Annotated in this window: 100 protein-coding genes, 4 tRNA genes, 1 other RNA gene and 24 pseudogenes (2 of these 129 running past the window's edge); 100 read left to right on the top strand and 29 right to left on the bottom strand. The window is 71.2% G+C overall.

Features of this window, described 5'->3' with window-relative positions; all coding sequences use genetic code 11:
* The 3 genes and pseudogenes from QQK35_RS06205 to QQK35_RS06195 all read left to right on the top strand — a co-directional run.
* A protein-coding gene (locus QQK35_RS06205; protein ID WP_284255621.1) for an NAD-dependent epimerase/dehydratase family protein crosses the window boundary here: on the top strand, window positions 1-521 show its 3' portion. The gene continues 34 nt to the left of window position 1, outside the view; 521 of the gene's 555 nt are visible here — the last part of the coding sequence; its start codon lies off the left edge, out of view; it ends in the stop codon at window positions 519-521.
* A gap of 150 nt (window positions 522-671) precedes the next feature.
* Window positions 672-1891: pseudogene (rlmN, locus tag QQK35_RS06200) on the top strand (dual-specificity RNA methyltransferase RlmN).
* Window position 1892: 1 nt separating this feature from the next.
* Complete coding sequence (locus tag QQK35_RS06195; RefSeq protein ID WP_284253387.1) at window positions 1893-2225, top strand: HD domain-containing protein; 333 nt, start codon at window positions 1893-1895, stop codon at window positions 2223-2225.
* Window positions 2226-2493: 268 nt separating this feature from the next.
* Here the strand turns inward: QQK35_RS06195 and QQK35_RS06190 are convergent, their stop codons facing one another.
* The gene (locus tag QQK35_RS06190; protein WP_284253386.1) at window positions 2494-3012 is read right to left on the bottom strand and encodes a YbhB/YbcL family Raf kinase inhibitor-like protein; all 519 of its coding nucleotides are present in this window, start codon (window positions 3010-3012) and stop codon (window positions 2494-2496) included.
* Window positions 3013-3118: 106 nt separating this feature from the next.
* Window positions 3119-4261: a phosphotransferase gene (locus tag QQK35_RS06185; protein WP_284253385.1), complete on the bottom strand. Its 1143-nt coding sequence runs from the start codon at window positions 4259-4261 to the stop codon at window positions 3119-3121.
* 396 nt (window positions 4262-4657) lie between these two features.
* On the opposite strand from QQK35_RS06185, the gene QQK35_RS06180 reads away from it, so the two are divergent.
* The 7 genes and pseudogenes from QQK35_RS06180 to QQK35_RS06150 all read left to right on the top strand — a co-directional run bounded on the left by QQK35_RS06180 (window position 4658) and on the right by QQK35_RS06150 (window position 10099).
* Window positions 4658-5098, top strand: coding sequence for an FAS1-like dehydratase domain-containing protein (locus QQK35_RS06180; protein WP_284255620.1), 441 nt, complete (start codon window positions 4658-4660; stop codon window positions 5096-5098).
* Window positions 5095-5502: a MaoC/PaaZ C-terminal domain-containing protein gene (locus tag QQK35_RS06175; protein ID WP_284253384.1), complete on the top strand. Its 408-nt coding sequence runs from the start codon at window positions 5095-5097 to the stop codon at window positions 5500-5502. The genes QQK35_RS06180 and QQK35_RS06175 overlap by 4 nt, the downstream gene beginning before the upstream one ends.
* Window positions 5499-6576: pseudogene (locus QQK35_RS06170) on the top strand (UDP-N-acetylmuramate dehydrogenase). The gene QQK35_RS06175 and the pseudogene QQK35_RS06170 overlap by 4 nt, the downstream one beginning before the upstream one ends.
* Window positions 6577-6593: 17 nt before the next feature.
* Window positions 6594-7265, top strand: a complete 672-nt coding sequence (locus QQK35_RS06165; RefSeq protein ID WP_284253383.1) for a PadR family transcriptional regulator — start codon at window positions 6594-6596, stop codon at window positions 7263-7265.
* Between the two features lie 54 nt (window positions 7266-7319).
* Complete coding sequence (locus QQK35_RS06160) at window positions 7320-8288, top strand: ATP-binding cassette domain-containing protein (RefSeq protein ID WP_344199495.1); 969 nt, start codon at window positions 7320-7322, stop codon at window positions 8286-8288.
* Window positions 8288-9097: an ABC transporter permease gene (locus tag QQK35_RS06155; RefSeq protein ID WP_284253382.1), complete on the top strand. Its 810-nt coding sequence runs from the start codon at window positions 8288-8290 to the stop codon at window positions 9095-9097. The genes QQK35_RS06160 and QQK35_RS06155 overlap by 1 nt, the downstream gene beginning before the upstream one ends.
* 21 nt (window positions 9098-9118) lie before the next feature.
* Window positions 9119-10099: a ribokinase gene (locus QQK35_RS06150; RefSeq protein ID WP_284253381.1), complete on the top strand. Its 981-nt coding sequence runs from the start codon at window positions 9119-9121 to the stop codon at window positions 10097-10099.
* A gap of 8 nt (window positions 10100-10107) precedes the next feature.
* Here QQK35_RS06150 and QQK35_RS06145 read toward each other — a convergent pair whose 3' ends face one another.
* Together QQK35_RS06145 and QQK35_RS06140 are read right to left on the bottom strand one after the other, a co-directional pair.
* Window positions 10108-11361 (bottom strand): choice-of-anchor G family protein, encoded by a 1254-nt coding sequence (locus tag QQK35_RS06145; RefSeq protein WP_284253379.1) that lies wholly within the window; start codon window positions 11359-11361, stop codon window positions 10108-10110.
* Window positions 11346-12065: a choice-of-anchor G family protein gene (locus QQK35_RS06140; protein WP_284253378.1), complete on the bottom strand. Its 720-nt coding sequence runs from the start codon at window positions 12063-12065 to the stop codon at window positions 11346-11348. The genes QQK35_RS06145 and QQK35_RS06140 overlap by 16 nt, the downstream gene beginning before the upstream one ends.
* A gap of 377 nt (window positions 12066-12442) precedes the next feature.
* On the opposite strand from QQK35_RS06140, the gene QQK35_RS06135 reads away from it, so the two are divergent.
* The 3 genes from QQK35_RS06135 to nusG all read left to right on the top strand — a co-directional run bounded on the left by QQK35_RS06135 (window position 12443) and on the right by nusG (window position 13842).
* Window positions 12443-12515: transfer RNA gene (locus QQK35_RS06135), tRNA-Trp, on the top strand.
* Between the two features lie 54 nt (window positions 12516-12569).
* Window positions 12570-12854, top strand: coding sequence for a preprotein translocase subunit SecE (gene secE, locus QQK35_RS06130; protein ID WP_284253377.1), 285 nt, complete (start codon window positions 12570-12572; stop codon window positions 12852-12854).
* 28 nt (window positions 12855-12882) lie between these two features.
* On the top strand, window positions 12883-13842 hold the full coding sequence (gene nusG, locus QQK35_RS06125; RefSeq protein ID WP_284253376.1) for a transcription termination/antitermination protein NusG: 960 nt from the start codon (window positions 12883-12885) through the stop codon (window positions 13840-13842).
* Window positions 13843-13845: 3 nt separating this feature from the next.
* Here the strand turns inward: nusG and QQK35_RS06120 are convergent, their stop codons facing one another.
* Complete coding sequence (locus tag QQK35_RS06120; protein ID WP_284253375.1) at window positions 13846-14397, bottom strand: TetR/AcrR family transcriptional regulator; 552 nt, start codon at window positions 14395-14397, stop codon at window positions 13846-13848.
* 82 nt (window positions 14398-14479) lie between these two features.
* On the opposite strand from QQK35_RS06120, the gene QQK35_RS06115 reads away from it, so the two are divergent.
* The 11 genes and pseudogenes from QQK35_RS06115 to QQK35_RS19665 form a co-directional block, all read left to right on the top strand.
* Entirely contained in the window at window positions 14480-15454 is a 975-nt protein-coding gene (locus QQK35_RS06115; RefSeq protein ID WP_284253374.1) for an NADP-dependent oxidoreductase, read from the top strand.
* A gap of 86 nt (window positions 15455-15540) precedes the next feature.
* Window positions 15541-15930, top strand: coding sequence for a PadR family transcriptional regulator (locus tag QQK35_RS06110; RefSeq protein ID WP_284253373.1), 390 nt, complete (start codon window positions 15541-15543; stop codon window positions 15928-15930).
* On the top strand, window positions 15827-16888 hold the full coding sequence (locus tag QQK35_RS06105; protein WP_284253372.1) for a permease prefix domain 1-containing protein: 1062 nt from the start codon (window positions 15827-15829) through the stop codon (window positions 16886-16888). Before QQK35_RS06110 ends, QQK35_RS06105 begins: the two co-directional genes overlap by 104 nt.
* A 156-nt stretch (window positions 16889-17044) precedes the next feature.
* A complete protein-coding gene (locus QQK35_RS06100; protein ID WP_344199478.1) occupies window positions 17045-18055 on the top strand; it encodes an ATP-binding cassette domain-containing protein in 1011 nt (336 codons plus the stop codon).
* Window positions 18052-18282, top strand: a complete 231-nt coding sequence (locus tag QQK35_RS06095; protein ID WP_284253371.1) for an ABC transporter permease — start codon at window positions 18052-18054, stop codon at window positions 18280-18282. The genes QQK35_RS06100 and QQK35_RS06095 overlap by 4 nt, the downstream gene beginning before the upstream one ends.
* 2 nt (window positions 18283-18284) lie before the next feature.
* Entirely contained in the window at window positions 18285-18854 is a 570-nt protein-coding gene (locus QQK35_RS06090) for an ABC transporter permease (protein WP_284253370.1), read from the top strand.
* Between the two features lie 145 nt (window positions 18855-18999).
* The gene (gene rplK / locus QQK35_RS06085; RefSeq protein WP_284255617.1) at window positions 19000-19431 is read left to right on the top strand and encodes a 50S ribosomal protein L11; all 432 of its coding nucleotides are present in this window, start codon (window positions 19000-19002) and stop codon (window positions 19429-19431) included.
* A gap of 2 nt (window positions 19432-19433) precedes the next feature.
* Window positions 19434-20123, top strand: a complete 690-nt coding sequence (gene rplA, locus QQK35_RS06080; RefSeq protein ID WP_284253369.1) for a 50S ribosomal protein L1 — start codon at window positions 19434-19436, stop codon at window positions 20121-20123.
* 211 nt (window positions 20124-20334) lie between these two features.
* Window positions 20335-20895 (top strand): GNAT family N-acetyltransferase, encoded by a 561-nt coding sequence (locus QQK35_RS06075; RefSeq protein ID WP_348534897.1) that lies wholly within the window; start codon window positions 20335-20337, stop codon window positions 20893-20895.
* A 10-nt stretch (window positions 20896-20905) separates the two neighbouring features.
* Window positions 20906-21595: a Pr6Pr family membrane protein gene (locus tag QQK35_RS06070; RefSeq protein WP_284253368.1), complete on the top strand. Its 690-nt coding sequence runs from the start codon at window positions 20906-20908 to the stop codon at window positions 21593-21595.
* A pseudogene (locus QQK35_RS19665) lies at window positions 21592-22137 on the top strand (DUF998 domain-containing protein); the annotation flags it as partial. The gene QQK35_RS06070 and the pseudogene QQK35_RS19665, both read left to right, overlap by 4 nt.
* A 90-nt stretch (window positions 22138-22227) precedes the next feature.
* Here QQK35_RS19665 and QQK35_RS06065 read toward each other — a convergent pair.
* Window positions 22228-22842 (bottom strand): YqaJ viral recombinase family protein, encoded by a 615-nt coding sequence (locus QQK35_RS06065; RefSeq protein ID WP_284253367.1) that lies wholly within the window; start codon window positions 22840-22842, stop codon window positions 22228-22230.
* 108 nt (window positions 22843-22950) lie between these two features.
* On the opposite strand from QQK35_RS06065, the gene QQK35_RS06060 reads away from it, so the two are divergent.
* From QQK35_RS06060 to rplL, 7 genes and pseudogenes are all read left to right on the top strand, one after another.
* Complete coding sequence (locus QQK35_RS06060; protein WP_284255616.1) at window positions 22951-23685, top strand: response regulator transcription factor; 735 nt, start codon at window positions 22951-22953, stop codon at window positions 23683-23685.
* A gap of 50 nt (window positions 23686-23735) precedes the next feature.
* Window positions 23736-24599, top strand: coding sequence for an NAD-dependent epimerase/dehydratase family protein (locus tag QQK35_RS06055; protein WP_284253366.1), 864 nt, complete (start codon window positions 23736-23738; stop codon window positions 24597-24599).
* Window positions 24600-24654: 55 nt separating this feature from the next.
* Entirely contained in the window at window positions 24655-25518 is an 864-nt protein-coding gene (locus QQK35_RS06050) for a hypothetical protein (RefSeq protein ID WP_284253365.1), read from the top strand.
* Entirely contained in the window at window positions 25443-26114 is a 672-nt protein-coding gene (locus QQK35_RS06045; RefSeq protein ID WP_284253364.1) for a sensor histidine kinase, read from the top strand. The genes QQK35_RS06050 and QQK35_RS06045 overlap by 76 nt, the downstream gene beginning before the upstream one ends.
* An 11-nt stretch (window positions 26115-26125) precedes the next feature.
* A complete protein-coding gene (locus QQK35_RS06040) occupies window positions 26126-27316 on the top strand; it encodes a hypothetical protein (RefSeq protein WP_284253363.1) in 1191 nt (396 codons plus the stop codon).
* Between the two features lie 89 nt (window positions 27317-27405).
* Window positions 27406-27919: pseudogene (rplJ, locus tag QQK35_RS06035) on the top strand (50S ribosomal protein L10).
* 38 nt (window positions 27920-27957) lie between these two features.
* On the top strand, window positions 27958-28350 hold the full coding sequence (rplL, locus tag QQK35_RS06030) for a 50S ribosomal protein L7/L12 (protein WP_284253362.1): 393 nt from the start codon (window positions 27958-27960) through the stop codon (window positions 28348-28350).
* Window positions 28351-28731: 381 nt separating this feature from the next.
* On the opposite strand, the gene QQK35_RS06025 is transcribed toward rplL, so the two are convergent.
* The gene (locus QQK35_RS06025) at window positions 28732-30363 is read right to left on the bottom strand and encodes a helix-turn-helix transcriptional regulator (RefSeq protein WP_284253361.1); all 1632 of its coding nucleotides are present in this window, start codon (window positions 30361-30363) and stop codon (window positions 28732-28734) included.
* A 153-nt stretch (window positions 30364-30516) separates the two neighbouring features.
* Here QQK35_RS06025 and QQK35_RS06020 point away from each other — a divergent pair, with 153 nt between their 5' ends.
* The 6 genes and pseudogenes from QQK35_RS06020 (at window position 30517) to QQK35_RS06000 (ending at window position 37402) form a co-directional block, all read left to right on the top strand.
* Window positions 30517-32412, top strand: coding sequence for an ABC transporter ATP-binding protein (locus tag QQK35_RS06020; protein ID WP_284255615.1), 1896 nt, complete (start codon window positions 30517-30519; stop codon window positions 32410-32412).
* Between the two features lie 40 nt (window positions 32413-32452).
* A complete protein-coding gene (locus QQK35_RS06015) occupies window positions 32453-33814 on the top strand; it encodes a cystathionine beta-synthase (protein ID WP_284253360.1) in 1362 nt (453 codons plus the stop codon).
* A gap of 31 nt (window positions 33815-33845) precedes the next feature.
* Window positions 33846-35021, top strand: coding sequence for a cystathionine gamma-synthase (locus tag QQK35_RS06010; protein ID WP_284253359.1), 1176 nt, complete (start codon window positions 33846-33848; stop codon window positions 35019-35021).
* 31 nt (window positions 35022-35052) lie between these two features.
* Window positions 35053-35757: pseudogene (locus QQK35_RS20290) on the top strand (APC family permease); the annotation flags it as partial.
* Between the two features lie 101 nt (window positions 35758-35858).
* A complete protein-coding gene (locus QQK35_RS06005; RefSeq protein WP_284253358.1) occupies window positions 35859-36332 on the top strand; it encodes a hypothetical protein in 474 nt (157 codons plus the stop codon).
* Between the two features lie 53 nt (window positions 36333-36385).
* Window positions 36386-37402 carry a LacI family DNA-binding transcriptional regulator gene (locus QQK35_RS06000; protein WP_284253357.1) on the top strand — a complete coding sequence of 339 codons (1017 nt, stop codon included), beginning with the start codon at window positions 36386-36388 and terminating at the stop codon, window positions 37400-37402.
* A gap of 22 nt (window positions 37403-37424) precedes the next feature.
* Here the strand turns inward: QQK35_RS06000 and xylB are convergent.
* Window positions 37425-38839 (bottom strand): annotated as a pseudogene (xylB, locus tag QQK35_RS05995) (xylulokinase).
* A gap of 91 nt (window positions 38840-38930) precedes the next feature.
* The gene (gene xylA / locus QQK35_RS05990) at window positions 38931-40121 is read right to left on the bottom strand and encodes a xylose isomerase (RefSeq protein ID WP_284253356.1); all 1191 of its coding nucleotides are present in this window, start codon (window positions 40119-40121) and stop codon (window positions 38931-38933) included.
* Between the two features lie 110 nt (window positions 40122-40231).
* Between xylA and QQK35_RS05985 the strand changes: the two are divergent.
* The 13 genes and pseudogenes from QQK35_RS05985 to QQK35_RS05920 all read left to right on the top strand — a co-directional run.
* A pseudogene (locus QQK35_RS05985) lies at window positions 40232-40345 on the top strand (LacI family transcriptional regulator); the annotation flags it as partial.
* A gap of 242 nt (window positions 40346-40587) precedes the next feature.
* Window positions 40588-41261: pseudogene (locus QQK35_RS20285) on the top strand (substrate-binding domain-containing protein).
* Window positions 41261-42409, top strand: coding sequence for an ROK family transcriptional regulator (locus tag QQK35_RS05970; RefSeq protein ID WP_348534896.1), 1149 nt, complete (start codon window positions 41261-41263; stop codon window positions 42407-42409). Before QQK35_RS20285 ends, QQK35_RS05970 begins: the two are co-directional and overlap by 1 nt.
* A gap of 10 nt (window positions 42410-42419) precedes the next feature.
* Window positions 42420-43837: pseudogene (locus QQK35_RS05965) on the top strand (GH1 family beta-glucosidase).
* Between the two features lie 35 nt (window positions 43838-43872).
* Complete coding sequence (locus tag QQK35_RS05960; protein ID WP_284253354.1) at window positions 43873-44886, top strand: LacI family DNA-binding transcriptional regulator; 1014 nt, start codon at window positions 43873-43875, stop codon at window positions 44884-44886.
* Window positions 44887-45108: 222 nt separating this feature from the next.
* Window positions 45109-46464, top strand: coding sequence for an ABC transporter substrate-binding protein (locus QQK35_RS05955; protein WP_284253353.1), 1356 nt, complete (start codon window positions 45109-45111; stop codon window positions 46462-46464).
* 127 nt (window positions 46465-46591) lie between these two features.
* Window positions 46592-47497: a carbohydrate ABC transporter permease gene (locus QQK35_RS05950; protein ID WP_284253351.1), complete on the top strand. Its 906-nt coding sequence runs from the start codon at window positions 46592-46594 to the stop codon at window positions 47495-47497.
* A 201-nt stretch (window positions 47498-47698) separates the two neighbouring features.
* Window positions 47699-48418, top strand: a complete 720-nt coding sequence (locus QQK35_RS05945; protein WP_284253350.1) for a carbohydrate ABC transporter permease — start codon at window positions 47699-47701, stop codon at window positions 48416-48418.
* Between the two features lie 55 nt (window positions 48419-48473).
* Window positions 48474-49991: an arabinosylfuranosidase ArfA gene (gene arfA, locus QQK35_RS05940; protein WP_284253349.1), complete on the top strand. Its 1518-nt coding sequence runs from the start codon at window positions 48474-48476 to the stop codon at window positions 49989-49991.
* A 120-nt stretch (window positions 49992-50111) separates the two neighbouring features.
* On the top strand, window positions 50112-51059 hold the full coding sequence (locus QQK35_RS05935; protein ID WP_284253348.1) for a sugar phosphate isomerase/epimerase family protein: 948 nt from the start codon (window positions 50112-50114) through the stop codon (window positions 51057-51059).
* A gap of 23 nt (window positions 51060-51082) precedes the next feature.
* Complete coding sequence (locus tag QQK35_RS05930) at window positions 51083-52057, top strand: 3-hydroxyacyl-CoA dehydrogenase family protein (RefSeq protein ID WP_284253347.1); 975 nt, start codon at window positions 51083-51085, stop codon at window positions 52055-52057.
* 10 nt (window positions 52058-52067) lie between these two features.
* Window positions 52068-53335 (top strand): annotated as a pseudogene (locus QQK35_RS05925) (saccharopine dehydrogenase family protein).
* Window positions 53336-53390: 55 nt separating this feature from the next.
* Window positions 53391-54650: a multidrug effflux MFS transporter gene (locus QQK35_RS05920; RefSeq protein ID WP_284253346.1), complete on the top strand. Its 1260-nt coding sequence runs from the start codon at window positions 53391-53393 to the stop codon at window positions 54648-54650.
* Between the two features lie 4 nt (window positions 54651-54654).
* On the opposite strand, the gene QQK35_RS05915 is transcribed toward QQK35_RS05920, so the two are convergent.
* From QQK35_RS05915 to ffs, 3 genes are all read right to left on the bottom strand, one after another.
* Window positions 54655-55284 (bottom strand): hypothetical protein, encoded by a 630-nt coding sequence (locus QQK35_RS05915; protein WP_284253345.1) that lies wholly within the window; start codon window positions 55282-55284, stop codon window positions 54655-54657.
* A 168-nt stretch (window positions 55285-55452) separates the two neighbouring features.
* Window positions 55453-55537: transfer RNA gene (locus tag QQK35_RS05910), tRNA-Ser, on the bottom strand.
* 16 nt (window positions 55538-55553) lie between these two features.
* An RNA gene (ffs, locus tag QQK35_RS05905) (signal recognition particle sRNA small type) lies at window positions 55554-55650 on the bottom strand.
* Window positions 55651-55846: 196 nt separating this feature from the next.
* Here ffs and QQK35_RS05900 point away from each other — a divergent pair.
* From QQK35_RS05900 to QQK35_RS05875, 6 genes and pseudogenes are all read left to right on the top strand, one after another.
* Window positions 55847-57571 carry a choice-of-anchor G family protein gene (locus QQK35_RS05900; protein WP_284253344.1) on the top strand — a complete coding sequence of 575 codons (1725 nt, stop codon included), beginning with the start codon at window positions 55847-55849 and terminating at the stop codon, window positions 57569-57571.
* Window positions 57571-58341 (top strand): DUF5819 family protein, encoded by a 771-nt coding sequence (locus tag QQK35_RS05895; protein WP_284253343.1) that lies wholly within the window; start codon window positions 57571-57573, stop codon window positions 58339-58341. The genes QQK35_RS05900 and QQK35_RS05895 overlap by 1 nt, the downstream gene beginning before the upstream one ends.
* Window positions 58331-59398, top strand: a complete 1068-nt coding sequence (locus QQK35_RS05890; RefSeq protein WP_284253342.1) for an HTTM domain-containing protein — start codon at window positions 58331-58333, stop codon at window positions 59396-59398. The genes QQK35_RS05895 and QQK35_RS05890 overlap by 11 nt, the downstream gene beginning before the upstream one ends.
* A gap of 8 nt (window positions 59399-59406) precedes the next feature.
* A pseudogene (locus QQK35_RS05885) lies at window positions 59407-61553 on the top strand (DNA polymerase III subunit gamma and tau).
* The gene (gene recR, locus QQK35_RS05880; RefSeq protein ID WP_284253341.1) at window positions 61553-62155 is read left to right on the top strand and encodes a recombination mediator RecR; all 603 of its coding nucleotides are present in this window, start codon (window positions 61553-61555) and stop codon (window positions 62153-62155) included. The pseudogene QQK35_RS05885 and the gene recR overlap by 1 nt, the downstream one beginning before the upstream one ends.
* Window positions 62152-62634 carry a nucleotidyltransferase domain-containing protein gene (locus QQK35_RS05875; RefSeq protein ID WP_284253340.1) on the top strand — a complete coding sequence of 161 codons (483 nt, stop codon included), beginning with the start codon at window positions 62152-62154 and terminating at the stop codon, window positions 62632-62634. The genes recR and QQK35_RS05875 overlap by 4 nt, the downstream gene beginning before the upstream one ends.
* A gap of 10 nt (window positions 62635-62644) precedes the next feature.
* On the opposite strand, the gene QQK35_RS05870 is transcribed toward QQK35_RS05875, so the two are convergent.
* Together QQK35_RS05870 and QQK35_RS05865 are read right to left on the bottom strand one after the other, a co-directional pair.
* Window positions 62645-63610 (bottom strand): IS481 family transposase, encoded by a 966-nt coding sequence (locus QQK35_RS05870; RefSeq protein ID WP_284253339.1) that lies wholly within the window; start codon window positions 63608-63610, stop codon window positions 62645-62647.
* Between the two features lie 105 nt (window positions 63611-63715).
* A complete protein-coding gene (locus tag QQK35_RS05865) occupies window positions 63716-64255 on the bottom strand; it encodes a PaaI family thioesterase (RefSeq protein ID WP_284253338.1) in 540 nt (179 codons plus the stop codon).
* Between the two features lie 92 nt (window positions 64256-64347).
* Here QQK35_RS05865 and QQK35_RS05860 point away from each other — a divergent pair, with 92 nt between their 5' ends.
* The 9 genes and pseudogenes from QQK35_RS05860 to QQK35_RS05820 all read left to right on the top strand — a co-directional run bounded on the left by QQK35_RS05860 (window position 64348) and on the right by QQK35_RS05820 (window position 73281).
* Window positions 64348-65103 carry an HAD-IIB family hydrolase gene (locus QQK35_RS05860; RefSeq protein WP_284255614.1) on the top strand — a complete coding sequence of 252 codons (756 nt, stop codon included), beginning with the start codon at window positions 64348-64350 and terminating at the stop codon, window positions 65101-65103.
* Between the two features lie 47 nt (window positions 65104-65150).
* A pseudogene (locus QQK35_RS05855) lies at window positions 65151-66415 on the top strand (aspartate kinase).
* A gap of 67 nt (window positions 66416-66482) precedes the next feature.
* Window positions 66483-67547, top strand: a complete 1065-nt coding sequence (locus QQK35_RS05850; protein ID WP_284253337.1) for an aspartate-semialdehyde dehydrogenase — start codon at window positions 66483-66485, stop codon at window positions 67545-67547.
* Window positions 67548-67680: 133 nt separating this feature from the next.
* Window positions 67681-69012: an ABC transporter substrate-binding protein gene (locus tag QQK35_RS05845; RefSeq protein ID WP_284253336.1), complete on the top strand. Its 1332-nt coding sequence runs from the start codon at window positions 67681-67683 to the stop codon at window positions 69010-69012.
* A 110-nt stretch (window positions 69013-69122) separates the two neighbouring features.
* Window positions 69123-70382 (top strand): carbohydrate ABC transporter permease, encoded by a 1260-nt coding sequence (locus QQK35_RS05840; protein WP_284253335.1) that lies wholly within the window; start codon window positions 69123-69125, stop codon window positions 70380-70382.
* A complete protein-coding gene (locus QQK35_RS05835) occupies window positions 70379-71077 on the top strand; it encodes a carbohydrate ABC transporter permease (protein ID WP_284253334.1) in 699 nt (232 codons plus the stop codon). Before QQK35_RS05840 ends, QQK35_RS05835 begins: the two co-directional genes overlap by 4 nt.
* A complete protein-coding gene (locus QQK35_RS05830; RefSeq protein WP_284253333.1) occupies window positions 71062-71259 on the top strand; it encodes an ABC transporter permease family protein in 198 nt (65 codons plus the stop codon). Before QQK35_RS05835 ends, QQK35_RS05830 begins: the two co-directional genes overlap by 16 nt.
* Window positions 71260-71307: 48 nt before the next feature.
* The gene (locus QQK35_RS05825) at window positions 71308-71799 is read left to right on the top strand and encodes a VanZ family protein (RefSeq protein ID WP_284253332.1); all 492 of its coding nucleotides are present in this window, start codon (window positions 71308-71310) and stop codon (window positions 71797-71799) included.
* 9 nt (window positions 71800-71808) lie between these two features.
* Window positions 71809-73281, top strand: coding sequence for a malate:quinone oxidoreductase (locus QQK35_RS05820; protein WP_284253331.1), 1473 nt, complete (start codon window positions 71809-71811; stop codon window positions 73279-73281).
* A 23-nt stretch (window positions 73282-73304) separates the two neighbouring features.
* On the opposite strand, the gene QQK35_RS05815 is transcribed toward QQK35_RS05820, so the two are convergent.
* Window positions 73305-73643, bottom strand: coding sequence for a histone-like nucleoid-structuring protein Lsr2 (locus tag QQK35_RS05815; protein WP_284253330.1), 339 nt, complete (start codon window positions 73641-73643; stop codon window positions 73305-73307).
* Window positions 73644-73756: 113 nt separating this feature from the next.
* Here QQK35_RS05815 and QQK35_RS05810 point away from each other — a divergent pair.
* The 5 genes and pseudogenes from QQK35_RS05810 (at window position 73757) to QQK35_RS20760 (ending at window position 77583) form a co-directional block, all read left to right on the top strand.
* Window positions 73757-74871: pseudogene (locus tag QQK35_RS05810) on the top strand (Rv2578c family radical SAM protein).
* Window positions 74872-74897: 26 nt separating this feature from the next.
* Window positions 74898-75227 (top strand): annotated as a pseudogene (locus QQK35_RS05805) (helix-turn-helix domain-containing protein); the annotation flags it as partial.
* A gap of 215 nt (window positions 75228-75442) precedes the next feature.
* A complete protein-coding gene (locus tag QQK35_RS05800; protein ID WP_284255779.1) occupies window positions 75443-75574 on the top strand; it encodes a hypothetical protein in 132 nt (43 codons plus the stop codon).
* On the top strand, window positions 75574-76239 hold the full coding sequence (locus QQK35_RS05795) for a thymidine kinase (protein ID WP_284253329.1): 666 nt from the start codon (window positions 75574-75576) through the stop codon (window positions 76237-76239). The genes QQK35_RS05800 and QQK35_RS05795 overlap by 1 nt, the downstream gene beginning before the upstream one ends.
* 52 nt (window positions 76240-76291) lie before the next feature.
* A pseudogene (locus QQK35_RS20760) lies at window positions 76292-77583 on the top strand (LCP family protein).
* A 74-nt stretch (window positions 77584-77657) separates the two neighbouring features.
* Here the strand turns inward: QQK35_RS20760 and QQK35_RS05780 are convergent.
* The 4 genes from QQK35_RS05780 to QQK35_RS05765 all read right to left on the bottom strand — a co-directional run bounded on the left by QQK35_RS05780 (window position 77658) and on the right by QQK35_RS05765 (window position 81375).
* A tRNA-Pro gene (locus QQK35_RS05780) sits at window positions 77658-77731 on the bottom strand.
* Window positions 77732-77786: 55 nt separating this feature from the next.
* Entirely contained in the window at window positions 77787-78740 is a 954-nt protein-coding gene (locus tag QQK35_RS05775) for a metallophosphoesterase (protein WP_284253326.1), read from the bottom strand.
* Complete coding sequence (locus QQK35_RS05770) at window positions 78740-79486, bottom strand: PASTA domain-containing protein (protein ID WP_284253325.1); 747 nt, start codon at window positions 79484-79486, stop codon at window positions 78740-78742. Before QQK35_RS05770 ends, QQK35_RS05775 begins: the two co-directional genes overlap by 1 nt.
* 35 nt (window positions 79487-79521) lie before the next feature.
* Window positions 79522-81375: a transglycosylase domain-containing protein gene (locus QQK35_RS05765; RefSeq protein ID WP_284253324.1), complete on the bottom strand. Its 1854-nt coding sequence runs from the start codon at window positions 81373-81375 to the stop codon at window positions 79522-79524.
* A 53-nt stretch (window positions 81376-81428) separates the two neighbouring features.
* Between QQK35_RS05765 and sp36 the strand changes: the two are divergent.
* Window positions 81429-81572 (top strand): annotated as a pseudogene (gene sp36, locus QQK35_RS05760) (Sp36 family protein); the annotation flags it as partial.
* Window positions 81573-81583: 11 nt separating this feature from the next.
* The gene (locus QQK35_RS05755) at window positions 81584-82042 is read left to right on the top strand and encodes a RidA family protein (protein ID WP_284253322.1); all 459 of its coding nucleotides are present in this window, start codon (window positions 81584-81586) and stop codon (window positions 82040-82042) included.
* A gap of 65 nt (window positions 82043-82107) precedes the next feature.
* Here QQK35_RS05755 and acs read toward each other — a convergent pair.
* A pseudogene (gene acs, locus QQK35_RS05750) lies at window positions 82108-84073 on the bottom strand (acetate--CoA ligase).
* Window positions 84074-84597: 524 nt separating this feature from the next.
* On the opposite strand from acs, the gene QQK35_RS05745 reads away from it, so the two are divergent.
* The 24 genes and pseudogenes from QQK35_RS05745 to QQK35_RS05635 all read left to right on the top strand — a co-directional run bounded on the left by QQK35_RS05745 (window position 84598) and on the right by QQK35_RS05635 (window position 103666).
* Entirely contained in the window at window positions 84598-85572 is a 975-nt protein-coding gene (locus QQK35_RS05745) for a TadA family conjugal transfer-associated ATPase (protein ID WP_425564968.1), read from the top strand.
* Window positions 85569-86492, top strand: coding sequence for a type II secretion system F family protein (locus QQK35_RS05740; RefSeq protein WP_284253321.1), 924 nt, complete (start codon window positions 85569-85571; stop codon window positions 86490-86492). Before QQK35_RS05745 ends, QQK35_RS05740 begins: the two co-directional genes overlap by 4 nt.
* A gap of 124 nt (window positions 86493-86616) precedes the next feature.
* Complete coding sequence (locus tag QQK35_RS05735; protein ID WP_284253320.1) at window positions 86617-86796, top strand: DUF4244 domain-containing protein; 180 nt, start codon at window positions 86617-86619, stop codon at window positions 86794-86796.
* On the top strand, window positions 86774-87160 hold the full coding sequence (locus QQK35_RS05730; RefSeq protein ID WP_344201347.1) for a TadE family type IV pilus minor pilin: 387 nt from the start codon (window positions 86774-86776) through the stop codon (window positions 87158-87160). Before QQK35_RS05735 ends, QQK35_RS05730 begins: the two co-directional genes overlap by 23 nt.
* Complete coding sequence (locus QQK35_RS05725; RefSeq protein ID WP_284253318.1) at window positions 87157-87489, top strand: Rv3654c family TadE-like protein; 333 nt, start codon at window positions 87157-87159, stop codon at window positions 87487-87489. The genes QQK35_RS05730 and QQK35_RS05725 overlap by 4 nt, the downstream gene beginning before the upstream one ends.
* A gap of 69 nt (window positions 87490-87558) precedes the next feature.
* A pseudogene (gene topA, locus QQK35_RS05720) lies at window positions 87559-90293 on the top strand (type I DNA topoisomerase).
* A 7-nt stretch (window positions 90294-90300) separates the two neighbouring features.
* Window positions 90301-90948, top strand: a complete 648-nt coding sequence (tmk, locus tag QQK35_RS05715; RefSeq protein ID WP_284253317.1) for a dTMP kinase — start codon at window positions 90301-90303, stop codon at window positions 90946-90948.
* A gap of 44 nt (window positions 90949-90992) precedes the next feature.
* Window positions 90993-92137, top strand: a pseudogene (locus QQK35_RS05710) (DNA polymerase III subunit delta').
* Window positions 92138-92242: 105 nt separating this feature from the next.
* Window positions 92243-92605 (top strand): hypothetical protein, encoded by a 363-nt coding sequence (locus tag QQK35_RS19660; protein WP_348534895.1) that lies wholly within the window; start codon window positions 92243-92245, stop codon window positions 92603-92605.
* Window positions 92602-93162 (top strand): annotated as a pseudogene (locus tag QQK35_RS19655) (alpha/beta fold hydrolase); the annotation flags it as partial. The gene QQK35_RS19660 and the pseudogene QQK35_RS19655, both read left to right, overlap by 4 nt.
* A gap of 44 nt (window positions 93163-93206) precedes the next feature.
* On the top strand, window positions 93207-93788 hold the full coding sequence (locus QQK35_RS19650) for an alpha/beta hydrolase (protein ID WP_348534894.1): 582 nt from the start codon (window positions 93207-93209) through the stop codon (window positions 93786-93788).
* Between the two features lie 116 nt (window positions 93789-93904).
* A complete protein-coding gene (locus QQK35_RS05700) occupies window positions 93905-94540 on the top strand; it encodes a TetR family transcriptional regulator (RefSeq protein ID WP_284253316.1) in 636 nt (211 codons plus the stop codon).
* Window positions 94541-94602: 62 nt separating this feature from the next.
* A tRNA-Thr gene (locus QQK35_RS05695) sits at window positions 94603-94678 on the top strand.
* 119 nt (window positions 94679-94797) lie between these two features.
* Window positions 94798-95682 (top strand): RNA polymerase sigma factor SigJ, encoded by an 885-nt coding sequence (gene sigJ, locus QQK35_RS05690; RefSeq protein WP_348534996.1) that lies wholly within the window; start codon window positions 94798-94800, stop codon window positions 95680-95682.
* Between the two features lie 76 nt (window positions 95683-95758).
* On the top strand, window positions 95759-96352 hold the full coding sequence (locus QQK35_RS05685; RefSeq protein WP_284253315.1) for a VOC family protein: 594 nt from the start codon (window positions 95759-95761) through the stop codon (window positions 96350-96352).
* On the top strand, window positions 96288-96863 hold the full coding sequence (locus tag QQK35_RS05680) for an LUD domain-containing protein (RefSeq protein ID WP_284253314.1): 576 nt from the start codon (window positions 96288-96290) through the stop codon (window positions 96861-96863). The genes QQK35_RS05685 and QQK35_RS05680 overlap by 65 nt, the downstream gene beginning before the upstream one ends.
* 65 nt (window positions 96864-96928) lie before the next feature.
* Window positions 96929-97396 carry a YybH family protein gene (locus tag QQK35_RS05675; protein WP_284253313.1) on the top strand — a complete coding sequence of 156 codons (468 nt, stop codon included), beginning with the start codon at window positions 96929-96931 and terminating at the stop codon, window positions 97394-97396.
* A gap of 33 nt (window positions 97397-97429) precedes the next feature.
* Entirely contained in the window at window positions 97430-98914 is a 1485-nt protein-coding gene (locus QQK35_RS20280) for an FAD-binding oxidoreductase (RefSeq protein WP_431311796.1), read from the top strand.
* 69 nt (window positions 98915-98983) lie between these two features.
* Window positions 98984-99361 (top strand): hypothetical protein, encoded by a 378-nt coding sequence (locus tag QQK35_RS05660; protein WP_284253312.1) that lies wholly within the window; start codon window positions 98984-98986, stop codon window positions 99359-99361.
* On the top strand, window positions 99358-99792 hold the full coding sequence (locus QQK35_RS05655; RefSeq protein WP_284253311.1) for a hypothetical protein: 435 nt from the start codon (window positions 99358-99360) through the stop codon (window positions 99790-99792). Before QQK35_RS05660 ends, QQK35_RS05655 begins: the two co-directional genes overlap by 4 nt.
* A 114-nt stretch (window positions 99793-99906) precedes the next feature.
* Window positions 99907-100889: pseudogene (locus tag QQK35_RS05650) on the top strand (Gfo/Idh/MocA family protein).
* A gap of 26 nt (window positions 100890-100915) precedes the next feature.
* Window positions 100916-102367, top strand: coding sequence for a D-alanyl-D-alanine carboxypeptidase (locus QQK35_RS05645; RefSeq protein WP_284253310.1), 1452 nt, complete (start codon window positions 100916-100918; stop codon window positions 102365-102367).
* A gap of 28 nt (window positions 102368-102395) precedes the next feature.
* A complete protein-coding gene (locus tag QQK35_RS05640) occupies window positions 102396-102995 on the top strand; it encodes an isochorismatase family protein (RefSeq protein WP_284253309.1) in 600 nt (199 codons plus the stop codon).
* Between the two features lie 98 nt (window positions 102996-103093).
* Window positions 103094-103666 carry a dihydrofolate reductase family protein gene (locus tag QQK35_RS05635; RefSeq protein WP_284253308.1) on the top strand — a complete coding sequence of 191 codons (573 nt, stop codon included), beginning with the start codon at window positions 103094-103096 and terminating at the stop codon, window positions 103664-103666.
* Here the strand turns inward: QQK35_RS05635 and QQK35_RS05630 are convergent.
* Genes QQK35_RS05630 through QQK35_RS05615 form a run of 4 tightly spaced genes read right to left on the bottom strand, consistent with a single transcriptional unit; the run spans window position 103663 to window position 107669 of the window.
* Window positions 103663-104601, bottom strand: a complete 939-nt coding sequence (locus QQK35_RS05630; RefSeq protein ID WP_284253307.1) for an RNA polymerase sigma-70 factor — start codon at window positions 104599-104601, stop codon at window positions 103663-103665. The genes QQK35_RS05635 and QQK35_RS05630 overlap by 4 nt on opposite strands.
* Window positions 104598-105962 carry an NAD-dependent epimerase/dehydratase family protein gene (locus QQK35_RS05625; protein ID WP_284253306.1) on the bottom strand — a complete coding sequence of 455 codons (1365 nt, stop codon included), beginning with the start codon at window positions 105960-105962 and terminating at the stop codon, window positions 104598-104600. The genes QQK35_RS05630 and QQK35_RS05625 overlap by 4 nt, the downstream gene beginning before the upstream one ends.
* Window positions 105883-107412, bottom strand: a complete 1530-nt coding sequence (locus QQK35_RS05620) for an ABC transporter ATP-binding protein (RefSeq protein WP_284253305.1) — start codon at window positions 107410-107412, stop codon at window positions 105883-105885. The genes QQK35_RS05625 and QQK35_RS05620 overlap by 80 nt, the downstream gene beginning before the upstream one ends.
* Before the next feature lie 41 nt (window positions 107413-107453).
* The gene (locus tag QQK35_RS05615) at window positions 107454-107669 is read right to left on the bottom strand and encodes a hypothetical protein (RefSeq protein ID WP_284253304.1); all 216 of its coding nucleotides are present in this window, start codon (window positions 107667-107669) and stop codon (window positions 107454-107456) included.
* Window positions 107670-107874: 205 nt separating this feature from the next.
* On the opposite strand from QQK35_RS05615, the gene QQK35_RS05610 reads away from it, so the two are divergent.
* From QQK35_RS05610 to QQK35_RS05595, 4 genes and pseudogenes are all read left to right on the top strand, one after another.
* Window positions 107875-108801 (top strand): ABC transporter ATP-binding protein, encoded by a 927-nt coding sequence (locus QQK35_RS05610; RefSeq protein ID WP_284253303.1) that lies wholly within the window; start codon window positions 107875-107877, stop codon window positions 108799-108801.
* A 214-nt stretch (window positions 108802-109015) separates the two neighbouring features.
* Window positions 109016-109627 (top strand): ABC transporter permease, encoded by a 612-nt coding sequence (locus QQK35_RS05605; protein WP_284253302.1) that lies wholly within the window; start codon window positions 109016-109018, stop codon window positions 109625-109627.
* Window positions 109624-110454 (top strand): ABC transporter permease, encoded by an 831-nt coding sequence (locus QQK35_RS05600; protein WP_284253301.1) that lies wholly within the window; start codon window positions 109624-109626, stop codon window positions 110452-110454. Before QQK35_RS05605 ends, QQK35_RS05600 begins: the two co-directional genes overlap by 4 nt.
* A 32-nt stretch (window positions 110455-110486) precedes the next feature.
* Window positions 110487-110863: pseudogene (locus QQK35_RS05595) on the top strand (DUF2200 domain-containing protein).
* Here QQK35_RS05595 and QQK35_RS05590 read toward each other — a convergent pair.
* From QQK35_RS05590 to ribD, 5 genes and pseudogenes are all read right to left on the bottom strand, one after another.
* On the bottom strand, window positions 110860-111297 hold the full coding sequence (locus QQK35_RS05590) for an RbsD/FucU family protein (RefSeq protein WP_284253300.1): 438 nt from the start codon (window positions 111295-111297) through the stop codon (window positions 110860-110862). The pseudogene QQK35_RS05595 and the gene QQK35_RS05590 overlap by 4 nt on opposite strands.
* A 5-nt stretch (window positions 111298-111302) precedes the next feature.
* Window positions 111303-111785 carry a 6,7-dimethyl-8-ribityllumazine synthase gene (ribH, locus tag QQK35_RS05585; protein WP_284255610.1) on the bottom strand — a complete coding sequence of 161 codons (483 nt, stop codon included), beginning with the start codon at window positions 111783-111785 and terminating at the stop codon, window positions 111303-111305.
* Window positions 111782-113110: a 3,4-dihydroxy-2-butanone-4-phosphate synthase gene (gene ribB / locus QQK35_RS05580; RefSeq protein WP_284253299.1), complete on the bottom strand. Its 1329-nt coding sequence runs from the start codon at window positions 113108-113110 to the stop codon at window positions 111782-111784. Before ribB ends, ribH begins: the two co-directional genes overlap by 4 nt.
* Before the next feature lie 31 nt (window positions 113111-113141).
* Window positions 113142-113729 (bottom strand): annotated as a pseudogene (locus QQK35_RS05575) (riboflavin synthase); the annotation flags it as partial.
* Window positions 113729-114371 (bottom strand): annotated as a pseudogene (ribD, locus tag QQK35_RS05570) (bifunctional diaminohydroxyphosphoribosylaminopyrimidine deaminase/5-amino-6-(5-phosphoribosylamino)uracil reductase RibD); it runs 396 nt beyond the window's last position. The pseudogenes QQK35_RS05575 and ribD, both read right to left, overlap by 1 nt.

Genomic DNA, 114371 nt, shown 5'->3' with positions numbered 1-114371 from the left:
TCGGGCGTCCTCTCATTCCGGCCCTGGTGGCGGCCGGCCACGAGGTCGTCGCGACCACCCGCCGCCCGGAGAGCCTGGCGCTGCTGGACGACCGGGGCGCGCGCGGCGTCGTGATGGACGCGTTCGACGCCGATCGGGTGACGGCGGTGGTCGCCGAGGTCGCTCCCGACGCGATCCTGCACGAGCTCACCGACCTCGGCGCCGGCGACCGCGACGCGAACGCCCGGCTGCGCCGTGAGGGCACGGCGAACCTGGTCGCGGCGGCGGAGGCGGCCGGCGTCGACCGGATGCTCGTGCAGAGCATCGCCTGGCTCGTGCAGCCCGGCGCGGCGGCGGCCACCGAGGATGAGCCGATCACCCCGGGTGTCGTCGCCGACATGGAGCGCGCGGTCGCCCGCCTGCCGCACGCGACCGTGCTGCGCTACGGCATGCTCTGGGGTCCGAGCACGTGGTACCCCGACGCCGCGAGCGCGCGCTCGCTGCCGGGGTGGGCTGCTGGGTGCACGTCGACGACGTCGTGAGTGCGACCGTCCAGGCGCTCGGCTGGCCCGACGGCACGTACAACATCGTCGACGACGAGCCCGACCCCGCGGGGCGAGCCGTGTCGAACGCCAGGGCGCGGGCGGCCGGGTGGAGGCCGCGGCATCCGGGTCGGCACGACACAATGGGGGATGACCGAGCCGAGCCGTCCCGCCGCAGCGCCGGAGCGTGCTCCCCAGATCCGGCCGGCGACCGAGGGCTGGACGCAGGCGCGCGACACCGAGGGGCGCCCGCTCCTGCAGTTCGCCTCGCCCCGGCGCACGCAGCCCGAGACCCATCTCGCCGACCTCGACCTCGCCGGGCGCAAGGCGCGGGCGCAGGAGCTCGGGGTGCCGGCGTTCCGGGCGACGCAGCTCTCGACCCACTACTTCACCCGCTCGACGACCGACCCCGCGCTCATGACCGACCTGCCGGCCGAGGGTCGCGAGGAGCTCGTCGCCGCCATGCTGCCACCGCTGCTGACCGAGGTGCGGCGCCTGCGCACCGACGGTGGCGAGACGATCAAGTTCCTCTGGAAGCTGTTCGACGGGGCCCTCGTCGAGTCGGTGCTCATGCGCTATCCGGGCCGCGTCACCCTGTGCGTCTCGAGCCAGGCCGGATGCGGCATGAACTGCCCGTTCTGCGCCACCGGCCAGGCGGGGCTGACCCGCAACCTCTCCGCCGCCGAGATCGTCGACCAGGTCGTCGCGGCCAACCGCGCGATCCAGGAGGGCGAGCTCGGGGGCTGCGCACCGACGGCGGCCACGACGCCCCGCGCGTCACGAACATCGTCTTCATGGGCATGGGGGAGCCGCTGGCCAACTACGCGCGGCTCATGAAGGCCGTGCGGCGCATGGTCGCCCCGGCGCCCGAGGGGCTCGGGATGTCGGCCCGCCACATCACCGTCTCGACCGTCGGCCTCGTCCCGGCGATCAAGAAGCTCGCCGCCGAGGATCTGCCGCTCACGTTCGCGCTCTCGCTGCACGCGCCGGACGACGAGCTTCGCGACGAGCTCATCCCGGTCAACTCGCGCTGGAAGGTCGATGAGGCGCTCGACGCGGCGCGCGCGTACTTCGAGACGACCGGCCGCCGGGTCTCCATCGAGTACGCGCTCATCAAGGACATGAACGACCACGCCTGGCGCGCCGACCTGCTCGCCCAGAAGCTGAATGCGCGCGGGCGCGGCTGGGTGCACGTCAACCCGATCCCGCTGAACCCGACGCCCGGGTCGATCTGGACCGCCTCCGATCGCCGCACCACCGTCGCCTTCATCGAGCACCTCGAGGCGGCGGGCATCCCCACCACACTGCGCGACACCCGCGGCAAGGAGATCGACGGCGCCTGCGGCCAGCTCGCCGCGGTCGAGGCCTGACATGGATGCCGAGACGGACCCTCCCGACACCCCCGCGGCGCGTGCGGCGCTCGCGGTCGCGGTCGCGTACCTCACGCCGTCGCTGCTGAACCACAGCATCCGGTCGTGGCGCTGGGCGCTCGGATTCGCCGAGCTCGACGCGGTCGGGCCGATCGACGAGGAGCTGCTGTACGTCGGGGCCGTGCTGCACGACATCTCCCTGCTCGAGCCGTTCGACGCGCACCGCACGCCGTTCGAGCACGCGGGGGCGCGGTCGCGAGCGTGCTCGCGGCGGGGGCCGGATGGGATGGGGGCCGTCGCGCCCACCTCGCCGCCGCGATCGTCGCCCACATGAGCCCGGATCCGGTGCCCGCCGGCGGGGTCGAGGGGCGCCTGCTCGACGTGGCCACGAGCCTCGACATCGCCGGGGCGCGGCCCGACGCCCTGCCGCTCGACTACCGCGTCGCCGTGCTCGCCGCGTACCCGCGTCTCGACCTCGCGCACGAGTTCGCGCGGCTCGCCGCCGATCAGGCCGAGCGCAAGCCCGCGTCGCAGGCGGCGCGCATCGTGCGCGGCGGCGTGGCCGCGAAGCTCACCGCGAACCCCTCGAGCGTCTCGAGTAGCTACCGCACCTCGAACGTCGGCACGAGCACCGCACGCGCGAGCACGTGCGCGTGGACGGTGAAGCCGACGTACGCGGGCGACGCGTCCGCCGGGACGCCGAGCGTCTCGGTGTCGAGCGCGCTCACCACGAGGAAGTAGCGGTGCGGCCCATGTCCGGCCGGCGGCGCGGCGCCCACGTACCCCGGCTGCCCGGTGTCGTTGCGGTGCGCGACGGCGCCCTCGGGCAGCGGCGCTCCCGTCTCGAGCGACGTGACCGACGCCGGGATGTCGGCCACCGTCCAGTGCCAGAAGCCCGACATGGTCGGCGCGTCGGGGTCGTACATCTGCACGACGAAGCTGCGGGTGCCCGCGGGGAAGCCCGACCAGCTCAGCTGCGGCGAGCGGTCCTCGCCGCCCGGAACGCCCAGCATGCCGGAGGTCTGCGGGGCGGGCATGGGCTGCCCGTCCGTGACGTCGGTGCTGGTCAGCTCGAAGCCGGGGACCTGCGGGAGCCGGGAGAAGGGATCGTTCTGTGCCATGTCGGCAATCTACGTCGAACGCGACGCCGAGCGCCGACGTCCGCATCACGCGGGCACCTTCACCCGTGCCGGCTTGATGCGAACGCGGGCGCTCGGGATGCCGGCGTCAGCCCGCGACGAGGCGCTCGATCGCCGCGACCGGGATGCCGAGCCAGTCCGGCCGGTGCCGCGCCTCGTAGAGCGCCTCGTACACGGCCTTGTCGAGTTCGAAAGCCCGCAACAGAGCCGCCGGCTCGAGCGCGGCGGCGCCTGCGGCATCCCGGTAGCCGTCGAGGTAGGCGGCGCGGGCGGCCGCGCCCCACCCGGCGGCGTGCCCGCCGTCGGCGGCCGCCGCGTAGTCGAACGAGCGCAGCATGCCGGCGACGTCGCGCAATGCGGGCTCCGGAGCGGTGCGCTCGGCGAGGCCGCGCAGCGGCTCGCCCTCGAAGTCGAGCACGATCCAGCGCTCGTCGCGGTGCAGCAGCTGGCCGAGATGCAGGTCGCCGTGGATGCGCTGCAGAGCCGGCCAGGGGACCTCGGCGGCCGCCTCGTAGGCGGACTCGATCGCATCCTGCGCCGCGACGAGCCCGGGGACGGCCGCGGCCGCGTCGTCGAACCGCGTGCGCCACAGCGCCGCCTGGGTCGCGACCTCGACGGGAGTCGCGCCCACCGTCGGCAGCCGCGCCGCGAGCACCTCGTGCATGCGGGCGGTCGTGGCCCCGAGGGCACGAGCCTGATCGGCGAAGTCGACCGCCGCGGCGGCAGCCCGTGTCGCGAGCACCCAGCCGTCGGTGGCGCCGCGCACGAACTCCTGCGCGATGGCGAGGTGTCCGCGCCCGACCTCGCCCGCGGCATCCGGCCATTCGGCGACGAGTGCGCCCGCGAACCGCGGCACGAACTCGGCGCCCGCCTCGCTCAGCACGCACTGCAGCTCGACGTCGGGGTTCTCGCCGTGCTGCACGGTGCGGAACAGCTTGACCACGAGCTCGGAGCCGTCCGCGAGGCCGACCACGATGGAGGTGTTGGTCTGCTCGCCGCTCAGCACGGAGGCGCTGGCGACGTCGCCCGGCACGCCCATCGCGCCGAACAGCGCGGCGATGAACGCGGGCTCGTCGAGCGGCTCGCCCTCGGCGCCGTCACGCCGGGCGACCTGGTGCACCGGATGCCGCGGGTCCTCCTCGTCGACCCCCAGTCGCAGCGCATACCCGTCGCCGAGCGGCACCTCGGCCACGACCCGGAGCGAGCGTGCGTCTCGGGGTCGCGCTGCCATGGCTCCAGCATCGGGCGCGCGGCCCCGTGCGGCAATCGACGCCCAGCGAGCATCCGGGATCCGGGCGGCCGATGTCGGTGGCCCCGACGATCATGGAGGAATCAGCGCGACACGCCGAGATCACTACATCTAGTGGAATGACATCCGTGGAATTCCCGTTATATAGTGAAGACCCCGCAAGGCAGCAGCCTCGCGGACCGCAGACAGAGGGGAGGTCGAGATGAACGAGCTCGACACCGTGGGCGGGTACAGCGTGCCGGTCGATCCGATGGACGACCTCCAGTGCGACAGCTGCCAGTAGGCGGCCCCGAGACCACGAAGAAGGCCCGGTGACGGAGACGTCACCGGGCCTTTTCCATGCCGCGACACGGGGGTAACTAGGCTCGATCCGTGCCTGTGAATCCGGACCTGGCGGGGCGCGGCTATCCACCCGCCCCGCCCTACCGCGTCGAACGGGAGCGGGTGCGGCAGTTCGCCGACGCGGTCTTCTCGACCAGCCCGCTGAGTCACGACGTGGAGGCCGCGCGCGCCGCCGGCTACACCGATCTCGTCGCTCCGCCCACCTTCGCGGTCGTGGTGCAGCAGGGGGCGTGGGATCAGCTCATGGGCGACGAGGACGCCGGGATCGAGCTCTCGCGCGTGCTGCATGGCGAGCAGCGCTTCACGCAGACCCGGCCGATCGTCGCGGGCGACGAGCTCACCGCCGCGCTCACCGTCACGGGCATCCGCTCGGTCGGCGGCAACACGATGGTCACCGCCGAGACCGTCGTCTCCGACGCGGACGGCGCCCACGTCGTCACGGCGACCTCCCTTCTGATGGTCGGAGCCGACGCGTGAGCGCGCTCGAGGTCGGCGAGCTGATCGCCGAGAGCGACGTCCACCTGACGCGCGAGGCCCTGGCCCGCTACGCCCGGGCGTCCGGCGACCTGAACCCGATCCACCTGCGCGACGACGTCGCCACGCGCATGGGCCTGCCGGGGGTGATCGCGCACGGGATGCTGACGATGGGCCTCGCGATCCAGCCGGTGCTCGACTGGCTGGGCGGCGATCCCCGCCGCATCCTGGACTATCAGGTGCGCTTCACACGCATGGTTCCGGTCGACGAGGTCGACGGTGCGCACGTGCACGTGCGGGCCGTGGTCGGCTCCGTCGGCGATCCCGCCGGCACGCGCATCGACCTCACGGTCACCGTCGGCGAGTCGGCCGTGCTCGGCAAGGCCCAGGTCCGCGTCGCCCCGTGAACCTCGCCGACCTCACCACGCTCCGGGTCGGCGGCCCCGCGGGCCGATTCGTGGAGGCGACGACGCGCGACGAGCTCCTCGCCGCGATCGCCGAGCTCGAGGAGGGCGACCTGGTGCTCGGCGGCGGCTCGAATCTGGTCGTGGCGGATGACGGCATCGCGGGCACGGTCCTGCGGGTCGCGACGCGGGGCGTCTCCGAGCCGCGACCGGGCGTGCTGCGGGTGGAGGCGGGCGAGCCCTGGGACGGCGTGGTGCAGGCCGCCATCGCGCGGGGCGGCGCGGGCGTGGAGGCGCTGAGCGGAATCCCCGGGTCGGCGGGTGCCGCGCCGATCCAGAACATCGGCGCCTACGGGCAGGAGATCGCCGCGAGCATCGTCGCGGTCGAGGTCGCCGAGCCGGGCACGGGGCAGGTGGAGCGACTCGGGCCGGACGAGCTGGGATTCGGCTACCGCACGAGCGTGTTCAAGGAGGGCCGGCCCGGTGTCGTGGTCGCGCTCGAGCTCGCGCTGGACACGGGCGATCCGGGCCTCTCGCGCCCGATCGCCTATGCGCAGCTGGCGAGCGCCCTGCAGGTGCGGATCGGCGACCGGGCGCCGCTGGAGCGGGTGCGCGCCGCGGTGCTCGAGCTGCGCCGGTCGAAGGGCATGGTGCTGGATGCCGCGGACCCCGACTCGGTGAGCGCGGGCTCCTTCTTCACCAATCCGATCGTCACCGAGTCGTTCGCGCGCAGTCTGCCGGCCGACGCCCCGCGCTGGCCCCAGGAGCCGGAGGACCCCGAGCGGGTGCTGCCGCTCGGCAGCGCGATCCCGCCCCCGCCGCCGGCGGGGAGCGCCACGTCAAGCTCAGCGCCGCCTGGCTCATCGAGCGCGCCGGCATCCCGCGCGGCTTCGCGCTGCCCGGCTCGCGCGCGGGCATCTCGGCCAAGCACACCCTCGCGATCGTGAACCGCGGCGGCGCCCCGCGGCCGACGTGGTGCAGCTCGCCGACTTCGTGCAGACCCGGGTGCTGTCGGAGTTCGGCGTGGTGCTGCAGCCCGAGCCGACTCTCGTCGGCTTCGGTGCTGATCTAATTTGATCATTTAGGCTGACGGCATGTCGGCCCTGACGACCCGCATCCTCGTGCTGGGCGTCGTCAAGGTCGGAGGCCCGGCGAACGGCTACCAGCTGCGCCGTGAGCTGCTGAGCTGGGACGTCGAGCGCTGGGCCCAGCTGAACCCCGGATCGGTCTACTCGATGCTCACCACGCTCGCCACGGCGGGTCTGATCGCGAAGCACGAGCTGCCGACATCCGGCGACGACCGGGCCGCCACCGTCTTCACCATCACCGACGAGGGCGATCGCGAGCTGGCCCGCCTGGTCACGGAGTCGCTCGAGAACGTCGGCGACTCGGGCGATCTGCTGCCGCTGCGGGTCGCCTTCAACTTCGCCACCTTCCTGCCGCGGGAGGACTTCCTGCGGGCCGCGCGTGCGCGCCACGCCACCCTCGTCGCGGCCCGCCCGACCTTCGACGAGAAGATCGACGAACTCACGGTCGCGGCCACCGCGCCGCCGCACGTCGCGCTCGAGCTGGGGCTCGAGGCTCGGATCGTCGACGCCCAGATCGCGTGGCTCGCGCAGATCATCGATTCGGTGCAGGCGGGGGCCCTGTACTTCGTCGGTGAGGACGCCGCGACCGCCTGGCAGCCGCCCGACGACGACCCCGGCTGGCGCATGGCGGCGGAGCGCCGGAGATATCAGGAGCGGCTCGACGCGATGCGGGGTTGACCGTTCATGGTCAAATTTGAATACTCAAGTTTGACCAACGAAAGGGGATCGATCGTGATCCATGCTCGAGGGCTCGCGCGCAGCTTTCCGACCCGCGCCGGGCGGGACAAGACCGAGGTGCGCGCCGTGGCCGGCGTCGACCTCGACGTGGAGGCCGGCGAGATCGTCGGATTCCTCGGCCCCAACGGGGCCGGCAAGACGACGACGCTCCGGATGCTGACCACGCTCCTGACGCCGACCTCCGGCACGGCGACGGTGGCCGGGTACGACGTCGCCAGCCAGCCCGGGCTCGTGCGCCAGTCGATCGGCTACGTGTCGCAGTCCGGATCGACGCAACCCGAGGCCCGGGCCGGCGAGGAGGTCGTCGACCACGGGCAGCTCTACGGCATCCCGAAGGCGCAGGCGACCGCCCGCGGCCAGGAGCTGTTCGCCCAGCTCGAGCTCGACGGCATGTGGAAGCGCGCCCCCAAGGCCATGAGCGGCGGGCAGCGCCGTCGCCTCGACATCGCGATGGGCCTCGTGCACGACCCGCAGCTCGTGTTCCTCGACGAACCCACCACGGGCCTGGATCCGCAGGCACGCGCCAATCTCTGGAGCCACATCTCGCAGCTGCGCAACGGGCGCGGCATGACGGTGTTCCTCACGACGCACTACCTCGACGAGGCCGACGCGCTGTGCGATCGGGTGCTCGTGATCGACCGGGGCACGATCGTCGCCGCCGACACGCCCGACGCGCTCAAGCGGCAAGTCGCGGGCGACCTCGTGGAGCTCGTGGTCGGCGACCGCGCGCAGGTCGTCCCGGCCGCGACGGCGCTCTCCGCTCTCGTGCCCGGAGAGAGCGCCCACGTCGACGGCACGACCGTCTCGCTGCGCGTGCCGGGCGCCGGATCGCACCTGGCCGGGCTCGTGCGCGAGCTCGACGACGCCGGTGTCGCACTGGTCTCCGTCGACGTTCGCCGGCCGACGCTCGACGACGTGTTCCTCACCCTGACCGGCCGCTCGCTGCGAGAGGACGCCGCCTGATGACCACCACCGCCCCGACCGCCCCCGCCGCGCCCGCGACGGTTCTGCCGAGTGCGCCGTCGTTCCTGCGCGCGACCGGCATCGTGTTCCGCCGCCAGCTGCGGATCGCGCTGCGCAATCCGGCCTGGGTCATCATCGGGCTCGTGCAGCCCGTGCTCTACCTCGTGCTGTTCGGCCCGCTGCTGCAGCCGCTCAGCGCGAGCTTCGGCGTCGAGAACGCGTACACGATCTTCGTGCCGGGCCTGCTGGTGCAGCTCGGGATCTTCGGAGCGCTGTTCGCCGGCTTCGGCCTGGTCGCCGAGTGGCGCGCCGGCGTGATCGAGGCCGAGCGCGTGACCCCGGCGAGCCGCACGGCGCTCCTGTTCGGCCGCATCCTGCGGGATGTCCTGCAGCTGTTCGCGCAGGGCCTCGTGCTCATCGGGCTGGGCTGGGCCTTCGGGCTGCGCGCCTCACTCGGCGGGATGCTGTTCGGCCTGCTCCTGACCCTCCTGCTCGGAGCATCGTGCGCCGCGGCCTCCAACACGCTCGGGCTCATCACGAAGAGCGAGGACGTGCTGGCGCCGGTGGTCAACTCGATCGCGTTGCCCGTGCTGCTGCTGAGCGGCATCCTGCTGCCCCTGAGTCTCGGGCCCACGTGGCTGCAGGTGGTCGGCGACGTCATGCCGACCAAGCACATCGTCGACGCGATCCGCGGCGCGTTCACGGGCGGATGGGGCATCGAGACGCTCTGGGGGTCGATCTGGAGCGTCGTGATCTTCGTGATCCTGATGTGGGTCGGCACGCGCACCTTCCGCAAGGAGAACGCCTAGGGCCTCCAGTACCGTCGTCGAGTGAGCACGATCGCGGTTCTCGGCAGCGCCAACATGGACCTGGTGGTACGCCAGCCCCGGCTGCCGCGTCCCGGCGAGACGATGTTCGGCTCCGGCTTCACGACGGTGCCCGGCGGCAAGGGCCTCAATCAGGCCGTCGCCGCTGCCCGCGCGGGAGGCGACGTCGCCTTCGTCGGTGCGGTGGGCGACGACCCGTTCGGCGCGGCCGTGCGCGAGCGGCTGCTCGCCGATGGGATCGATGTGACGGCGCTCCGGACGCTCGCGGGGGTGCCCACCGGTACGGCGCACATCTCGGTGCTCGACGGGGGCGAGAACAGCATCGTCGTCGTGCCCGGCGCCAACGCCGCGATCGCGGCCCTCGATGCCGTCGACCGCACCCTGCTCGCCGATCCGCGCTTCGTGGTCGCCCAGTTCGAGCGACCCCGCGGGCTCATCCGGGAGGCGTTCTCCCACGCCCGTGCCGGAGGTGCGACGACGGTGCTGACGCCGGCGCCCGTCGTCGACCCGGGCGACCTCCTCGAGCTGACCGACATCCTGGTGCCGAACGCGGCCGAGGCCTGCGAGCTGGCGGGCGTCGACGATCCGGAGCAGGCGGCCGTCGTGCTCAGCCGGCGCGCGCGCACGGTGGTCATGACCCGCGGCGCTGACGGCGCCCTCATCGCCCGCGAGGGCGCGATCATCGCCACGGTGCCGGCGCGCCGGGTGGATGCCGTCGACACCACCGCGGCCGGCGACACCTTCGCGGGCGTCATGGTCGCCCGCCTCGCGGCAGGTGAGGCGCTGAACGCCGCCGCGCGCGCGGGGCGGTCGCGGCGTCCATCGCGGTCACGCGACCCGGGGCCTCGAGCTCGATGCCGTCGTGGGCGGAGACGGAACAGGCGCTCGCCGCGGAATGATCCACGACGAGCGCCCGGCCCTGCTCGGCGAAGCCGGAGCCGTCTGAATTCTTGGGGCCGACGGATCCGGCTTCGCCCGGGGTAGTGGCCGGGTCAGCCGACCGGAGTCAGCTGACGCCGCTTGTACCCCTCTCGCACCAGGTAGGCACCCGCTGCCAGCAGTGCGAGCATGGCGGCGACGAGCGCGGCGATCGACAGGCCGGTCGTCGCGAGGCGGTCGATGGAGGAGGCGGTCGGGTTGTCCGACGGTCCTCCCGGGCCGCAGTTCGTCGTGCAGGTGCCGCAGCCGGCGCCCGTGCACGGGGTGCAATCGCCGTTGGTGCAGGTCGGCGGCACCACCGCGGTCACGTTCGGGCCGACGGTCGCCGATGCGAGGTTCACGGTCGCGATGTTCGGACCATCCAGCCCGCCGCGCACACTGACCCGCACCGCGGTCTCGGTGAACATCTTGCCGCCGGATGCCGCCATGCCCTTCGCGCTCGGGTCGCTGAGCTCCTGCACATTGACCTTGACCGACAGCAGCTGGGTCAGCGCCTCGCTCACCGGGCCGGTGCCGGGGCCGACGAGGGCCGACACGGCCGGGTGCACGACGGTGTCGTTCAGCGCGGTCGTCAGCTTCGAGACCGTGCCGTCGGGGCCGAACAGGTCGGCGTTCAGGATGTCGCCGAGGCCACTGACCACGGTGCCCGCCGACAGGCTGGTGTTCGGGAGTCCGAGGAGGCTGACGTCGACGGTCGCATCCGCCCCGCTCCCGTTGATCAGCTGGTCGACCGAACCCGCGACGTGCACGTGGGCAGAGCTGGTCAACGGCGCCGTGAGCGTGGAGACCGTGTTGCAGACCGTCTGGTTCACCAGATCGCCCGTCGTCCCGGTGACGCCGCCGAGGATGCCCGTGCCGCCCAGCAGGCCGCCCACACCGCCGAGGACGTTGTCGAGCGTGCCGTCGGAGGGAACCTGCACCACGTTGCAGATGTTCTGCACGAGAGGCGCCTGCGCGACGTCGACCGTGGTCGACGCGTCGAGGGTCACCTTCGCGCTGTGCAGGTTGGAGGTGACCTTGTCGACGACCTGGTCGGCGAGGGTCGAGATGGTCGAGGTGATGCTGTCGAGGACGCCGTTGACGATCTGGTCGGTGAGCAGCTCGGTGTTCGGCGGCAGGTCGTTGAGGTTGCCGCCCTGGAGCTTCGCCAGGTCGATCGTGACCGTACCGGTCGCGGGATCGATGGTCACCGACCCGTCTCCGTACTGGCTCTCGAGCAGCGGCTGGATGGCGTCCTTGAGGTTGCCGGTGTCGACCGTCGCCGTGACGGTGGCGTTCGCACCCAGCAGGTTCAGAACCGGATCCACCCCTGCAGGAGGTTGCCGACCACGCCGGCCAGGTCGCCGCTCTGGCCCATGAGGGCTCCGAGACTGCTGCCGGCCTGGTCGACGGCCGTGTCGATGCGGTCGTTGAGCCCCGCCAGTGCCGGGCTCGTGAACGTCAGCTTCGCGTCGGAGAGGTTGTAGTCGCCGCTGGCCTGACCGACGTCGCCGTTGGCCTGGGCGGCGACCTGGCCCAGCTGGAGCTGGAGGTCGGTGATCGTCGAGGCGAACTGCGAGTCGAGGAGCTTCGAGAGATCGAAGGTCGCGTTCCCCGTCGGGGTCGAGCCCCCGGAGCCGGCGGCGATCCCGCCGTCGTCGGTCACGGCGCCGCTGGCACCGAGCGAGACGCCGTCGTTCCTGGCCTGCGCGAACTGCGAGACGGTGCCGAGCTGGACGAAGTCGCCGAGCGGGAGCTGCGCCTGCTGGCCGTCGCCGACGGTGACGGCGTTGAGGGCGGTGACCTTGAGCGGGTCCTTCGAGGTCTGGTCGCCCTGCGTGCCGTCGTTGTGCGCCTCGGCGTACTGGGCCTTGACGAGCGCGGCGAGGTCGCTCCCGAGGATCGTGCCGGACAGGAACTGGCCCTTGGCGTACGACTCGGCGTGATCGTCGGCGGATGCCGACATCGGTGCGGCGAGCGCGAGAGCGCCCGACACGGCGATCGTGGCGGCGACGGCGCCGGCACGGACCAACCGGCTGCGATGGATCCTCCGACCCGTCGTCGTGTGTGTGCGAGTGGACACGACTGTTACCTTCCTGATCCTCGACGAAGAGGAAGGCGGAGTCGGGTCGCTCACGCGCGAGGACGGCACGGGTGTGCCACGGACGCGGGTGCGCGACGAGGAACCCCTGGACTTCCCTGTCGCCGTCTTCTCGGCCGGGGGCTGGTGATGTCCCCCGTCACGAGAAGAGACCGGCGGCAGGCACGGTTATGACGCGGCTTCACGCCGGAGCCGCGCACCCCATCCGGGGGCCACGGGTGCCATGCCCTACACTTGACGAGGTTGCCGGAACCCCAGACTTCGCCATGCCGTTTTTCTCATGACGACGGTCGGGATCCCGGTTCCGTAGGGCGGTGGCTCAATTGGTAGAGCAGCGGTCTCCAAAACCGCAGGTTGCAGGTTCGAGTCCTGTCCGCCCTGCGAATCGCCTCCGATCAGCATGATCGGGAGCGGTCCGGACCGAAAGGAACGAGAGTGGCACGCAAGGTGATCGACGAGCCCAGTGAGGACCTCGTCGCGACCGCCCGGCGCGAGCGCGCCGAACAACGCAACCCGTTCGCGCGCATCGCCCTCTTCATCCGTCAGGTCTTCACCGAGCTCCGCAAGGTCGTCGCCCCCACGCGGCGCGAGCTGTTCGGCTTCACCGCGGTCGTCCTGGTGTTCGTCGTCGTCATGATGGTGTTCGTCTACGGGCTCGACTTCGGCTTCGGCTGGCTCGTGTCATGGGTGTTCGGCAACGGCTCCGCCAGCGGCATCTGAGCAGCAATACAAGAGGAATCCACTACCTGTGACCGACAACCACCGCGACGACATCGACCTGGCCTCGGCCGCCGAGCAGTCGTCCGAGACCGACGACCTCCTGCAGGACGACGTGCTGGACCGCGACGAATTCGGCAGCGAGAACGCCGAGAACCGCGCCGTGCACGTGACCGACGACGGCGAGGAGACCGAGGCGAACCTCGACAGCATCCTCGACGCCCTCGAGGAGTCGACCGACGCCGAGGCCGACGCGATCGTCGACTCCGCGCTCGACCTCGACGACCAGGAGGACAACGACAGCGAGGCCGCCTTCGAGGCGACCCTCGACGAGCAGGAGTCCGAGGAGGAGGACGAGGTCGCGCTCGACCCCTACGAGGACTTCCGCAGCGAGCTGCGCGCCAAGCCGGGCAAGTGGTACGTCATCCACTCCTACGCGGGCTTCGAGAAGCGCGTGAAGCAGAACATCGAGTCCCGCCGCCAGTCGATGGCGATGGAGGACTACGTGTTCGAGGTCCAGGTCCCGATGGAGGACGTGGTCGAGATCAAGAACGGCCAGCGCAAGCTGGTGAACCGCGTGCGCATCCCCGGCTACGTGCTGGTGCGCATGGACCTCAACGAGGACAGCTGGTCGGTCGTGCGCCACACACCGGGCGTCACCGGATTCGTCGGCAACTCGCACAACCCGACTCCGCTGCGGTTCGAGGAGGCCTTCAACATGCTGAAGAGCCTCGTGCAGGTCGTCGAGGCCCCGGCCAAGGCCGGCGCGGCGGCGAAGGGCGGCGGCGGCAAGGCCGCGCCCCGCGTCATCCCGGCCGAGATCGACTTCGAGGTCGGCGAGACGATCACGATCAAGGAGGGCTCGTTCGCGGGTCTGCCCGGCACGATCAGCGAGATCCAGGCCGCGAGCGGCAAGCTCACCGTGCTCGTCTCGCTGTTCGAGCGTGAGACGCCGGTCGAGCTCTCGTTCGACCAGGTCACCAAGCTCTGACGGTCAGAGCGCGCGGACCTCGTCCGCCGCGCTCCGGATGAGCGCGGCCAGATCGCGCTCCGGCTGCGGATACCAGTCCCGGCTCGCGCGCTCGAACGCGGCGGCGCCGACCCGCGCCGCCAGCCGGGCCGTCCCCTCCGGCACGCCGCGCGCGACGAGCGCCGCGACGACGGCGTCGGCGAGGGCGGCGCTCTTCGCGTGCGCGCGCTCCTGCAGGGCGGGTGCGGTCGCGATGAGTTCTGCGCGGCGCAGGGCGATCTCGCGGCCGGCGACGAACAGCGGCACCGCCGCGACGTAGGCGCCGACGACGAGCTCGAGCGGTGAGGCGTCGCCCGGCGCGCCGGCGACCGCCCCGGTCAGGACCTCCCGCAGCTCGGTCTCGCCGTCGAAGAGCACCTCGCGCTTGTCGGCGAAGTGCCGGAAGTAGGTGCGCTCCGTGACGCCCGCGCGACGCGCGATCTGCGCCGTGGTCGTCGCGTCGTAACCCCGCTCGCGGTAGAGCTCGAGGGCGGCCTCGCGCAGACGGGCACGCGCCTCGGCCCCGCTTCTCGGCATCCCCGGATTCTATCGTGGCGTCAGCGGCTGTCACTACGTGGTAGCGTCAGTCACTGTCGCAACAGTACGTCCGAGGAGTTCTATGACCGCCGTCCCGTCCCGCGCCATCCGGTTCCACCAGTTCGGCGAGCCCGCCGACGTCCTGCGAGAGGATCGCATCGAGGTGCCCGACCCCGGCGCCGGGCTGGTGCGCGTGCGCGTCGCCGCCGCCGGGCTCAACCCCGCCGACGCGGAGCTGTGCCGCGGCTTCGCGCCCGGGCCCCTGCCGCGAGGCATCGGGTGCGATGTGGCCGGCACCGTCGACGCCGTCGGCGCGGGAGTCGACGACGTCGCGGTCGGCGATCGGGTGTTCGGCAGCTCCGACGTCGTGCGTCAGCCGAGTGCCGGCGCCGCGGACGTCGCCATCCTGCGGTCGTGGCATCCGGTGCCGGACGGCCTGGACTCGGTGCAGGCAGCCGCGCTGCCGATGGTCGTGCTCACCGCGAGGTGGACCCTCGACCTCATGGGCCTCGGGCCCGGTACGACGCTGCTCGTGCACGGCGCGGGCGGAATGGTCGGCTACGCCGCCGTGCAGATCGCGCTGCGTGCGGGCGCGCGGGTGCTCGCCACCGCCGGACCGACCTTCGCCGGCGACCTGGCCCGCCGGGGTGCGCTCGTGACGCCGTACGGGGAGGGCATGGCCGACCGGGTGCGGGCGCTGGCCGGCGGCGACGTCGACCTCGTGCTGGACACCCCGCGTCCCGGCGCGGGCACGCTGCCGGTCCTCATCGCCCTCGCGGGCGGCGACCCCGCCCGCGTCGTCACGATCAGCAACCACGACGAGGCTCGGGCGCTGGGCGCGCGCGTCAACCTCGACGAGCTCCGAGCCGGCGGCGGGCTGCCCGACGACGGCGTGCTCCGGGAGTACGCGGCGCTCGCGGCCGCGGGCGAGTTCCGCATCCCGATCGCGGCGACCTATCCGCTCGGCGCGTGGCGCGAGGCCGTGGAGCGCAGCACGGGCGGACACCCGGGCGGCAAGCTCGTTCTGCTGCCGCAGGTGGACGCACCCGCCGTGTGACCCTCCAGTGCGGAGGGCCGGCCCGGTCGTGATCACTGCGGCCGGGCCCTCTTGCATTGAGTACTTGATCTGATATAGTTCTTGTCGTGACAGAGAACCGCACGACATCAGGTCCCGACGGCGTCGTCGACGCTTTCGCCGCCGACCTGCTGCGCGGGCACACCGACACGATCGTCCTGGGCGTCCTGCGCGGCGCGGATCGCTACGGCTTCGAGATCTACAAGACGATCCGCGACGCCACCGACGGCCGGTACGAGATCAAGGAGGCCACCCTGTACGCCACCTTCCGCCGGCTGGAGCGCGACGGCCTCGTGGAGGCGTACTGGGGCGACGAGACCCAGGGCGGGCGCCGCAAGTACTACCGGATCACCGATGCCGGCCGCGCGGTCTACCGGCGCAACGTCGTCGCCTGGCAGGCGACCCACCAGATCATCAACACCCTTCTCGACCTTCCCACTGCAAGGAGCACCCGATGAGCGCCGACGGCTCGATCCACCGACTGCTGGACGAGGCATTCGCGGGGGTCGCCGTGACCCCGAACTGCAGGACCTCAAGGAGGAGCTGCGGGCGAGTCTCGCGGCGCGCGCCCAGGAACTGCAGGACGCCGGCGTCGATCCGGCGCGGGCGGCCGCGACCGCGATGCGCGAGATCGGCGACATCGACGATCTCGTGGCGGCGGTGTCGGATGGGGACCGGATCCCGGCCTCCGACCACGGGACGATGGGACCGCACGCGCACCCCGACCTCGCGCGCGCCGCCGACATCATGCGGCAGCAGCGCGTGCGCCCGTCGGCAGCCTTCGTCGTGCGCACCGTGCTCCTCGCCCTGGTGCTGGCCGGCGCGGTCGTCCTGCTGACGTTCGGCGGGGTCGGCGTCCTCGACGCCCCGTGGGGCACGGGTGCCGCCATCGCGGTCGTGTTCGCCATCGCGACGGGTGTCATCGTCACCGACGCCCTGCGTCAGGAGACCACGGCGCATTTCGCCCTGCCGCCCGGCCGGGCGGCGGCGTGGGGGCTGTCGGGCGGCGCGCTCGGCCTCGGCCTCGGCCTGGCGGCCGTCGCGATCGTGCATCCGGGCGCCCTCGGCATCCTGATCGCGTCGATCGTGCTCGGCCTGGCCGGCATCCTCGGTCTGGTGTGGTGCGGGGTCACGCAGACGAACCGCACCAAGCCGTGGGTGCTCGCGATGGGGCGCCAGGCGGCGGTCGAGGACCGCTTCAGCCGGGACCCGGCGGCCGCCGCGCGTTTCGGCATCTACACGGTCGTCGTCTGGATCGCGGGGCTCGCGCTCTTCGTCGTGCTGAGCTTCACGGTCGGCTTCGCCTGGTCGTGGCTCGCGATCGTGGCGACGATCCTCGTCTTCTTCCTGCTGCTCGCACGGATGAACTTCCCCGCGGGCGACAGGTCGAACCGGTCGGAGCGGCCCACGTCCTGACCGAGAAGCGGCGGCCCGGATGCGGCAACATCCGAGCCGCCGATACACCCTGAGTCCGGCACGAGCGCAACGCGCGCACCGACGATCAAGGCCCACCCCGATCGTATCCGCGCATCACCGCCGCACCGCGACTCCCAACCCCGAGGAGTCGGAGACATGATGGACCCCGCGCGCGGGATCGGCCTGCGGGCCGACGGACTGCGCAAGACCTACCCGGCGGGACGCGGTGCCCCGCGACTCGTCGCCCTCGACGGCCTGACCTTCGAGGTCGAGGCCGGCACGATCTTCGCCCTGCTCGGCCCGAACGGCGCCGGCAAGTCGACGACCGTCAAGATCCTCACCACGCTGTCGCAGGCCGAGGCCGGCACCGCGGAGGTCGCCGGGATCGACGTGCGTCGGCATCCGGAGCGCGTGCGGCGAGCCGTGGGCTTCGTCGCCCAGAAGCCGGTCGCCGACCCGATGGACACCGGGCGCGAGAACCTCGTGCTCGCCGGACGCCTGCAGGGGATGCCCGGCCCGGCCGCCCGGGAGCGCGCGGCGGAGCTGCTCGACCGCTTCTCGCTCGCCCCCGCCGCCGACCGGCTCGTGAAGAGCTACTCCGGCGGCATGGCGCGCAAGCTCGACGTGGCGATCGGGCTCATGCACCGCCCCCAGGTGCTGTTCCTCGACGAGCCCACCACCGGGCTCGACCCCGAGGCCCGGGCCGACATGTGGGCGGAGCTGGAGGCGATGGCCCGCGTCGAGCAGATGACCGTGCTGCTGACCACCCACTACCTCGAGGAGGCCGACCGGCTCGCCGCCCGGCTCGCGATCGTCGACCACGGCCGGGTCGTGGCCGAGGGCACGCCGGATGAGCTCAAGAACGGCCTGCGCGGCGACGCCGTCGTGCTCGAACTGGCGCCCCAGCTCGACGCGGGCGGCATCGACGACGCCGTGCGGCTCGTGTCCGCGCTGCCCGGCCTCGCCGAGGTCGTCGCCGACGGGCGCGTGCTGCGCAGCCGGACCGAGTCCGGGGCCGCGGCCCTGCCGAGGGTGCTCGCCGCCCTCGAGGAGGCGGGGATCGCGGTCGCCTCGGCGACCGTCGCGCGGCCCAGCCTCGACGACGTCTACCTGCGGCACACCGGCCGCAGCCTCACCACCCCGACCCCCGAAGGAGTCCGCGCATGAGCGCACTCGCCCCGTCCGCCGTGGCGGCATCCCTCAGTCACACCGTCCTGCTCACCGGACGCCAGCTCCGGGCGTTCGCGCGCGTGCCCGCCTATCTGGTCATGAACCTCGTGCAGCCGATCATCTGGCTGCTCCTGTTCGGCCAGCTGTTCCGGTCGGTCGTGCAGATCCCCGGCTTCAGCGGGGAGGCGACTACCTCGTCTTCCTCACGCCCGGGATCGTCATGATGATGGCGCTGTTCGGCAGCGCCTGGACCGGCACGACCTACATCCAGGACATGGATCGCGGGGTCATGGACCGCTTCCTCACCTCGCCGACCAGCCGCGGCGCGCTCATCGGCGCGACGCTGCTGTACCAGGCGCTCCTCACGGTCGTGCAGACGCTCATCGTGCTCGGGATCGCGTGGCTGGCCGGCGCGCGGTTCGATGGCGGCGTGCCCGGCATCCTGGTGCTCGTACTGGCCGCCGTGCTCCTGACGGTGATCTTCGGCGCCCTCTCGGACGCCGTCGCGCTGCTCACCCGGCAGCAGACCGCCCTCATCGGCATCTCGCAGATCCTGTCGTTCCCGCTCATGTTCCTGAGCTCGGCGATCATGGACACCCGTCTCGCCCCGGCGTGGGTGGCCGACATCGCGCGCTACAACCCGTTCGAATGGGCCGTGGTCGCCGGGCGCGGGGCTCTGCAGTCCTCGCCCGACTGGGCGTCGGTGTGGGGCCATCTCGGCCTGCTGGCCGGCCTCGGCATCATCATGGGCGTGCTCGCCACCTCGGCGTTCCGTGTCTACCGCCGCTCCGTCTAGCGCGAGGCCGGCCCGCTCGGCACCGGATGACGCGGTCGGCTATCATCGACAGGTTGGCCGCAAGGCCGGCGACTCCCACCACTGCCAGGAACCGCCTGGTTCGTGGAAGCGCGCCGTCACGGTGCACGACGAGAAAGGCAGCCTCATGGCGCCCAAGAAGAAGGTGACGGGGCTGATCAAGCTCCAGATCCAGGCCGGTCAGGCCAACCCCGCTCCGCCGATCGGACCGGCTCTCGGTCAGCACGGCGTGAACATCATGGAGTTCTGCAAGGCCTACAACGCGGCCACCGAGAACCAGCGCGGCAACGTCATCCCGGTCGAGATCACCGTCTACGAGGACCGCTCGTTCACGTTCGTCCTCAAGACCCCGCCCGCCGCGGAGCTCATTAAGAAGGCCGCCGGCGTGCAGAAGGGGTCGTCGACCCCGCACACGGTGAAGGTCGCCAAGCTCTCCAAGGAGCAGGTGCGCGCCATCGCCGAGCAGAAGCAGGTCGACCTCAACGCCAACGACATCGAGGCGGCGGAGAAGATCATCGCGGGCACCGCCCGGTCGATGGGGATCACGGTGGAGGCGTAACCATGGGCGTCAAGAGCAAGGCATACCGCGCCGCCGCCGAGAAGATCGAGGCCGGCAAGTACTACGAGCCCGCCGAGGCCGTGTCGCTCATCAAGGAGACGGGCTCGAAGAAGTTCGACTCGACCGTCGAGGTCGCGCTCAAGCTGGGCGTCGACCCGCGCAAGGCCGACCAGATGGTCCGCGGCACCGTCATCCTGCCGCACGGCACGGGCAAGACCGCCCGCGTCATCGTGTTCGCGACCGGCCCGGCGGCCGAGGCGGCCATCGCCGCGGGCGCCGATGAGGTCGGCGGCGCCGAGCTCATCGAGAAGGTCGCCGGCGGCTACACCGCCTTCGACGCGGCCGTGTCGACCCCGGAGCTCATGGGCCAGGTCGGGCGTCTCGGCAAGGTGCTCGGCCCGCGCGGGCTCATGCCCAACCCGAAGACCGGCACGGTGACCCCGAACGCGGCCAAGGCCGTCGAGGAGATCAAGGGCGGCAAGATCGAGTTCCGCGTCGACAAGCACGCCAACGTGCACTTCGTCATCGGCAAGGCCGGGTTCACCGCCGAGCAGCTCGGCGACAACCTCCGGGTGGCGCTGGACGAGATCCAGCGTGCCAAGCCGAGCGCCTCGAAGGGCCGCTACATCCAGAAGGGGTCGCTCTCGACCACCTTCGGACCCGGCATCCCGCTCGACGTCGCGGCCCTGTAGACGCCGCAGCAACACGACACGAGGGGCTCCGCCGAGGCGGGGCCCCTCGTGTCGTATCCGGCGCCGTCACGCCGCGCGCGACGTTCGCATCACACGGCGCGGGTGCACGTGCCGGCGTGATGCGAACGTGGGCGCTCGACCGCGTGAGGGTGCTCCGCCGACCGGGTCGACGCGCGGCGACGGCGGCACGCCGGCCGCTAGCGTGGAGGGCGTGAGTCTGGTCATCCGCACCGCCTACGCCGCCGACGCGGCAGACCTCGCGGCGGTCGCCGCCGCGACGTTCCCTCTCGCGTGCCCGCCGCATACGACCGAGGAGGCCAAGGCCGACTTCATCGCCCGGAACCTGAGCGAGGCCTCGTTCCGGGGCTACCTCGACGACGCCGCGCGGGACCTGTTCGTCGCGGAGCTCGACGGCCGGGCGGTCGGCTACACCATGCTCATCGACGGCGAGCCCACCGATCCGGATGTCGCGGCCGCGATCACGACGCGCCCCACGATCGAGCTCAGCAAGGTCTACGTGCTCGCCGACGCGCACGGCTCCGGTGTCGCCTCCGCGCTGATGGCCGCGAGCCTCGACGCCGCACGCGAGCGGGCGCCGCCGCGGTCTGGCTCGGCGTCAACCAGGAGAACGCGCGCGCGAACCGCTTCTACGAGAAGAGCGGGTTCGCGCTCGTCGGAAGCAAGCGGTTCCTGGTCGGCGACCGGTACGAGGACGACTTCGTGCGGGAGCTGGTGCTCCGACCCTGACGCGCGGCCCGTCGCCGCCCGATAGCATGCGAGCCATGCGAGCGCTCTTCATCGTCGTCCGCCTGGCCGGCGCGCTCGCGATCATCGCGGCGATCGTGGCGCAGCTGATGCGCAGTCACGAGGTCTGGACCCGGCTCGGCATCCGGCACATCGAGAACCTCTTCGTCAACTTCTTCTCGTACTTCACGATCGACTCGAACGTCGGCACCGTCGTGGTCTTCGCCATCGGGGCGGTCATCCTGTTGCGCCGGCTCGACGACCCGCGGTGGTTCGGCATCCTGCGGGCGTGCGTGACCGCGTACATGGCGACCACCGGGATCGTCTACAACATGCTGCTGCGCGGGGTGAACGTGTCCGAGGGGCAGGTGGTGCCCTGGTCGAACGAGATCCTGCACGTCGTCGGCCCGCTGCTGGTCGTCGCCGACTGGCTGCTGGCGCCCGGCCGGCCGCGGCTGGAATGGAAGACGATCGGCTGGGTCGTCTCGTTCCCGATCGTGTGGGCGCTGTACACGATGATCCGCGGCCCGCTCGCCTACAACGACGTCGCGCAGCAGCGCACCTGGTACCCGTACCCGTTCCTCGATCCCGGCCTCGCGCCGGAGGGATACGTGACGGTCGCCTTCTACATCGTCATGATCGCCGCGATCATCGGCGGTGTCGGCGCGGCCGTCGTCTGGGTCTCGCGTCGCCGGCAGCGCTGGCCGCTGCCCGCGAGCGCCGGATGACGCTCGGAACTCGCGAGCGGATCGTCGCGGGCGCCGGCACGGCGATCGTCGCCGCGGCCCTCGTGCTGCTCTGGGTGATCCGGCTGCAGATGCCGCGCGACCTCTACGTCAGCGAGCTGGGGGCGACGGGCATGCCGACGGCGCGGCCGTTCGAGGTCTTCCTGCTGCTCATCGTGGCGGGCGGCTCGCTCGTCGCGTGGGCCGGCCGCAGCATCCGGTCGCGTGCGCGCCTCATCGGACGCTGGGCGCCGGCCATCTCGCTCTGGATCGCGTGCGGGTTCTTCCTGATCGACTCGCAGGTGACCTGCTCGGCCGGATGCCCGGTGCCGGTGCCCGGGCCGTTCTTCACCTGGCAGGACTTCGTGCACACGAGCGTCGCGGTGCTCGCGTTCGCGGCCGCGGCCGTCGCGATCCTGCAGTGCGCCTTCGCCGACGGCCACCGGGCGCTCCGCCGCCTCTCGCTGATCTGCGCGATCGGCGTCGGGCTCATCTCGGCGGTCGGCGGGCTCATGTCGCTGTTCGACTTCTACTCCTGGTTCGGCAGTCGGCTCGAGCTCGTGGCGACGACGATCGGGCTCGGATGGGTGGTCGTGTTCGGCGCCGCGCTCGCGGTCGGCGGGCTGCGCGCGGGCTCAGCGTCGACGCTGCATCGCGTCGAGCAGTCGGTCGGCCAGCACGACCAGCCGGTGGATCTCGTCCTCATCCCGATCGACCCACCGCACCTCGGGCTCGGCGCCGACCGGCACGAACGCGTCGTGCTGCTCCCAGACGACGAGCGTGCGTTCGGCACCGAGCACGTACTGCTGCCACCACACCTGCCGCAGATAGTGCCGGGGGATCCGGCGCCACGCTGAGTTCGTGGTCTTGATCTCGCACAGCTCGAGCCGGGAGCCCTGCTCGCGCAGGCCGTCGGGCGTGGCGAGGTGCAGCGGCTGCCCGTCGGCGTGGAACAGCGCGGTGGAGGGCTGCATGCCGTACACCCGGCGCGCCCAGTGTCCGATCTCGGGCTCGCGCAGTCGTCCGTGCGCCGTGTACGCGTTGCCCGAGAAGCCGGTGCCCAGCAGCTTCTCGATCGCGAGAACGCGCACCGCGTGGTCGCCCGTGAGCCGGGCGACATCGGTCGCCGTCACCCCGTGCGCCCGCGCCTTGAGCCATGCGACGCGATTCCTCGCGTCGGCGACGACGCGCTCGGAGTGGTGCCGCGGCGGCTCGTCCCACAGCGAGAGCGTGGGCTGCTGCAGCGACATACCCACAGTCTCACCCTCACGACCGTCGTCCGCGCGCACCGCCACCCGGCGTGCGCGAAGGGGACTCTCAGTGCGCTCATAGGAGCAGGAGAGGAGATAGGGGGTGACATCCCCTCAGGCCGCGCCCCCGCCCGCCTCACCCGCGCCGACGGCTCACCGGTGCGCGCCCTCGTCGTGGACGACGAGGTCTCGCTCGGCGACCTGCTGCAGATGGCGCTGCGCTACGAGGGATGGGACGTCAAGACGGCGACCGGCGGCCAGCAGGCGCTCACGATCGCACGGCAGTTCAAGCCGGACGTCGTCGTGCTCGACGTCATGATGCCCGACCTGGACGGCATGGAGGTGCTGCACCGGCTGCGGTCCGAGGGCGACGTGCCGGTGCTGTTCCTGACCGCGAAGGACTCCCTCGACGACCGGATCGCCGGCCTCACCGCCGGCGGAGACGACTACGTCACGAAGCCCTTCAGCCTCGAGGAGGTCGTGGCGCGGCTGCGCGGGCTCATCCGGCGCAGCTCGCGCATCGTCTCGGACGCCGTCGACCCGGAGCTGCGCGTCGGCGACCTGCTCCTCAACGAGGAGAGCTACGAGGTCTCGCGCGGCGACACCCCGATCGAGCTCACGGCCACCGAGTTCGAGCTGCTGCGCTACCTCATGCGCAATCCCCGCCGTGTCCTCAGCAAGGCGCAGATCCTCGACCGGGTCTGGAGCTACGACTTCGGCGGTCGGTCGAGCATCGTCGAGATCTACATCTCCTACCTGCGCAAGAAGATCGACTCGATCGGGCAGCCGATGATCCACACCGTCCGCGGCGTCGGTTACCTCATCAAGCCCGCGAATTCCTAGCGGCTCCCGACCGATTCGCCGAAAGCCCTTTCGGTTGTCAGACTGACCCCATGCGGATCGCAGTCACCGGAGGTAGCGGCAAGCTCGGACGCACGGTCGTGCGCGTGTTGCGGGAGGCGGGGAACGAGGTGTTCAACCTCGACCAGGCGCCCCCGCCCGGCGGCGGCCCCGGCGACGTGATCCGGATCGACCTGACGAACGCGGGCGAGGTGGCCGACGCGCTCTCGGGCGTCGACGACCGCTACGAGTCGCTCGACGCCGTCGTGCACCTCGCCGCGATCCCGGCTCCCGGCCAGCGATCGAACACCGCGATCTTCCACAACAACATCCTGAGCGGCTTCAACGTCTTCGAGGGCGCCCGCAAGGCCGGCATCAAGCGCATCGTGCACGCCTCGAGCGAGACCGTGCTCGGCCTGCCGTTCGACGTGCCGCCGCCGTACATCCCGGTGGACGAGGAGTACCCCGCCCAGCCGAACTCGACGTACTCGCTGGTCAAGCACCTCGAGGAGAAGATGGCGATCGAGCTCTGCCGGTGGGATCCGGAGCTCAGCGTCACCGGCATGCGGTTCTCCAACGTCATGCTGCCGGAGGACTACGCGGCGTTCCCGTCGTTCGACGACGACGCGATGAAGCGCAAGTGGAATCTCTGGGGCTACATCGACGCGCGGGATGCCGGCCAGGCGATCCGCAAGGCGCTCGACGTGCGCACCCCGGGCTACGAGACGTTCATCATCGCGAACGCGGACACGGTCATGAGCCGGTCGAGCGCGAGCCTCGCGGCGGAGGTGTTCCCCGACGTGCCCGTCACCAAGGAGCTCGGCGAGCACGAGACGATGCTCTCGATCGACAAGGCGCGGCGGCTGCTGGGGTACGAGCCGGAGTTCAGCTGGCGCTCGCCCAGCCAGGAGGTCTGAGCCCGGTCTTGCCCGCCTCACAGGGTCTGCATAGCCGGGGCGGCAGACTCGGAGGATGACCGTACGCCGCCTCGCGCCCTGGTCGCTGCAGCGACGGCTCGTGGTGGGCATCCTGGGCCTGCTGCTCCTCGTGAGCGCCGCGGTGGGAGTCGGGAGCGTGCTCGCGCTGCACCAGAACCTGCTGACGCGTCTGGACCAGCAGGTGGGCATCTCGTTGCGGGCCGCGTCCAACGGTCCGATCGGCGCCTCGGGGGCCGGCGAGGGGCTCGGTCGCCGGGTCGGGAGCATCTACTACCTCGTCGCGGACGGGCAGGGTGTCATCACCGCGAGGTACACCGACGAGAACGGCGACTTCAGCACCCTCAGCGACGCGCAGGAGAAGGTGCTCGACGCACTCACCGGGCCGGATGACGTCCCGGTCACGGTCGATCTCGGCGGGTCGCTGGGATCCTTCCGCGTCGCTCACACCGCCGTGGCCGGCACGATCTCGCAGCAGCCCTTCCGCGGCACGCTGCTCGTCGGGCAGAGCCAGTCCGAGGTCGACACGACGACCGCGAACCTCGTGCTCATCTTCCTGCTCGTGACGGTGCTCGCGCTGCTCGCGGCGGGGGCCGCGACCGCGATCATCGTCCGTACCGCGTTGCGACCGCTGGCACGCGTCGCCGAGACCGCGACGCGCGTCGCGGAGCTCCCCTCGACAAGGGCGAGGTGGCGCTCGCCGACCGCGTGCCCGATCGCGACACCGATCCGCGGACCGAGGTGGGTCGGGTCGGCTCGGCCTTCAACCGGATGCTGGGACACGTGGAGGACGCGCTCGTGTCGCGCGAGCAGAGCGAGAACAGGGTGCGGCAGTTCGTCGCCGACGCGAGCCACGAGCTGCGCACGCCGCTCGCGTCGATCCGCGGCTACTCCGAGCTGACCCGCCGCGGCGGCCACGAGCTGCCGGACGACGTCGTGCGCTCGATCGGCCGGATCGAGTCGGAGTCGATCCGGATGACCGCGCTCGTCGAGGACCTGCTGCTGCTTGCGCGCCTCGACGCCGGACGCGAACTCGTGCTCGGCGACGTCGACCTCGTGCCGATCGTGGTCGACGCCGTGAGCGACGCGCACGTCGCCGGCGGCGACCACGAGTGGCGGCTGCTCGATCCGCCGGCCGAGCCGGTCGTCGTGCGCGGCGACGCGGGTCGGCTCCATCAGGTGGTCGCGAATCTGCTCGCCAACGCGCGAACGCACACCCCCGCCGGAACGGTCGTCGAGATCGGGCTGACCGTGGAGGGCGACGAGGCCGTGCTGAGCGTGGCGGATGACGGCCCCGGCATCCCGGAGGGTCTCCAGCCCGTGCTGTTCGAGCGCTTCGCCCGCGGGGATGGCTCCCGATCGCGCTCGGCCGGGAGCACGGGACTCGGGCTCGCGATCGTCGCGGCGGTCGTCGACGGTCACGGCGGCACGGTGCAGGCCGTGAGCCGTCCGGGCGACACCCGGTTCGCGGTGCGCCTGCCGCTGCGGCGGCAGTGACAGGATGGGCCGTGCTCCGGTTCCCCCACCCGAAGGCGCACCCGATGCCCGCGTCACGATTCGCCCGCCTGCTCGCCGGCCCGGCACTGCTCGCGCTCGCCGCGCCGGTCGCCGTCGCGCTCCTGCTCGCCGGACCGGCGGCTCCCGCCCGGGCGAGCCTCGGCTCCGTGCCGGTCGTCGTGAGCGACTACGTCGCCGACGGCTCGCTGCAGGCGCGGTTGCAGCAGCTCTACGGTCCCGGTACGAAGGGCGCCGGAGTCGACTTCGACTCCACGACGAAGACGGGCGACATCACCCGCGTGTGGGAGTGGACCGCTGATCGCTACGCGCACCCCGCGAGCACGCACCCGATCCAGCTCACCAACTACTGGATCGTGGCGATCACGATCTCGGCGAAGCCGGTCGGCGTGGCCGCCGTGTGGATCAACCCCAAGACCGACGGCCCCGACCTGGCGCAGTTCACGGCGTCGTCCGCGCTCGCGGACGCGCTCGCGAAGGTGCCGGCGAACGCCGCGCTCGTGCACGATTCGGCCGCTGCGGCATGGTTCGCCGTGGCGGGGAAGACCGCCGACCCGCTCGTCGCGGGGCGTTCCGGCGTGACGGCTCCGACGCAGGTGGCCGACCTGAAGCTCGCGAAGCCGGGCGCGCCGCCGGCCCCGGGAGGCGATCCCAACACCGGGATCGGGCTCGCGGTCGGACTGCTGGTGGTGCTGGTGATCGTCATCGTCGTGGCGCTCGTGCTGCCCGACAGGCTCAGGAGAGCGGCCCGACCGCAGGCCGTTCCGGAGGCCGGGGTCGTTCCGCAGGCCGAGGACCTGCCGGCGATGACACCCGAGCCCGCTGAACCGGAACCCGTCGAGGCGCAGGCCGCGCCGAAACCTCCGGCGAAGAAGGCGGCGGGAGCGGGGCGGACTCCGGTGTCGCAGAAGCCGGCGGCGTCGAAGCCCGGCGGCACGAAGCCCGCGGCGACGAAGCCCGCGGTGTCCAAGCCCCCGCTTCCAAGCCCCCGGCATCGAAGCCGCCGGTGCGCAAGCCGCGACCGCCGAAGGCACCGGACGACGGGCATCCGGCCGCCTGAGCTTTGCGGGCGGCGCGATCTTCGTCTACTGTGGTCGAGGCCGAAGACCGCTGGTCTCCGTCGTGCCCGTACGGGCGAGACGGACGAAGTCTCTCAGGAGAGCCCGCGCAGGTGCGTGAAGTGACATCCCATTCGGGAATCAGCCTCGTGCGCGTGCGCGCCGGGGCTTTTTTGTTGGACTCCGGTCGGCGCAAGCAACGATAGAGGAGTCCCATGGCGACCAAGGAAGCCACCGTCGCCGAGCTCGCGGGCAAGTTCCGCGACTCGAACGCGGTCGTGCTCACCGAGTACCGCGGACTCACGGTGGCGCAGCTCAAGGAGCTGCGCGGCACTCTCCGTGAGGACGCGAGCTACGCCGTGGTGAAGAACACGCTGACCAAGCGCGCGGCCAACGAGGCGGGCATCTCCGTCTTCGACGACCAGCTCGCCGGCCCGTCGGCCATCGCGTTCGTGCACGGTGACACCGTCACGGTCGCGAAGGCGCTGCGTGACTTCGCCAAGGCGAACCCCTCCTCGTGGTGAAGGGCGGCTATTTCGACGGCGCCCCGCTCACCGCGTCCGAGGTGGAGAAGCTCGCCGACCTGGAGAGCCGCGAGGTGCTGCTGGCCAAGCTGGCCGGCGCGATGAAGGCCTCGCTGTTCCAGGCCGCGTACATGTTCAATGCCCCCTCGCGCAGGCCGTTCGCACGGTCGACGCGCTGCGGGCCAAGCAGGAGTCCGCGGCCTGATCGCCGCGGCGTAGACACAGAGAAACTAGGAGACAGACATGGCCAAGCTCAGCACCGACGAGCTGCTCGACGCGTTCAAGGAGCTCTCGCTCATCGAGCTCAGCGACTTCGTCAAGAAGTTCGAGGAGACCTTCGAGGTCACCGCCGCCGCCCCGGTCGCGGTCGCCGCGGCCCCGGCCGCCGGTGGCGCCGGTGGCGCCGCGGAGGAGGTCGAGGAGAAGGACTCCTTCGACGTCGTCATCGAGAGCGCCGGCGACAAGAAGATCCAGGTCATCAAGGAGGTGCGCACCCTCACGAGCCTCGGCCTCGGCGAGGCGAAGGCGCTCGTCGACGGCGCGCCGTCGACGGTGCTCGAGGGCGCCAACAAGGAGACCGCGGACAAGGCGAAGGCCGTCCTCGAGGAGGCCGGCGCGACCGTCACGCTCAAGTAGCGCGACCCGCACCATGAAGGCGCCGACTCCCTCCGGGGAGCCGGCGCCTTCCGCATGTCGGGGCAGTCCGGCGCGGGGAGGTCTCGATACGCGCGTTCCGCGCTACTCGCCCCGCGAATCCGGCCGTCGAGGGGTCTTGATACGCGCGTCCCGCGCTACTCGACCCCTCGACCCGGCGCCCGCCCCGCGGTCCGCACCATAGCGACCTCGGCGACCGCGCTCACCGAGGTCGCGGAGCGACGCGCGCCGCAGAAGCGGCGGCGCGCCAAAAAGCACAGAGCTGGGCGGGATCCGCGGTAACCAGCCGTGTGATCCCGCCCGGTGTCGTACTCGAGGGCCGGGATCAGGGACGGCCTCACGGATGCAACGAGAGGAATCTAATCATGTACCCCGCGTGTCGTCATTTCGGGGGACGGGTGAATCGCGGGTGATCTCGTGAAGGCCGAGGGTGCGTGCGCGCCGGATGGCCTCCTCCCGGGTCGTGACGCCGAGCTTGCGGTACACCCGCCGCAGGTGGGTCTTGACGGTGTTCGGCGAGATGTACATGGCCGCGGCGATCGCGGAGACGGTCGCGCCGCGTTGCGCCTCGGCGAGGACGAGCCGCTCCCGGACGCTGAGCGGCTCGATCGCCGACGGCGCCCCGTCCGTCGCCCGGCGCGTCTGCTCGATGAGCCGGTGCACCTCCTCCGAGTGCTCGCGCTGGAGCGCCCGCTCGGCGAGGGAGACGAGAACGCCGGCGGGCACCATCCGCAGCGGCGCCCGCGAGCCGGTGCGCGCCATCCCGATGAATGCGAGATCGACGTTGAGGTCGGCCGTCGCGTGGTCGCCGAGTCCGGCGGCCACCGCGCCGCGGAGCAGCCGGGCCTCCAGCAGTCCGCGCACGGCGTGCGCCTCGCCGAGCGCCTCGCAGGCCGCGAGCGCGCGGCCCGCTCCGTGCAGATCGCCCCCGGCGAGCAGGTGCGACGCGAGGTGCACTCCCGGGCACATGACGTGCAGTTCGCCCGGACGCAGGCGCGACAGGATCTCCCAGGCCTCGTCGCCGCGGCCGACCCTCGCGAGCTGGGACGCCCGCACGAGCTCCGCGACGTCGCGCCCGAAGCCGGCGACCTCCCACTCGAGGAACCCGCGGCGCGCGTCGGCGAGGAGGGCGAGCGCCTCGGCGGCACGGCCGAGCATCGCCTGCCGGGTGCCGGCGACGAGCGCCGCGTACGGCTCCCACTCGGTGTGCGCGGCCGCCTCCGCCAGCGCGGCCTCGTCCTCGGCGGCGCCGTCGAGTCCGCGGTCGAGGTCGACGAGCAGCAGGGTCGCCATCGCGGGCACCGCGTAGCCGCTGCGCCCGAGTGTCGAGCCCGCGGCGAGCTCCCGGCTCTCGCGCGCGGAGCGTTCGGCGGCGACGATGTCGCCGAGCACGAAGTCGAGGAGCGCGAGGGCACCGACGCACTCCACGGATTCGGCGCGCCCGAGATAGGTCGCGAGCCCGTGCGCGGTCAGCAGGTGCCCGCGCGCGCTCGCGTACCGGCCGCCGTGCAGGTCGAGCACGCCGCTCTCGAGCGCGTGCCGCACCCGGATCTCCATGGCGCCCGGCACGGGGCCGTCGAGGCCGGCGTCGATGATCGCCTGCGCCTGCTGGAGCTTCGCCCGGGCCTGACCGAGGCGACCGGCGGCACGCAGTCCGCCGGCGTGGCTCACGAGCACCGCGGCGACGGTCTGCGCCGGGGTGGCCGGGTCGGCCGCCGCCGCGTCTTCGGCCGCGGCGAAGTACGCGAGCCCGGCGGCGCCGCGGGGAGCGTCGGAGGAGCGGTAGCTGTGGCCGAGCGCGGCCGCGATGAGCGGGTCGTGCTCCCAGACCTCGGCCGGCAGCCGCCCGACGAGCGCACGGAAGCCGCCGCCCGACTCGGCCGCGAGCCCGAACGCGACGGGGCGCAGGAGCGCGAGAGCGGCCCGGGGATCGCCGCGGTCGAGCTCCGCGGACACATCGGCCTCGATGGCCTTCGGGTCTGGGAACGGGGGCACGACGACTCCTGAACAGGCGAGTGCTGCAGGGGGCGGACCGTTCCCAGCGCGTCCGTCCCGGGTGGTTCGAGATTCTAATAGCCGGGGTCGGGAACGCCCTCGGCGAACGCCGGGCCTGGGGATGATCGCCCGACGTACTCTCAGCGGGTGAGCATGCGAGGCGGCGGCGGCGTCAGAGGTCGCATCGGGGCTCTCGGGCGTATGGATGCCGCGTCGCAGCGGGCCGAGAACGCCCGGGCCCCGCGGATCCCGCACCTGTTCCGGCGCATCGCGGAGCTGTTCCGCCCGTACCGCGCGCGGCTCGTGACGATGGTCGTGCTCGTGCTGGTGGGGGCGGCCCTCAGCGTCGCGCCGCCGCTGCTGACGCAGCGGGCGTTCGACCTCGGGCTGTTCCCCGACGGCGGGGACCGGGCACCGGATGTGCCGGTGCTGCTCGCACTCGTCGCTGCGATGATCCTGCTCTGGCTCGCCTCCTCGGCGCTCGGCGTCTGGCAGACCTACCTGACGGCGCGGGTCGGCAACAGCGTCATGGGCGCCTTGCGGGTGCGGCTGTTCTCGCACCTGCAGGCGATGGAGCTGGGCTTCTTCACCCGCACGAAGACGGGCGTCATCCAGTCCCGCCTCGCCAACGACGTGGGCGGCGTCGCGGGCGTGCTCAGCAACACGGTGCAGAGCGTCATCGGCAATACGGTCACGGTGATCGCCGCGCTCGTGGCCATGCTCGTGCTCAGCTGGCAGATGACCGTCGTCGCGGTCGTGCTGCTGCCGATCCTCGTGATCGCGCAGCGCCGGGTGGGGCAGATCCGCGCGCGCATCGCCACGCAGACCCAGGAGTCGCTGTCGCAGATGACCGCGATCACGCAGGAGACGCTGAGCGTCTCCGGCATCCTGCTCGCCAAGAGCTTCAACCAGCAGCCGACGGAGATCGGCCGCTACAGCGACGAGAACGACAATCAGATCCGGCTGCAGGTGCGCCAGACGATGAGCGGCCAGTGGTTCTTCGCGCTCGTGAGCGTCTTCCTCTCGGTGATCCCGGCGGTCATCTACCTGGTGGCGGCGTGGCTGATCTTCCAGCACGTCCCGGTCACGGCGGGCACGATCGTCGCCTTCACCACCGTCCAGGCGCGGCTCATGTTCCCGCTCATGGGGCTGCTGCGGGTGGCGCTGGACCTGCAGACCTCGCAGGCCCTGTTCGCGCGCATCTTCGAGTACCTCGACCTGGTGCCGGCGATCCGGGATGCCCCGGGCGCACGTGAGGTCGCGACCGGCCGCCTGGGCAACGTCGAGTTCCAGGACGTCGTGTTCCGCTATCCGGATGCCGCCGTCGACGGTCCGGCGACGTTGCGCGGGGTGTCGTTCCACATCGAGCCGGGCCAGTACGCGGCGTTCGTCGGGCCGTCCGGCGCGGGCAAGACCACCGTGTCCTACCTGGCGCCGCGGCTCTACGACGTGTCGGAGGGCCGGGTGCTGTTCGCGGGCGACGACGTGCGCGAGCTGCGGCACGCGTCGCTCATCTCGTCGGTGGGCATCGTGAGCCAGGAGACGTACCTGTTCCACGCGACGATCGCCGAGAACCTGCGGTACGCGAAGCCCGGCGCCACCCAGGAGGAGCTGGAGGCCGCGGCGCGCGCCGCCAACATCCACGACACGATCGTCTCGTTCCCCGACGGGTACGACACCGTCGTGGGCGAGCGCGGCTACCGGCTCTCCGGCGGCGAGAAGCAGCGCGTCGCGATCGCCCGCGTGCTCCTCAAGGATCCGGCCGTGCTGATCCTCGACGAGGCGACGAGCGCGCTCGACACGGTCTCGGAGCGCATCGTGCAGACGGCGCTCGACTCCGCGGCTCGCGGCCGCACGACGATCGCGATCGCCCACCGGCTCTCGACGGTGGTCGGCGCCGACATCATCTTCGTGGTCGACCGGGGCCGCATCGTCGAACGCGGCACCCACCGCGAGCTCCTCGCGGCCGACGGCGTCTATGCGCGCCTGTTCGCGGAGCAGCTCACCGCATCCGACCCCGTGCCGATCCGCGACGCCGCAGGGGCCTGATCCCCCGTAACGTTCAGCGCCCCGTCATTAGGCTCGACGGGTGGATTACGCCCAGACCGTGCTCGACCTCGTCGGCAACACGCCGCTCGTGCGCCTCAACTCGGTGACCGAGGGCATCCGGGCGACCGTGCTCGCGAAGGTGGAGTACCTGAACCCCGGCGGCTCGTCCAAGGACCGCATCGCGACGCGCATCATCGACGACGCGGAGGCCAAGGGTCTGCTCGGGCCCGGCGGCACGATCGTCGAGCCCACCTCCGGCAACACCGGCATCGGCCTCGCGCTGGTCGCGCAGCAGCGCGGCTACCGCTGCATCTTCGTGCTGCCCGACAAGGTCGGCGAGGACAAGCGCAACGTGCTCACCGCCTACGGCGCCGAGATCGTCGTCTGCCCGACCTCGGTCGCGCCCTCCAGCCCCGACTCCTACTACTCGGTGAGCGACCGGCTGGTTCGCGAGATCCCCGGTGCGTTCAAGCCGGACCAGTACTCCAACCCGAACGGGCCGCTCAGCCACTACGAGACCACTGCGCCGGAGATCTGGCGCGACACCGACGGCACCGTCACCCACTTCGTCGCCGGCGTCGGCACCGGCGGCACGATCTCGGGGGTCGGCCGCTTCCTCAAGGAGCGCAACCCCGCGATCCGGATCATCGGGGCCGACCCCGAGGGCAGCGTCTATTCCGGCGGCACCGGGCGTCCCTATCTCGTCGAGGGGGTCGGCGAGGACTTCTGGCCCGCGGCCTACGACCCTGGAGTCGTCGACGAGATCATCGCGAGCTCCGACCAGGAGTCGTTCGACATGACCCGCCGGCTCGCGCGCGAGGAGGGCCTGCTGGTCGGCGGCTCGAGCGGACTCGCCGTGTCGGCCGGACTCAAGGCGGCCCGCGCCCTGGGGCCCGACGACGTCATGGTGATCCTGCTGCCGGACGGCGGCCGCGGCTACCTCGGCAAGGTCTTCAACGATCACTGGATGCGCTCCTACGGGTTCCTGCCGCCCGAGGAGGGTCGCACGGTCGCCGATGTCATCGGCACGAAGGAGGCGCAGTACGAGGGCCTCGTGCACGTGCACCCGAGCGACACGGTGCGCCACGTGATCGACAAGATGCGCCGCTACAACATCTCGCAGATGCCCGTGCTGGCCGCGGAGCCGCCCGTCGTCATGGGCGAGGTCGTCGGATCCATCGACGAGCGCTCCCTCGTGGAGGCCGTGTTCGACGGGCGCGCGCAGCTCACCGACGCGCTCGCGGAATTCGTCAACCCCGCGCTCGGTTTGATCGGGATGAACGACTCGGTGGAGGCGGCCCGTGCCGCCCTCACCCGGGCGGACGCGCTGCTCGTGACGAGCGAGGGCAAGCCCGCCGGGGTCATCACGCGGCACGACCTGCTCGCGTTCCTGAGCGACTGAGCCGCCGCCCCTTCAGCAGAGAGACCCTTCCGTGCCCGAGCAGCAGCAGTCCGACTTCGCGACCACCGCCATCCACGCCGGGCAGGAGTTCGACCCGAGGACCGGCGCGGTGATCCCGCCCATCTACTTCTCGACGACCTACGTGCAGGACGGCGTCGGCGGATTCCGCGACGGCTACGAGTACACGCGCGGCACCAACCCCACGCGCGATTCGCTGCAGTCCCTGCTCGCCGCGCTCGAGGGCGGCGAGCGCGCGTTCAGCTTCTCGTCGGGGCTCGCCGCCGAGGACGCGCTGCTGCGCGCGATCCTGCTGCCCGGTGCGCACGTGCTCATGGGCAACGACGTCTACGGCGGCACGCACCGCCTCGTCGACCGGGTGCACGTGCCGTGGGGCGTGGAGCTGTCCACGGTCGAGATGAGCGACCTCGACGAGGTGCGGGCGGGCCTGCGCCCGGGCGCCACGAAGGTCGTGTGGGTCGAGACGCCGTCCAATCCGCTGATGAAGATCACAGATGTCGCCGCGGTGGCCGAGATCGCGCATGCGGCCGGCGCGATCGTCGTGGTCGACAACACGTTCGCGACCCCGTACCTGCAGCAGCCGCTCGCCCTCGGCGCGGACATCGTCGTGCACTCGACCACCAAATACCTCGGCGGTCACAGCGACGTGCTGGGCGGCGCCGTGATCGTCAAGGCCGGAGCGCAGCTCGACGGCCTGGGCATCGCCGACCGGGTCGGGTTCGTCCAGTTCGGCGCGGGCGCGGTCTCCGGGCCGATGGATGCCTGGCTCACCGTCCGCGGCATCAAGACCCTCGCGGTGCGCATGGACCGGCACTCGGCCAACGCCGCGCACCTGGCCGAGCACCTCGTCGGGCACCCCCGGCTCGAGCAGGTCTACTACCCGGGCCTGCCCGATCACCCGGGCCACGAGCTCGCGGCGCGGCAGATGCGCCACTTCGGCGGGATGATCTCGGTGCGGCTGGCCGACGGGGCCCTCGCGCGCCGGTTCGCCGAGACGATGACGCTGTTCCAGCTCGCGGAATCGCTCGGCGGCGTCGAGTCGCTCGTCTGCTACCCGGCCGAGATGACCCACGCGTCGGTGAAGGGCACCCCGCTGGAGGTTCCCGACTCCGTCGTCCGGCTCTCCGTCGGCATCGAGGGGCAGGACGACCTGCTCGCCGACGTGCTCGGCGCGCTCGACCGCCTCTGAGCGCGTCGGTGGCGCCCGGCACAGTGGACGGGTGACCGACCGCCCCGCGCATCCCGGCACCGGTCGGCTCGGGCTCCCGACCGCGTCCGCCCTGTACGTCGCCGCGGTGCTCGGCACCGGCATCCTGCTGCTGCCCGGGTTCGCCGCCGCGGCCGCCGGCCCGGGCTCCGTCATCGGGGTCGGCGTCGTGCTCGTGCTCTCGATCCCGCTCGCCGGGGCGTTCGCGGCGCTCGCGGCGCGGCATCCGGATGCCGGCGGGGTCGCGACCTTCGTGCGGCTCGCCCTCGGGCCGACCGCGGCGCGCGCGGCCGGCTACTGGTTCCTGTTCGGGGCGGGCATGGGGGCGCCGGTCGTGGCCGTGCTCGGCGGGTCGTATCTGACGGCGGTGACCGGCATCGACCCGGCGTGGGTTCCGCTGATCGGGCTGCCCTTCCTGCTCGTGCCGATCGTGCTCGCGGTCTTCGGTCTCCGGTTCAGCGGTCGGGTGCAGCTCGTGCTGACCGCGCTGCTGCTCGCGGTCGTCGTGCTCGTCGTCGCGAGCGCCCTCCCGCACGCGCGCCCGCACCCGTTCACTCCCCTCCTGCCGCACGGGTGGGCGGGCGTCGGCGTCGTGATCAGCCTGTTCGTGTGGGCGTTCGCGGGATGGGAGGCCGTGACGCACCTCGCTGCGGAGTTCCGGCGGCCGCACCGCGTCATCCCCCTCGCCACCGCCATCGCGGTCGCCGTGGTCGGGGTGAGCTATCTCGCGCTCCAGGTGGCCACCGTCGTCGTGATGCCGGCGCGTTCGGCGCCGAGCACCGTGCCGCTGCTGGATCTGACCGCCCGCACCCTGCCGGGGTGGGGCCGGCGATCGTCGCCGCGATCGCGGTCATCGTCGTGCTCGGCGTTCTCAACGCCTACGTCCCGGCGATGGCCAACCTCGCCGCGTCGCTCGGCCGCGACGGGCACCTGCCGCGCTGGTTCGCGCGCGGTGCCGAGGCGGGCGCGGTGCCGCGCCGGGGCGTCGCCCTGGTCGCCGTGGTGTGCCTCGGCTACACGGCCGCGTACTTCCTCCTGCGCATCGATCTCCAGGTGCTCGTCCTCGTGCAGACGAGCTCGCTCGTCGCGGTGTACCTCGCGGGGATGGTCGCCGCGGTCCGGCTGCTGCCGCGGTGGACGCCGGGCTGGTGGATGGCGTGCGCCGGAGTCGTGCTCACCGCCGGTCTGGCCGTGCTCGCCGGCTGGCATCTCGTGGCGCCCGCGGCGCTGGCGCTCGTCGCGGCCGCGGTCACGATCGCGCGTCGGATCCGGTTGCACCGCCGCGGCGGCTGAGGCGTCCGCCAGACTGTCACCGACCACATCCGACGACGAGGCCGGGAACGGGAGTGACCAGACAACCGATCGGTCCCGCGCGGGCGCCGAACATCCGCGACGTCGCGCGCTGCGCGGGCGTCTCGTACCAGACCGTCTCCCGGGTGCTCAACCACTCCGCCGGCATCCGGCCGCAGACCCGGCAGCGCGTGCTCGACGCGATCACCGAGCTCGGGTACCGCCCCAATCAGGCCGCGCGCGCCCTCGTCACGAGCCGATCCCAGGTCATCGGCGTGCTCGTCGCGACCCGCGCCGCGGCGTACGGCGTGCAGAAGATGGTCTACGAGATCGAGGACGCGGCGGGCGACGCCGGCTACCGGGTCGCCATCGCGACCTGCCTGAGCGACGACGTCTCCGTGCGCGACGCCGTCGATCGACTGGTCGCGCAGGCCGTCGAGGCCCTCGTCGTCGTCGGCCCGCAGGCCGGCGTCTTCAACCGGCTCACGGCGCACCCGCTCGCGATCCCCTTCGTCATGGTCGCCTCGGACCGCCACGACGACCTGAGCGTCTCGTTCGATCAGGTCGAGGGGGCCCGCATCGCGACCCGGCACCTGATCGAGCTGGGGCACACCCGCATCCTGCACCTGGCCGGACCCGTCGGGTGGGTCGAGGCGGACGCCCGCATGCGCGGATATCTGGCGGAGCTCGCCGACCACGGCCTCGCCCCGCGGCCGGTGATCCGCTGCGAATGGACCGCCGACTCGGGATACCGGGCGGCGTGCGAGGTCCTCGGCACGACCGACGTGACGGCCGTCTTCTGCTCGAACGACCAGACGGCGCTCGGGCTGCTGCACGCCCTGCACGAGTCCGGCCGGCGCGTGCCGCAGGACGTGAGCGTGATCGGGTTCGACGACGTGCCGGACTCGGCCCATTATCGGCCGCCCCTGACGACCATCCGGCAGGACTTCGCCGTCGCAGGGCAGCGGGCGGTCGGGATGCTGCTGGCGCAGCTGCGCGCGGCACCCCCGCCACCCGCCGACCCGGTCCGCCCTCGGCTCGTGGTGCGCGACTCGACGGCCCCGCCCGGCTGAGTCGCCGAGCTCGAACGCTCGGCTACGCGGGCCGGCGCGCGGCGTACTGCTCGCGGATCACCGGCCGCGTGTCCGGTGCGGGCCGCGCCGCGATCGGCACGTCCCACTCGGGCCGCGTTCCGGTGAGCGCCCACGCCGCCTGCACCGCCGCCCCCAGCGCGACGTACTCGCCCGGCTCCGGCACCTCGATCGGTGCGTCGAACACCTGCGCGGCGATCGCGGCCACCGCCGCGTTCTGCGCGGCGCCCCCGATCAGCAGCAGCCGCTCGGCGACGACCCCCTGGGCGCGCACGGCATCGAGGCCGTCGGCGAGGCCGCACAGCATCCCCTCGATCGCCGCGCGCGCCAGGTTCTCGCGGGTGGTGGACGCGAGAGTCATGCCGAACAGCGTCGCAGTCGCGTCGGGCAGGTTGGGAGTGCGCTCGCCCTCGAACCACGGCTGGACCACGAGGCCGGCGGATCCCGGCTCGGCCGCGAGCGCGAGGTCGCCGAGGCCGGCGTGGTCGACGCCGAGCAGCCGCGCGGCGGCGTCCAGCACGCGAGCGGCGTTGAGGGTCGCGATGAGCGGCAGGAAGTTGCCGCTCGCGTCGGCGAAGCCGGCGGCGGCGCCGGTCTCGTCCGCGATCGGGTCGGTCGTCACCGCGAAGACCGTGCCGCTCGTGCCGATCGAGACGACGACGTCGCCGGGCTTCGCGCCGAGCCCGAGCCCGGCGCCGGCGTTGTCGCCCGCACCGGGGCCGACGACGAGCCCGGCCGGGGCGGCATCCGTCGCGACGGTCTCGCCCGCCCGCTCCGCGGGCCCGAGCACGCGCGGCAGGATCGCATCGTGGCCGAGCGCCGCGATGAGCAGTTCGCGGTCGTAGTCACCGGACGGCGACCAGTAGCTCGTGCCGCTCGCGTCGGAGCGGTCGGTGACGAGCGCGTCGAGGCGCGGCCCGAGCGGTGCCTCGCCTTCGGGTCCGTACCCGAGCAGGCGCCAGGTGAGCCAGTCGTGGGGAGTGCGACCGCGGCGACCCGCGCCGCGTTCTCGGGCTCGGCATCCCGCAGCCAGCGCAGCTTGGTCGCCGTGAACGACGCGACCGGCACGCTCCCGGTGCGCCGGGCGAGCTCGGCCGCGCCGAACTCCGCGATCAGGTCGCGCGCGGCGGGGGCGGAGCGGGTGTCGTTCCAGAGCAGGGCGTTCCGGATGACGCGGCCCTCGGCATCCAGCACCACCATGCCGTGCTGCTGCCCGCCGATCGAGATCGCCGCGACGTCGTCGAGGCCGCCCGCGTCGGCGATCGCCGCCCGCAGGGCGTCCCACCAGGCGGCCGGGTCGACCTCGGTGCCCTCCGGATGCGTCGCGCGACCGGTGCGCACGATCGCGCCGGTCGCGGCATCCCGCACCACGACCTTGCAGCTCTGCGTCGACGAGTCGACTCCCGCCACGTACGTCATGCGTCCACCGTCCCTCAATGATTGTGCCCAATTGGGGGCCGCGAACGAATCGCAGCCCCCAATTGGGCGCTAGGAAGAGTGCGGCCGCGAGTCAGCGCGCGCCGAGCAGGTGCTCGGTCGCGAGCTGCTGCAGGCGCACGAAGCCGAAGCCCTTGGCGCCGAAGTACGCGTCCGGCTGGAAGTCCTCCCACGCCGATCGGTCCGCGAGCAGGTCGTCGTAGCTCTCGCCCGCGTTCAGCGTCGGGCTGGCGAGCTCGGCGACCTTCGCCGCCTCGAGCGCGGCCTGCACCTCGGGGTCGGCGCGGAACGCCGCCGCTCGCTCCTTGAGCAGGAGGTAGATGCGCATGTTCGCGGCGGCCGAGTCCCAGACGCCGGTCTCGTCCTCGGTGCGGCTCGGCTTGTAGTCGAAGTGCCGGGGCCCGTCGTAGGCGCGCTCGCCGAGCACCCCGCCGTTCTCGAGCAGGTCGACCAGCGCGAACGCGTTGTGCAGATCGCCGTGGCCGAATACCAGGTCCTGGTCGTACTTGATCGAGCGCTGCCCGTTCAGGTCGATGTGGAAGAGCTTGCCGTGGTACAGCGCCTGAGCGATGCCGGCCTGGAAGTTCAGGCCCGCCATCTGCTCGTGCCCGACCTCGGGGTTGAGGCCGACGAGCTCGGGGTGCTCGAGCGAGTTGATGAACGCGAGCGCGTGCCCGACGGTCGGCAGCAGGATGTCGCCCCGGGGCTCGTTGGGCTTCGGCTCGATCGCGAACCGGATGCCGTACTTCTTGTCGAGCACGTACTCCGACAGCAGGTCGACGGCCTCCTTGTACCGCGAGAGGGCCGACCGCACGTCCTTGGCCGCGTCGTACTCGGCGCCCTCGCGGCCGCCCCACATGACGAAGGTCTCGGCGCCGAGCTCCGCGGCGAGGTCGAGGTTGCGCAGCACCTTGCGCAGCGCGTACCGGCGCACCTGGCGGTCGTTGGAGGTGAATCCGCCGTCCTTGAACACGGGTGCCGAGAACAGGTTCGTGGTGATCATCGGCACCTTGAGGCCCGTGGCAGCCAGCGCGGCCTTGAGGCGGTCGATCTCGGTGCGGCGGGCGTCCTCGGTCGAGCCGAAGGCGAACAGGTCGTCGTCGTGGAAGGTCAGGCCGTACGCGCCGAGCTCGGCGAGCCTCTCGACCGCGTGCACGGTGTCGAGCGGGGGCCGGGTCGGCCCGCCGAACGGATCGGTGCCGTTGTATCCGACGGTCCAGAGACCGAAGGTGAACTTGTCGGCGGGGGTGGGCTTGTCGGCCATGGGATTCTCCGAATCACAGCGTCGTGGATGAAACAGGTGGTGGATAAGTCGTTTCCGGCAACATATCACCGCTCCCCGGGCGTGACCAGGCCCCTGAGTAGAGTTGCGCCATGTCGGGCGATACTGTCGAACGTCCCGCGATGACGCGGGCGACCCTCTCGCGCGTGGCGGACGACGCCGACGTCTCGATCTCGACGGTCTCCAAGGTGCTGAACGGCCGCGCCGGCGTCTCGGAGGCCACTCGGCGCCGGGTCGAGGAGCTCCTGCGCGACCACGGCTACAACCGCCGCAACACGCCCCTCACGGTCGCGCCGCTGGTCGAGGTCGTGTTCTCCGAGATCGACAGCGCCTGGGCGATCGAGATCATCGCGGGCGTCGAGCGCACGGCGCGCGATCTCGACCTGAGCATGCTCATCACGGTCAGCGGCGACCGGCACAAGCCGAGCCCCGACTGGATCGAGGGGCGATGCGCCGCCGGCCGATGGGCGTCATCCTGGTCTTCTCCGACCTGTCGCCGGATCACCGCCATCAGCTGCGCGCGCGCAACATCCCGTTCGTCGTCGTCGACCCCTCGGGGGCCCCCGCGGCGGACGTGCCGTCGATCGGCACCGCCAACTGGTCCGGCGGGTACGGCGCGACCCGGCACCTCGTCGACCTCGGTCACCGCGACATCGCGATCGTCGGCGGCCCGGAGGACATGATGTGCTCGACCGCGCGGCTGTCGGGATACCGGGCCGCGCTCGAGGGGCGGGACTCGACGTGCGCGCGGACTTCATCGTCGGCACGGATCGCTTCCACTTCGACGAGGGGCTGCGCGCCGGCGAGCAGCTGCTCGACCTGCCGCGGCGGCCGACGGCGATCTTCGCGAGCAGCGACACCCAGGCTCTCGGGGTGTACGAGGCGGCGCGGCGGCGCGGCATCCGGATCCCGGACGATCTCTCGGTCGTCGGCTACGACGACGTCAACGTCGCGCGCTGGGCCGGACCGCCGCTCACGACCGTGCGCCAGCCGCTCGCCGAGATGGCGGCCGAGGCGGTGCGCCTCGTGGTCCGACTGCGCGACGGCGACCAGCCGGATCACCTCCACGTCGACCTGGAGTCGCGCCTCGTCGTGCGCGACAGCACCCGCCGGCTCACCTGATGGCGAGCGGTGCGAGCGGCCTCGACGACGTCCGCCGGGGCAACCTCGCCGCGGTGCTCCGGCTGGTGCATCGGGAGGGTCCGGTGCCCCGCGCGTGGATCACCGCCCAGACCGGCCTGAACCGCTCGACGGTCGGCGGGCTGGTCTCCGACCTCGCCGCGCGGGGCCTCGTGCGGGAGGCCGCCCCGGAGGCCACCAACCGGGTGGGCCGCCCGTCGCCGGTCGTCGCGGCGGACCCGCGTCTCGTCGTGGTCGCGGTGAACCCCGAGGTCGATGCCATCACCACGGCGGTCGTCGGCCTCGGCGCGCGGGTCGAGGCGCACGAGCGCCACGAGCTGGGGCACGTGCCGACGCCGGAGGAGACCGCGGCGCTCGCCGCACGGGTCGTGGCGGGGATTCCCGGGCGCCGGGTGGCGGGGGTGGGCCTCGCGGTCCCCGGGCTGGTGAGCGAGGCCGACGGCGTCGTGCGCTGGGCGCCGCACCTGGGCTGGACCGACGCGCCGCTGCGCGACCTCGTCGAGCGCGCGACCGCCCGGCCGGTGGCGGTCGGCAACGACGCGACTCTCGGCGCGCTCGCCGAGCACCTCTTCGGCGCCGGTCGGGGCGTCGACGACCTCCTCTATCTCAACGGCGGCGCGAGCGGCATCGGCGGCGGCATCATCGTCGGGGGCGCTCCGCTCGGCGGCCACGGCGGCTTCGCGGGCGAACTCGGGCAGAGCCCCGCCGGCTTCGTCGATCCCGCCGACCGCACCTCCGCGCGGGGCGTGCTCGAGGAGGAGGTCGGGCGCGACGGGCTGCTCGCCGCGCTCGGGCTGCCGTCGGCCACCGAGCCGGAGCTCGCGGCGGCCCTGCTCGCGACCGACCGCGCCGATATCCGCGACGAGCTCGCCCGCCAGCGCCGGGTGCTCGCCGCGTCGCTGGCGACCGCGGTCAACGTGCTCGATCCGGAGCTCATCGTGCTCGGGGGTATCTGGCGACCCTGCTCGAGTCGGATCCCGACGGCCTGCGCCGGCACGTCGAGGAGCTCGCCGTGCCGGTCGCGGCCGGCGGGGTGCGGCTCGCGGCCGCCGGGCTCGGCGATGACCGGCTGCTGGTCGGCGCTGCGGAGCACGCCCTCGGTGCCGTGCTCGCCGATCCCACCTCCGTAGAGTGGGGCGCGTGAGCGACCCCGGCGACGACCGCTACCACCGGCCCGGCACCGAATTCCCGGACGGGTTCCTGTTCGGCACGGCGACCGCGTCGTACCAGATCGAGGGAGCGGTCCGGGAGGACGGGCGCACGCCGTCGATCTGGGACACCTTCAGCCACGCCCCTGGCCGCATCGAGGATGGTCGCACGGGCGACGTCGCCGACGACCACTATCACCGCTGGGAGGCCGACCTCGACCTCATGGCGGAGCTCGGCGCCGGCGCCTATCGCTTCTCGATCGCGTGGCCGCGGGTGCAGCCGGGCGGGTCGGGCCGGGTCAACGAGGCGGGGCTCTCGTTCTACTCGCGGCTCGTCGACGGGTTGCTGGCGCGCGGCATCCAGCCGTGGGCGACGCTCTACCACTGGGACCTGCCGCAGGAGCTCGAGGACCTCGGCGGCTGGACGAACCGCGACACCGCCGCGCGCTTCGCCGAGTACAGCGCGCGCACGGTCGAGGCGCTCGGCGATCGCGTCGCGGGGTGGATCACGCTCAACGAGCCGTGGTGCTCGGCGTTCCTCGGATATGCGGCCGGCATCCACGCTCCGGGTCGCACCGACCCCGCGGCCTCGCTGGCGGCGGCCCATCACCTCAATCTCGCGCACGGGCTCGCGGTGCCCGAGATCCGCCGCGCCGCCACCAACGACCCGACGGTCGCCGTGACGCTCAACCTGCACGTCGTGCGCGCCGCCGACGGCGAGCCCGGCGGGCAGGGCGGCGACGAGGCGGTGCGCCGGGTGGATGCCGTCGGCAACCGGATCTTCCTCGACCCGATGCTGCACGGGCGCTATCCGGAGGACCTGCTCGCCGATCAGCGCGCGGTGAGCGACTTCGGATTCGTGCGCCCGGGCGATCTCGAGCTCATCCACCAGCCGATCGATCTGCTCGGCATCAACTACTACTCGACGAGCCGGGTACGGCTCGCCGACGGCGCCCCGGCTCACCGGTGTTCCCCTCGACGCAGGGGATCGAGTGGCTGCCGGAGACCGGTCCGCTCACCGCCATGGGGTGGAACATCGACCCGTCGGGCCTCGAGGAGCTGCTGGTGCGCTCGCACGAGGAGTTCGGCCTCCCGCTCGCCGTGACCGAGAACGGCGCCGCGTTCCCCGATCGGGTGGAGGACGGCGCCGTGCACGACGACGCCCGCGTCGCCTATCTGCACCGTCATTTCGTCGCGGCGCATCGGGCCATGGAGCGCGGCGCGGATCTGCGTGGATTCTTCGTCTGGTCGCTCCTGGACAATTTCGAGTGGTCGTTCGGATTCACCAAGCGCTTCGGCATCGTGCGCGTCGACTACGACACCCAGAACCGGCTCGTGAAGGACAGCGGACGTTGGTTCTCGGAACTCGCGCGTACGGGGCGGGTGGGTGAGTACAACGTTGTAGAGTGAGCCGACGCGCACCCCGCGCGCGGTGAGGAGCGGCGATGGCCTCCACGCTCCACGATGTGGCGCAGCTCGCCGGGGTCTCGATCAAGACGGTCTCGAACGTCATCAACGACTACCCGCACATCCGGGCGGAGACGCGGGCCAAGGTCGAGGCGGCGATCGCCGAGCTCTCCTATCAGCCCAACCCGTCGGCGCGCAGTCTGCGCTCGGGGCGCACGGGCCTCATCGGCCTCGCCGTGCCCGAGCTCAGTCTCAGCAGCTACTTCGCGGAGCTCGCCGACCGGATGATCGCGGCCGCCGAGCAGCGCGGGCTCACGGTCTTGATCGAGCAGACCGGCGGCGACCGCCAGCGCGAGCTCGACGTGCTCAGTGGTGCCCGCCGCAAGATGACGGACGGCCTGCTCTTCAGCGCGCTCGGCCTGCAGCAGGAGGACGCCGAGCTGCTGCGCCGGCCGTACCCGCTCGTGCTGCTCGGGGAGCGCATCTTCGGCGGCCCGACCGACCACGTCACGATGCACAACGTGGAGGCGGCGCGAGCGGGCACCGAGTTCCTCCTCGGTCTCGGCCGCCGCCGGATCGCGGTCGTCGGAGCCCACGAGGGCGAGGTGATCGGATCCGCCGGACTCCGGCTGCGGGGATACCGGGAGGCCCTGGACGCGGCCGGGGAGCCGTTCCGCGAGGAGCTGGTCGGCTATGCGCTGCCCTGGCACCGACGCGATGGCGCCGAGGTGACGCGGCGTCTGATCGCGTCGGGCGCGCGTTTCGACGCGCTCTTCGCGTTCAACGACAACCTGGCCTTCGGTGCGATGCGTGCGCTGCAGGAGGCGCACATCGTCATTCCGGATGACGTCGCGGTTCTCGGGTTCGACAACCTCGACGACGCCGCGTACTCGATTCCGAGCCTCTCCACGATCGATCCGGGGTTGCCCGAGATCGTCGAGACCTCGATCGAGCTGCTCGTCGACCGGATCGCCGGACGGCTCGACCAGGAACGGCGGGAGATCATGGCGGCCTTCCGCATCGTCCATCGGGAATCGACGCCCGCGATCTGACGGTCGGTCGCCGGTGTCTTGACACGGGCGCCGGAGATGTCCAAAGATGCTTCTACAACGTTTACCGTACAACGTTGTAGAGCGGCTCGGCAGTCGAGCTGTACGGGTCGATGAGGATCCGGTGCCCCTGGCGCCGCCCCCTCGTCGACGGGGTGCCCGGCGCGCGTGCGGCCGTGCAGTCCGACAACGAAGTCCATCGCACCTCGAAGGGAATCGATCACAGTGAAGAAGAGAGCTCTCATCGCCGGCCTGACCGCTCTGGTCATGGCCGCCGGGCTCGCGGCGTGCAGTGGAGGCGGCGGAGGCGGCGCCGACGCGAACGCGAACGCGAAGTGCACCAACAAGATCATCCACAAGGACGCGCCCAAGGTGACCGCCTGGGCCTGGTACCCCAACACGCAGCTGGTCGTCGACAACTTCAACAAGAGCCACACCGACGTGCAGGTCTGCTGGAACAACGTCGGCCAGGGCGGCGACGAGTACGACAAGTTCCAGACCGCCGTCTCGGCCAAGAAGGGCGCTCCCGACGTGGTGATGCTCGAGGCCGACCACCTGGCCAACTACGTCATCCAGGGCGCGCTCGTCGACATCAGCAAGTACGGCGCGAACAAGGTGAAGAAGAACTTCAGCGCGGGCGCCTGGAAGGACGTCTCGGTCGGCGACGCGGTCTACGCGGCGCCCATCGACGGCGGCCCGATGGGCCTCATCTACCGCAAGGACATCTTCGCGAAGTACGGCATCACGAAGCCCCCGGCCACCTGGGACGAGTACGCCGCGGACGCGCAGAAGGTCAAGGACGCCGGCGGTCCGCTGTTCGGCGACCTCGGCGGCAACGTGCCCGCGGTCATGATGGCGCTGCAGATCCAGAAGGGCGCCCATCCGTTCCAGTACGACCCGACCAAGCCCAAGGAGGTCGGCGTCAAGCTCGACGACCCGGCATCCAAGCAGGTGCTCGACTACTGGGCCGGCCTGGTCAAGAAGGGCCTCGTCGGAACGGCTGACCAGTTCACGGCCGAGTACATCTCGGGCGTCGTGGGCGGCAAGTACGCCACCTACGTCTCCGCGGCGTGGGCACCGGGCTATCTGACCGGCGCCGGCGTCGGCAAGGGCAACGACAAGGGGCAGTTCGCCGTGGCGCCACTGCCGCAGTGGGATCCCAGCAACCCGGTCTCGGTCAACTGGGGCGGCTCGGCGTTCGCCGTGACGACCCAGGCGAAGGACAAGAAGCTCGCCGCAGAGGTCGCTCTCGGGCTGGACGCCGATCCCGCCTCGCTCGAGAACGGGTGGAAGAACCTCGTGATCTTCCCGCTCAACCAGACCGTGCTGAAGTCGAAGGAGATCGCGGACTACCCGCTCGACTTCTTCGGCGGTCAGAAGGCCTACGGCGAGGTCTACATCCCGGCCGAGAACGGGTACAAGGGATTCACCTACAGCCCGTTCCAGGTGTACTACTACGCGCAGCTGCAGAAGCAGCTGACGGCGATCAACGGCGGCAAGATCGACGGCGCGGGCGCCGCCGCGGCCGTGCAGGACGCCGTGGTCAAGTACGCCAAGCAGCAGGGCTTCACGGTCAAGTGAGACCGGGGTGGCCGGGCCGGTTCAGGCCGGTCCGGCCACCCGATTTCCGCATCCACTCATTCGAAGGGCCTCCCGAATGACCTCTGCCTCCGCGCTCGCGCCGACGCGACGCGCTCGAGTTCCCCAGGTGCCGACCTCGCCCGCGCAGCGCGCGGCCAATCGGCGCCGCACCCTCACCGGCTGGATGTTCATCCTGCCGTTCACCCTCGTCTTCCTCGTCTTCCTCGTCGCCCCGCTGCTGTACGCGTTCTACAACAGCCTGTTCACCAAGGGGCTGGCGACCGGGACGGTGTTCGCGCCGCTCGACAACTACATCAAGGCGTTCACCGATCCGTCGTTCCTCGGCGGTGTCGCGTTCGTCGTCGGCTTCTCGCTCGTGCTGATCCCGGTGCAGATGATCATCTCGCTCGCGATCGCGCTCGTGCTCGACGCGGTCACGACCCGCTTCGCGCGATTCGCGCGGTTGATGATCTTCCTGCCGTACGCCATCCCGGCCGTCATCGGCGCCATCATGTGGGGCTTCCTGTACAGCCCGACGTTCGGCCCGCTCGGGCAGCTGTTCGGACTGGTCGGGCTGAAGGCACCGTTCCTGCTCGACGCCTCGCACGTGTTCGGCGGCCTCATGAACATCGTCACGTGGCAGTGGGCCGGCTACTACATGATCATCATCTACGCGGCGCTGCAGGGCATCGACCCCACCTTGTACGAGGCCGCGCGGATCGACGGTGCCAACGCCCGCCAGATCGCCCTGCGGATCAAGCTGCCGCTCGTCACGAACGCGCTGCTGCTGATCCTGGTCTTCGCCCTCATCGGCACCCTGCAGTTCTTCACCGAGCCGAGCGTGCTGCGCACGATCTCGAACGGCGGCATCACGCAGGACTTCACGCCGAACCTCTACGCCTACTTCACGGCCTTCTCGTACGCCCAGTTCAACTACGCCTCGGCGCTCTCATTCGCCCTGGGCGTCGTCGTCTTCGTCTGCGTGTACATCTTCCTGTTCCTCACTCGCAAGCGCGGGAGCTTCCTCTCATGACGGTCACTGCCCTGGACTCGACACGGGCCTTCGAACGCGGCGCCGCATCCGGGCGCCGACTCGGCGGCCGCCGCCGGCGGGGATCGTGCCGGCGCACATCTTCCTCGGGATCCTCGTCGTCTACTTCCTCATCCCGGTGTACTGGATGGTCGTCAACAGCTCGAAGGACGCGGCCGGGCTGTTCGGAGGCACCGGGGGTCGATGTGGTTCGACAAGAACGTCGGCTACCTCGCGAACCTGCAGGACCTCTTCACGTACGACGGCAGCATCTACCTGCACTGGATCGGCAATTCCGCGCTGTACGCGGTGGCCGGCGGCGTCGGGTCGACGATCGTCTCCATCCTCGCGGGCTACGGCTTCGCGAAGTTCGCCTTCCGCGGTCGCAACCTGATGTTCTCGCTCCTCCTCGGAGCCGTCATGGTGCCGCTCACGGCACTGGTGATCCCGACGTTCATCCTCGCCTCGGACGCGGGACTGACCAACACGATCTGGGCGGTCATCCTGCCCTCGCTGCTGAATCCGTTCGGCGTCTATCTGATGCGCGTCTACATCGGCGACGCCGTGCCCGACGAGCTGCTCGATGCCGCCCGCGTCGACGGGGCGGGCGAGCTGCGCACCTTCCTGCAGGTGGCTCTGCCGCTCATGCGGCCCGCGATCGTCACGGTCCTGTTGCTGTCGATGGTCGCGACGTGGAACAACTACTTCCTGCCGCTCGTGATGCTCAGCGACAAGACCCTGTACCCGGTCACCGTGGGGATCGGCGTCTGGCAGGGTCTTGCCTCGGGCAACAACGGCGGCGGGCACTCCCTCTGGAGCCTCATCGTGATGGGCTCGCTCATCTCGGTGGTCCCGCTCGTGATCGCGTTCCTGACTCTCCAGCGCTACTGGCGGGGCGGGCTCTCGATCGGCAGCCTCAAGTAGTCGCGCACCAGCCGACCGACCCTCTCCCGCATCCGTCCGTAGCAGAAAGCCAGCGATGATCTCCGCCCGTCTCACCATCGACCCCCATTTCGAGGTCGGTCCCATCAACCGGCGCCTGTTCGGCTCCTTCGTCGAGCACCTCGGCCGGTGCGTCTACGACGGGCTCTATGAGCCCGGTCATCCGAGCGCGGATGCCGACGGCTTCCGGCAGGACGTCATCGACCTCGTGCGCGAGCTCGGCGTCTCGACCGTGCGCTACCCCGGCGGCAACTTCGTCTCCGGCTTCCGCTGGGAGGACAGCGTGGGACCGCGCGAGGAGCGCCCCACGCGGCTCGACCTCGCCTGGCACTCCACCGAGACGAACGAGGTGGGACTGCATGAGTTCGGCGCGTGGCTCGACAAGGTCGGCGGCGAGCTGATGCTCGCCCTGAACCTGGGCACCCGCGGCACGCTGGAAGCCCTCGATCTGCTCGAATACGCGAACGTGGCATCCGGATCGACGCTGTCCGATCGTCGGATCGCGAACGGCCGCACCGAGCCGTTCGATGTCAGGATGTGGTGCCTCGGCAACGAGATGGACGGCCCGTGGCAGCTCGGCCATCGCTCCGGCACCGACTACGGCAAGCTCGCCTCCCAGGTCTCCAAGGCCCTGCGCCAGCTGGACGAGCGCGTCGAGCTCGTCGTGTGCGGCTCCTCGAACGCGCACATGCCGACCTTCGGGTCCTGGGAGCGGGAGGTGCTGATGGAGGCCTACGACGACGTCGACTTCATCTCGTGCCATGCCTATTACCAGGAGCGCGATGGCGACCTCGGGAGCTTCCTCGCGTCGCCCGTCGACATGGACCGCTTCATCGAGACGGTGATCGACACGGCCGATCACGTCAAGGCGGTCAAGCGCAGCACGAAGACGATCGACATCTCGTTCGACGAGTGGAACGTCTGGTACCAGGACCGATACCGCGACGTGGATCGGATCGAGGGCATCGAGTCCTGGCCGAAGGCTCCCCGCCTCCTCGAGGACGTCTATTCGGTCGCCGACGCGGTCGTCGTGGGCGGGCTGCTCATCTCGCTGCTCAAGCATGCCGATCGCGTGACCGCGGCCTCGCTGGCCCAGCTCGTCAACGTCATCGCACCGATCATGACCGAGCCGGGCGGACCGGCCTGGCGTCAGACGACGTTCTTCCCGTTCGCGATCACGTCGAGGCTCGCGGGCGGGCGCGCGCTCGAGGTCAAGCTCGAGTCGCCGACGTACGAGACCGCCCTGTACGGCGAGGTCCCGCAGCTCGACGCGGTCGCCACGCACGACGACGCGACCGGGCGCACCGCCGTGTTCCTGGTCAACCGATCGCAGACCGACTCCGCCACCGTGAGCATCGACGTCGGCGGGCTCGGTGGGGTGAACGTGCTCTCGGCGCAGACGATCTCGGACGACGACGTCAACGCCCGCAACACGCTCGAGCAGCCCGAGCGGGTCGCGCCCCACGGCAACGGGTCGGCCGTGGTGGACGGCGACACCCTGACGATCACCGTGCCCGCGGTGTCCTGGACCGCGATCGAACTCGGTCGCGCGTAGGCCGCGATCGGACCGCGCGGTCTGCCGAATGCGGAGGCCCCTCCGGCATCCGGCGGGCCGCGCCTCCGGGCCGCGGTAGCGTGGATCCCGAATCCGGACACCCGTGCGAAGGACGTGACGATGCCGCTGAACGCCGCCGACTGGCCCCTCTCGGCAGTGCTGCTGCAGTTCCCGAACGCCCACGACGCCGATGCGACGGTGTGGGCCGATGTGCTCGGCCAGGCCCGCCGCGCGGGGTTCGACCGGGTCGACCTCATCGACAGCTGGGTACGCCCGGGCGATCTGACCGAGGCCCGTCGCGACGAGCTGCTGCAGGTGCTGCGCGAGCAGGGGCTCACCGTGCCGGTGATCCCGGTCGCCCGCAAGAGCGTGATCGACCCGGACAGCGGCGAGGCCAACCTCGCGTACGACCACCGCACGATCGACGCAGCGGCGGGGCTCGGCGCGAAGGTCGTCTGCCTCGGTCTGCACCGGCCGCTGACGGCCGCGCAGCAGAAGGCCCAGTGGTTCTGGACCGTCGACGGTCCGAAGGACTCCGACGACCCGGAGGTGCGCTCGCTCGCGGTGGCCCGGCTTCAGGAACTCGGGCGGCACGCGGCCGAGGTGGGCCTGCTGATCTCGCTCGAGCTCTACGAGGACACCTACCTCGGCACGGCCGCGTCGGCGGTGCGGCTCGTCGAGGAGATCGGGATGCCGGAGGTCGGCCTGTGCCCGGACGTCGGCAACCTCATCCGCCTGCACCGGCCGGTGGAGCACTGGCGCGACCTGTACGCCGCCACCCTCCCGTACGCCAACTACTGGCAGGCCAAGAGCTACCAGCGCGACGAGGACCCGTCCACCGGGGCGGTGTTCGCGATCCCCGCGCCGCTGGAGAGCGGCATCGTCAACCACCGCGAGGTCGTCGCGATGGCGATCGGCGCGGGGTTCCAGGGCAGCTTCGGGCTCGAGCACTACGGTGGCGACGGGCTGAGCGTCTGCGCCGCCAATCGCGAGTACCTCCGTCGCATCCTGCCCGAGACCGGTGACTACGCCGCCGGAACGAGCCGGGTCGCGCAGCCCGTCTTCTGATCGAATCGCTCAAGGAGAAGAACATGCCCGAAGAGGCATACGCCGTTGTCGGCTCCGGCTACATGGGAGGCGGCATCGCCCAGGTGGTCGCGCTCGCCGGCCATCCGGTCCGGATCTCGGACGTCACGCTCGAGGTCGCGCGATCCAACCGGGAGCGCCTCATCGGCGAGGCCCGCGCCTTCGCGGCCGATGGCCTGTTCCCCGCCGACGCGGCGGACGTCATGGCGGAGCGCTTGAGCGCGCACGAGCTCGAGGACGCGGTCGCGGGGGTGCGTTTCATCGAGGAGGCGGTGCCCGAGCGGCTCGACATCAAGCTCGACACGCTGCGCCGGGTCTCCGCCGCCGCGCCGGTGGATGCGGTGATCGGCAGCAACACGTCGAGCATCCCGATCGGCACCATGGCGGAGGCCGTGAGCGGACCGGAGCGCTTCCTGGGGGTGCACTTCAGCAACCCCTCGCCGTTCATCCCCGCGGTCGAGATCATCCCGCACGCGACGACCTCGCCCGAGGCCGTCGCCTTCGCGCGCGGCGTCGTCGACTCGGTCGGCAAGGTGTCGGCGCTCGTCGCCGACAAGACCGGGTTCGTGCTGAACCGGCTGCAGTTCGCGCTCCTGAACGAGGCCGCGCGCGTCGTCGAGGAAGGCGTCGCGTCGGTCGAGGACGTGGATGCCATCATCCGCGGCACCCTCGGCTTCCGGCTGCCCTTCTTCGGCCCGTTCGCGATCGCCGACATGGCCGGCCTCGACACCTACGGCATGGTCTTCCAGCAGCTGCGCGCCGCGTACCCGGACCGTTTCCCGACCCCCGCCATGCTCCAGGAGGTCATCGACGCGGGACACTACGGCGTCTCGAAGACCGGGTCCGGCTTCCTGGAGCCGCCCGCCGGGGGCGCCGCGGAGCTCGTCGCCTACCGCAACCGTGCGTACGTCGCGATGTCGCGCCTGCTCGAGGAGCTGGGCCCCGCCCCGACCGTGTACGCGGAGGGCACAGCCCGATAGCGTCTCCCCCATGCGGATCCTCCTGGTCGGCGCCGGCGGCGTCGGCGACGCGATCGCCAAGATCGCCGCACGACGCGACTTCTTCGAGCTGCTCGTCGTGAGCGACTACGACCCGGCCCGCTCGCAGCGCACGATCGACTGGATCGCGGCGAAGCACGGCCCCGAGACCGCGGCCCGGCTGGTCGCCGCGAGGGTCGACGCCTCCGACCCCGAGAGCGTCGCCGCGCTGGCGCGGGAGCATCGGGCGACCCACGTCATGAACGCGGTCGAGCCCAAGTTCGTGCCGACGGTGTTCGCGGGGGCGCTCGCCGCCGGCGCCGACTATCTCGACATGGCGATGAGCCTCTCGGAGCCGCATCCGGAGAGCCCGTACGCGCAGACCGGCGTCAAGCTCGGCGACGACCAGTTCGAGCAGGCGCCCGACTGGGAGCAGGCGGGCTGCCTCGCCCTCGTGGGCATGGGCGTCGAGCCGGGGCTCTCGGATGTCTTCGCCCGCTACGCCGCGGACCACCTGTTCGAGAGCATCGACGAGCTCGGCACGCGCGACGGGGCGAATCTCGTCGTGCGCGACGAGGCCGGCAACGAGATCTTCGCGCCGTCGTTCTCGATCTGGACCACGATCGAGGAGTGCCTGAACCCACCGGTGGTGTGGACGAAGGAGGCCGGCTGGTACACGACGGAACCGTTCTCGGAGCCCGAGATCTTCGACTTCCCCGAGGGCATCGGTGCGGTGGAGTGCGTCAACGTCGAGCACGAGGAGGTGCTGCTCATGCCGCGCTGGCTCGACGCGAAGCGCGTGACCTTCAAGTACGGGCTCGGTGACGAGTTCATCGGCGTGCTCAAGACCCTGCACACCCTGCACCTCGACTCGGTCGCCCCGCTGCGCGTCCGCAGCGCGAACGGGCCCGTCGAGGTCGCCCCCGCGACGTCGTGGCGGCCGCGCTGCCGGATCCGGCCGCCATCGGCCCCCGCATGACGGGCAAGACCTGCGCGGGCGTGTGGGTGACGGGAACCGGACGCGACGGCGCGCCGCGGGAGGTGTACCTCTATCACGTCGCCGACAACGAGTGGACGATGCGCGAGTACGAGAGCCAGTGCGTCGTCTGGCAGACCGCGCTCAACCCGGTCATCGCACTCGAGCTCCTCTCGACCGGCGTCTGGTCGGGCGTCGGTGTGCTCGGCCCGGAGGCGTTCGATGCGCGGCCGTTCCTCGACCTGATGTCCGCGCCCGAGAGCGACGGCGGCTACGGCCAGAAATGGGGCCTGCAGGAGCGGTAGCGTAGGCGCGAGCCGCACGGCTCCATCGCCATCCTCTCCGCTCGGCAAGGACCACGTGACCACGGTCTCCCACCCGGGCGACGCGCTCTCGCGCGGCCGACGGATCCTCTACGTCGTCGCGCTCGGAGCACTCGTCGCCCTCGGGCCCTTCACCATCGACCTGTACCTGCCCTCGTTTCCACGGGTCGCCGCGGAATTCCACGCGCCCGACAGTCAGATCCAGCTCACGCTCACGGCGACGACCGTCGGCTTCGGCCTCGGGCAGCTGCTCGTCGGCCCGCTGAGCGACCGGGTCGGGCGCCGCGTGCCGCTCCTGCTCGCGACGGCGTTGCACGTCGTCGCGAGCGTCGCGGTCGCGCTCGCCCCGAGCGTGCCGCTGCTCATCGCGCTCCGCGTCGTGCAGGGCGTCGGCGCGGCGGGCGGCGGCGTCGTCGCGATGGCGATGGTGCGCGATCTGTTCGGGGGCCAGCCGCTGATCCGGATGCTGTCCCGCCTCGCGCTCGTGAGCGGGCTCGCGCCGATCCTGGCGCCCGTCATCGGATCGCAGCTGCTGGCCGTGCTCGACTGGCGCGGCGTGTTCTGGTGCCTCGCCGGGTACGGCGCCGTGATCCTGCTGACCGCGATCGTCCTGGTGCGCGAGACGCTGCCCGCCGAGTTGCGTCACATGTCGGGTCACGCGACGACGCGTCAGCGGTATGCCGCCCTCTTCCATGATCGGGTCTTCATCGGGGTCGCGTTCATCGGCGGCATGACCTTCTCGGGTGTCTTCACCTATCTCTCGGCATCGCCGTTCATCTTCCAGGACGGATACCACCTGAGCGCCCAGGAGTTCGGGCTCGTGTTCGGGATCAACTCCGTCGGGCTCGTCGTGGCGTCGCAGTCGGCGTCGCGCATCATGCGGCGGGTGGCACCGTCACGCATCCTGGTCGTCAGCCTGCCGCTGATCCTGCTGGCGGCGGGCGCGCTCGTGCTCGACGGGCTCGGCGATCCTCCGCTTCTGGCGGTCGCGATCCCGTTCTTCGTGCTCGTCACCTCTGCAGGACTCACGTTCCCCACGGTGCAGGTGCTCGCCCTCGCCGGGCATGGACGCGAAGCGGGGACGGCGGCCTCGCTGCTGGGGGCGGCGAACTTCGGCCTGGCCGGCGCGGTCTCGCCCGTGGTCGGACTGATCGGGGTGACGCCCGCGAACACCGGGATCGTCATCGCGGCGACGTCGGTGGTCGCCCTCGCCTCGCTCTGGATACTGGTGCGGCCGCTGCGGCACGGTGTCGTCAGCGACGACACCGGATCGGTCGAGGTGCCGGGCGCGGTCTGACCGCTCAGATCGCGAACGGCTCGCCGGCCAGCGCGATCGCGCCCGCCGCGACCGCGGCGACGGCGGCGAGCCCGAGCACGATCCCGACCGCGGTGACGGCCGGCCGGTTCTCGAACCAGTACGCGCTGCCCGGATACCGGCGGAAGAAGTCCTTCACGTCGATCGGCTCCGCCGTCACGGTGGTCGGCACGGGCAGGGCGGCCGCCAGCCGCACGAGGTCGCTGGCGGGCCAGAAGTTGCCGCGCATCCGGAACAGGCGACGGCCGGACGCATCGCGCACCAGCAGTTGCTGCACCGGGTTCGGCCGGAGCCCGACATAGGTGGCCACCAGGTCGACGGAGGCGATGCGCGACACCTCGACCTCGATCAGCGGACTGAAGATGCCGTTACCCCGCAGCAGGCCGCCGCGGACCTCGGCGAACACCGCGAGCTGCCGCATCCCGATCGCGATGCCGACGAGCACGATCACGATGTGCCCCGACAGCGTCGGGAGCAGCTGCCCGTGCGGGATCGCGAACCAGTAGAGGGCCCCGTACAGGGGAGAGGTCACGAGAAGCAGGGTCAGGACCGCCGTCCAGAGCAGCCCCGTCCGTGGGCGCACCCGCACGACGGGGGCGTCCGAGGGCTCCGTCATCGACGGCCCCACGTCATCGGCCCGTTTCGTCGTGAGCGGAGGATGGGGGATTCGAACCCCGGTGCGGGCGCTGTGCGAGCACCCGACACGTGGTGACGTGAGCGGAGGATGGGGGATTCGAACCCCGGTGCGGGCGCTGTGCGAGCACCCGACACGTGGTGACGTGAGCGGAGGATGGGGGATTCGAACCCCCGAGGGCTTGCACCCAACACGCTTTCCAAGCGTGCGCCATAGGCCACTAGGCGAATCCTCCTGGTTGGTCTCCCCGGAAGAGAGGACCCCCGCGCACCCGCCAGAGCCCGGTTACCCTTGCTGCGTCTCCGCCCTGGGGGAGTTGGCCTGGATGGCGCCACGCGGGGAGCCGGCTCAAGGTTAGCCCACCCGGCGCGGTGTTCGGTTGATGGTGCGATCGGATGCGAGCGATCGTTAGTTTAGTTAACTATTGAAGAATACTTTAAAACATCTGGACTCTCGGCGACGTATCACCTAGCGTGAGGAATTGTCTGGCGCCGTGTCTGGGGGTGCGCGACACGTGTGTATCCGAATCACTTGGGGGAAATCGGTGACGAATTCAGTCCTGCTCGGCAAGCCCGAGCGCAAGAAGTGGCGAGCCGCGCTCGCCGGAGTCGGCGTCGTGGCGCTCGGAATCGCGGGGGCGAGCGGCCTGGCCGCCAACGCAGCCACGCCTTCCGTGTCGCAAGGCCTCGGCCAGTTCCTCAGCGGCACGGTCGCGGGCACCGATCTGGCCAACATCGTCGAGATCACGCCGGCGAGCGCGGATAACCCGAACGGCGTCCACCCGGACGCGAACCAGCCGATCTCGGCGACGCTGCTGAACAGCATCAACGTCCCACTTCAGCTGGGCGGCACCGACCTCGGCAACCTGGGCGGCGACAACGGGATCCTGACGCTCGGCGCCGTGGCGCAGCGGGCGACCGCTCAGGACGACGGCACGGCGACGGCCGGCTCGGGTGCCGTGACGGACGAGGGTGCCATTGCCATCGACCCGAACACCGACTCCGACTTCGCCGACGCGACGCTCTCGCTCGACGGCCTGATCGGTCAGGTCAACGGGGCGAGCGACGTGCTCAGCGACCTCTCGCTGAACACCGGACACCTCGCGGCGACCGCATCGCAGGTCGGCGGCGGAGTGCCGGACAGCCACTACCTGATCAGTGACCTCGGGTTCTCGCTCGGGTCGCCGGCCGTGGGTGCGCTGTCGGATCAGCTCGACGGGGTCCTCTCGGATCTCCAGACCACGATCAACACCGCTCTGAACAACAGCCTGGATCTCGACGCCCTGGGGCTGGCGAGTCTCTCGGGCTCCGTGTCGGTCACGCTTCCCACGGTCAGCGACCTGGTCACCACGGTCCCGACCAACGGCGTGACGATCGACCTCGCCAACGGCACCATCGCCGTGGACCTCGAGGCGCTGCTGCAGTCGCAGGGGATCGACATCAACAACCTGCCGGCGAACACGAACCTGGCCGACTACACCCCGCAGATCACCGCGGGCATCGTCGCCGCCGCGCAGGCGGTGGTCCAGCAGTTCGTGACGAACCTCACGAGTGCCTCGCTCCCGATCTCCGGCAACCTGACCGCCACTCTCCTCGGCGGCGTCATCAGCGGTGGCCTCACGGTCGGCGGAACCGTTGCCGACCCGACGGTGACGACCGGGAACCCCTTGCTCGACACGGTCGTGGGTCTGCTGACCAGCGCTCTCGGCACGGCGGGCGACACCCTCCTGGGGACGCTCTCCGGCACGGTCAACACGGCGACCGGTCCCATCCTGAGTTCGCTCAATGGGCTGTTGGGCCCGGTCGTCGCCGCGGTGAACGAGGTCGTCGGCCTGACCGTCAACGTCCAGCCGGCCGTCGGCGATCTGGGTGCGGGCTCGTTCACGGTGCGCGCGCTCTCGATCGGTCTGCTTCCGGGCACGGCCCTCGGCACGATCAACCTGGCCTCCGCTTCGGTGCTGGGCACCGACGCGGCGGCGGCGGATGCCGATACCGACGCGACCGCCGCCGACGCGGACGCTGCTGACACCGACGCGGATGCCCCGAGTGACACCGACGTCGACGCGGACGCGACGGACGCGGACACCGCAGCCGACACGGCAGCCGACACGGCGGCGGACACCGCTGCCGACACGGCGGGTGACCCCGATGGCAGCCTCGCCGTCACCGGGTCGGACGACGTGACGTGGCTCGGCGGCCTGGCGCTGCTGATGCTTCTCGCTGGTGCCGGCGTCGCCGTGCTGGCCCGCCGGAAGGCCTCGCAGCACTGATGACACACACTCGCGGCGCCCGCTTCGCGGCGGGCGCCGCGGTTGTGCTCGTCGGCGTCTACGTCGCAACGAGCCTGTCCTTCTCCGATCCGGGGGCTGACCCGTTCAAGCGGGTTACCACCGGGCTGCGGTCGACCGCCAGCCCCTACTTCACGCAGAGCTGGAACGTCTTCGCGCCGAACATCCTGAAGACCAACATCGAGCTCGAGATCGCTGCGCAATGGCGTGACGGGTCCGGCCGGCTCGTGAAGAGCGGGTGGTTCTCGGCCACGAAGCTCGAGCTGGCGGATGTGGCCGGTCAGCCGTCGCCGTCACGGGCGGTCAAGCAGTCCTGGAACCTCATCCGGGCCTACAACACGCGCTTCCTCGCCCTCGATCGCGATCAGCAGGAGGTGGTGCTGAACACCTTCATCCGCCGCGTCGGCGACGACCAGTACACGGAGCGGACGGACCCGCAGCTCACGGCGCAGCTGAACTCGCTGGGGCACAACCCGGCTGCGGTGCGATCCCTTCTGCAATACGACGACGTGATGGTGCAGTACTCGACCCTGCTCGCGACCGCGTACTTCGGCCGGAAGGCGGAGCGCGTGCGCTGGCGCATCGTCTACCACCGGCCCAACGATTTCGCGCACCGCGCCTCCTCGGCCCGGCAGTTCCCGGCGGAGACGCGGGCCTTCGGCTGGCGGGAGGCCGACCAGAAGCTCGACGCCGACTCGCTCGCCGCCTTCCGCGACTTCGTCGCGCGATCGGGAGGCCGCCATGAGCACTGAGGTGGACACCGACCAGCCGGCCGGGGATGAGGCGACACCGTCGGAGCGCGAGCCCCGGGGTTTCATCGGCCGCACACTCGACACGACGCTGTCGTGGGTGCTGGGCAGCAAGCATGCGTCGTACAGCTGGGCGATGTTCCGCATCACCTACGGCGTCATCGTGCTCATCGTTCTCGCCGGCTCCTGGGCCGATCGCCAGTACCTGTGGGGCGTGGGGTCCCGCTTCATCGACCCGGTCGCCGACAACCGCGGGTATCCGTGGTTCTTCGAGGCGATCTTCATCAAGAGCAACGTCGTCGTGTTCGATGTGGCCTACTACCTGCTGGCGGCGCTGGCCGTGCTCTTCGTCATCGGGTGGAGGACGCGCTGGGTCGCACCCTTCCTCCTGCTGTTCTGGATCGGCCTCGAGGTCAACAGCACCCTGCTGACGAACGGCGGCGACACGATCATGCGGGTGACCCTCCTGTTCGCCCTGTTCGCCGACATGACGCAGCACTGGTCGCTGGACTCCTGGCTGAGGCGCCGGCGGCCGCGCAGGGCCGCGGTCGCGTCGTCCTGGGCGCCGGCGTGGGCCGGCAATCTGCTGCACAACACGGCGCTGGTGCTGTGTCTGTGGCAGATCCTCCTCGTGTACGCGACCTCGGCGCTCCTGAAGTTCCAGGGATTGGAGTGGAAGAACGGCACCGCGACCTACTACTCGTTGGTGCTCGACGTGTTCCGCCCGTACCCGTGGCTCAGCCAGCTCGTGACCGCCTGGGATGTGCCGGTCCACCTCCTCACCTACGCCACCATGGGCCTGCAGCTGCTGTTCCCGGTGTTCCTGGTCTGGCGCCCGACGAGGATCGTCGCGCTCATCGGTGTCACCGGCGTCCATCTGGGCATCGGCCTGTTCCTCGGGCTGTGGCCCTTCTCGCTCGCGATGATCGCCGTCGACTTCCTGTTCGTGCGCGACGAGACCTGGCGCTGGTTCATCGGGCTCGTGCGTCCGTATCTCGCGCGTCTGCGGAGCCGGCTGCCCGTGGGATCCCGCCCGGCCGCCGTCGGCGCGCCCGACTAGCCTGAGGGGTGGTCACCGCCCTCTACCGTCGCTACCGACCGGAGACGTTCGCGGAGCTGATCGGGCAGAGCCAGGTGACCGAGCCGCTGCGCACCGCGCTGCGCACCGACCGGGTCAATCACGCCTATCTGTTCTCCGGTCCGCGCGGCTGCGGCAAGACGACGTCGGCACGCATCCTCGCGCGCTGCCTCAACTGCGCCCAGGGGCCGACCGACACCCCGTGCGGCGTCTGCGCCTCGTGTGTCGAGCTCGGGCGCGACGGCGGCGGGTCGCTGGATGTCGTGGAGATCGACGCGGCGTCGCACAACGGCGTCGACGACGCCCGCGACCTCCGCGAAAGGGCGGTGTTCGCGCCCGCGCGCGACCGGTACAAGATCTTCATCCTCGACGAGGCGCACATGGTGACGCCGCAGGGCTTCAATGCACTGCTGAAGATCGTCGAAGAACCGCCGGAGCACGTGAAGTTCATCTTCGCGACGACCGAGCCCGAGAAGGTCATCGGCACCATCCGCTCGCGCACGCACCACTACCCGTTCCGGCTCGTGCCGCCGGCCCAGATGCTCGAATACCTGCAGCGGCTCTGCGAGTCGGAGAGCGTCGAGGTGCAGCCCGGCGTGCTCCCGCTCGTGGTGCGCGCCGGGGAGGGTCGGTGCGCGACACGCTCTCGCTGCTCGACCAGCTCATCGCCGGCTCCGAGGGCAGCACCGTCGAGTACGAGCGCGCCGTCGGGTTGCTCGGCTACACGCACGCCGCGCTGCTCGACGAGGTGGTCGACGCCATCGGCGCCGCCGACGCCCCCGCCGCGTTCGGCGCGATCGACCGCGTCATCCAGACGGGCCAGGATCCGCGTCGGTTCGTCGAGGACCTGCTCGAGCGCCTGCGCGACCTCATCGTCGTGGCGGCGACCCGCGACGGTGCGGGGGCGGTGCTGCGCGGCGTACCGCAGGACGAGATCGACCGGATGGGCGTGCAGGCCACCGCGTTCGGCGGCGCCGAGTTGTCGCGCGCCGCCGACGTCGCCAATACGGCCCTGACCGAGATGACGGGCGCCACCTCGCCGCGACTGCATCTGGAGCTCATGATCGCGCGGCTGCTCGTCCCGGCCGCCGATGACACGGACCGTGGCGCACTCGCCCGTCTGGAGCGTCTCGAGCGCCGCGTGGGCATCGAGGGCGCGGAGCAGCCGCGCGCCGAGCGGCCGGGAGGTGAGCGACCGCGGGTCGAGGAGCGCCCGGCGCGGCCGGACGCGTCCCGGAATCCCGCCGAGAGCCCTCGTCCCGATGGCGATCCCGTGGAGGCGGTCGCCGACTCCGGTTCCACGGCGCAGGCGCCCCGGGGCGTCGTCTCCGAAGCGGAGCCGCCGCCGGTGACCCTGCAGCAGCTCCGCGACGCCTGGCCCGAGATCCTCGAGGTGGTGCAGAGGGCGAGCCGCGGTTCCTGGCTCGTCGTCTACACCGCGACGCCGCGCGCGCTCGACGACGACGTCCTGACGCTCGGCTTCCGCAGTCAGAACGACGTCGCGGGATTCCGACCGCGCCCCGGCGCGACCGAGAGCGTCAGCGAGCACTTGCGCTCCGCGATCGCCGACGTGCTCGGCCTCCGGGTGAAGTTCCTCCCGCGGGTCGAGGACGGTGCCGACGCGGCTTCGGCACGTGCTGCCGAGCCGACGGCGCCCGACGTCCCGGAAGGCGACGCCCGGGAGGCCGACGCCCCCGAGACCGCGACGCCGCGGGAGGCCGCTTCGGAGACGGACGTGCGGGAGCCTGAGGTGCAGGAGCCGGAGGTGCAGGAGCCCGAGGCGTCCGCGCCCCCGAAGGCTCAGATCGACGCCGACGGCTGGGCGGTCGTGTCGATCCCGGCGTCCTACGACGACGAGCCGGCGGCCGCGCCCCCGGCGGGTCCCTCCGCCGCACCGCGTCCCGCCCCGGCGTCGACGACGGCATCCCGTTCCGCCGAGCCCGCTGCCGCCGACGCGGGCGCGCGCCGCACCGGATCCCGCCCGGCCACGTCCGGCAACCGCTACGGCGAGGCCGTGGTCCGTGAGCTCCTCAAGGCGGAGTTCATCGAGGAGCAGCAGCTCGCACCGCGCGACGCGCCGGTCACGTTCGACGTCGCGCCCGACGACGTGCCGCCGGTCGCCGAGGAAGACCGCTAGTGGCGTACGAGGGCATCGTCCAGGAGCTGATCGACGAGCTCGGCCGCCTGCCCGGCATCGGACCCAAGTCGGCGCAGCGCATCGCGTTCCACATCCTGCAGACCGAGAGCTTCGACACGACGCGGCTCGCGCAGATCCTCATGGAGGTGCGCGACAAGGTGCACTTCTGCGCGATCTGCGGCAACGTCGCCGAGCAGGAGACCTGCTCGATCTGCCGCGACCCGCGACGCGCGCAGAACGTCATCTGCGTCGTGGAGGAGGCGAAGGACGTGGCCGCCATCGAGCGTACGCGCGAGTTCCGCGGGCTCTATCACGTGCTCGGCGGCGCGCTCAGCCCGATCGACGGGATCGGCCCGAACGACCTCCGGTTCGCGCAGCTGATGAAGCGGCTGGCCGACGGCAGCGTCGACGAGGTCATCATCGCGACCGACCCCAACCTCGAGGGCGAGGCGACCGCGACCTACCTGTCGCGTCTGCTCGTGCAGCCGGGGCTGACGGTCACGCGCCTCGCGTCCGGCCTCCCGGTCGGCGGAGACCTCGAGTATGCGGACGAGGTGACGCTCGGGCGCGCCTTCGAGGGCCGTCGCGTCGTCGAGGCGTGACCGAGGCCGAGGTGCTGCGGGTGCTCGCCGCCCTCGACGGGCTCGGCGTGCACGTCGACGGCGGCTGGGGCGTCGACGCGCTCCTCGGCCGCCAGACGCGGCAGCACGGCGACCTCGACCTCGCGGTCCCGATCGCGAGCGAGGAGCGGATGGAGTCGGCCCTGGTGGCGCTGGGCTACCGTGCGCAACCGGGTCACCCGGAGCACAATCCCGTCTTCGCGTCGCCCGACGGAGCCGTCGACGTGCACCTGTACGAGTTCGCCGGCGATGAGCCGGAGGCGTTGATCGGCATCGCCTATCCGCGCGCCAGCCTGACCGGGCGCGGCCGCATCGGCGGCGTCGAGGTCGACTGCATCGCGGCCGAGTGGGTGATCCCGTTCCATTCCGGGTATCCGCTCGACGCCGACGACCTCGCCGACGTCCGTGCGGTCGCGGAGGCGTTCGGGCTCGACCTCCTGCCGGAGCAGCGGGAGCTCTAGATGTACCGGGTCAGCACTTTGGTGTCAGTCGGCTGATCGGGGGTTGGCCGTTGAGGGCTGAGTGGCGTCGTTCAGTGTTGTAGTGCTCGAGCCAGGGGTCAAGCGCGGCGGATCGTTCGTCGTTCGAGGTGAAGGGCTGTCGGTAGGCCCACTCGGTCTGCAGGGTGCGGTTGAAGCGCTCGACCTTGCCGTTTTGCCAAGGGCAGTGCGGTCGGATGAACACCTGCCGGATGTTCCGGGCCGCGCAGAGTTCCCGTAGTGACCAGCGGTAGGCCCAGGCGTTGTCGGTCATCAGCCGCTCGACACGGGTGATGCCGTGAGCGGCGAAGTGGTCCAGGGCGCGGGCCAGGAACGCGGCGCAGGTCTGCCCACGTTCGTCGGGGTGGATCTCGGAGTAGGCCAGGCGGCTGTGATCGTCGACGAGGGAGTGGACGTAGTCGTAACCGGTGCCGTTCTTCCGGTCTCTGTGGTCGCCCGCGCCGCGCCCCAGAGCTCTCCAGCCGCCGCCGTCCGGGATGCGGCCGAGCTTCTTCACGTCCATGTGGACCAGCTCGCCGGGCCGTTCCCGCTCGTAGCGCATGGCGGTCTGCTTCGAGGAGCGGATCACCTGCCCGGTCATCGGGTCCAGCGCCGCCAGAGGCGGCAGACCGTGCCGGGCGATCACCCGGGACACCGTCCGAGGTGCGATGCCCGTGCGCGCGGCGATCTCGTCGCGGCCGAGCTGCTCGGTCGTGCGCAGCTCGACGATCACCGCCTCCGCGGACGCCGGCAACCGACTGGGCGAGGTCCGAGGCCGTGTCGAGCGATCGTGCAACCCGGCGTCGCCTTCAACGGCGAACCGGGCCAGCCAGTAGCGGACGGTCTTGCGGGAGCAGCCCATCGCCGCAGCAATATGAGCTTGCGCCCAGCCAGCTTCGCGGCGGCGGACGATCAGCAGCCGACCGTGAAACGTCAGATGCGCATTAGCGTGAGACACAAGGACCTCCGTGTGGTCGTAGAGACGTCAGACATCTCCACTAAGCCCGGAGGTCCTCCCGTTTCACAAGACCCGCAACGGCACCAAAGTCATGGCCCGGTACATCTAGCCGCGCTCCGGTGCCATCACGAGCAGCGAGCTCGTCGCGGTCGCGATCTCGCGACCCTCGGCATCCACCGCGACGGCCTCGGCGAAGGCGACGCGCCTGCCGGGCTTGGTCACCCGGCCCGTGACCCGCAGCTGCCCCGTCGCCAGGGTGAACGGACGCAGGTAGCTGACGTTGAGGTCGATGGACGTGTAGAACCACCCGAGTTCGAGGGTCGTGTGGACGGCACAGCCGACGACCGTGTCGAGCACCGTGCAGGCGACGCCCCCGTGCACGACGCCGAGCGGGTTGTACTGGCTCTCGTGCGGATCGACCGTGAAGACCACCTCGCCCCTCGCGACCGTCTCGATGCTCATCCCGAGCAGCTGCGCGATCGGCGGAGGCGGGTAGATCCCGTCGCGCAGGCCCTCCATGTAGGAGAGCCCGGTCATCGTGCGCGCGACGCCCAGCACGGGGGCCGGGTCGTTCCAGCGCACGGTGAGGCTGCGCTCCTCACCCCAGCCCGGCCTCGCGTCGGTCGTCGTGTCGGCGTCGCTCATGGGCTCACGGTAGCCACCCGCGTTCCGGTCGCCGGGCCGCTTTGTCGGCGTCGGCCAAAGGATCCCGGTCACGTGCCCTGGGATACTGGACGATCGTGACCGTCCACCTCGTCGCCTTCGACCTCGATGACACGCTCGCCCCCTCGAAGTCGCCCATCGATCCCCGGATGGCGACGCTGCTCGGCGAGCTGCTCGCCGTCACGGAGGTCTGCATCATCTCGGGCGGCCGGTTCGAGCAGTTCCGCGACCAGGTGCTCACCCACCTGCCGGCGGGCGATGCGCTCCATCGGCTCCATCTCATGCCGACCTGCGGAACGCAGTACTTCCGCTGGGACGGCGCCGCCTGGGCACAGCAGTACGCCGAGAACCTCACCGACGTCGAGAAGGCGGCGGCGCTGCAGGCCCTCGAGGAGGAGGCCCGACGCCTCGGCGTCTGGGAGTCCGAGACGTGGGGCCCGATCCTGGAGGACCGTGGTTCGCAGATCACGTTCTCGGCGCTGGGGCAGGCCGCACCGGTCGAGGCGAAGAAGGCCTGGGACCCGAGCGGCACGAAGAAGAACACCCTCCGCGCGGCGGTGCAGGCCCGCCTGCCGGAGCTCGAGGTGCGCTCCGGGGGCTCGACGAGCGTCGACATCACCCGCCGCGGGATCGACAAGGCGTACGGGATGGCCAGGCTCGCCGAGCTCACCGGCATCCCGTTCACCGGCATGCTCTTCATCGGCGACCGACTCGACCCGGACGGCAACGATTTCCCGGTCGTCGCGCTCGGCATCCCGACGCGGTCGGTCGCGGCGTGGCAGCAGACGGCCGAGCTGATCGAGGACATCGTGGCATCGGCGCGCCGGTAAGCTGGCACTCCGTTCCCGCGCTCCGCGCACGCCTTCCCGGAGACCAGATGAGCCTCATCGTGCAGAAGTTCGGCGGATCTTCGGTCGCCGATGCCGAGAGCATCAAGCGCGTCGCCAAGCGCATCGTCGAAACCCGCAAGGCGGGCAACTCGGTGGTCGTCGCCGTCAGCGCGATGGGCGACACGACCGACGAGCTGGTCGATCTGGCGCATGAGGTCACCCCGTTCCCGGATCCACGCGAGCTCGACATGCTGCTCACGACCGGCGAGCGCATCTCGATGGCGCTGCTCGCGATGGCCATCAAGTCGATGGGCGTCGATGCGCGCTCCTACACGGGCAGTCAGGCGGGCATGATCACCGATGCGCAGCACGGGGCCGCCCGGATCGTCGACGTCACCCCGGTGCGCCTGCGCGAGGCGCTCGACGAGGGCGCGATCGCGATCGTCGCGGGCTTCCAGGGGTTCAACCGCGACAGCCGTGACATCACGACACTCGGCCGGGGCGGCTCCGACACGACGGCGGTGGCGCTCGCCGCCGCGCTCGGCGCCGACGTGTGCGAGATCTACACCGACGTCGACGGCGTCTTCACGGCCGACCCGCGCGTGGTGCCCCGGGCCCACAAGCTCGACGTCGTCACCAGCGAGGAGATGCTGGAGCTCGCGGCGTCCGGGGCGAAGGTGCTGCACATCCGGGCCGTGGAGTACGCGCGCCGGCACGGCGTGACGATGCACGTGCGGTCGTCGTTCAACAACCACGAGGGCACGTGGGTCGTGAACTCGAAGGAGGAGACTCCGTGGAGGAGCCCATCATCACCGGCGTCGCCGGAGACCTGAGCGAGGCCAAGATCACGGTCGCGGGCGTTCCCGACGTGCCGGGCAAGGCGGCGGAGATCTTCACGATCGTCGCCAAGACGGGCGCGAACATCGACATGATCGTGCAGAACATCTCGGCCGCCTCGACGGGGCTGACCGACATCTCGTTCACGCTGCCCAAGGTCGAGGGCGAGAAGGTGCTGGCATCGCTGCGCGCCGAGCAGAACGCCGTCGGCTTCGACGCGCTGCTGTTCGACGATCAGATCGGCAAGCTCTCGGTCGTCGGGGCGGGCATGCGCTCGAGCGCGGGTGTCTCGGCGCAGCTCTTCCGCGCGCTCTCGGATGCCGGCATCAACATCGAGATGATCTCCACGAGCGAGATCCGCATCTCGGTGGTCACCCGGGCCGACACTCTCCAGCAGGCGATGCGCGTGGTCCACGCGGCGTTCGAGCTCGACGGCGAGGCCGAGGCCGTCGTGTACGCCGGCACCGGCCGCTGAACCCCGAGGTGCGGCGCCGGTCCCTGCGGCGACGGCGGCAACCGGATGGCGCCGGTACGATCGTTCCATGAGCACAGACGGAGTCCGCCTCGGCGTCGTCGGCGCCACCGGCCAGGTCGGCGCGGTCGTGCGCCGCCTCCTCGAGGAGCGCGATTTCCCGATCCGTGAGCTGCGGTTCTTCGCGAGCTCCCGCAGTGCCGGCAGCACCCTCGACTTCCGCGGCGAGCCGATCGTCGTCGAGGACGCCTCCACGGCCGACCCGACCGGCCTCGACATCGCGATCTTCAGCGCCGGCGCCACCATGAGCCGCGTGCAGGCCCCGCGCTTCGCCGCAGCGGGCGTTCTGGTCATCGACAACTCCAGCGCCTGGCGCATGGACCCCGACGTGCCGCTCGTCGTGAGCGAGGTCAACCCGCACGCGATGGACGAGGCGCGCAAGGGCATCATCGCCAACCCGAACTGCACGACCATGGCCGCGATGCCGGTGCTCAGGCCCCTGCACGAGGAGGCCGGCCTCACCCGTCTCATCGTCAGCACCTACCAGGCGGTGAGCGGCGCGGGCCTCGTGGGCGGTGCCGAGCTGCTCGAGCAGGCGACGGCGGCGCTGGGTCAGGATGCCATCGGCCTCGTGCGGGACGGCTCGGCGGTCGAGTTCCCCGAGCACCACGCCTTCCCCGAGACGATCGCATTCAACGTCGTGCCCTTCGCCGGCGACCTGGTCGATGACGGTGACAACGAGACGGTGGAGGAGCACAAGCTCCGCAACGAGAGCCGCAAGATCCTCGAGATCCCGGGGCTGCCGGTGAGCGTCACGTGCGTGCGCGTGCCGGTCTTCACCGGTCACTCGCTGAGCATCAACGCCGAGTTCGCGCGGCCGCTGAGCCCCGAGCGCGCGCGCGAGCTGCTCGAGGGCGCGCCGGGAGTGCGCTTCGAGGAGGTGCCCACCCCGCTCCACGCCGCCGGCGCCGACCCCAGTCTCGTCGGCCGGCTGCGTCGTGATGAGGGTGCGCCCGGTGGTCGCGGTCTCGCGTTCTTCATCTCCAACGACAACCTGCGCAAGGGCGCGGCCCTCAACGCGGTGCAGCTCGCGGAGCTCGCGGCCGCGCGTCTGGCGCAGAGCACGGTCGCCTGACGAGCCGCGCACCTCGTTACCTCCGCGCTTCCTGAGAGCCCTCTCTCACGTCGCAGAAAACCGACGTAGTGTCGAAACGCACCTCCGCGTCCGCGATCCGGGCGTTGGAGCGCAATGAGGCAGGGAGGCCCGAATGACATCGAAGACATTCCGCCGGATCATCGCCGCGACCGCCGCGATCGCGAGCGCGACGCTGCTGGCCGCATGCGCGGGTGGCGGCAGCAGCGGAGGCGGGGGCGGCGGCACGAGCGGGAACGACCTCGGCCTCCCGAACCTGAAGGGCCAGACGCTCAACGTCTCGGCCGACTGGAGCGGCGCGGAGCAGAAGGACTTCGAGGCCGTGCTGAAGGTCTTCGAGAAGGCGACCGGCGCCACGGTCGACTACAAGAGCCTCGGCAACAACGTCGCGACCGTGCTGGGCACGCAGATCACCGGTGGCAACCCGCCGAACGTGTCGCTCATCCCGCAGCCGGGCCTGCTCAAGCAGCTCGCCGCGGACGGCTCGCTCAAGACGCTGCCGAGCAGCGTGACGAAGACCGTCGACGCCAACTACTCGCAGACCTGGCAGGACCTCGGCAAAGTCGACGGCAAGCCCTACGGCGTCTGGTTCAAGGGCTCCAACAAGTCGACGGTCTGGTACAACACGCAGCTGTACAAGAACGCCGGCATCGACGAGCCGAAGACCTGGGACCAGTTCACCAAGGACATGCAGACGCTGCAGGACTCGGGCGTCTCGGGCCTGTCGATCGGCGCCGATGTCGGGTGGCCGCTCACGGACTGGTTCGAGAACGTGTACCTGCGCACCGCCGGCGGTGACATGTACGACAAGCTCGCCAACCACGAGATCCCGTGGACCGACCCGTCGGTGACCAAGGCCCTGGACATCCTCAAGGACCTGTGGAGCGCCGACTACATCGAGCCGGGCGGTGCGCAACGCAGCTTCGGCGACGCGGTGACGGAGGTCTTCGGCGCCAACCCGAAGGCCGCGACGACCTACGAGGGCGACTTCGTGGCGACCAACATCGCGAGCGACACCAAGACCAAGGTCGGCACGGGGGCGAAGTTCTACGACTTCCCGTCGATCGACGACTCGCCCGCGTCGGTGGTGGGCGGCGGCAATGTCGCCGTGGCGTTCAAGGACGACAAGGCGACGATGGCGCTCATGAAGTTCCTCGCGATGCCGGAGGCGGCCAACGCGTGGATCCCGCTCGGCGGCTTCACCTCGCCGAACCAGAAGGCCGACACCGGCAAGTACCCGGATGCCACGAGCAAGCAGATCGCGCAGGCGCTGCTCAGCGCGAAGGTGCTGAAGTTCGACATGTCCGACCTGGCGCCGAGCGCGTTCGGCGGCACCGAGGGTCAGGGCGAGTGGCAGATCCTGCTCGGCTTCTACGCGAACCCGACCGACGTCGCGGGCGTCCAGCAGAAGCTCGAGGCCGCCGCGGCCGCCGCGTACAAGAGCTGACCCATGGCCGACACGGTCCCGGCCGCGGTCGCCGCGAAGGCGCCGCGGCCGCGGGCCCCCATCCCGTGCGGAGGCGGGGGTCGAGCAGCAACAGCGCGGGTAAGTTCGCGATGGCGTTCCTCGCTCCGGCGATCGTGCTGCTCGGCGCGCTCGTCGTCTATCCGATCTTCTACACCGCCATCCGGTCGCTGTTCGACGCGCGCGGCAGTTTCAACGCGGGCGCGAACTACGTGGACATGTTCACGCAGGCCGACACCCTGGGCGCGATCCTGCACAACATCATCTGGGTGCTCGTCGCCCCGATCGTGTGCACGGTGCTCGGCCTCGTGTTCGCGGTGCTGAGCGAGCGGGTCAAGTGGAAGACCGCGTTCAAGCTCATCGTCTTCATGCCGATGGCGATCTCGATGCTCGCGGCCGGCGTCATCTTCCGCTCGGTGTTCCAGGAGAACCCGAAGGTCGGTGTCGCGAACGCCATCGCGGTGACGGTGCACGACGCGTTCGCGCCGTCGAGCTCGTACCCCGGCGCGCAGCCGCGACCGAACGCCGACATCGTCAAGACCGATGGCGCGGTGCGGTCGAAGAGCGCGGTGCAGGCGGGCGAGACGGTGGACTTCCCACTGGTGGCGATCCAGGCGGGCACCTTCGAGAAGGGCGACCCGGTCGCGACGAAGGCGCCTGCTGCGAAGGCGACCCAGATCACCGGCACCGTGTGGTCGGACTTCGTGCTCGGCGGCGGCGGAACGCCCAACCAGCTGGGCGACGGCAAGAACTCGCTCATCAGGGTGACGGTCGAGGCGCTCCCGGCCGGCTCGACGAAGGCGGCGGCGACGGCGCTCACCGACGACCACGGCCGGTTCACGCTCAGCGGCCTCGATCCGGGCACGAGCTACACGGTCGAACTGCCCAGCTCCAACTTCCGGGAGCCGTTCAACGGGGTGCCGTGGCTCGGGCCGCAGCTCATCAACGTCGTCGTGATCCTGTCCTACGTCTGGATCTGGGCCGGATTCTGCATGGTGATGGTCGGCTCCGGCCTGACCGCGATCGACCGCTCGCTGCTGGAGGCGGCCCGCACCGACGGCGCGAACGAGTGGCAGGTCTTCAGTCGCATCACGGTGCCGCAACTCGCCCCCGTGCTGGTGGTGATCCTCGTGACGCTCATCATCAACGTGCTGAAGATCTTCGACCTGGTCTATGTGATCCCGCCCGGCACGTCGAAACCGGCGGCCAACGTGATCGCGGTCCAGATGTGGAACGTCTCGTTCGGCGGCGGCAACGACCAGGGCCTCGGCAGCGCGCTGTCGATCTTCCTGCTCGTGCTCGTGCTGCCGGCGATCATCCTCAACGTCCGACGATTCCGGAGCCAGCGATGACGATCGACACGGGTTCGGTCAAGGCGCCGCGCACGCTCGCGCAGCGCATCCTCGGCTTCCTCGGGCACGGCGTCGTGCACGTCGTGCTCATCATCGTGGCGGTCATCTGGCTCGTGCCGACGGTCGGTCTGCTCGTCTCGTCGTTCCGCACCTCGACCGACTCGGCGGGCTCCGGATGGTGGACCGCGTTCCTGAAGCCGGCGCAGCTGACCTTCGAGAACTACGCGAGCCTCGTGAGCGACACGGCCGCCCTAGGTGCGCTCGGCAACTCGCTGCTGATCACCCTGCCCACGACGATCCTGGTCGTGGTCATCGGCTCACTGGCGGGGTACGCCCTCAGCTGGATCGAGTTCCGCGGACGCGACTGGGTGCTGATCGGCATCATCGTGCTGCTCGCCGTGCCGCTGCAGGTCGCGTTCATCCCGGTCGCCGGGCTATTCCGCTCGCTCGGCATCTTCGGCTCGGTCATCGGCGTCGTGCTGTTCCACACCGCCTTCGGACTGCCGTTCGCGGTGTTCCTCATGCGCAACTTCTTCGGTCAGGTGCCGGCGGAGCTGCTCGAGGCGTCGCGCCTGGACGGGGCGAGCGAGTGGCGCATCTTCACGCGCGTGGTGCTGCCGCTCGGCCTGCCGGCCGTGGCATCCTCGCGATCTTCCAGTTCCTCTGGACCTGGAACGACATGCTCGTCGCGCTGATCTTCTCGAGTTCGCAATCCCAGCCCCTGACGGTCTACCTGCAATCGCAGTTGAGACAGTTCGGGGCGAACATCGACATCCTGTCGTCGGGCGCGTTCGCGTCGATGCTCATCCCGCTCATCGTCTTCTTCGCGTTCCAGCGCTACTTCGAGAGCGCGTTGCTGGCGGGCTCGACGAAGTAGTCGGTCGGCCGGCGCGGAGCGGCGGCCGAGCGCCGATAGCCTGTCGGGATGCCGAAGCCGGGGCGCCGCCATGGGGTGCTCCTCGCGATCCTCGTCGTCTACCTCGCGGCACTGGCGCTGATCGCCTTCTGGCCGGTTCCGGTCGACAGCGGCGCCCGCGGGTCGTTGGGGACGCTCCTCGCGCTGCTGCGCGCGCGCGGCTGGGGGTGGATCGACTACTCCGTGGTGGAGGCGTCGGCCAACGTCATCCTGTTCGTGCCGTTCGGCTTCCTGCTGGGGGTGCTCGGCGGGCGGGGTGCGGGCCGCCGGCTGCTCATGCTCGCGGTGTGCGTCGCCAGCTCGGTGGCGATCGAGGTCGGACAGGCGGCGCTGCTCCCGGCGCGGTATGCGAGCGTCGGCGACATCGCCGCGAACTCGCTCGGCGCCGTCGTGGGCGCACTGCTCGCGCTCGCGTTCGGCGCGATCACGCATCGGCGGGCGCCTCGAGGGTCGCTCGCGGGCGACGCCCCGAAGCCGGACGGCTCGGCCGGCCCCGCCTAGAATCGAGGTGTGCCCGAAGCGTTCGACGTCGTCCTGATCGGGGGCGGCGTGATGAGCGCCACCCTGGGTTCGCTCCTGCAGCGCCTGCAGCCGGATTGGCGCATCGCGATCCTGGAGCGGCTCGGCGACGTGGCGCTCGAGAGCTCCAATCCCTGGAACAACGCCGGCACCGGTCACTCCGCTCTCTGCGAGCTGAATTACACGCCGGAGCTGCCCGACGGCTCGATCGACATCACCAACGCGGTCAAGGTGAACGAGCAGTTCCAGGTGAGCCGTCAGTTCTGGTCGGCCCTGGTCGAGGACGGCACGCTGCCGGAGCCGCACCGCTTCATCAACACGGTGCCGCACATGACCTTCGTCTGGGGCGAGGACAACGTCGCGTACCTGCGCAAGCGCTTCGACGCCCTCAAGGACCACCCGCTCTTCGCGGGGATGGAGTACAGCGAGGACGCGGCGCAGATCCGGCGCTGGGCGCCGCTGCTCATCCCGGGCCGGGCCAAGAGCCAGCCGATCGCCGCCACGTACATGAAGGTCGGCACCGACGTCGACTTCGGATCGCTCACCCGGCTGCTCATCGACGGTCTCGTCGCGAAGGGGGCCGAGCTGCGGTACGAGCACCGGGTCACCGGCCTGCGCAAGCGCCGCGACGGGGTGTGGCAGGTCACCGGCCGGCGCGAGGTCGGCGGCGCGCCCTTCTCGCTCGAGGGCCGCTTCGTCTTCGTCGGCGCCGGCGGCGGGGCCCTGAACCTGTTGCAGCGCTCCGGCATCAAGGAGATCCGGGGGTACGGAGGCTTCCCGATCAGCGGAGAGTTCTTCCGCACCGACGACCCCGAGATCGTCGCGAAGCACTCGACCAAGGTCTACGGCAAGGCGGCCGTCGGCAGCCCGCCGATGTCGGTGCCGCACCTCGACACCCGCTACGTCGACGGCACGCCGAGCCTGCTGTTCGGCCCGTACGCCGGCTTCAGCCCGAAGTTCCTGAAGGCGGGCTCGTGGCTCGACCTGTTCGCGTCGATCCGGCCGCACAACCTCGGCACGATGATCGGCGCGGGCCTCAAGAACCTCGACCTCGTGCTCTACCTCGTGCGCGAGCTGCTCGCGAGCCGGGCGCACAAGGTCGAGTCGCTGCGCGACTTCTTCCCGAAGGCGGACGGAGACGACTGGCGGCTCATCACCGCCGGGCAGCGCGTCCAGGTCATGAAGCGCGGCGCCGACGGCAAGGCCGTGATCCAGTTCGGCACCGAGGTGGTCGCGTCCGCCGACGGCTCGATCGCCGGGCTGCTGGGCGCCTCGCCCGGCGCCTCGACCGCCGTGCCGATCATGCTCGACGTGCTCGCGCGGTGCTTCGGCGACCGCCTCCCCGGTTGGGAGCCGGAGCTACGCACGCTGATCCCGACCTACGGAACCCGGCTCTCCGACGACCCGGCCAGGGCGACGAAGGTCATGCGCGAGACGGCGGCCGAGCTCGGCATCCCCGCCTGAGCCCCCGCGCCCGACCGGTCAGGTCAGTGCGCCGCGCGGTACGCCTCGACCACGTCGGATCCCACGCGACCGCGCTCGGAGACCTTCATGCCGCGGGAGCGCGCCCACTCGCGCATGGCGGTCGCCTCGCTCGCCGGCGCCGACGACCCGGATCCGCGCCCGGTGCTGCGACGTCCGCCGACCCGGCGACCCGCCTTGACGTACGGGGCGAGCGCGTCGCGCAGGCGCTCCGCGTTGCGATCGGCGAGGTCGATCTCGTAGCTCGCGCCGTCGAGACCGAAACTGATCGTGCTGCCGGAGCCGGCCTCGATGGGAGTGCCGTCGATATCGTCGACGAGCTGGACCACGACTTTCTGGGCCACGGGAATTCTCCTGTCAAAATGCGCTGGGACGGATTCAGGATATCGGACCCATTTCGGATATCCGAATACCGAATCGGCTTGACGGTCATTCGAAGGTATGTTCGAATGAGTGGATGCGGTGGAGCGGGCAGCAGATCGGCGTCGTGGACGGCGACGCCCTGCCCGGTATGGGCCGGCTCGACAATCTCGTGCGCAGCGTGCAGACCCCCGAGTTCGCCGGCATCACCTTCCATGAGGTGCTCGCGAAGAGCGCCCTGAACCACGTTCCCGGCGAGTCGAAGGCGCTCCCGTTCGGGTGGACGATCAATCCGTACCGGGGATGCAGCCATCAGTGCGTTTTCTGCTTCGCGAGAAATACGCACACGTTCCTCGATTTCGATGCCGGCCGCGATTTCGACACCCAGATCGTCGTCAAGATCAACATCGCCGAGGTTCTGCAGAGGGAACTCGGCCGCCCGAGCTGGCAGCGTCCCCACGTCGCGCTCGGCACCAACACCGACCCCTATCAACGGGCGGAGGGTCGCTACCGGCTCATGCCGGGCATCGTCGCCGCACTCGCCGCATCGCGAACGCCGTTCAGCGTCCTCACCAAGGGCACGCTGCTGCGGCGCGACCTGCCGTTGTTGCAGGAGGCCGCGCAGCACGTGCCGGTGCAGCTCGCGATGACGATCGACGTCGCCGATCCGCAACTGCGGGCGAGCCTCGAGCCGGGCACCCCCACGACCGAGGCACGCCTGGCGACCGTGCGCGCCGCCACCGACGCCGGGTTCGACGTCTCGGTGCTCGTCATGCCGGTTCTGCCCTACCTCACCGACTCGATCGCGCACCTCGATCGGTTGCTCGGGATGATCGAGGAGGCCGGGGCGACCCGGGTCGCCTACACCGCGCTGCACCTGCGCCCCGGGGCGCGCGAATGGTACCTGGGCTGGCTCGGTCGCGAGCATCCGGAGCTGCTGCCGCGCTACCGCGAGATGTACGGCGGCGGCTCGTATCCGCCGAGGAGTACCGCGCCTGGCTCGCCCGACGCATCACGCCGCTGCTGTGCGCGCACGGGCTCGATCGACGGCCGACGATGGATCCCGCGACCGGCACGCCGACCACCGACGGGTCATCCCCGCGGTTCGCAGCCGAGGAGTACGCCACCGGCCACGAGATGCCGAGTGCCGGGCTCATCGCCGCCGAGCTGTCGCCCGCGATGGCCGCCGCGCTGCAACCCACCCTGTTCTGAACGAGGTCACCATCTAGGCTGGTGTCGTGCTGACGGCGACCGGGGTGGAGCGCGACGCGTCCGCACGCCATCCGGAGGTGCGCGTGCGGGTGGCGATCGTCGACGACCACGAGGTGCTCCTCGACAGCCTCGGATCCTGGATCACCGAAAACGCCCCCGAGTTCGAGGTCGCCGTGCTCGCGACGACCTGGCTCGAGCTCGTGCACGACGTGAACTTCCCGACCGATCTCGTGCTGCTCGACTTCCAGCTGCGTGAGCCGGTGTCGATCGAGGCGCGGGTGCGCACCTGCCGGGCGGCCGGCGCGAAGGTGATCGTGCTGTCCGGGGTCGAGACGGCAGAGGCCCGCGAGCGGGCGCTCGCCGCCGGCGCCGACGACTTCATCTCCAAGGCGGTGCCCATGCGCGCCGTCATGGACGTCGCCCGCGCCGTCGTCGGCCTGACACCGGATGCCGCGGTCGTCCATCATCGGCAGCTCACGCTCGTCGTCGAGCGGCCCAAGCTCAGCCCGAGTGAGCAGGAGGCGCTCCTGCTGTACGTCTCGGGCCTCAGCACGGGGAGGTCGCGGCCCAGATGGGTGTGCAGTACGAGACGGCGAAGACCTACCTGCGGCGCGTGCGCGAGAAATACGCGCGCGCCGGCCGGCCGGCGAGCAAGAAGGCCGAGCTGGTGCGGCGGGCCGCCGAGGACGGATTGCTCCAGTAGTGGCCAAGCTGTACTTCCGCTACGGCGCGATGAACAGCGGCAAGAGCACCGCGCTGCTACAGGCCGCCTACAACTACGAGGAGCGCGGGCACCAGGTGCTGCTCGCGAAGCCGGCGATCGACTCCAAGGGCGAGGCGTCGATCATCTCGCGGCTCGGCGTGACCCGCGCGGTCGACTTCACGATCGCCCCCGATGAGGTCGTCACCGAGGCCTTCATGCGCGAGCGCACCCGCGTGATCGCCGCGACGGGCTCCGACGTGAGCTGCCTGCTCATCGACGAGGCGCAGTTCCTCAGCGAGGAGCAGGTCGACGACCTGCTGCGCATCGCGATCGAGGAGGACGTGCCGGTCCTGGCGTACGGCATCCGGACCGACTTCCAGACCATCGCCTTCCCCGGCAGCCGCCGGCTGCTCGAGATCGCCCACTCCCTCGAGGAGCTGAAGACCATCTGCCGGTGCGGCCGCAAGGCGATCTTCAACGCGCGCAAGGTCGACGGCCGCTTCGTCTTCGACGGCGATCAGGTGGCGATCGAGCAGGGCGAGGTCGTCTACGAGTCGCTGTGCGGTCAGTGCTACCTGGAGGAGAGCGGCGGTGCCTTCAACCGCGGCTGGCGTCCCCGGCTGGACTTCAGCTACGGCTCGGGCCCCGATTCGGACTTCAGCTGATGACCGGCACGTTCCCACCGCGCTCGCGGCTGTCGTCTGTGACCATGGTCGGATGAGCGAGCGCCGGGCGATGCGGTCGCGGTCCGGACCGCTGGCGCGATCCGGTCCGTCGGCGCGCCATGGTCGTCAGCGGCGTCCGAGCCTCGTCCGCACGATCATCGGTCTCGTGGCCTCGGCGCTCGCCGTCGTGCTGGTCGCCGTCGTCTCGGTCAGTGCGATCGCGGTCAGCCGGCTCGCCAGCGACGTCGGGAGCAACACCGTCCACCTCGCGCATCTCAACGGTGCGACCGCGCCGCCGAGCGTCGGGGCGATCAAGGGCGGCCTGAACCTCCTGCTCGTCGGCACCGACACCCGCAGCGGGCAGTCGGGCTACCAGGACCGGGCCGATCTCGCCGGGTCGTCGGGTGCCGGCAACAACGACGTCACGATCCTCGTGCACGTCGCGCAGGATCATCAGTCGGCGCTCGTGGTCAGCTTCCCGCGCGACCTGATGATCCCGGTGCCGGCGTGCCCGAACCCCAAGAACGGCGGCACGTATGGCTCATCGAGCATCGCCATGCTCAACTCGACGCTCTCGCGCGGGGGCTGGCGTGTCCGGTGCTGACCATCGAGAAGCTCATGGGGATCACGATCCCGTACGCGGCATCCATCACCTTCAACGGGGTCGCCTCGATGGCGGACGCCGTCGGGGGCGTGACCGTGTGCGTCGCGAGCCCCATCAAGGACCCGTTCGTCGGGCTCGATCTCCCCGCCGGAAGCCACACCATCTCGGGCACCACGGCCCTCGCGTTCCTGCGCAGCCGGCACGGGGTCGGCGACGGCAGCGACCTCGGCCGGATCAGCAACCAGCAGGTCTATCTGTCGGCCCTCGTGCGCACGGTGCGCAGCGGCGGCGTGCTGACGGATCCGGTCAAGCTGTACGGACTCGCGGAGGCGGCGGCGAAGAACATGCAGCTCTCCGACTCGCTGAGCCCCGTCGTCACGATGGTGTCGATCGCGCTGGCGCTGAAGACGATCCCGCTGCAGAACATCGCGATGATCCAGTACCCCGTCGGGTCGAGCCCGCTGTACCCGAACCGCGTCGTGCCGTCGTCGTACGCCGACCAGCAGGTCGCGACGGCCCTCCAGCAGGATCTGCGGGTGCAGCTGACCGGCAAGACCGGACGCGGCGCGGAGCTCGCGCCCGGGGCGACCGCGCCCGCGACGCCGGCCCCGGGATCGACGGTCACCGCCACGCCCACGCCCACGTCGTCGAGCGGCCCCGCCTCGATCGCCCTGCCGAGCACGGTGCAGGGGCAGAGCGCCGACCAGCAGACCTGCTCGAAGGGCGTCGTCGTCCGGTAACCACCCGGCGATCCTGAACCGATACGGAGCACACGAGAAGAGGGCCGCCCGAAGGCGACCCTCTTCTCGCTGCGTCGGGGTAACAGGATTTGAACCTGCGGCCTCGTCGTCCCGAACGACGCGCGCTACCAAACTGCGCCATACCCCGCTGCCGTTGCCGGCAACCTGTCAAGGATAGCCGATGCGGGGGCGGCCCCGAGCCGTCAGTCCCGGGCGACGAGAGTCAGCACGACCGCCTCCGGCGGGCAGGCGAATCGCACGGGCGCGTAGATCGATGTGCCGAGCCCCGCGGAGACCTCGAGGTAGGCGATCCGGTCACCGTGCACCCACTGCGAGAGACCGCTCGCCTGATCGCGGGGCAGATCGCAGTTGGCGGTGAGGGCCGGCAACCCCGGGATGCGCACCTGTCCGCCGTGGGTGTGCCCGGCCACCAGCAGCTCGGCCCCCGAGTCGACGAGCGCATCGAGGATGCGACGGTAGGGCGCGTGCGTCACGCCGAGGCGCACGGTCTCGGCGTCCGTGTCCTCCGACCAGCGCACCTCGCGACCCAGCCGCGCGACCTCGCTCGCCATGCGCCGCACATCGTCGCGGCGGTAGTGCGCGTCCCCGGTGCCGAACAGCTCGAGCCGGATGCCGCGCAGCTCGAGCGCGTGCGCCCGGTTGGCGAGGTCGAGCCAGCCCAGTTCGTCGCCGAGGAACGCGTCGAGCCGGGCGGTGTCGAGCCGCGCCCCGCGGTTGTGACGCCGATCGGTCGACCGGATCAGGTAGGCCAGCGGGTTCTTGAGCATGGGCCCGACGTAGTCGTTCGAGCCGTGCGTGAAGACGCCCGGGATGCCGGCGAACGGCGCATACGCCCGCACGATGCCCTCGATCCCGTCGACGTGCCCCAGGTCGTCGCCGGTGTCGATCACGAGATCCGGTTCGTAGCGCACGAGGGAGCGGACGAACTCCTGCTTGCCCTCCTGCCACGGCGCCATGTGCAGATCGCTCAGATGCAGCACGGTGAGCGGGCGGCTGCCGCGCGGCAGCACCGGCACGGTCTCCTCGCGCACGGTCCAGCGGATGCGCTCGACGAGCACGCCCCACGCGAGCGCGGCCGCCCCCGCGGCCACGAGGGCGCCGGCGGCGACCCCCGCGGTGCGGGCGCCGCGGGGCATCAGCAGGTCGACTTCGCGATCGTGAGCGTCACCGGTTTCGACGGGTTCGCCGACGAGCCGCCCGCGGGGTTCTGCGCGGTCACCTTGTTCTCCGTCGGATCGCCGGGCGGAACCACCTGACAGGCGGGCGGCGTGATGTTGTTGAAGCCCGCCGCATGCAGGTCGTTGACCGCGTTGCCTTGACTCTCACCGACGACGTTCGGCACGGGTGTCGCCTGCCCGTTGCTCGTATACACGGTCACGAAGGCGCCCTGGACGACCGAGGCGCCCTCGCCCGGGTCGAGATTGGCGACCACGCCGGCGGGGAGGTCCGAGTCGATCGGCCCGCCATCCTGATAGGTGAGGCCCGCCGCGTCGAGGGCCGCCTGCGCCTGCTGCACGGAGCCCCCGATCAGGCCGCTCGGCACGGTCGCCTTGGCACCGTCGAGCAGGTTCTGTGCCGGCGGCGCGAACTCGCCTCCCGCGAGGCCGGGGTAGGCGTCGACCGCGCGGGCGGTCGCCTTGAAGATGTAGTTGCGGAGCACGGCCGCTTGAATCCGCCCGGCGCCGGTCGCGATACGGATGCTCCGCAGCGCCTGTGTGCCCACGATGTTGCCGACCCAGAGAGCGGTCGACGCGTGCGGTGATGAACCCACCGTCCAGGTGTGCCACGAGGAGTCGGTGGTGCCCGTCTTGCCGATGTACGGAGTGCCGTCCTTCGGCGCGGCATCCTTCGCCGTTCCGTTGCCGGCGAAGACCGCGGCCATCGCGTAGGCGGCGGTGTCGGCGACGTCCGGTGTGATCAGCGGATCCTGCCCGCAGGTGCGCTTCTCGCCACCGAGGTCATCCCCTGCGCGTCCGTGATGTCATCGATCAGTGTCGGCGTGCAGAAGACGCCGTGGTTCGCGATCGCCGCGTAGGCGGCCGCCTGCATGAGCGGCGTCACGTTGTTGCTGCAGCCCCCGATGATGCAGGAGGGGAGGGTCGAGAGGGTCGTCGTGTTGTAGTACGGGCTGTTCTTGTCCGAGCTGTTCATCGCGTTGTGCACGCCGAGCGACTCCGCGATCTTCTGGGTGTCGCACTGGTCGACCTTCTGACCCATCTGCATGAACACGGTGTTCACCGAGCGCGCGGTACCGCGCACCACGGTGTACCCGCCGCCCTCGCCCTCGTCGTTGCGCACGTTGAAGGAGGGACCGCCACCGGCATCCGGGCAGGTGTCCGGGAACTCCGAGTACTTGAAGGTGTGCTTGCTGGCGTTGAAGGTCTCGTTCACGCCGTGACCCTGCGCGAGGAAGTTGAGGAGGGTGTACGGCTTGTAACTCGATCCCGGCTGGTATCCGCCGCCGCCGTTGCGGTACGTGGCGCGGTCGACGTTGAAGTCGATGGCGCTGTAGGGCTGCATGGCGAGCTGGAGCTGCGAAAAGCCCTTCGTCGCCGGGTCGGTGATGTTGTTGAACGGCTTGTTCTGCGCCATCAGCAGAATGCGTCCGGTGCCGACCTGCACCGTGGTCTCGGCCGCGCCGAGGGCGAACCCCGGAGTGCCCGGCGGCGCATAGTTGGCCAGGACGGCGTTGGCCTCCGTCTGCAGTGTGGGCGTGACCGAGACGGTGACCTTGTACCCGCCCTGCGCCCACGCCTCCTCCTGCTGGGTCGGCGACTGGCCGAGCGACGTCACCTGGCCGGCGTGGATCTTGTCCTGGACCAGCTGGCAGACGAACTGGAACCCGGCGGTCGCGTTGTAGCAGCCCTGTTTCGGTGCGGAGGGCTTGATATAGCTCTTGACCGGGGTCTTGATCGCCTCGTCGGCCTGGGCCGGGGTGATGTATCCCTCCGAGCGCATGAAGCCGAGGATGACGTTGCGGCGGGCCTCGTTCGCCGCGTAGTTCTTGTCGGAGAACAGGCCGTTGGCCGACGGGTTCTGCACGATCGCGACGAGGCTCGCCGCCTGCGCGATCGTCAGGTTCGCCGCCGTCGTGCTGTAGTACTGCTCCGACGCCGCCTCGACGCCGTAGGTGTTGCCGCCCATGCCGACGATGTTGAGGTAGGCGGCGAGGATCTCCTGCTTGGAGTACTTCTTCTCCAGGCCGATCGCGAGCTTCATCTCCTGGACCTTGCGGCCGAGGTCGGGGAACACCGCCGCCTTGATGTCGGCATCGCGCTGCTTGCCCGGCGGCTCGGCCGAGGCCTCCTGGAACCGGATGTTGCGCACGAGCTGCATGGTGATGGTCGAGGCGCCGCCGGATGCCGAATCGCCCTGCGCCTGACCGATCGCCGCGCGCGCCACCGACGGGATGTCGATGCCGCCGTGCTGGTAGAACCGGCGATCCTCGCCGGCGATCGCCGCCTGCTTGAGGTAGTCGCTCATCTGGTCGAGGGCGACGGACTGCCGGTTCTGGTCGAAGACGTACGCGATGTGGAAGTCGGAGCCGTCCGGGTTCTTGGCGACGATCTCGTTCGCCTCGCGCTGCTGGCTCAGGGTGATGTAGTCGGGCAGGGAGTCGAAGATGCCCACCGTGTTGTTCGCGGTGATCCCGCCGACGGCGATCGCGGGAGCGACCATGACGGCGGCCAGGACGCCGGCGAGGGCGCTGAACCCGAGGATCCCCAGGACGCCTGAGAGCAGACCGGTGGCCGTCGTTTTCTGGGCGGGCATAGGCTAGAGGGTACGCCATGGCCCTTTCGGCCTAGCTGAACGGAAGCCAGAAGATGCCCACGTGGGAGTACATGACGACCCCGCTCATCATCCACAACACGACGGCGATCCTGAACAACTGGGGCGCCCAGGGGTGGGAGCTCGTGCAGGTCGTGACCGGACCCGAGGGCGGCCTCGTCGCCTACCTCAAGCGACCGAGGGACGAGGCATGAACGTCGAGGAGACGCTGAACGGGCTCGGCCTCGCGCTGCCGGCGGTCGCGGCCCCGGCCGGTGCGTACGTTCCGGCCGTCGTGTCGGGCAACCTGGTCTTCACCGCGGGACAGCTCCCGTTCGTCGAGGGGGCGCTCCCGGCGACCGGCAAGGTGGGCGGTGAGGTGGATGCCGACGAGGCGGCCGCGTTCGCGCGGATCGCGGCGCTCAACGCGCTCGCCGCGGCGGCGTCCGCGATCGGATCGCTGGACCGCGTGACGCGCGTCGTCAAGGTCGTCGTGTTCGTGGCATCCGACCCGTCGTTCACGGCGCAGCCGAGCGTCGCGAACGGTGCATCGGAACTTCTCGGCCAGGTCTTCGGCGACGAGGGCCGGCACGCGCGCAGCGCGGTGGGCGTCGCGGTGCTGCCGCTGGACTCGCCCGTCGAGGTGGAGCTGACGCTCGAATTCGCCTGACCTCGGCCGCGCCTGCTCTCCGTCGCCCTCTTCTTCTTTCGCGAAACGAAAGGGACCGGAGGACCTCAGTCCTCCGTCTTCGGTGCCGCCTGCAGGGTATCCGAGATCGAGCGCATGACATCGCTGTCGGCGAGCGTCGTGGTGTCGCCGATCGTGCGGTGCTCGGCGACGTCGCGCAGCAGGCGCCGCATGATCTTGCCCGAGCGGGTCTTGGGCAGCTCCGCGACGATGAACACCTGCCGCGGCCGGGCGATCGCACCGATCGAGGTCGCGACGTGCTGCCGCAGCAGCTCGGCGGCCTCCTCCGGGGTCTGCCCGGCGGCGTGCTCCGCACGCAGGATCACGAAGGCGACGACGGCCTGACCGGTCGTCTCGTCGGCCGCGCCGACCACCGCGGACTCCGCGACGATCCGATGGGCGACCAGCGACGACTCGATCTCCGCCGTCGAGAGCCGGTGACCCGACACGTTCATGACGTCGTCGACGCGACCGAGCAGCCAGATGTCGCCGTCCTCGTCCTTGCGAGCACCGTCGCCGGCGAAGTAGTAGCCCTGGTCGGCGAACTTCGCCCAGTAGGTCTCCACGAACCGGTCGTCGTCGCCCCAGATCGTGCGCGCCATCGACGGCCACGGCTCGGTGATCACGAGCAGGCCGCCCTGGCCGTCCGGCACGGCGTTCCCGTCGTCATCGACCACGTCGATCGAGACGCCCGGCAGCGGCACCTGTGCACTGCCCGGCTTCGCCGCGGTGATCCCCGGCAGCGGGCTCACCATGATCGCGCCCGTCTCGGTCTGCCACCACGTGTCGACGACCGGCGTCTTCCCGCCGCCGATGACGTCGCGGTACCACATCCACGCCTCGGGGTTGATGGGCTCACCCACGCTGCCGAGCACGCGCAGGCTCGAGAGGTCGAACCCGTCGGGGATCTGCCGCCCCGCCTTCATGAACGACCGGATCGCCGTGGGCGCCGCATAGAAGAGGCTCACGCCGTACTTCTGGATCAGCTCCCACCACCGTCCCGGGTGCGGCGTGTCGGGGGTGCCCTCGTAGATGACACCGGTGGCGGCGTTCGCGAGCGGGCCGTAGACGACATAGCTGTGGCCGGTGATCCAGCCGACGTCGGCCGTGCACCAGAAGACGTCGGACTCCGGGTGGAGGTCGAACACGTTGCGGTGCGTGTAGGCGACGCCCGTCAGGTAGCCGGCGCTCGAGTGCACGATGCCCTTCGGACGCCCGGTCGTGCCCGAGGTGTAGAGGATGAAGAGCGGGTGCTCGGCTTCGAACGCTTCGGCCTCGTGCTCCGGGTCGGCGGCCTCGATGCGCTCGTGCCACCACAGGTCGAGCTCGTCGTTCCAGTCGATGTCGTTGCCGCCGCGCTTGACGACGAGCACGTGCTCGACGCTCTCGGCACCGTCGACCGCCTGGTCGACGGTGGGCTTCAGCGGGAAGACCTTGCCCTTGCGGTTGCCGCCGTCGGCCGTGATGACGAGCTTGGCCTGGGCGTCGTCGATGCGCGAGCGCAACGAGTCGGCGCTGAAGCCGCCGAAGACGACCGAGTGGATGGCGCCGAGCCGTGCGCACGCGAGCATCGCGACCACGGCCTCCGGGATCAGCGGCAGGTAGATCGCGACGCGATCGCCCTTGCCGATGCCGAGGTCCTTCAGCGCGTTCGCCGCCCGCTTCACGTCGGCGGTGAGCTCGGCGTACGTGATGGTGCGCGTGTCGCCCGGCTCGCCCTCGAAGTGGTACGCGACCCGGTCGCCGAGGCCCGCCTCCACGTGACGATCGAGGCAGTTGTAGGCGACGTTGAGCCTGCCGTCGCCGAACCATCGCGCGAACGGCTTGTCCGACCAGTCGAGCGTCTGGGTGAACGGCTCGTGCCAGTGCAGCTCACGGGCCTGGTCGGCCCAGAACCCCAGCCGGTCCTCGGCGGCGGCTTCGTAGAGCTCGGGCTTCGCGATCGCGCCGGCCGCGAACGGGGTCCGGCGCGAAGCGCCGGGACTCGTGGAGGAGGTTGTCGATCGATGCCATGGACGGACGTCTTTCTCGTCGATCCGCGTTCGAGCCTGGTTTCGCGCGGCGATGGGCTGTTGTCGATCCGATCCTAGAGCCGCTCCGGGGCGGCCCCCGTCCGGGGTGCACCCGCCCTTGTGCAGATCTTGAGGAAATCCTGCGGAAAATGAAAGATGACCCCCGTTGCGGTGTCCTCTTTTCGGAGTACAGTGAGGGCATCCGAGCGCAAATCTCGGTCTTGCAGCGCGAAGATTCCCCCAATCGAGCGTTGCCGTGGCGGCGCCTGTTCCCCCAATGGGCGCCGCCCCTCTCTTTAATCGGTCGTTCCGTCGGCCGCGATGCGTGCCGGGTCGTGCCGGGATTCGCCGCCGCGGGCGGCGGTCCTGGCGGCGATCGTCGGGATCGCGGAGGCCCGTACCGAGCGGGTCGAGTAGCGCGCGGTGGCCGTGTATCGAGACCTCCCCACGCGACGCCGGTGTTCGTTCTCCACCGGGCGTCGCCGGCGTCGTCTCGCGTGCGGGTGATCGTCGCATCCTCGTCGGGTGGTCTTCGTCGCGCGCGCTCCGGATGCCGCTGCCGTCGGGAGCGGGCCGCGCGACGTCGCGTTGTTCGGCGTGCTGGCGGAGGTCGTCGCCCGCGTCGGCGTGACCGACGTGTTCGTCAATCCCGACGGATCGGTCTGGTGCGATGCCGGGCAGGGCGCGGCCGCCGTCGACGGGATGCGGCTGCCGCCCGACGAGGCGCGTGAGCTCGCGGTGCGTCTCGTCTCGCTCGGGGGCAGGCACGTCGACGAGGCGACCCCGGCCATGGACGTGCGACTCGGCGACGGAGTGCGCGTGCACGCGGTGCTGCCGCCGGTGTCGCCGGGCGGCGCCGCCCTGTCGATCCGCCTCCAGCGCACGCGGCCGTTGAGCGCGCGGGAGCTGGCCGAGGGCGGGATGTTCGCCGACGTGCCGCTGGACGGCATCCGGGACCTGGTGCGCGGCCGCGCCAACCTCCTCGTGACGGGCGCCGGCGGCAGCGGCAAGACGACGCTGCTCGGCGCACTGCTCGGGCTCGCGCCGCCGCACGAGCGCATCGTGCTGATCGAGGACGTCGCGGAGCTGCGGGTGCGGCATCCGCACGTCGTGGCGCTCGAGGCGCGTCAGCCGAATCTCGACGGCGCCGGCGCGATCGGGCTCGAGCGGCTCGTGCGGGAGGCCCTGCGGATGCGTCCGGACCGGCTCGTGGTCGGCGAGGTGCGGGGCGCGGAGCTGCGCGAGCTGCTGGGCGCGCTCAACACCGGGCACGACGGAGGCGCGGGCACGCTGCACGCGAACTCGCTCGCCGACGTGCCGGCGCGGCTCGAGGCGCTCGGGGCGCTCGCCGGACTCGGTGCCGAGGCGCTCGCGCGCCAGGCCGTCAGTGCGATCGACGCGGTGCTGCACCTCGAGCGCACCGGGTCGGGTCGCCGGCTGACGGCGCGGGGAACGCTCCGGCTCGACCGGCGCGGACGGCTGGCGGTGTCGACGGGATGACGCGGTCGCGCTCGAGGGGCCGCCCCGATTTCGCCGCGGCGGCGTCCGATGTCGAGCGGCTCGCGGTGCTGCTCGATGCGGGCGTGACGCCGTCCTCCGCCTGGACGCACGTCGCCGCGGGCGGTGGGGCGGTCGCGCGATCGGTCGCCGCCGGAGCCCCGGCCGGGCATGAGCTCGCGATGCGGATCGGCGCGGCCGCGACCGCCGTCCAGGGCAGCGAGCGCGTCGGGTGGCAGGCGGTCGCCGCCGCGTGGCGGGTGGCCGCCGACGCCGGCGCGCCGCTGGCGCCCACCCTGCGCGACCTGGCGGCGACGCTGCGCGGTCTGGCGCAGGCGGCACGCGAGGTGGAGGTCGCGCTGGCGGGGCCGGTGGCCACCGCGCGGGTCGTGCTCCTCCTGCCGCTCGTCGGCATCGGCCTCGCGGCGCTGCTGGGGGTGAACGCCCTGGGCGCCCTGGTCACGACAGTGCCGGGGTGGGTCTGTCTCGCCGGCGGCGGCGGGCTGATCGTGCTCGGCATCCGGTGGATCGGCGGCATGGTGCGCGGGGCGTCCCGGCTCGACCCGACACCGGGCCTGCCGCTGGACCTGCTCGCGATCGCTCTGCGCGGCGGTGCGAGCGCGGATCGCGCGACCGCCCTCGTCGCCGAGTCGGTGACGGATGCCGGGTTGCCGGCGCCGGGCGAGGCGGGCGCCGAGGTGCTGGCGTTCAGTCGCGCGGCCGGTGTCCCGGCGGGCGCCCTGCTGCGGGCGGAGGCGGAGGAGCTGCGCCGCCGCGAGCGTGCGGCGGCCGCGATGCGCGCCGCGCGGCTGGAGACGCGGCTGCTCGCTCCGCTGGGCCTGTGCGTGCTGCCGGCCTTCGTGCTGCTCGGCGTCGCACCGGTCCTGCTCGCGCTCCTCTCGTCCACCGCGGCGGCACTGTGAGGCGCGTCCCCCGATCGCCGGGCCGGCGTGCCGTGGACCGGGCGACGGCGTCAGGCTCGACCCGTTCGTGCCCCGAACGAAAGCAGGAGCGCATGCCCCGAATCTCCCTCCGTTCCTTTCCTCCATGCCGGCCGCGCGCGTCCGGCGACTCGGTCGGGACGCGGGCGCCGCGACCGCCGAGTACGCCGTCGTGATCATGGCCGCTGTCGGCTTCGCCGGTCTGCTCGTCGTGATCCTCAAGTCCGGTGCCGTGCAGGGCATGCTGACGGATCTCGTGCACCGTGCGCTCACGGTCGCGGGCTGATCTCGATCGCGGGCATCGGGCCGATCGGCAGAGCGGTGCCGTCGCGGCCGAGTTCGCGGTGGCCCTTCCGGCCGTCATCCTCGTGCTCGTCGCGGCGTTGGCGGGCACGGGCGTCGCGGCCCTCCAGGTGCGCGCCGAGGACGCGGCCGCCGACGCGGCGCGGATCCTCGGCCGCGGGGAGCCTGCCGGTGCCGTCAGCCGGCATCTGCGCGAACAGCTGCCCGGCGCCGCCTGGTCGAGCTCGCCGCACGACGGGATGGTGTGCGTGCGAGTGCGCGTGACGGGAGCCGGGCCGGCGGCGATGTTCGGGGCGGTGGGGGCGACGAGTTGCGCCCTGGACGATCGACCGGGGGCCGCGGGGTGAGTCGGGATGACGGGGCGGGGGCCGTACTGGCCGTCGCGATCGTCGCCGCACTCGCCCTCGTCGCGAGCGCGGTCGTCGGTCTCGGCGCCGGTCTCGCGGCTCGCCAGCGGGTTCTCGCCGCCGCGGATGCCGCCGCCCTCGCGGCCGCGGACGTCGCGGCCGGAGCCGCTCCCGGCGACCCGTGCCCGGTCGCTGCGCGGGTCGCGGCGGCTGACGGGGCGCGGCTGCAGAGCTGCCTCGCGGACGGCCTCGTGCTCACGGTGCAGGTCGCCGGCGCCGTGGGCGGCATCCCGCTCACCGCCCGCGCGACGGCCGGTCCGCCACGATGACCCGTCGACCGCACGTCAGCGACCCCCGCGAACGACTGTGTATGGTGTCGCACGAATGGAAGGTGGACCGTGCCCGACAGCAAGAAGCTGGTGATCGTCGAGTCACCGGCGAAGGCCAAGACCATCGCCCAGTACCTGGGCGACGGCTACGAGGTGCAGGCCTCGGTCGGTCACATCCGCGACCTCATCGAACCGAAGAACCTGCCGCCGGAGCTCAAGAAGGGGCTCATGGGCAGGTTCTCGATCGACGTCGAGAACGGCTTCGTTCCTTATTACGTCGTCAGCGACGAGAAGAAGAGGACGGTCTCCGAGCTCAAGAAGGCCCTCAAGGACGCCGACGAGCTCTACCTCGCAACGGATGAGGACCGCGAGGGCGAGGCCATCGCGTGGCATCTGCTCGAGGTGCTGAACCCCAAGGTGCCCGTCAAGCGCATGGTGTTCCACGAGATCACCAAGGAGGCCATCCAGCGCGCCGAGCAGAACACGCGCGAGATCGACATGGACCTCGTGAACGCCCAGGAGACGCGCCGGGCGCTCGACCGCATCTACGGCTACGAGGTCTCGCCCGTGCTCTGGCGCAAGGTCGGGCCTGGCCTGTCCGCGGGGCGCGTGCAGTCCGCGGCGACCCGCCTGGTCGTGGACCGGGAGCGCGAGCGGCTCGCCTTCGTGTCGGCCGGATACTGGGATCTCGTGGCCCGGCTCGCCGCCACGGGCGGGGGCCGTCGTTCCAGGCCAAGCTCGTCCGCCTCGACGCGCGCCGGATCGCCACCGGTCGCGACTTCGACGACCGCGGCGTCCTGAAGAACGACGCGGTCGCCCTCGACGAGGCCTCCGCCGAGCGCCTCGCCGCGGCGCTGCGTGCGGATACCGCCCGCTGGAGTGTCGCGTCCGTCGAGTCCAAGCCGTACACGCGGCGCCCCGCGGCGCCGTTCACGACCTCCACGCTGCAGCAGGAGGCCGCCCGCAAGCTCCGGTTCTCGGCGCGACAGACGATGAGCGTGGCGCAGGGGCTGTACGAGAACGGCCACATCACCTACATGCGCACCGACTCGCCGAACCTGTCGCAGCAGGCGATCAATGCCGCGCGCAGCCAGGCGGCGAAGCTCTACGGCGCCGAGACGGTGCCCGAGAAGCCGCGCATGTACTCCGGCAAGTCGAAGAACGCGCAGGAGGCGCACGAGGCGATCCGGCCGGCCGGCGACGTGTTCAAGACGCCCTCGGAGCTCGCCGGCGTGCTGCGGGGCAACGACTTCAAGCTCTACGACCTGATCTGGAAGCGCACCGTCGCATCGCAGATGGCGGACGCGCGCGGGTCGACCGCGACCGTGACGATCGACGGTGCGACCGCGGATGCCGGCACCGCCGAGTTCACGGCATCCGGCACCGTCATCACATTCCGCGGGTTCCTCTCCGCGTACGAGGAGGGCACCGACGCCACGCGGGAGGACGCCGAGACGCGCGGCGACGCGGCCGCGGACGCCGAGGGCGACGACCTGCCGCCGCTGACCGAGGGCCAGGAGCTCGACGACCAGGAGGTCGAGGCGAAGGGCCACGAGACCAGCCCGCCGCCGCGCTACACCGAGGCGAGCCTCGTGAAGACGCTCGAGGAGCTCGGCATCGGCCGCCCCTCGACGTTCGCGAGCATCATCTCCACGATCATCGACCGCGGTTACGTCACGCCGCGCGGCACCGCGCTCGTGCCGAACTGGATCGCGTTCAGCGTCGTCCGCTTGCTGGAGGACCACTTCGCCGACCTCGTCGCCTACGACTTCACCGCGGAGATGGAGGAGGACCTCGACCGGATCGCCGACGGCGAGGCCGAGCGGGTCGGCTGGCTGACCGAGTTCTACTTCGGCAGCGACAAGCACCGGGGCCTGCGCAACGTCGTCGAGAACCTCGGCGAGATCGACGCCCGCGACATCAACTCGGTGCGCATCGCCGACGACATCACCCTCCGCATCGGGCGCTACGGTCCCTACCTCGAGGTGCCCGTCGAGGGATCGGACACCCCGCGCCGGGTGAACGTGCCCGACGAGATGGCGCCCGACGAGCTGACCGAGGCGCGGGCGCGCGAGCTCATCGAGGCGCCTGAGGTCGGCGACCGTGTGCTCGGCGAGAACCCCGAGAACGGCCGCACCATCGTCGCGAAGGACGGCCGCTACGGCCCGTACGTGACCGAGCTGCTCCCGGAGGAGCCCACCGACGGCGGCGAGACCGTCGATGCGGCCACGGGCGAGGTGAAGCCGAAGCCGAAGAAGAAGCCCGCCAAGAAGGACGCGCCGAAGCCGCGCACGGCATCCCTGTTGAAGTCGATGGACCCGGCGACCGTCGATCTCGACACGGCGCTCATGCTGCTGAGCCTGCCGCGTGTCGTCGGCGCCGACCCCGAGTCGGGCGAGGAGATCACGGCGCAGAACGGCCGGTTCGGGCCCTACCTCAAGAAGGGCACCGACAGCCGATCGCTCGAGTCGGAGCAGCAGATCTTCGAGATCGACCTTCCCGGTGCGCTCGCGGTGTTCGCCCAACCCAAGTACGGCGCTCGGCGGCCGTCGAGCGCGCTCAAGGAGTTCGACGCCGATCCCGTCAGCGGCAAGCCCATCCGCATCCGCGACGGGCGCTTCGGACCGTATGTGACCGACGGCGAGACGAACGCCACGATCCCGCGGGGCGAAGACGTGGAGTCCGTCGACTTCGAACGCGCCGTGCAGCTGCTCGCCGACAAGCGGGCGAAGGGCCCGGCCAAGCCGAAGACCGGCGCCCGGCGCACGGGCGGCACGGCCCGGCGCACCGTCGCGAAGAAGTAGGTCCCCGATGGCGCAGGGCCGCACTCGGCCGGGCGGCGGCGGTCTGTTCGTCACGTTCGAGGGCGGCGACGGCGCGGGCAAGTCGACCCAGGCCGCACTGCTCGAAACCTGGCTCACCGAGGCGGGTCGCACCGTCGTGCGCACGCGCGAGCCGGGCGGCACGGAGCTCGGCGACGAGCTGCGCGAGATCGTGCTGCACCGGCGCGGCCACATCGCGCCCCGCGCCGAGGCGCTCATCTACGCCGCCGATCGTGCCCACCACGTGGCCACGCTCGTGCGGCCGGCGCTCGCGCGGGGCGAGGTCGTCATCCAGGACCGCTACCTCGACTCGTCGGTCGCCTACCAGGGCGCGGGACGCGAGATCGACGGCGGCGAGATCCGCAACGTGTCGCTCTGGGCGACCGAGGGCCTGCTGCCCGACCTGACCGTGCTGCTCGACCTGGACCCCGCGATCGGACGCACGCGCCTCGACGCCGCGCGCACCCGGTACGACCGGCTCGAGGCGGAGGCCGCCGAGTTCCACGGCCGGGTGCGCGACGCGTACCTCGCGCTCGCCGCCGCCGAGCCGGAGCGCTTCCTCGTGCTCGACGCGACGCTCCCGGTGGAGGAGCTCGCCGCTGCGATCCGCGCCCGCGTCGCCGAGCTGGTCGGCTGAGCCGGACGCGACCCGCTCCCGGTGGTGGCCGGTAGCCTCGAGCCGTGGCGCTGTGGGATGAGCTGACCGGTCAGGCCGCGGCGATCGCGACCATGCGCACCGCGGCGGCGGCCCCCGCCGGCGACACCAAGGACACCCTCGCGCACAGCTGGCTCATCACGGGCCCCCGGGATCGGGCCGATCGACGCTGGCGTACGCCTTCGCCGCCGCACTGCTCTCGCGCGGGGGCGGCGACGCGGTCACGGATGCCCAGGTGGAGGCGCACACGCATCCCGACCTCGGCGTGCTGAGCACCGAGCGCGTCGTCATCTCGATCGAGGAGGTGCGCCGACTGGTGTCGACGAGTCAGTTCTCGCCGAGCGTCGGCCGCTACCGGGTCATGATCATCGAGGATGCCGATCGCATGACCGAGCGCACCTCGAACGTGCTGCTGAAGGCGCTCGAGGAGCCGCCGCCGCGCACGGTCTGGATCCTGTGCGCCCCGAGCGAGGCCGACCTGCTGCCGACGATCCGGTCGCGCGTGCGCACCGTGCGGCTGCGGGTGCCGAGCGTCGCCGAGGTCGCCGACCTCATCGAGCGCCGGGATGCCGTGCCGCGCCCCGACGCGGAGCGCGCCGCGCGTGAGGCGCAGTCGCACATCGGCATGGCGCACCGGCTCGCGACGAGCGACGAGGCCCGGGCGCGGCGGGCGCGCACCCTCCAGCTCGCCCTCGGCATCCGGAGCGTCTCCGGCGCGGTGCTGGCGGCCGCGGAGCTGCTCGAGGTCGCCGACGCCGACGCGAAGGCCATCACCGCCGAACGCGACGAGGAGGAGCGCGCCGCCGCGCTGCGCTCGCTCGGCGTCGAGCCCGGCGGCACGGTTCCGCCCGGGTTGCGCGCCCAGCTCAAGGCGCTCGAGGAGGACCAGAAGCGCCGCGCGACGCGGAGCCTGCGCGACGGGCTCGATCGCATCCTGGTCGACCTGCTGTCGCTGTACCGCGACATCCTGCTGCGGCAGCTCGACGTCGACTCGGAACCGGTCAACCTCGCGATCTTCGGCGAGCTCGAGTCGGCCGCCCGGGCATCGACGCCCGAGCGCACGCTCGCCACGCTCGATGCGATCGCCGCGGCGCGCGAGCGCATCCAGGGCAACGTCGCGCCCGCCCTCGCCCTGGAGGCGGTGCTGGTCGCCGCCGTGCGGCGACCCTAGGGGCGCAGTGCCGCCGTGCGGCGACCTGAGGGCAGAGTGCCGCCGTGCGGCGACCCTGAGCGACGGCTCAGCCGGATCGCACGCCCGCCCTGGCAGGATGTGCCCGTGATGACTTCCCGCCGCGGCACCCGGATCCGTGTCGCGGCCCTCGCCGCCGTCTGCGCAGCGGCCCTTTTGCTGAGCGGATGCTCGACGCTGTTCCCACCCGCGCGCCCGCACTCGACGACCTCGAAGCCGACGGGGGAGAAGGTCGAACCCGCGCTGCAGCCCTTCTACTCGCAGGTTCTGCACTGGCAGGCGTGCGCCGGCGGATTCCAGTGCGCCGACGCGCGCGCGCCGATGGATTGGAAGGACCCCGGCAAGGCGTCGATCAAGCTCGCGCTCATCCGGCACGTCGCATCGGGCACGCCGATCGGCTCGCTCCTCGTGAACCCGGGGGTCCGGGCGCATCGGGGGTCGACTTCGTGAAGCAGAGCCTGAGCTATGCGGTCGACTCGACCCTCGAGCAGCACTTCGACATCGTCGGGTTCGATCCCCGCGGCGTCGGGGCGTCGTCCGCCGTCGACTGCGGCGGCTCGCGCGAGCTGGACGACTTCATCTACGGGATCGTGCCCGGCACGCCCGGGTCCGATGCGTGGATCGCCCAGGTCGAGAAGGAGAACGGCCAGTTCGGCCAGGCCTGCCTGAAGAACACCGGGGCGCTGCTCCAGTACGTCGACACCGACAGTGCGGCGCGCGACATCGACCTGCTGCGCGCGGTGCTGGGCGACAAGAAGCTGAACTACCTCGGCTACTCCTACGGCACGCTGCTCGGTGCGACCTACGCGCAGCTCTACCCGAGGAAGACCGGCCGGCTCGTGCTCGACGGGGCGCTGGATCCGGCCACGAGCGACTTCGACGTCACGCTCACCCAGGCCAAGGGCTTCGAGAGCGCCTTCCGCGCCTACCTCGGCGACTGCCTGAGTCGTAAGGGATGTCCGTTCCACGGCACGGTGAACGGCGCGGTGACGCAGGTGCACCAGCTCCTCGAGCAGCTGCAGCAGCATCCGGTCGCGGGGAGGACGGCCGCATGCTCGGCGCGAACACCATGTTCACCGCGATCATCCTGCCGCTGTACGACCAGAGCAACTGGAAGTACCTCGACCAGCTCTTCGACGACGTGCGCCAGGGCGGCACCTCGATCGCGTTCCAGCTCGCGGACTCCTACAACGACCGGGACTCGAGCGGGGCGTACTCGTCGAACGAGACCGAGGCGTTCCAGGCGATCAACTGCCTGGACTACAAGACCGACTCCGACCCGGCCGACATGCGCCGCCAGGCCGCCCAGCTCGACGCGCAGGCGCCCCTGTTCGGCCCGGTCATGTCGTGGGGCGGCACGTCGTGCGCGACGTGGCCGTTCCCCGGCTCGCGCGATCGCGTCGCCATCCACGCCGCCGGGTCGGCGCCGATCATCGTGGTCGGCACGACCGACGACCCGGCGACGCCGTACGTCTGGGCGAAGAACCTCGCGAAGGAGCTGCAGAACGGTCATCTCGTCACCCGCACGGGCGAGGGGCACACCGGCTACAACAAGGGCAACCGCTGCGTGGATTCGGCGGTCGACGATTTCTTCGTGAGCGACAAGGTGCCGAGCCGCGACCCGCACTGTTGACCGAGGCCCGAGACGGGCCTCGGCGCTGGCGTCGCGGCGAAGGCCAGAAATGGCCTTCGCTCTGAGCTCCAGCGCGCCAGCGGGCGCAAAAATGCACTGGATGCAAGAATAGGACCATGTCCGAGACGGCGGTCGAACCCGGCCTGCGCGAGCGCAAGCGCCTCGCGACCCGTCGCGCCATCCTGCTCGCCGCGCTCCAGCTCGTGGGGGAGCGCGGCCTCGAGGCCACGACCGTCGACGAGATCAGCCGGATCGCCGACGTCTCGCCGCGCACGTTCTTCAACTACTTCCCGTCCAAGGAGGCCGCCCTCGCCGGGGAGGGCCCGCAGATGCCGGACGACGAGACGATCGAGCGGTTCGTCGCCTCGCGCGGTCCCCTGCTCGCCGACCTCGGCCACCTCTTCGACGCGGCCGCCGAGCACGCCTTCCACGACGCCGAGCTCATGGCGGCGCGCAAGGAGGTCTTCCACCGCTACCCGCACATCTCGGCGATCCGCATGGAGCGGTTCCGGCATTTCGAGGGCGAGCTCACCGATGTCGTGGACCGTCGCCTGGCCATGGAGCAGCCTGAGCTGACCCCCGAGGCCCGCTCCAGCCGTGCGCGGCTCGTCGTTCTCGTGTGCATCGCCACCATGCGTCACGCGTGGATGTGCTTCGCCGCGGAACGCGACTCCTCCGAGGGCATCGCGGATCGCATCCACGAGTCGTTCGCCGAGCTCGCCGAGCTGCTGCCGACCCTCCTCGATCGGTGAGCCGGGCTCGGTGAGACGGTCCGCCCGGCTCGGCTACACTCGTCAGGGCCCCTCAGGGGCGCGCCACCTTAGCTCAGTCGGCAGAGCGATTCACTCGTAATGAATAGGTCAAGGGTTCGATTCCCTTAGGTGGCTCCACGATGAGAGTCCGCGCCGCGTGCGATGCCGGGCCGCTGATGTCACATTCCGGCCCCTTGCTTCGTCGAAGAAGCGGAGGGCATGGTGGACGACACAGCAGGCGGTAGGCACGAGGACGTATCCGGGGGCCGCTCCTCGGCCACGAGCGGGCGCTGCTCAATCTCGCCTACCGGCTCCTGGGCTCCCTCGCCGACGCCCAGGATGCCGTCCAGGAGGCATACACCCGCTGGTATGCCCTCGCCGCAGAACAGCGGAACGCCATCGATTCGCCGGGGGCCTGGCTGAACACGGTCGTGAGCCGGGTGTGCCTCGACTTGCTCGGCTCCGCACGCGTGCGCCGCGAGGGGTACGTCGGCGAGTGGCTCCCCGAACCGCTGCCCGATTCTGTGCAGTGGCGAAGCGGAGGCGCCGAGATGGCCGCCGACCCGGCGGACCGGATCACGCTGGACGAGTCGGTCGACATGGCCCTTCTCGTGATCCTCGACTCCTTGACCCCCGCCGAACGCGTGGCGTTTCTCCTCCACGACGTCTTCCGCTACCCGTTCACCGAGATCGCGGAGATCGTGGGGCGCACGCCGGCCGCGTGCCGCCAACTGGCATCCTCGGCCCGCCGTCGGATCAAGGACGCGAGACCGGTCACGGCGTCCATCGGCGAACGTGCTGCCGTGGTGCGGAGCTTCAAGAGGGCCTGGGAGGCGAAGGACATCGGCGCCCTGGTCGCGATCCTCGACCCCTCCGCGACGGCCGTGGCCGACGGTGGCGGTCGCGTCAGGGCGTCCGTGATCCCCATCGAGGGCGGCGATCGGATCGCCGAGTTCCTGGTAGGCCTGGCCACCCGTGCGGGCGTCCTGACCCTGCTCGAACGGACCGTCAACGGGCAGCCCGGCCTTGTCGCCCTCGATCACGGGACGACAGCCGCGGTGTACGCGTTCGATGTCGCCGACCACCGCATCCAGCGCCTCTGGGTCATCCGCAATCCGGAGAAGCTCGGCAGCTGGAGGTGATCCTCCCCGGGCCTCACATTCCCGGGCGCCGTGTCGTCGAAGTAGCGAGTCATCCGAACAGGCAGAGGAGCACCCGATGGAACAGGCGATCAGCACCACACCGGCGTTCGCCCTGCATCTGATCGTCGACGACGTGGATCGCGGCATCCGCTGGTACGAGCAGGCTCTGGGCGCCAGGGTGACCCGGATCCTCCGGCTTCCCGACCGGACCATCGCGACCGCCGAGCTGGACCTGCACGGTCTGCAGATCGCGCTGGCCGCGCCCGTTCCGGGCACCGAACTGGCCAGCCCCGCGACCAGCGGCACATCGGCCGCGGCCTACCGCCTGCGCGTGGAGGACACCGACGCGGCGATGCAACGTGCCCTGGCCGCCGGAGCGACGCCAAGCCGCAACGTCGAGGACGCCTTCTGGGGGTGCGAACCGGGGAGGTCCTCGACCCGTCCGGACATCGATGGGCGTTCGACCAGCCGCTGCGCGCTGTGCCGGTGGAGGAGATCGAGAGCCGTCTGGCGGGGCTCCGGGCTCACGGCGCCCCGACGGCAGAACGATCATGACCGGTCGGGCGCACCCCGCGGCCTTCGCCCGGCCCGCGCCGGCCGACCGGGTGGAGCGCGTGGCCGATGCTCTGCAGGCCCGCGGCTTCTCGCCGGAGATCCTCGACGGTGCTGACGCGGCACGAGCCCGCGTCCGCGATCTGATCCCCGAACGTGCCAGCGTGTTCACCGCCGCGAGTGAGACCCTCCGCCTCTCGGGGATCGAGGAGGACGTCACGGCCGGCGGCCGCTACCGCGCGCTCAAGCCGCTCGCACTGAGGATGGACCGAGCCACGCAGGGCGACGACATCCGGCGCATGCTCGCCACCCCCGATGTCGTTCTCGGAAGTGTTGCGGCGGTCACCGAGGAGGGCTCGCTGGTGATCGCGTCCGCCAGCGGAAGTCAGCTGCCCTCGTACTCCGGAGGCGCCGCACGCCGGATCTGGGTCGTGGGTGCGCAGAAGATCGTGACGGACCTGAGTGCCGCGCTGCGGCGACTGGAGGAGCACTGCCTGCCGCTGGAGAACGCGCGCGCGCAAGCCGCCTACGGCTTTCCCAGCGCGATCAATCATCTCCTCGTCCTCAACGCCGAACCGCAGCCCGGGCGCAGCACCGTTCTGCTGCTGCGGGCAGCCGCCGGCTTCTGAACCGCGCGCGCGAACCCGCCCGAGGGGTCGAGATCGGAATCGACACGATGCACCACGAAGAAGGGATGGACCGGATGGCCACGGAACACGACATGGATGCGACCAGGATCCGACAGCAGGTCGACGCCCTGGCCGACTTCCTGCACGCCAAGGATGCCGAGGGGCTGAGAGGCCTGTACGCGACGGACGTCGTGTCGTTCGACATCGACCCGCCCCTGCAGCATCTCGGGGTGGAGGCGAAGATGAAGAACTGGGCGAATGCCTTCGCGTTCTTCGACGACCTCGCGTACGAGATTCGGGACTTCCACCTGACAGTCGGGGGCGATGTGGCGTTCGGTCACGGCTTCGGACGTCTGAGCGGCACGCTGAAGAACGGCTCGGCGACAGCGGGGATGTGGGTCAGAGCCACATTCGGCTTTCGGAAGGTCGACGGCACCTGGGTGATCGCACACGACCAGGTATCGGTCCCCTTCGACGTGACGACCGGCGACGCCGTCACCGACCTCGAGCCGGCGGCCCCGGCCGGTGCCTGATCGTCGACCTGCGAACGGACACGGAGGATCCCCATGAATTCACATCTCGACACCCTCGCCGGTGACTTCCTCGGCGAGATCATCGAACCGGATGCGCCGGCGTACGAATCCGCGCGCCGGACCGTTCTGACGTCGGGGAGCCCCGCGTATGTCCTGCGCCCGGCGAACGTCGCCGATGTGCAGGCGGCGGTGCGTTTCGCGACCCAGGCCGCGCTGCCGCTGTCCGTCCGCGGTGGTGGCCACTCGTTCGCCGGCTTCGGCACCAACGAGGGCGGCGTGGTGATCGAGCTGGGCGGGCTGGCCGAGGTGCGGCTGCTCGACCGGGAGCGCAACATCGTGCGCATCGGCGGCGGCGCCACGTGGGGGCAGGTCGCGGCGCACCTGGCTCCGCTCGGTCTGGCGATCTCGTCCGGAGACACGAAGAGCGTCGGTGTGGGCGGGCTGACCCTGTCGGGCGGAATCGGCTGGAAGGTGCGCAGATACGGTCTCGCCCTGGACAGCGTGATCGCCGCCGAGGTGGTGGTCGCGGACGGCGGACTCGTGCGAGCGAGCGCCGATGAGAACCCCGACCTGTTCTGGGCGATCCGCGGTGGTGGCGGCAACTTCGGCATCGTCGTGGCCTTCGACTTCGTCGCGCACAGGACGACCGACGTCTTCTCGGGTGCGATCTCCTTTCCCGCCGTGGAGGCTCCGCGGGTGCTTCGGGGGTGGGCGGAGTATCTGCGCGACGCCCCTGACGAACTCACCTCGGCCGCCGAGCTGGCCAACCCCTTCGCCGGCGGGCCGGATGCCCCGGTCGTCATCCGCGTCGTGTTCGACGGTGATGATCCGGAACGCGCCGCCACCGCGCTCGCGCCGATCCGCGCTCTCGGCACGGTGATCGCCGACGACGTCGCGCTCACGCCGTACCCCGAGGTCCTCGCCGACGGCGCCACGGCGCCCCTCGGCATCCGGCTGGTCACTCGGAGCGCCTTCGTCGACCCCGAATCGGTGCAGGAGGTGCTCGACACGCTGGTGGAGACCGCCTCGTCGGCAGGAGGACCATTCGTCGGCGTCCGGAGTCTCGGCGGTGCCGTCGCGCGCGTCCCCGCTGACGCGACCGCCTATGCGCATCGCGCCGCCGAGCTCTTGGTGATCACGACCCTCGCGGGCCCCCGCCGGTTGTCGAGGCCGCTCGTGGCGCACTGGACGCGACCTGGGCGAGACTCGGCCCGCTCGTGGTGGGCGCCTACGGGAACTTCCTGTCGACGGCCACCGACGAGGATGTCGCCGCGATCTATCCCCCGGCCGCGCTGCGCCGGCTGGCGACGATCAAACGCCGCTACGACCCGGACGACGTGTTCGCCGGCAACCACAACATCCGGCCCGACCCGGCGTAGGCCGGCGAACCCCGGGGCTCCGAAGCGGTCCCACGAGCCGTCGCGACCCCCGCATCGGGGTTGCCACCACCCGCAGGCGGGCGTAGCGTCCGACACAGACATCGGAATCATCTCCGGGGGAGAGCCGGTGTTCAGCTGAGCTTGGTCTGGGGGGACCATGAAGAAGACCCTGATTCTGGGCACCGTTTTCTCTCTCGTACTCATTCTCGTGATGCCGTTCGCCGGCGGCGCGGGTCCATCGCTGTTCGAGCCGGCGTACGCGGCCGAGTCGGCGGCGATCGCGCCGGTCGCGGCGAGCGATCCGGCTGCCGCGGCACCGGTGACCGACGCGGCCGACGCCGCGAGCGCGGTCACGGTGCAGACGGCGAGCGTGCTGGCCTCCGCGCGCAGCATCCCGGACACCGAGCACCTGGCGCAGAAGCCGGTGCCGAAGCCCGTGGTGATCACGCCGCAGGCGGCCGCGAGCCGCGACGGGGCGCGTCGGTGCGCCGCGCCGCGCGCGCGGCGGCCGGTCAGTCGTGCCCGAGCGGCGGCGGCGGGGGCGGCAGCGCGCCCGGGCGGGCCGACCCGCTCGGACAGGGGATGATCACCGGCACGACGACCGCTGACATCCAGTCGTTCTCGGCCACCTACAACTCGATCCGCGTGCAGAACTGCCTCACGCCGATCCCCTCGGGCAACTTCCGGTACGACTCCTGCATGGAGGACCGGCTGTTCTGGATCGCCGAGGACCCGAGCACCGACCCGAACAGCGCGTGGGGCCACAGCGGCACGCCGCGCAGCGACGGGGTGCCGGCACGCGGCTGCGACGGCAACCTCGCCGGCGGCTCCGGCAACTCGGGCGCGACGGTCGCGTCGAAGTGGTGGATCTCGATCGACCACCGGCTCTCCCTGTACCGCCCGAGCTACACGGGCAGCACGGCGCACGTGTGCATCTACTTCGCCATGTCGCACGGCGGTATCCCGAACGAGCCGTCGAGCTTCACGCGAGCCGCGGCACGCTGGGTCAGCTGCTAGCCGCCCCCACAGCTCCGGGGAGGACGTGGGGTTCTCAGCCCCCGCGTCCTCCCCGGTCATCTGCCGGCCACGCCCCCTCCGCGATGCCCGGCCGGGCGCCGGTAGCCTGGCGGGATGACGGAACACCTGCGCTGGGGCATCCTCGCCACCGGCGGTATCGCCCAGTCGTTCGTGAAGGACCTGCAGCTGATCGGCGCCCCGGTCGCGGCGGTCGGATCGCGGGATCTCGGCAAGGCGCGGGCATTCGCCGATCGCAACGGCATCCCGAACGCGCACGGCAGCTATGAGGAGCTCGTCGCCGACCCCGACGTCGACGTGATCTACGTCGCGACCCCGCACTCGGCGCACGCGTCGGCGGCGCTGCTCGCGCTCGCGGCGGGCAAGCACGTGCTCCTCGAGAAGCCGTACACGATCAATGCGGCCGAGGCGCAGCAGGTCGTCGACCTCGCCGAGTCGAGGGCCTCATCGTGCTCGAGGCGATGTGGACGCGCTGGATGCCGCACATGATCCGCATCCGCGAGATCATCGGCGCCGGCACGCTCGGCGAGCTGCGCAGCCTCATCGCCGACCACGACCAGAAGGCCTCCGCCGACCCCGCCGGCCGCATGCAGAACCCGGACCTCGGCGGCGGCGCCCTGCTCGACCTCGGCATCTACCCGGTGTCGTTCGCGTGGGACGTGCTGGGCGCCCCGGATCGCGTGCTGGCGATGTCCGACCCCACCGCGACCGGCGTCGACCAGCAGACGGCCATCGTCCTGGGCTATCCGGATGCGCGCATGGCGGTGCTGCACACCGAGCTCGACGCACGCGGTCCGAACCGCGCGGTGATCATCGGCACCGAGGCGCGGATCGAGATCGACCCGGTCTGGTACACGCCGACGTCGTTCCGCGTGATCGGGTCCGACGGCGCGGTGCTGGAGAGCTACGAGTCGAAGGTCGAGGGCCGCGGGATGCAGTTCCAGGCCGTCGAACTCGAGCGGCTCGTCGCGCACGGGCACGCCGCCGGCGACCTGCTGCCGCCCGCGGAGTCGGTCGCGATCATGGAGACGATGGACGAAATCCGGCGTCAGATCGGCCTGCGCTACCCCGGGGAGTGATCACGCCGGCTGGGTAGGGTGTCGGCGTGAGCGACGACCGGCAGGCTCGAGGGGGCGGGATCGCGGCGGCGTTCCGGCGCCATCCGGCCGCCTGGATCGTGGGCGCCGCCGCGCTCGCGTTCGTGCTGCTCGGCACCGGTGCCGTGTTCGCCGGGATGGCGTACGGTCGCACGCTCGCCGTCGCCGAGCCGTCTCCGACGCCTCGGGTGTCGACCCCGCCGCCGCGCCCCACGCCGTCGGCGACCGCGACCGCGAGCCGGCTCCGTACGTGCTCGATCGCCGGTCCGGCGGCGGATCCGCGCCTCATGACGCTCGAGGCCCAGGTGGCGCGAGCCGACTCCGGCGAGGTGCTGTTCGATCGCAACGCCGCGACACCCACCGCGACCGCGAGCCTGCTCAAGGTGCTCGTCGCGGCCGCCGCCGTCGACGTCCTCGGCCCCGACTACCGGATCCCGACCGATGTCGTCGATGGCGGGGCGCCGGGGACGGTCGTGCTCGTCGGGCACGGTGACGCGACCCTCAGCGCCACGCCGGCGGGTGCGCAGAGCGTCTACGCCGGCGCGCCGAAGCTCTCCACCCTCGCGGCCCAGGCGCTGACCGCCTACGCGGCCGCGCATCCGGGTGTTCCGATCACGACGGTCGTGCTCGATTCGAGCTACTGGACCGACACGGCGTGGGACCCCGACGTCAAGATGAGCGAGCGCACGCAGGGCTACCAGTCCTACACCACCGCGCTGCAGGTCGACGGCGACCGCCAGACCCCGGCGTACGAGACGAGCCCGCGCAGCACGGACCCGGTGGCCCGGGCCGGGGCCGCCTTCGTGCAGGCCCTGCACGCCGCCGACCCCGGCGGCGTCGTCGCGCCCTCGGTCGCCGCCGGCACGGGCACGGCGCCGGCCGGTGCGTCCCGCCTCGCGCAGGTGGTGTCGCAGCCGCTGCGCACCCTGCTGCCGCAACTGCTGCTGCCGAGCGACAACACGCTCGGTGAGATGCTCGCGCGGATCGTGTCGAAGAAGCAGGGGCTCGACGGATCGGCGGCATCGCTCCAGCAGGCCATCCCGGCGGCGCTCGCGCCGTACGGCATCCCGAGCACCGGGCTCACGATCCGCGACGGGTCGGGCGAGAGCCCGCGCAATGCCGTGCCGGCGAGCACCCTGACACAGCTCATGCGCATCGTGCAGGCCGGAACCCAGGGGCTCGACGTCGTGCGGGCGGCGCTGCCCGTGGCGGGGCGCTCCGGCGGACTGCAGGCGCGGTTCACCGGCCCGAACGCGATCGCCCGCGGGCACGTCACCGCGAAGACCGGCTGGATCGACATCGAGTACAGCCTCTCCGGGTTCATCGACGCCTCGGACGGCACGCGGCTCGTGTTCACCTTCTATGCCATGGGCCCGGGCATCAGCGCGGCGGCCAAGAGCGCCCTCGACACGCTCGCCACGGCCGTCTACCGCTGCGGCGACAACCTGTCGAACACCTGACCGACGCCGGCTGCGGTTGGATGGAGGGGTGACCAGGGCGCTGTTCATCATCGACGTGCAGAACGACTTCACCGAGGGCGGGGCGCTCGGGGTCGACGGCGGCGACGCCGTCGCGGCGGGGATCTCCGCGTACCTGCGAGCGCATCCCGAGCGATACGACGTCGTCATCGCCTCCCGCGACTGGCACGACGGCGACGGCACGAACGGCGGCCACTTCGCCTCGGACGCCCCGCCGGACTATGTCGAGACCTGGCCGGAGCACTGCGTCGCCGGCACACCCGGCGCCGAGTACGACCCCGGGCTCGACGCGACGCTCGTCGACGTGCACGTGCGCAAGGGCCAGGGCCGCCCCGCGTACTCGATCTTCGAGGGCACCGACGACGACGGCATCGGCTTCCCGGCCGTGCTCGACCGGCTCGGGGTGGACGACGTCGACGTCGCCGGGATCGCTACCGACTACTGCGTGCGCGCCTCCGCCCTCGACGCCCTCCGCTCCGGCCGCCGGGTGCGGGTGCTGACCGACCTCGTCGCGGGCGTCGCCGCCGAATCGAGTGCCGCGGCGCTCGAGGAGCTGCGGGGCGCCGGGGTGGTGGTGGCGGCATCCGGCACCGATCGGGGGCAGGATTGACTCATGGCCGCTCGGATCGTCCTCATCGCCTCCGTCGTGGTGGCCGTCGCGCTGTTCGTGGGCTTCGTGCTCACGGTCGTGATGGAGCACCAGAGCTAGTGGAGCTGTCGCCCCAGACCGCGGCGGGCAAGGTGCTCATGCACTTCTGCATCTCGCTCGACGGCTACGTCGCAGGTCCGGGGCACGACATGGCGTTCATGGAGGGCGCGACGACTCGCGAGGGACTGCATCGCGAGTACATCGAGACCACCGGCGCCGTGCTCGCCGGACGCTCCGGATTCGACAGCGCCATCGGCGACTCCCGCCCCTACGGAGGGGCCTGGCAGGGGCCGATCTTCGTGCTCACGCATCATCCCGACGACGCGGAGCCGATCGACGACATCACGGTGCTCTCCTGCCCGGTCGACGAGGCGGTCCGCATTGCGCTCGACGCCGCCGGCGGGAAGAACGTCGAGGTCTTCTCCCCGTCCATCTGCGCGCAACTGCTCGACCTCGGCTTGATCGACGAGATCGACATCCACATCGCGCCGGTGCTGCTGGGAGACGGTGTGCGCCTCTACGAGGCCCTCGGCGGTCGCATCCGGCATCTCCTGCTCGATGGGCCGGTGCCCAGCCGCACCGTCGACCTCCGCTACCGCCCGGCTCCGGCGGTCGCGGGCGACGCCCGCTAACTGCCGGGCCGGCGCCCCTCGTTCACCTGGCGCACGATCGCCCAGTTGTCGGCGACCGGCCCGATGTGCCCGAGCTTCTCGGGGTTGGTGACCGCGCGGATCGTCTGGATGCGGCCCTCGGCGATGTCGAGGCTCCAGGTCGTGATGACGAGCCCGCCGCGATCGCGGAAGATCGCGCCCGGCTGACCGTTGACCTCGTGCGGCTCGACGACGCCACCGATCCGCAGGAAGTCCGGCATGAGCGCGGACAGCAGCTTGACCACGTTGCGCCCGCCGAACATCCCGGTGCCCCACTGCGGCGCCTTGCCCCCGCTGTCGGCGACCAGGTGCACGTCGTCGGCGAGCAGCGTGCGCAGGCTCTCGACATCGCCGTCGTGCAGCGCCGTGAAGAAGCGCTCCGCGAGTCGCTCCCGCTCTCGTCGGTCGGCGTCGAACCGCGGCCGGCCCTCCTCCATGTGCCGGCGGGCGCGGGATGCCAGCTGGCGGCACGCCGCCTCGGACGACCCGACCGTCGCTGCGATCTCATCGAATGGGAAGCCGAAGACCTCGCGCAGCACGAACACGGCGCGCTCCAGCGGGCTGAGCCGCTCGAGCAGCAGCAGGGCGGCCATCGAGAGGGTGTCGGCCAGTTCGGTCGCGTGCTCCGGGTCCTGGTACGGCTCCTCGAGCAGCGGCTCGGGGAACCAGGTGCCGACATACTGCTCCCGCCGCATCCGCGCCGAGCGCAGCAGATCGATCGAAATGCGCGTCACGACCGCGGAGAGGAACGCCTTGGGGGATGCCGGATCCTCCTCGACGGCGTCGTACCGCAGCCAGGCCTCCTGCACCGCATCCTCGGCCTCCGCCGCGCTGCCGAGCAGCCGATAGGAGATCGAGAACAGCAGCGGGCGCAGCGCCTGGAACTCCTCGGCGCGTCCCTGCGCGGTCCGGCTCATGCCAATCCCTCCCGGAATCCCTGCCGCCACGACGGAAAGCGCAGCGTCCAGCCGAGCTCGCGCTTCGCCTTCGCGTTCGAGAAGCCGCGGCCCTGCGTCATCATGATGACGGCCACCTCGCCCGCGAGCATCCGGGCCAGCCACACCGGCACGCGCATGGGCGGCTTGCCGCCGGCCGCCTGGGCGAGGGCGGGTAGCCACTCGTTCGCGGCCGCGGGCTCGTCGTCGCCGACGTCGAACACCCCGCGGGCGCGCTGCTCGAGGGCGAGCACCGTCGCGCTCGCCGCGTCGTCCAGGTGCAGCCACGAGCTGCGGCCCTCGCCGTTGCCGACGAGCGGGTACTGCCGCCGGCGCACCAGCTCCACCTGATCGTCGCTGGCGCCGGGGCCGTAGAGCGCGCCGTAGCGCAGCACCGCGCCGTCCACGGCGAGCACCGCCTTCTCGAGGTGCGCGATGGCGAGCGAGTTGGCGTGCGCCGCGGTGCCCTCGTGCAGGTCGAGCGGGTCGTCCTCGGTCTTGACCCAGCCGCCCTCGCGGAGGCCGTTCCACGACCCATAGCTCTGGGCGACGACGTGCGCCACGCCCGTCGCGGCGGCCGCGGCGAGCAGATGGTCGGTGCCCTCGGTGCGCAGCCGGTTGGTGGGGCCGAACCAGCGGTCGATGTGCTTCAGGTCGGGCTTGCCCGCGTGCTTCTCGGAGATGCCGGTCATCTGATGCACGATCGCGTCGGGCTCGGCGGCCGCGACGGCCTCGCCGACGGATGCCGCATCCAGCCCGTCCATGACCACGCCTCGCGCCCCCAGCGCTTCGATCCCGGCGACCTTGGCCGGGTTCGTCGTCGTCGCCGTCACCTCGTGGCCGCGCGCGACCAGCTGCGGCACCAGCCGCCGCCCGACCACTCCCGTGCCACCTGCCACGAACACCTTCATCGCATCCTCCTCCGTTGCGTCGTCACGCACGAGACGAGGCAGCGCACCCGGATGTGACATCCCGCCCCCACTGGCCAAAAACGCATAGTGCGGGACCCCCGCACTATGCGTTTTCGGCCAGTCAGACGAGGAGTTGGTGCTTCGCGAGGTCGCGGTAGAGGGGGTGGATGCCACGAGCTCCGAGTGGGTGCCGACGCCGACGACGCGGCCGTGGTCGAGCACGACGATGCGGTCCGAGTCGACGACGGTGGAGAGCCGGTGGGCGATGACGAGCAGGGTGCGATCCTGCGCAACGGCGTCGATGGCATCCCGCAGCAGCTGCTCGTTGAGCCCGTCGAGCGAGGCGGTCGCCTCATCGAGCAGCAGGATCGGCGTCTGTTGCAAGAGCGCCCGAGCGATCGCCAGGCGCTGACGCTCGCCGCCGGAGAGCATGACGCCGTCCTCGCCGACGGGCGCGTCGAGCCCTTCGGATCGCGGGCGAGCACCTCGTCGAGATTGACATCGTGCAGCACCCGGCGGCAGTCGTCGTCGGTCGCGTCGGGGAGCCCAGCAGCAGGTTGTCGCGGATGCTGCCGGCCAGCACCGGGGCATCCTGCTCGACGTACCCGATCCGCGAGCGCAGCTCGAGCCGGTCGATTCCCCGTACGTCGGCGCCGCCGACCCGCACGACGCCCGAGGTCGGGTCGTAGAAGCGCTCGATGAGCGCGAGGATCGTGCTCTTGCCCGCGCCGGAGGGTCCGACGAGGGCGACGCGCTGTCCGCGCGGCACCTCGAAGCTGACCCCGTGCAGCACCTCTGTGCCGTCCTCGTCCTCGGGCACCTGATACCCGAACCGCACGTCGTCGAAGGCGATCGCCGCGTCCGACGACCCGGGGGCGGCCGGCTCGAGCGCCGCGTCGCCCTCGTCCTCACTCGGCGTCGTGATGATCTCCTGGATGCGGCCGAGCGCACCGAGCGCCTGGTTGACGGAGTTGAGCGCGCCGAACGCCTGCCCCAGCGGCATGATCATCATGAACAGGAACAGGATGAACGCGACCAGGTTCGCGATCGTGATCGCCCCGCTCGCCACCCGGTAGCCGCCCACGCCGAGCACGACGAGGAACGAGACCTGCAGCGCGATCCCCGCGACCGGCACGACGAGCGCGGAGATCTTCGCGACCCGGATGCCGGCCCGGTACGCCCCGCGCGCGTCCTCCTCGACCGCGACGGTCTCCCGTTCGGTGGCGTTCGCCGCCCGCACGGTGCGGATCGCGCTGATCGCGCGCTCCACCGCCGCCGCGAGGTCGCCGACCTTTTCCTGCTGCTGCCGGCTCGCGACCCGCACGCGGGAGGAGAGCGCGACGACGCCGACGATCGACACCGCGATCACCAGCACGGTCAGCCCGAGCAGCACCGGGTCGATGACGAGCATCGCGATGAGCGCGCCGACGAACACGACGGCGCCGCCGATCGCATCCACGAGTCCCTGCGTGATGACGGCGTAGAGCAGCGTCGTGTCGGATCCCACGCGCGAGACGAGGTCGCCGGTGCGGCGGCGGTCGAACTCCGAGATCGGCAGGCGCAGCATCCGGCGCACCAGCTGGCGGCGCGCCGACAGCACGACGCTCGTGCCCGCGCGCTGCAGCAGGTAGTGCTGGATGCCGCTGATGAGCGCCGAGACGACGACGAGCGCGACGAGCGCCCACACCAGCCACCCGAGCGCGCCGCCCTTCTGCACGATGCCGATCACTTGGCTGACGAGCAGCGGCTGCACGAGCGAGGTGGCCGCGCCGACCAGGCTGAGCGCGACGACGACCGCCAGGATGCCGCGATGCTCGGTGAGGTAGGGCAGCAGCTGGCGGAAGCTCGCCCTCGGCCCGTCGTCCTTCGGCCTCCCGAACATCGACCGTCCCGGTCGTCGGTCATCAGAATGAGTGGTCTCGGTCATGCCCGTCCGTACTTCTTGTGCACCGCTTGCCGGCTCACGCCGAGGCACAGTGCGATGAGTTGCCAGGATGCGTTCGCGTTGCGCGCCCGGCGCACCGTGACCGCCTCGATCCGGTCGAGCTCGCGCTGCAGCTGGGCCACCGCGCGGAGCGCCACGATCGGATCGTCGGATCCGGCGTCGCCGGCGAGCGTGTGAATCGTGCCGACGTCCATGTTGTCAACGTTAGTTGACGTTCGCCGAATGTCAACTCAGGTTGACAGTGTCGCCGCCGCCCGCCGCTGATGGACGACAACCGATCACCCCTTTGCCATCCGATGCCGTTCGCGCGGTGGCCATCGGATGGCAAAGGGGCGAGGGGATCGAGGGGCCGCGGTTCGGGGTTGGGATGTCGGAGGCGGGTGCCTAGGCTGGAGGGTCATGTCCGCCGCCGTCATCGCCGCCGTCGACCTCACGAAGAAGTACGGCGACACCGCCGCCGTCGATGCGATCTCGTTCGAGGTCGCGCCCGGCGAGGCGTTCGGCCTGCTCGGACCCAACGGGGCCGGCAAGTCGACCACGATGCGGATGGTCGGCGCCGTCAGCGCGCGCACGAGCGGCACGCTGGAGGTGCTGGGGCTCGACCCCGACGAGGGCGGCCCCGACATCCGGGCGCAACTGGGCGTCGTGCCGCAGCAGGACAACCTCGACACCGACCTGAGGGTGCGCGAGAACCTCCTCGTCTACGGCCGCTACTTCGGCCTGAGCCACGCGCAGGTCGCGAAGCGCGCCGACGAGCTGCTCGCCTTCGCGCAGCTGGAGGACCGCGCCAGGGCGAAGGTCGACGACCTCTCCGGCGGCATGAAGCGCCGGCTCACGATCGCGCGCGCCCTCATCAACGACCCCCGCATCCTGCTGCTCGACGAGCCGACGACCGGGCTCGACCCGCAGGCCCGGCACATCCTGTGGGATCGCCTCTACCGGCTGCGCGAGCAGGGCACGACGCTCGTGCTCACGACGCACTACATGGACGAGGCCGAGCAGCTGTGCGAGCGGCTCGTCGTCGTCGACAAGGGCCGCATCATGGCCGAGGGATCGCCGGCGGCCCTGATCCGCGAGTACTCGACGCGCGAGGTGCTCGAGCTGCGCTTCGGCACCGACCGCAGCGCGGAGGCGGCGCGGACGCTGCACGACCTCGGTGACCGGCAGGAGGTGCTGCCCGACCGGCTGCTCGTCTACGCCCACGACGGCGAGGCGGCCCTGCAGGAGGTGCAGCGCCGCGGACTGCAGCCGCTCACGAGTCTCGTGCGCCGCTCGAGCCTCGAGGACGTCTTCCTGCGGCTCACCGGAAGGTCGCTCATCGAATGACGGCCGTCGCGGAGGGTCACGCGATCACGGCGCCGCGTGCCACCTCGCCCCGCCGGTTCGGCTGGTGGTATGTGGCCGAGCACGAGCTGCGGCGGCTGCCGAGCTTCTGGGTCGCGTGGATCGCGACGGCCATCGGGTCGCCGCTGCTGTACCTGCTCGCGTTCGGCGTGGGCCTCGCCACCCTCGTCGGCGGGGGAGCGGGCGGATCGAGGGCGTGTCGTACGCCCAGTACGTCATCCCGGCGTTCCTGTGTGCGAGCGCTGTCGGCGTCGCCGCCGAGGAGTACATGTTCGGCGTGCTGCTCGGCTTCATGTGGAACCGGGTCTACGAGGGCATGTACGCCAGCCCCGTCTCGCCCCGGCAGATCATGCTCGGCCATCTCGTCTCCACGACCATCCGCATCGCCGTCACGGCCGCGATCTACCTGGTCATCGCGATGATCTTCGGCGCGATCCAGCCGGGCTGGGGCTTCGCCGTGCTGCCGGTCGCGATTCTGACCGCGCTCGCGTTCGGGCTGCCGATCGGCGCCTACGCCTCGTCGATCACCGAGGACCGCGGCCAGTTCAACATCGTCAACCGGGTCATCATCCTGCCGCTGACCCTGTTCAGCGGCACCGTCTTCCCGCTGACCAGCATGCCGGTCTTCCTGCAGTGGATCGGCTGGCTGTCGCCGCTGTGGCACGGCACCCAGCTCTCCCGCGACCTGTCGTACGGGCAACAGGAGCCGGCCTGGCTGATCCTCGTGCACGTCGTGTACCTCGTCGCGATCGTGGTCGTCGCGGGGCTGCTCGTCATGCGGATCACGGATCGGAGGCTGCGCAAGTGACCTCGACATCCACCCGCCCGGCGATCGCGCCGACCCGCCGTCGCGGCGGGGTGGGCGCCCTCTATTCGGGCAACGCCCGTGCGGTCGTCTACCGCGGTCTGCGCGCCACCGGCAGCACGAACTACATCGTGGTCGCGACCGGCTTCGTCGAGCCGGTGTTCTACCTGCTCGCGCTCGGCGTCGGCCTCGGATCGTTCGTCGGCCCGGTCTCCTACGGCGGCATCCACATCCCGTACGCGGCCTACATCGCCCCGGCCCTGCTCGGCGTCTCGGCGATGAACGGTGCGATCTACGACTCGACGTGGAACGTCTTCTTCAAGATGCACTTCGCTCGGCTCTATCACGGCATGCTCGCGACCAGCCTCGGCCCGCTCGACGTCGCGCTCGGCGAGATCCTGCTCGCGCTGCTGCGCGGCGGCGCGTACGCGGTCGCCTTCCTGATCGTCATGAGCGCGCTGGGTCTCTCGCTGTCGTGGACGGTGCTGCTCGCGCTGCCCGCGGTGCTGCTCATCGCGTTCGGCTTCGCGAGCCTCGGGATGGGCATCACGAGCTACCTGAAGACGTTCCAGCAGATGGACTGGATCAACTTCGCGCTGCTGCCGATGTTCCTGCTCTCGGCGACGTTCTACCCGTTGTCGGTCTACCCGGTGCCGCTGCAGTGGGTCATCGAGGTCTTCCCGCTCTGGCACGCGGTGGAGCTGCTCCGCGGCCTCACGACCGGGATCCTGAGCCCGGCCGTGTTCATCCACGTCGGATACTTCCTCGTCATGATCGCCGTCGGGCTCACCTTCACGACCCGTCGGCTGCGCGCGCTCTTCCTCGACTAGCGATCGCGCGCGGACCACCCAGGAGAGGACTCATGGCAGGTCACCGGATCTTCCAGTTCAGCTTCGCCACCATCTACCCGCTCTACGTCGCCAAGGTCGAGCGGAAGGGCCGCAGCCGCGCCGAGGTGGATCAGGTCATCTGCTGGCTCACGGGCTACGACGAGAGCGGGCTGCGCCGAGCCGTCTCCGACGGGGTCGACATGGAGGGGTTCTTCGCCGCCGCTCCCGCGATGAACCCGAACGCCTCCTCATCACCGGCATGATCTGCGGCTACCGGGTGGAGGACATCGAGGACCCGCTGATGCAGAAGATCCGCTACCTGGACAAGCTGGTCGACGAGGTGGCGCGGGGCAAGAAGATGACGTCGATCCTCCGCGGCGACGGGTCCGCTTCGCCGGCGACCCGCTAGACGACGCCCTTGGTCAACACGAAGTCGCAGTAGGGCGCCGTCTCGCGGGTGAGCACGATGAGGTGCGCCTGCTTCGCGCGCTCGTAGAACGCCATCCGCGGGATGTCACGGAAGGTCAGCGAGCGCTGTTCGGCCGCGGCCGCGACGGCGATCACCTCGGCCGGCACCGTCCACGGGAATCCGGGCTCGGCGCCGGTGCCGTCCTCCGGCACCATCCGCTCGAGCGGCTGCTCGACGAACGTGTCGAGCGGGAAGACGGACAGGATCGCGCGCATGGCGTCGACGACGCCCGCATCGATCCGGACGACCGGCGCGCCCTGCGTGTGCGCCGGGAAGTTGCGATCGGCGACGACCACGAGATCGCCGTGGCCGAGCTCGTCGAGCGCCTGCAGCAGCTCGCCGCTGAGGAGGGGGTCGATGCCCTTGAGCGTCACGCTGCTCAGCCTAGGGAGCGCTGCAGCTTCCGGATGCCGAGCACGGTGGTGATCGCGGCCTCCGCAGCCCGGCCCCCGACGTCCTCCTTCGAGTCGGGCAGACCCGCCCGATCGAGACCCTGCCGCTCGGTGTCGACGGTCAGCACGCCGAACCCCACCGGCTTGCCGGTGTCGAGTGCGACGCGGGTGAGGCCGTCGGTCGCGGCCGATGCCACGAAATCGAAGTGCGGGGTCTCGCCGCGCACGATGACGCCGAGGGCGACGACGGCATCCGCCCCCGCATCGAGCGCCGCCTTCGCGACGACGGGCAGCTCGAAGCTCCCCGGCACCGGCACCTCGGTGACGTCGGCGCCGGAGGCGGCGAGCACCCGCCGCGCGCCCTGCAGCAGACCGTCGGCGATCGTGTTGTGCCACAGGCCCGACACGATCACGATCCTCAGTCCCGAGCCGTCCAGCGGCTCGAGCTCCGGGCGTCCCTCCCCGCTCATGAGTTCCCCTCCTGCAGGCTCTGCAGCTCCGCGTCCTGCAACGCCGCATCCGCCAGCGTCTGGTCCAGCACCTCGTGCGTCGGCAGCGCGTGCCCCATGCGGTCGCGCTTGGCGTCGAGATAGCCCTCGTTGAACTCGCCGACGCCCACCACGAGCGGCACGAGCTCGGTCACGGTCACGCCGCGCTCCTCGAGCTGACGCGCCTTCTCCGGGTTGTTGCTGAGCAGCTTGACGGTGCCGATGCCGAGATCCTTCAGGATGCCGACGGCCGCCCCGTAGTCCCGGGCGTCGGCGGGCAGGCCCAGCGCCAGGTTGGCGTCGAGCGTGTCGTAGCCCTCCTCCTGCAGCCGGTACGCGCGCAGCTTGTTGATGAGGCCGATCCCGCGGCCCTCGTGCCCGCGCAGGTAGACGACGACGCCGCCCTCCGCGCGGATGGTGTCGAGCGCGGACTGCAGCTGCGGCCCGCACTCGCACTTGAGCGAGCCGAACGCCTCGCCGGTCAGGCACTCGGAGTGCACCCGGATGAGGGCCCCGTCGGACGGCGCCTCGCCGTTCGGGCCGGGCGCGATCCACGCGACGTGGTCGGCGCCGGTCGAGCGATCGCGGTAGGCGCGCACCCGGAACGCCCCGTGCTCGGTGGGCACGGTCGTCTCCACCTCGAAGCTCACGCGGCTCGACTCCGGCACCTCGATGACCGCGGACGGGTCGGCCTCGCAGTCCTGCTCCGCCATGAAGCGCAGCAGCGACTCGATCGTGATGACCGGGATGTCGTGCTCCTCCCCGAGCTTGATGAGGCCCGGCAGGCGCATCATCTCGCCCTCGTCCTCGACGATCTCGCCGATGACGCCGACCGGGGTGAGTCCGGCCAGCTTGAGCAGGTCGACCGTCGCCTCGGTGTGGCCGTCGCGCTCGCGCACGCCGCCGTCGACGGCGCGCAACGGGAGGATATGGCCCGGCCGGATGAGGCTCGCGGGAGTCGACGCGGGATCGGCCAGCACGCGCAGGGTGTGCGCGCGGTCGCTCGCGCTGATGCCGGTCGACAGGCGATCGGCGGCGTCGACGCTCACGGTGTAGGCGGTGCCGCGCCAATCCTGGCTCTTCGCGACCATCGGCGGCAGGTCGAGCCGGTCCGCGATGTCGTTCGGCATGGGGGCGCACAGGTAGCCGGACGAATGCCGGACGGCCCAGGCGATCCACTCCTGGCTCGCGAACTGGGCGGCCATGACGACGTCGCCCTCGTTCTCGCGGGCCTCGTCGTCGGCCACGATGACCGGTCGGCCCGCCTGCAGGGCGTGCAGGGCGGTGGGGATGTCGGCGAGGCTCATGCGAGCGCTCCTTCCTGTGCTGCTCTGAATCGGCGAATTCCCGGAGCCGCGCCACGTGGCGCGCCAGGATGTCGGTCTCGATGTTGACCCGATCGCCCGGCCGCAGTGCGCCGAGCGTGGTGGCGGTGAGGGTCTCGGGGATCAGCGACACCTCGAACCAGTCGTCCGCGACGTCGCTCACGGTGAGGCTCACGCCGTCGACCGCGATGGAGCCCTTGCGGGCGACGAGAGGCGCGTGCTCGGGGTCGAGCGTGAACCGCACGACCTGCCACGCGTCGCCGGGCGTGACGGCGAGCACCGTGGCGGTTCCGTCGATGTGGCCCTGCACGATGTGCCCGCCGAGCCGGTCGGTCACGAGCGCGGCGCGCTCCAGGTCGACGCGGTCACCGGGGCGGCGCTCGCCGAGGGTCGACATCCGGATCGACTCGGCCATGACGTCGGCGGTGAACCGGTCCGGTCCGCGGTCGACGACGGTGAGGCAGACGCCCGACACCGAGATCGACGCCCCGTGCGTCGCATCGGAGGCGGTGAGCGGAGCGCGCACCGTGATGCGCGCCGAATCGCCGACCGGTTCCCAGGCCAGCACCTCGCCGACCTCCTCGATGAGTCCCGTGAACATCAGCTGGTCCCTTCGGTTGCGTCGCGTGCGGTCAGGTGCAGGTCGTCGCCCAGCCGCTCGACGCCGTCGATGCGGAGCCGGCGGATGGCGTCCATGCTCGGGATGCCGAGGTCGCCGATCGCGAGCCGGCCGCCGCCGAGCAGGGCGGGGGCGAGATAGAGGGAGTACGCGTCGGCGAGACCCGCCGCGATGATCGCACTGGCGATCGTGGGGCCCCCTCGACGTAGACGCGGCGCAGGCCGCGCGCGTTCAGGTCGGCGAGCACCGCCGCGAGATCGCGGCTGCCGGTCTCGATGAGGCCCCCGGATGCCGGCGCAATGCCGCGTCATCCGGGATCGGGCGCCGCCCGACCACCACGGGCACGGGCTGATGCGACAGCAGTTCGCCCGCGTCGCCGCGCGCCGTGAGGCTCGGGTCGTCGGCGAGCACCGTGCCGGTCCCCACCAGGATGGCGTCGTTCGACGCGCGCTCCTCGTGCACGCGCTGCCGGGCGGCGGTGCCGGTGATCCATCGGCTCGTGCCGTCGGCCGCCGCCGCGCGGCCGTCGAGGGTCGAGGCCCACTTGACCGTCACCCACGGCCGCCCGCGGCGTTCGGATGCCAGCCAGCACTCGAGGAGCTCCTCGACCTCCGCGGCGCGCAC

Origin of the sequence: Pseudolysinimonas kribbensis, from assembly GCF_030161895.1 — a bacterium.
GTDB classification, from domain to species: domain Bacteria; phylum Actinomycetota; class Actinomycetes; order Actinomycetales; family Microbacteriaceae; genus Pseudolysinimonas; species Pseudolysinimonas kribbensis.
This window is presented reverse-complemented; position numbering and strand designations above follow the sequence as displayed.

Bases quoted from the DNA above. Each gene is read 5' to 3' on its own strand.
- QQK35_RS05685 (WP_284253315.1), top strand. From the start codon at position 95,759: ATGGAACAGGCGATCAGCACCACACCGGCGTTCGCCCTGCATCTGATC.
- QQK35_RS06190 (WP_284253386.1), bottom strand. From the start codon at position 3,012: ATGGCACAGAACGATCCCTTCTCCCGGCTCCCGCAGGTCCCCGGCTTC.
- QQK35_RS05735 (WP_284253320.1), top strand. From the start codon at position 86,617: ATGCCGGCCGCGCGCGTCCGGCGACTCGGTCGGGACGCGGGCGCCGCG.
- tmk (WP_284253317.1), top strand. From the start codon at position 90,301: ATGGCGCAGGGCCGCACTCGGCCGGGCGGCGGCGGTCTGTTCGTCACG.
- QQK35_RS06155 (WP_284253382.1), top strand. From the start codon at position 8,288: ATGACCACCACCGCCCCGACCGCCCCCGCCGCGCCCGCGACGGTTCTG.
- rplL (WP_284253362.1), top strand. From the start codon at position 27,958: ATGGCCAAGCTCAGCACCGACGAGCTGCTCGACGCGTTCAAGGAGCTC.
- QQK35_RS06020 (WP_284255615.1), top strand. From the start codon at position 30,517: ATGCGAGGCGGCGGCGGCGTCAGAGGTCGCATCGGGGCTCTCGGGCGT.
- ribB (WP_284253299.1), bottom strand. From the start codon at position 113,110: ATGAGCCTCGCCGACATCCCCACCGCCCTGCACGCCCTGCAGGCGGGC.
- QQK35_RS06100 (WP_344199478.1), top strand. From the start codon at position 17,045: ATGATGGACCCCGCGCGCGGGATCGGCCTGCGGGCCGACGGACTGCGC.
- QQK35_RS05960 (WP_284253354.1), top strand. From the start codon at position 43,873: ATGGCCTCCACGCTCCACGATGTGGCGCAGCTCGCCGGGGTCTCGATC.
- ribH (WP_284255610.1), bottom strand. From the start codon at position 111,785: ATGAGCGGGGAGGGACGCCCGGAGCTCGAGCCGCTGGACGGCTCGGGA.
- QQK35_RS05835 (WP_284253334.1), top strand. From the start codon at position 70,379: ATGACGATCGACACGGGTTCGGTCAAGGCGCCGCGCACGCTCGCGCAG.
- QQK35_RS06120 (WP_284253375.1), bottom strand. From the start codon at position 14,397: ATGCCGAGAAGCGGGGCCGAGGCGCGTGCCCGTCTGCGCGAGGCCGCC.
- QQK35_RS06105 (WP_284253372.1), top strand. From the start codon at position 15,827: ATGCCGGCCGCGCGGTCTACCGGCGCAACGTCGTCGCCTGGCAGGCGA.
- QQK35_RS05945 (WP_284253350.1), top strand. From the start codon at position 47,699: ATGTGGTTCGACAAGAACGTCGGCTACCTCGCGAACCTGCAGGACCTC.
- QQK35_RS06055 (WP_284253366.1), top strand. From the start codon at position 23,736: ATGCGGATCGCAGTCACCGGAGGTAGCGGCAAGCTCGGACGCACGGTC.
- QQK35_RS05615 (WP_284253304.1), bottom strand. From the start codon at position 107,669: ATGGACGTCGGCACGATTCACACGCTCGCCGGCGACGCCGGATCCGAC.
- QQK35_RS05890 (WP_284253342.1), top strand. From the start codon at position 58,331: ATGAGCACTGAGGTGGACACCGACCAGCCGGCCGGGGATGAGGCGACA.
- QQK35_RS05850 (WP_284253337.1), top strand. From the start codon at position 66,483: ATGAGCACAGACGGAGTCCGCCTCGGCGTCGTCGGCGCCACCGGCCAG.
- QQK35_RS05770 (WP_284253325.1), bottom strand. From the start codon at position 79,486: ATGGCCGCGGTCTTCGCCGGCAACGGAACGGCGAAGGATGCCGCGCCG.
- QQK35_RS05800 (WP_284255779.1), top strand. From the start codon at position 75,443: ATGGGTGTGCAGTACGAGACGGCGAAGACCTACCTGCGGCGCGTGCGC.
- QQK35_RS06185 (WP_284253385.1), bottom strand. From the start codon at position 4,261: ATGGCAGCGCGACCCCGAGACGCACGCTCGCTCCGGGTCGTGGCCGAG.
- QQK35_RS06165 (WP_284253383.1), top strand. From the start codon at position 6,594: ATGTCGGCCCTGACGACCCGCATCCTCGTGCTGGGCGTCGTCAAGGTC.
- QQK35_RS05845 (WP_284253336.1), top strand. From the start codon at position 67,681: ATGACATCGAAGACATTCCGCCGGATCATCGCCGCGACCGCCGCGATC.
- QQK35_RS05610 (WP_284253303.1), top strand. From the start codon at position 107,875: ATGTCCGCCGCCGTCATCGCCGCCGTCGACCTCACGAAGAAGTACGGC.
- QQK35_RS05675 (WP_284253313.1), top strand. From the start codon at position 96,929: ATGGACCGGATGGCCACGGAACACGACATGGATGCGACCAGGATCCGA.
- arfA (WP_284253349.1), top strand. From the start codon at position 48,474: ATGATCTCCGCCCGTCTCACCATCGACCCCCATTTCGAGGTCGGTCCC.
- QQK35_RS06065 (WP_284253367.1), bottom strand. From the start codon at position 22,842: ATGTCGCTGCAGCAGCCCACGCTCTCGCTGTGGGACGAGCCGCCGCGG.
- QQK35_RS05655 (WP_284253311.1), top strand. From the start codon at position 99,358: ATGATCACCGGCACGACGACCGCTGACATCCAGTCGTTCTCGGCCACC.
- QQK35_RS05825 (WP_284253332.1), top strand. From the start codon at position 71,308: ATGCCGAAGCCGGGGCGCCGCCATGGGGTGCTCCTCGCGATCCTCGTC.
- QQK35_RS05775 (WP_284253326.1), bottom strand. From the start codon at position 78,740: ATGCCCCGCGGCGCCCGCACCGCGGGGGTCGCCGCCGGCGCCCTCGTG.
- QQK35_RS05625 (WP_284253306.1), bottom strand. From the start codon at position 105,962: ATGCTCTCCGGCGGCGAGCGTCAGCGCCTGGCGATCGCTCGGGCGCTC.
- QQK35_RS20280 (WP_431311796.1), top strand. From the start codon at position 97,430: ATGAATTCACATCTCGACACCCTCGCCGGTGACTTCCTCGGCGAGATC.
- rplK (WP_284255617.1), top strand. From the start codon at position 19,000: ATGGCGCCCAAGAAGAAGGTGACGGGGCTGATCAAGCTCCAGATCCAG.
- QQK35_RS05840 (WP_284253335.1), top strand. From the start codon at position 69,123: ATGGCGTTCCTCGCTCCGGCGATCGTGCTGCTCGGCGCGCTCGTCGTC.
- QQK35_RS05930 (WP_284253347.1), top strand. From the start codon at position 51,083: ATGCCCGAAGAGGCATACGCCGTTGTCGGCTCCGGCTACATGGGAGGC.
- QQK35_RS05765 (WP_284253324.1), bottom strand. From the start codon at position 81,375: ATGCCCGCCCAGAAAACGACGGCCACCGGTCTGCTCTCAGGCGTCCTG.
- QQK35_RS05865 (WP_284253338.1), bottom strand. From the start codon at position 64,255: ATGAGCGACGCCGACACGACGACCGACGCGAGGCCGGGCTGGGGTGAG.
- xylA (WP_284253356.1), bottom strand. From the start codon at position 40,121: ATGGCCGACAAGCCCACCCCCGCCGACAAGTTCACCTTCGGTCTCTGG.
- QQK35_RS05915 (WP_284253345.1), bottom strand. From the start codon at position 55,284: ATGACGGAGCCCTCGGACGCCCCCGTCGTGCGGGTGCGCCCACGGACG.
- QQK35_RS19650 (WP_348534894.1), top strand. From the start codon at position 93,207: ATGCTCGGCGCGAACACCATGTTCACCGCGATCATCCTGCCGCTGTAC.
- QQK35_RS05755 (WP_284253322.1), top strand. From the start codon at position 81,584: ATGAACGTCGAGGAGACGCTGAACGGGCTCGGCCTCGCGCTGCCGGCG.
- QQK35_RS06090 (WP_284253370.1), top strand. From the start codon at position 18,285: ATGGCGCTGTTCGGCAGCGCCTGGACCGGCACGACCTACATCCAGGAC.
- QQK35_RS05830 (WP_284253333.1), top strand. From the start codon at position 71,062: ATGCTCGTCGCGCTGATCTTCTCGAGTTCGCAATCCCAGCCCCTGACG.
- rplA (WP_284253369.1), top strand. From the start codon at position 19,434: ATGGGCGTCAAGAGCAAGGCATACCGCGCCGCCGCCGAGAAGATCGAG.
- QQK35_RS05740 (WP_284253321.1), top strand. From the start codon at position 85,569: ATGACGCGGTCGCGCTCGAGGGGCCGCCCCGATTTCGCCGCGGCGGCG.
- QQK35_RS05970 (WP_348534896.1), top strand. From the start codon at position 41,261: ATGGCGAGCGGTGCGAGCGGCCTCGACGACGTCCGCCGGGGCAACCTC.
- QQK35_RS05700 (WP_284253316.1), top strand. From the start codon at position 93,905: ATGTCCGAGACGGCGGTCGAACCCGGCCTGCGCGAGCGCAAGCGCCTC.
- QQK35_RS05620 (WP_284253305.1), bottom strand. From the start codon at position 107,412: ATGTTCGGGAGGCCGAAGGACGACGGGCCGAGGGCGAGCTTCCGCCAG.
- QQK35_RS05630 (WP_284253307.1), bottom strand. From the start codon at position 104,601: ATGAGCCGGACCGCGCAGGGACGCGCCGAGGAGTTCCAGGCGCTGCGC.
- QQK35_RS05895 (WP_284253343.1), top strand. From the start codon at position 57,571: ATGACACACACTCGCGGCGCCCGCTTCGCGGCGGGCGCCGCGGTTGTG.
- QQK35_RS06095 (WP_284253371.1), top strand. From the start codon at position 18,052: ATGAGCGCACTCGCCCCGTCCGCCGTGGCGGCATCCCTCAGTCACACC.
- QQK35_RS06050 (WP_284253365.1), top strand. From the start codon at position 24,655: ATGACCGTACGCCGCCTCGCGCCCTGGTCGCTGCAGCGACGGCTCGTG.
- QQK35_RS06195 (WP_284253387.1), top strand. From the start codon at position 1,893: ATGGATGCCGAGACGGACCCTCCCGACACCCCCGCGGCGCGTGCGGCG.
- QQK35_RS05935 (WP_284253348.1), top strand. From the start codon at position 50,112: ATGCCGCTGAACGCCGCCGACTGGCCCCTCTCGGCAGTGCTGCTGCAG.
- QQK35_RS06115 (WP_284253374.1), top strand. From the start codon at position 14,480: ATGACCGCCGTCCCGTCCCGCGCCATCCGGTTCCACCAGTTCGGCGAG.
- QQK35_RS06070 (WP_284253368.1), top strand. From the start codon at position 20,906: ATGCGAGCGCTCTTCATCGTCGTCCGCCTGGCCGGCGCGCTCGCGATC.